The 110801-nt window shown below is 66.6% G+C and carries 106 protein-coding genes, 1 pseudogene and 1 riboswitch (1 of these 108 running past the window's edge); of the genes and pseudogenes, 53 read left to right on the top strand and 54 right to left on the bottom strand.

Annotation, left to right across the window (positions count from 1 at the left end; translation table 11 throughout):
* Nucleotides 1–139: 139 nt before the first annotated feature.
* A complete protein-coding gene (locus ACFPU0_RS05530; RefSeq protein ID WP_377691783.1) occupies nucleotides 140–628 on the bottom strand; it encodes a YgjP-like metallopeptidase domain-containing protein in 489 nt (162 codons plus the stop codon).
* On the opposite strand from ACFPU0_RS05530, the gene ACFPU0_RS05525 reads away from it, so the two are divergent.
* The gene (locus tag ACFPU0_RS05525) at nucleotides 627–974 is read left to right on the top strand and encodes a hypothetical protein (protein ID WP_377691782.1); all 348 of its coding nucleotides are present in this window, start codon (nucleotides 627–629) and stop codon (nucleotides 972–974) included. The two genes, ACFPU0_RS05530 and ACFPU0_RS05525, sit on opposite strands and share 2 nt — an antisense overlap.
* 204 nt (nucleotides 975–1178) lie before the next feature.
* Nucleotides 1179–1850, top strand: a complete 672-nt coding sequence (locus tag ACFPU0_RS05520) for a polysaccharide lyase family 7 protein (protein WP_377691781.1) — start codon at nucleotides 1179–1181, stop codon at nucleotides 1848–1850.
* Here ACFPU0_RS05520 and ACFPU0_RS05515 read toward each other — a convergent pair.
* The 7 genes from ACFPU0_RS05515 to tkt form a co-directional block, all read right to left on the bottom strand.
* Nucleotides 1817–2236 carry a hypothetical protein gene (locus ACFPU0_RS05515; protein ID WP_377691780.1) on the bottom strand — a complete coding sequence of 140 codons (420 nt, stop codon included), beginning with the start codon at nucleotides 2234–2236 and terminating at the stop codon, nucleotides 1817–1819. The two genes, ACFPU0_RS05520 and ACFPU0_RS05515, sit on opposite strands and share 34 nt — an antisense overlap.
* 65 nt (nucleotides 2237–2301) lie before the next feature.
* Nucleotides 2302–3366, bottom strand: coding sequence for a class II fructose-bisphosphate aldolase (gene fba, locus ACFPU0_RS05510; protein ID WP_377691779.1), 1065 nt, complete (start codon nucleotides 3364–3366; stop codon nucleotides 2302–2304).
* Between the two features lie 109 nt (nucleotides 3367–3475).
* Nucleotides 3476–3793, bottom strand: coding sequence for an MliC family protein (locus ACFPU0_RS05505; protein WP_377691778.1), 318 nt, complete (start codon nucleotides 3791–3793; stop codon nucleotides 3476–3478).
* Between the two features lie 46 nt (nucleotides 3794–3839).
* On the bottom strand, nucleotides 3840–4034 hold the full coding sequence (locus ACFPU0_RS05500; protein WP_377691777.1) for a hypothetical protein: 195 nt from the start codon (nucleotides 4032–4034) through the stop codon (nucleotides 3840–3842).
* 78 nt (nucleotides 4035–4112) lie between these two features.
* Nucleotides 4113–5273, bottom strand: coding sequence for a phosphoglycerate kinase (locus ACFPU0_RS05495; protein WP_377691776.1), 1161 nt, complete (start codon nucleotides 5271–5273; stop codon nucleotides 4113–4115).
* Nucleotides 5274–5277: 4 nt separating this feature from the next.
* Nucleotides 5278–6348, bottom strand: a complete 1071-nt coding sequence (epd, locus tag ACFPU0_RS05490) for an erythrose-4-phosphate dehydrogenase (protein WP_377691775.1) — start codon at nucleotides 6346–6348, stop codon at nucleotides 5278–5280.
* 98 nt (nucleotides 6349–6446) lie between these two features.
* Nucleotides 6447–8447, bottom strand: coding sequence for a transketolase (tkt, locus tag ACFPU0_RS05485; protein ID WP_377691774.1), 2001 nt, complete (start codon nucleotides 8445–8447; stop codon nucleotides 6447–6449).
* A 206-nt stretch (nucleotides 8448–8653) separates the two neighbouring features.
* On the opposite strand from tkt, the gene ACFPU0_RS05480 reads away from it, so the two are divergent.
* The 3 genes from ACFPU0_RS05480 to ligB all read left to right on the top strand — a co-directional run bounded on the left by ACFPU0_RS05480 (nucleotide 8654) and on the right by ligB (nucleotide 12734).
* The gene (locus ACFPU0_RS05480; RefSeq protein WP_377691773.1) at nucleotides 8654–9655 is read left to right on the top strand and encodes a metalloregulator ArsR/SmtB family transcription factor; all 1002 of its coding nucleotides are present in this window, start codon (nucleotides 8654–8656) and stop codon (nucleotides 9653–9655) included.
* Nucleotides 9656–9674: 19 nt separating this feature from the next.
* Nucleotides 9675–10865, top strand: a complete 1191-nt coding sequence (gene metK, locus ACFPU0_RS05475; RefSeq protein ID WP_377691772.1) for a methionine adenosyltransferase — start codon at nucleotides 9675–9677, stop codon at nucleotides 10863–10865.
* A gap of 195 nt (nucleotides 10866–11060) precedes the next feature.
* Nucleotides 11061–12734, top strand: a complete 1674-nt coding sequence (ligB, locus tag ACFPU0_RS05470; RefSeq protein ID WP_377691771.1) for an NAD-dependent DNA ligase LigB — start codon at nucleotides 11061–11063, stop codon at nucleotides 12732–12734.
* Here ligB and ACFPU0_RS05465 read toward each other — a convergent pair.
* Both ACFPU0_RS05465 and ACFPU0_RS05460 read right to left on the bottom strand, forming a co-directional pair.
* Nucleotides 12728–13177 carry a c-type cytochrome gene (locus ACFPU0_RS05465; protein WP_377691770.1) on the bottom strand — a complete coding sequence of 150 codons (450 nt, stop codon included), beginning with the start codon at nucleotides 13175–13177 and terminating at the stop codon, nucleotides 12728–12730. The genes ligB and ACFPU0_RS05465 overlap by 7 nt on opposite strands.
* 190 nt (nucleotides 13178–13367) lie before the next feature.
* A complete protein-coding gene (locus ACFPU0_RS05460) occupies nucleotides 13368–13772 on the bottom strand; it encodes an acyl-CoA thioesterase (RefSeq protein ID WP_377691769.1) in 405 nt (134 codons plus the stop codon).
* A 185-nt stretch (nucleotides 13773–13957) separates the two neighbouring features.
* Nucleotides 13958–14107: riboswitch (S-adenosyl-L-homocysteine riboswitch) on the top strand.
* 22 nt (nucleotides 14108–14129) lie between these two features.
* On the opposite strand from ACFPU0_RS05460, the gene ahcY reads away from it, so the two are divergent.
* The 3 genes from ahcY (at nucleotide 14130) to ACFPU0_RS05445 (ending at nucleotide 18749) form a co-directional block, all read left to right on the top strand.
* Nucleotides 14130–15539 (top strand): adenosylhomocysteinase, encoded by a 1410-nt coding sequence (gene ahcY / locus ACFPU0_RS05455; protein ID WP_377691768.1) that lies wholly within the window; start codon nucleotides 14130–14132, stop codon nucleotides 15537–15539.
* A 142-nt stretch (nucleotides 15540–15681) separates the two neighbouring features.
* A complete protein-coding gene (metF, locus tag ACFPU0_RS05450) occupies nucleotides 15682–16530 on the top strand; it encodes a methylenetetrahydrofolate reductase [NAD(P)H] (RefSeq protein WP_377691767.1) in 849 nt (282 codons plus the stop codon).
* Between the two features lie 290 nt (nucleotides 16531–16820).
* Nucleotides 16821–18749 (top strand): DEAD/DEAH box helicase, encoded by a 1929-nt coding sequence (locus ACFPU0_RS05445; RefSeq protein ID WP_377691766.1) that lies wholly within the window; start codon nucleotides 16821–16823, stop codon nucleotides 18747–18749.
* A 157-nt stretch (nucleotides 18750–18906) separates the two neighbouring features.
* Here ACFPU0_RS05445 and ACFPU0_RS05440 read toward each other — a convergent pair whose 3' ends face one another.
* From ACFPU0_RS05440 to ACFPU0_RS05425, 4 genes and pseudogenes are all read right to left on the bottom strand, one after another.
* Nucleotides 18907–19482: a YceI family protein gene (locus ACFPU0_RS05440; RefSeq protein ID WP_377691765.1), complete on the bottom strand. Its 576-nt coding sequence runs from the start codon at nucleotides 19480–19482 to the stop codon at nucleotides 18907–18909.
* Nucleotides 19483–19717: 235 nt separating this feature from the next.
* Nucleotides 19718–20293, bottom strand: a complete 576-nt coding sequence (locus ACFPU0_RS05435; protein WP_377691764.1) for a YceI family protein — start codon at nucleotides 20291–20293, stop codon at nucleotides 19718–19720.
* Nucleotides 20294–20324: 31 nt separating this feature from the next.
* Complete coding sequence (locus tag ACFPU0_RS05430; protein ID WP_377691763.1) at nucleotides 20325–20879, bottom strand: cytochrome b; 555 nt, start codon at nucleotides 20877–20879, stop codon at nucleotides 20325–20327.
* A 242-nt stretch (nucleotides 20880–21121) separates the two neighbouring features.
* Nucleotides 21122–22591: pseudogene (locus ACFPU0_RS05425) on the bottom strand (flavin monoamine oxidase family protein); the annotation flags it as partial.
* 161 nt (nucleotides 22592–22752) lie between these two features.
* Here ACFPU0_RS05425 and ACFPU0_RS05420 point away from each other — a divergent pair.
* Nucleotides 22753–24159, top strand: a complete 1407-nt coding sequence (locus ACFPU0_RS05420) for an adenosylmethionine--8-amino-7-oxononanoate transaminase (protein ID WP_377691762.1) — start codon at nucleotides 22753–22755, stop codon at nucleotides 24157–24159.
* Between the two features lie 92 nt (nucleotides 24160–24251).
* On the top strand, nucleotides 24252–24971 hold the full coding sequence (locus ACFPU0_RS05415; RefSeq protein ID WP_377691761.1) for a 16S rRNA (uracil(1498)-N(3))-methyltransferase: 720 nt from the start codon (nucleotides 24252–24254) through the stop codon (nucleotides 24969–24971).
* A gap of 337 nt (nucleotides 24972–25308) precedes the next feature.
* On the opposite strand, the gene ACFPU0_RS05410 is transcribed toward ACFPU0_RS05415, so the two are convergent.
* The 8 genes from ACFPU0_RS05410 to pilG form a co-directional block, all read right to left on the bottom strand.
* The gene (locus ACFPU0_RS05410; protein ID WP_377691760.1) at nucleotides 25309–25779 is read right to left on the bottom strand and encodes a chemotaxis protein CheW; all 471 of its coding nucleotides are present in this window, start codon (nucleotides 25777–25779) and stop codon (nucleotides 25309–25311) included.
* A gap of 13 nt (nucleotides 25780–25792) precedes the next feature.
* A complete protein-coding gene (locus ACFPU0_RS05405; protein ID WP_377691759.1) occupies nucleotides 25793–26812 on the bottom strand; it encodes a chemotaxis protein CheB in 1020 nt (339 codons plus the stop codon).
* The gene (locus ACFPU0_RS05400; RefSeq protein ID WP_377691758.1) at nucleotides 26809–34623 is read right to left on the bottom strand and encodes an Hpt domain-containing protein; all 7815 of its coding nucleotides are present in this window, start codon (nucleotides 34621–34623) and stop codon (nucleotides 26809–26811) included. The genes ACFPU0_RS05405 and ACFPU0_RS05400 overlap by 4 nt, the downstream gene beginning before the upstream one ends.
* Nucleotides 34624–34632: 9 nt before the next feature.
* On the bottom strand, nucleotides 34633–35493 hold the full coding sequence (locus ACFPU0_RS05395; RefSeq protein ID WP_377691815.1) for a protein-glutamate O-methyltransferase: 861 nt from the start codon (nucleotides 35491–35493) through the stop codon (nucleotides 34633–34635).
* Between the two features lie 62 nt (nucleotides 35494–35555).
* A complete protein-coding gene (locus ACFPU0_RS05390) occupies nucleotides 35556–37604 on the bottom strand; it encodes a methyl-accepting chemotaxis protein (RefSeq protein WP_377691757.1) in 2049 nt (682 codons plus the stop codon).
* 139 nt (nucleotides 37605–37743) lie between these two features.
* Nucleotides 37744–38280, bottom strand: coding sequence for a chemotaxis protein CheW (locus tag ACFPU0_RS05385; RefSeq protein ID WP_377691756.1), 537 nt, complete (start codon nucleotides 38278–38280; stop codon nucleotides 37744–37746).
* Between the two features lie 56 nt (nucleotides 38281–38336).
* A complete protein-coding gene (pilH, locus tag ACFPU0_RS05380) occupies nucleotides 38337–38702 on the bottom strand; it encodes a twitching motility response regulator PilH (protein ID WP_377691755.1) in 366 nt (121 codons plus the stop codon).
* Nucleotides 38703–38747: 45 nt separating this feature from the next.
* The gene (gene pilG, locus ACFPU0_RS05375) at nucleotides 38748–39155 is read right to left on the bottom strand and encodes a twitching motility response regulator PilG (protein ID WP_003455569.1); all 408 of its coding nucleotides are present in this window, start codon (nucleotides 39153–39155) and stop codon (nucleotides 38748–38750) included.
* A gap of 267 nt (nucleotides 39156–39422) precedes the next feature.
* Here pilG and gshB point away from each other — a divergent pair, with 267 nt between their 5' ends.
* The 7 genes from gshB (at nucleotide 39423) to ACFPU0_RS05340 (ending at nucleotide 45327) form a co-directional block, all read left to right on the top strand.
* Nucleotides 39423–40394, top strand: a complete 972-nt coding sequence (gene gshB, locus ACFPU0_RS05370; RefSeq protein ID WP_377691754.1) for a glutathione synthase — start codon at nucleotides 39423–39425, stop codon at nucleotides 40392–40394.
* Nucleotides 40395–40474: 80 nt separating this feature from the next.
* Nucleotides 40475–41368 carry an energy transducer TonB gene (locus ACFPU0_RS05365; protein ID WP_377691752.1) on the top strand — a complete coding sequence of 298 codons (894 nt, stop codon included), beginning with the start codon at nucleotides 40475–40477 and terminating at the stop codon, nucleotides 41366–41368.
* Between the two features lie 102 nt (nucleotides 41369–41470).
* Nucleotides 41471–42037, top strand: a complete 567-nt coding sequence (locus tag ACFPU0_RS05360; protein ID WP_377691751.1) for a YqgE/AlgH family protein — start codon at nucleotides 41471–41473, stop codon at nucleotides 42035–42037.
* Nucleotides 42037–42477: a Holliday junction resolvase RuvX gene (gene ruvX, locus ACFPU0_RS05355; protein ID WP_377691750.1), complete on the top strand. Its 441-nt coding sequence runs from the start codon at nucleotides 42037–42039 to the stop codon at nucleotides 42475–42477. Before ACFPU0_RS05360 ends, ruvX begins: the two co-directional genes overlap by 1 nt.
* Before the next feature lie 21 nt (nucleotides 42478–42498).
* Entirely contained in the window at nucleotides 42499–43011 is a 513-nt protein-coding gene (gene pyrR / locus ACFPU0_RS05350) for a bifunctional pyr operon transcriptional regulator/uracil phosphoribosyltransferase PyrR (RefSeq protein WP_377691749.1), read from the top strand.
* A 37-nt stretch (nucleotides 43012–43048) separates the two neighbouring features.
* Nucleotides 43049–44056 (top strand): aspartate carbamoyltransferase catalytic subunit, encoded by a 1008-nt coding sequence (locus ACFPU0_RS05345; protein ID WP_377691748.1) that lies wholly within the window; start codon nucleotides 43049–43051, stop codon nucleotides 44054–44056.
* Nucleotides 44056–45327 carry a dihydroorotase gene (locus ACFPU0_RS05340; protein WP_377691747.1) on the top strand — a complete coding sequence of 424 codons (1272 nt, stop codon included), beginning with the start codon at nucleotides 44056–44058 and terminating at the stop codon, nucleotides 45325–45327. The genes ACFPU0_RS05345 and ACFPU0_RS05340 overlap by 1 nt, the downstream gene beginning before the upstream one ends.
* Nucleotides 45328–45604: 277 nt before the next feature.
* On the opposite strand, the gene ACFPU0_RS05335 is transcribed toward ACFPU0_RS05340, so the two are convergent.
* From ACFPU0_RS05335 to ACFPU0_RS05325, 3 genes are all read right to left on the bottom strand, one after another.
* Nucleotides 45605–46639, bottom strand: coding sequence for a sensor domain-containing diguanylate cyclase (locus ACFPU0_RS05335; protein WP_377691746.1), 1035 nt, complete (start codon nucleotides 46637–46639; stop codon nucleotides 45605–45607).
* A gap of 84 nt (nucleotides 46640–46723) precedes the next feature.
* Nucleotides 46724–49003 (bottom strand): phosphoenolpyruvate--protein phosphotransferase, encoded by a 2280-nt coding sequence (gene ptsP / locus ACFPU0_RS05330; RefSeq protein ID WP_377691745.1) that lies wholly within the window; start codon nucleotides 49001–49003, stop codon nucleotides 46724–46726.
* Between the two features lie 22 nt (nucleotides 49004–49025).
* Entirely contained in the window at nucleotides 49026–49505 is a 480-nt protein-coding gene (locus tag ACFPU0_RS05325; protein WP_280324126.1) for an RNA pyrophosphohydrolase, read from the bottom strand.
* Between the two features lie 145 nt (nucleotides 49506–49650).
* On the opposite strand from ACFPU0_RS05325, the gene ACFPU0_RS05320 reads away from it, so the two are divergent.
* Nucleotides 49651–50304 (top strand): HAD family hydrolase, encoded by a 654-nt coding sequence (locus ACFPU0_RS05320; protein ID WP_377691744.1) that lies wholly within the window; start codon nucleotides 49651–49653, stop codon nucleotides 50302–50304.
* Between the two features lie 54 nt (nucleotides 50305–50358).
* On the opposite strand, the gene ACFPU0_RS05315 is transcribed toward ACFPU0_RS05320, so the two are convergent.
* The 3 genes from ACFPU0_RS05315 to ilvA all read right to left on the bottom strand — a co-directional run bounded on the left by ACFPU0_RS05315 (nucleotide 50359) and on the right by ilvA (nucleotide 52885).
* Nucleotides 50359–50826, bottom strand: coding sequence for a DUF2269 family protein (locus ACFPU0_RS05315; protein WP_377691743.1), 468 nt, complete (start codon nucleotides 50824–50826; stop codon nucleotides 50359–50361).
* A 21-nt stretch (nucleotides 50827–50847) separates the two neighbouring features.
* The gene (locus tag ACFPU0_RS05310; protein ID WP_377691742.1) at nucleotides 50848–51306 is read right to left on the bottom strand and encodes a DUF2269 domain-containing protein; all 459 of its coding nucleotides are present in this window, start codon (nucleotides 51304–51306) and stop codon (nucleotides 50848–50850) included.
* A gap of 64 nt (nucleotides 51307–51370) precedes the next feature.
* Nucleotides 51371–52885: a threonine ammonia-lyase, biosynthetic gene (ilvA, locus tag ACFPU0_RS05305; RefSeq protein ID WP_377691741.1), complete on the bottom strand. Its 1515-nt coding sequence runs from the start codon at nucleotides 52883–52885 to the stop codon at nucleotides 51371–51373.
* A gap of 133 nt (nucleotides 52886–53018) precedes the next feature.
* On the opposite strand from ilvA, the gene rpiA reads away from it, so the two are divergent.
* Nucleotides 53019–53690, top strand: coding sequence for a ribose-5-phosphate isomerase RpiA (gene rpiA, locus ACFPU0_RS05300; protein ID WP_377691740.1), 672 nt, complete (start codon nucleotides 53019–53021; stop codon nucleotides 53688–53690).
* 99 nt (nucleotides 53691–53789) lie between these two features.
* Entirely contained in the window at nucleotides 53790–54122 is a 333-nt protein-coding gene (locus ACFPU0_RS05295) for a YegP family protein (RefSeq protein ID WP_377691738.1), read from the top strand.
* Here ACFPU0_RS05295 and ACFPU0_RS05290 read toward each other — a convergent pair whose 3' ends face one another.
* Nucleotides 54123–55046: an SdiA-regulated domain-containing protein gene (locus ACFPU0_RS05290; protein WP_377691737.1), complete on the bottom strand. Its 924-nt coding sequence runs from the start codon at nucleotides 55044–55046 to the stop codon at nucleotides 54123–54125.
* A gap of 145 nt (nucleotides 55047–55191) precedes the next feature.
* Between ACFPU0_RS05290 and ACFPU0_RS05285 the strand changes: the two genes are divergently transcribed.
* From ACFPU0_RS05285 to ACFPU0_RS05255, 7 genes are all read left to right on the top strand, one after another.
* Complete coding sequence (locus ACFPU0_RS05285; RefSeq protein ID WP_377691735.1) at nucleotides 55192–55662, top strand: AraC family transcriptional regulator; 471 nt, start codon at nucleotides 55192–55194, stop codon at nucleotides 55660–55662.
* A 295-nt stretch (nucleotides 55663–55957) separates the two neighbouring features.
* Nucleotides 55958–57007, top strand: coding sequence for an ABC transporter ATP-binding protein (locus tag ACFPU0_RS05280; RefSeq protein ID WP_377691734.1), 1050 nt, complete (start codon nucleotides 55958–55960; stop codon nucleotides 57005–57007).
* Entirely contained in the window at nucleotides 57004–57918 is a 915-nt protein-coding gene (locus tag ACFPU0_RS05275) for an ABC transporter permease (protein WP_377691732.1), read from the top strand. The genes ACFPU0_RS05280 and ACFPU0_RS05275 overlap by 4 nt, the downstream gene beginning before the upstream one ends.
* Entirely contained in the window at nucleotides 57915–58703 is a 789-nt protein-coding gene (locus ACFPU0_RS05270) for an ABC transporter permease (RefSeq protein ID WP_377691731.1), read from the top strand. Before ACFPU0_RS05275 ends, ACFPU0_RS05270 begins: the two co-directional genes overlap by 4 nt.
* A gap of 28 nt (nucleotides 58704–58731) precedes the next feature.
* Nucleotides 58732–59775, top strand: coding sequence for an extracellular solute-binding protein (locus ACFPU0_RS05265; RefSeq protein WP_377691730.1), 1044 nt, complete (start codon nucleotides 58732–58734; stop codon nucleotides 59773–59775).
* Nucleotides 59776–60235: 460 nt separating this feature from the next.
* Nucleotides 60236–61627, top strand: coding sequence for an APC family permease (locus ACFPU0_RS05260; protein WP_377691729.1), 1392 nt, complete (start codon nucleotides 60236–60238; stop codon nucleotides 61625–61627).
* 33 nt (nucleotides 61628–61660) lie between these two features.
* Nucleotides 61661–62692, top strand: coding sequence for a histone deacetylase family protein (locus ACFPU0_RS05255; RefSeq protein ID WP_377691728.1), 1032 nt, complete (start codon nucleotides 61661–61663; stop codon nucleotides 62690–62692).
* A 142-nt stretch (nucleotides 62693–62834) separates the two neighbouring features.
* Here ACFPU0_RS05255 and ACFPU0_RS05250 read toward each other — a convergent pair whose 3' ends face one another.
* The 4 genes from ACFPU0_RS05250 to ACFPU0_RS05235 all read right to left on the bottom strand — a co-directional run bounded on the left by ACFPU0_RS05250 (nucleotide 62835) and on the right by ACFPU0_RS05235 (nucleotide 66458).
* Nucleotides 62835–63182 carry a NirD/YgiW/YdeI family stress tolerance protein gene (locus ACFPU0_RS05250; protein WP_377691727.1) on the bottom strand — a complete coding sequence of 116 codons (348 nt, stop codon included), beginning with the start codon at nucleotides 63180–63182 and terminating at the stop codon, nucleotides 62835–62837.
* 137 nt (nucleotides 63183–63319) lie between these two features.
* Entirely contained in the window at nucleotides 63320–64252 is a 933-nt protein-coding gene (locus ACFPU0_RS05245) for an SdiA-regulated domain-containing protein (protein ID WP_377691726.1), read from the bottom strand.
* 86 nt (nucleotides 64253–64338) lie between these two features.
* On the bottom strand, nucleotides 64339–65004 hold the full coding sequence (locus ACFPU0_RS05240; protein ID WP_377691725.1) for a fumarylacetoacetate hydrolase family protein: 666 nt from the start codon (nucleotides 65002–65004) through the stop codon (nucleotides 64339–64341).
* Nucleotides 65005–65066: 62 nt separating this feature from the next.
* Nucleotides 65067–66458 carry an FAD-binding oxidoreductase gene (locus ACFPU0_RS05235; RefSeq protein ID WP_377691724.1) on the bottom strand — a complete coding sequence of 464 codons (1392 nt, stop codon included), beginning with the start codon at nucleotides 66456–66458 and terminating at the stop codon, nucleotides 65067–65069.
* A gap of 187 nt (nucleotides 66459–66645) precedes the next feature.
* Between ACFPU0_RS05235 and serA the strand changes: the two genes are divergently transcribed.
* The gene (serA, locus tag ACFPU0_RS05230) at nucleotides 66646–67875 is read left to right on the top strand and encodes a phosphoglycerate dehydrogenase (protein WP_377691723.1); all 1230 of its coding nucleotides are present in this window, start codon (nucleotides 66646–66648) and stop codon (nucleotides 67873–67875) included.
* 73 nt (nucleotides 67876–67948) lie between these two features.
* Here serA and ACFPU0_RS05225 read toward each other — a convergent pair whose 3' ends face one another.
* Nucleotides 67949–68380 carry a DUF4399 domain-containing protein gene (locus ACFPU0_RS05225; RefSeq protein WP_377691722.1) on the bottom strand — a complete coding sequence of 144 codons (432 nt, stop codon included), beginning with the start codon at nucleotides 68378–68380 and terminating at the stop codon, nucleotides 67949–67951.
* Nucleotides 68381–68507: 127 nt separating this feature from the next.
* Here ACFPU0_RS05225 and ACFPU0_RS05220 point away from each other — a divergent pair, with 127 nt between their 5' ends.
* On the top strand, nucleotides 68508–69035 hold the full coding sequence (locus ACFPU0_RS05220) for a transporter substrate-binding domain-containing protein (protein WP_377691721.1): 528 nt from the start codon (nucleotides 68508–68510) through the stop codon (nucleotides 69033–69035).
* 3 nt (nucleotides 69036–69038) lie between these two features.
* On the opposite strand, the gene ACFPU0_RS05215 is transcribed toward ACFPU0_RS05220, so the two are convergent.
* Nucleotides 69039–69530, bottom strand: a complete 492-nt coding sequence (locus ACFPU0_RS05215; RefSeq protein WP_377691720.1) for a DUF523 domain-containing protein — start codon at nucleotides 69528–69530, stop codon at nucleotides 69039–69041.
* 215 nt (nucleotides 69531–69745) lie between these two features.
* On the opposite strand from ACFPU0_RS05215, the gene ACFPU0_RS05210 reads away from it, so the two are divergent.
* Nucleotides 69746–70303, top strand: a complete 558-nt coding sequence (locus ACFPU0_RS05210; protein ID WP_377691719.1) for a DUF6160 family protein — start codon at nucleotides 69746–69748, stop codon at nucleotides 70301–70303.
* A gap of 9 nt (nucleotides 70304–70312) precedes the next feature.
* On the opposite strand, the gene ACFPU0_RS05205 is transcribed toward ACFPU0_RS05210, so the two are convergent.
* Complete coding sequence (locus ACFPU0_RS05205; RefSeq protein ID WP_377691718.1) at nucleotides 70313–70942, bottom strand: 2OG-Fe(II) oxygenase; 630 nt, start codon at nucleotides 70940–70942, stop codon at nucleotides 70313–70315.
* Nucleotides 70943–71135: 193 nt separating this feature from the next.
* Here ACFPU0_RS05205 and ACFPU0_RS05200 point away from each other — a divergent pair, with 193 nt between their 5' ends.
* Nucleotides 71136–71891 carry a hypothetical protein gene (locus ACFPU0_RS05200; RefSeq protein WP_377691717.1) on the top strand — a complete coding sequence of 252 codons (756 nt, stop codon included), beginning with the start codon at nucleotides 71136–71138 and terminating at the stop codon, nucleotides 71889–71891.
* Nucleotides 71892–72225: 334 nt separating this feature from the next.
* Here ACFPU0_RS05200 and ACFPU0_RS05195 read toward each other — a convergent pair whose 3' ends face one another.
* Nucleotides 72226–73167, bottom strand: coding sequence for an alpha/beta hydrolase (locus ACFPU0_RS05195; RefSeq protein WP_377691716.1), 942 nt, complete (start codon nucleotides 73165–73167; stop codon nucleotides 72226–72228).
* 122 nt (nucleotides 73168–73289) lie between these two features.
* Between ACFPU0_RS05195 and ACFPU0_RS05190 the strand changes: the two genes are divergently transcribed.
* The gene (locus ACFPU0_RS05190; protein WP_377691715.1) at nucleotides 73290–73865 is read left to right on the top strand and encodes a DUF6436 domain-containing protein; all 576 of its coding nucleotides are present in this window, start codon (nucleotides 73290–73292) and stop codon (nucleotides 73863–73865) included.
* Here the strand turns inward: ACFPU0_RS05190 and ACFPU0_RS05185 are convergent.
* Nucleotides 73862–74902: an AraC family transcriptional regulator gene (locus ACFPU0_RS05185; protein WP_377691714.1), complete on the bottom strand. Its 1041-nt coding sequence runs from the start codon at nucleotides 74900–74902 to the stop codon at nucleotides 73862–73864. The two genes, ACFPU0_RS05190 and ACFPU0_RS05185, sit on opposite strands and share 4 nt — an antisense overlap.
* 109 nt (nucleotides 74903–75011) lie before the next feature.
* Here ACFPU0_RS05185 and ACFPU0_RS05180 point away from each other — a divergent pair, with 109 nt between their 5' ends.
* Complete coding sequence (locus ACFPU0_RS05180; protein ID WP_377691713.1) at nucleotides 75012–77393, top strand: penicillin acylase family protein; 2382 nt, start codon at nucleotides 75012–75014, stop codon at nucleotides 77391–77393.
* A 235-nt stretch (nucleotides 77394–77628) separates the two neighbouring features.
* On the opposite strand, the gene ACFPU0_RS05175 is transcribed toward ACFPU0_RS05180, so the two are convergent.
* The 5 genes from ACFPU0_RS05175 to pilT all read right to left on the bottom strand — a co-directional run bounded on the left by ACFPU0_RS05175 (nucleotide 77629) and on the right by pilT (nucleotide 83024).
* Nucleotides 77629–78813: a trans-sulfuration enzyme family protein gene (locus tag ACFPU0_RS05175; RefSeq protein ID WP_377691712.1), complete on the bottom strand. Its 1185-nt coding sequence runs from the start codon at nucleotides 78811–78813 to the stop codon at nucleotides 77629–77631.
* Entirely contained in the window at nucleotides 78810–80189 is a 1380-nt protein-coding gene (locus tag ACFPU0_RS05170; protein ID WP_377691711.1) for a pyridoxal-phosphate dependent enzyme, read from the bottom strand. Before ACFPU0_RS05170 ends, ACFPU0_RS05175 begins: the two co-directional genes overlap by 4 nt.
* Before the next feature lie 116 nt (nucleotides 80190–80305).
* Nucleotides 80306–80701, bottom strand: a complete 396-nt coding sequence (locus tag ACFPU0_RS05165) for an NINE protein (RefSeq protein WP_377691710.1) — start codon at nucleotides 80699–80701, stop codon at nucleotides 80306–80308.
* A 103-nt stretch (nucleotides 80702–80804) separates the two neighbouring features.
* Nucleotides 80805–81950 carry a PilT/PilU family type 4a pilus ATPase gene (locus ACFPU0_RS05160; RefSeq protein WP_377691709.1) on the bottom strand — a complete coding sequence of 382 codons (1146 nt, stop codon included), beginning with the start codon at nucleotides 81948–81950 and terminating at the stop codon, nucleotides 80805–80807.
* 39 nt (nucleotides 81951–81989) lie between these two features.
* The gene (gene pilT, locus ACFPU0_RS05155) at nucleotides 81990–83024 is read right to left on the bottom strand and encodes a type IV pilus twitching motility protein PilT (RefSeq protein ID WP_377691708.1); all 1035 of its coding nucleotides are present in this window, start codon (nucleotides 83022–83024) and stop codon (nucleotides 81990–81992) included.
* Nucleotides 83025–83097: 73 nt separating this feature from the next.
* On the opposite strand from pilT, the gene ACFPU0_RS05150 reads away from it, so the two are divergent.
* The 12 genes from ACFPU0_RS05150 (at nucleotide 83098) to ACFPU0_RS05095 (ending at nucleotide 92720) form a co-directional block, all read left to right on the top strand.
* Complete coding sequence (locus tag ACFPU0_RS05150) at nucleotides 83098–83790, top strand: YggS family pyridoxal phosphate-dependent enzyme (protein ID WP_377691707.1); 693 nt, start codon at nucleotides 83098–83100, stop codon at nucleotides 83788–83790.
* 14 nt (nucleotides 83791–83804) lie between these two features.
* On the top strand, nucleotides 83805–84623 hold the full coding sequence (gene proC, locus ACFPU0_RS05145; RefSeq protein WP_377691706.1) for a pyrroline-5-carboxylate reductase: 819 nt from the start codon (nucleotides 83805–83807) through the stop codon (nucleotides 84621–84623).
* 10 nt (nucleotides 84624–84633) lie between these two features.
* On the top strand, nucleotides 84634–85227 hold the full coding sequence (locus ACFPU0_RS05140) for a YggT family protein (RefSeq protein ID WP_120653589.1): 594 nt from the start codon (nucleotides 84634–84636) through the stop codon (nucleotides 85225–85227).
* Complete coding sequence (locus ACFPU0_RS05135; protein ID WP_377691705.1) at nucleotides 85224–85520, top strand: DUF167 domain-containing protein; 297 nt, start codon at nucleotides 85224–85226, stop codon at nucleotides 85518–85520. Before ACFPU0_RS05140 ends, ACFPU0_RS05135 begins: the two co-directional genes overlap by 4 nt.
* A 209-nt stretch (nucleotides 85521–85729) precedes the next feature.
* A complete protein-coding gene (locus tag ACFPU0_RS05130) occupies nucleotides 85730–87718 on the top strand; it encodes a dynamin family protein (protein WP_377691704.1) in 1989 nt (662 codons plus the stop codon).
* A 109-nt stretch (nucleotides 87719–87827) separates the two neighbouring features.
* Nucleotides 87828–88967 carry a homoserine O-succinyltransferase MetX gene (metX, locus tag ACFPU0_RS05125; protein ID WP_377691703.1) on the top strand — a complete coding sequence of 380 codons (1140 nt, stop codon included), beginning with the start codon at nucleotides 87828–87830 and terminating at the stop codon, nucleotides 88965–88967.
* 3 nt (nucleotides 88968–88970) lie between these two features.
* Entirely contained in the window at nucleotides 88971–89591 is a 621-nt protein-coding gene (gene metW / locus ACFPU0_RS05120) for a methionine biosynthesis protein MetW (protein WP_377691702.1), read from the top strand.
* Nucleotides 89592–89608: 17 nt separating this feature from the next.
* Nucleotides 89609–90028, top strand: a complete 420-nt coding sequence (locus tag ACFPU0_RS05115; RefSeq protein WP_377691701.1) for a DUF4426 domain-containing protein — start codon at nucleotides 89609–89611, stop codon at nucleotides 90026–90028.
* Nucleotides 90025–90621 (top strand): RdgB/HAM1 family non-canonical purine NTP pyrophosphatase, encoded by a 597-nt coding sequence (gene rdgB / locus ACFPU0_RS05110; RefSeq protein ID WP_377691700.1) that lies wholly within the window; start codon nucleotides 90025–90027, stop codon nucleotides 90619–90621. Before ACFPU0_RS05115 ends, rdgB begins: the two co-directional genes overlap by 4 nt.
* Nucleotides 90618–91835, top strand: coding sequence for a radical SAM family heme chaperone HemW (gene hemW / locus ACFPU0_RS05105; protein WP_377691699.1), 1218 nt, complete (start codon nucleotides 90618–90620; stop codon nucleotides 91833–91835). The genes rdgB and hemW overlap by 4 nt, the downstream gene beginning before the upstream one ends.
* A 57-nt stretch (nucleotides 91836–91892) precedes the next feature.
* On the top strand, nucleotides 91893–92216 hold the full coding sequence (locus tag ACFPU0_RS05100) for a DUF3392 domain-containing protein (protein ID WP_377691698.1): 324 nt from the start codon (nucleotides 91893–91895) through the stop codon (nucleotides 92214–92216).
* Nucleotides 92217–92465: 249 nt separating this feature from the next.
* The gene (locus ACFPU0_RS05095) at nucleotides 92466–92720 is read left to right on the top strand and encodes a hypothetical protein (protein WP_377691697.1); all 255 of its coding nucleotides are present in this window, start codon (nucleotides 92466–92468) and stop codon (nucleotides 92718–92720) included.
* A gap of 204 nt (nucleotides 92721–92924) precedes the next feature.
* On the opposite strand, the gene ACFPU0_RS05090 is transcribed toward ACFPU0_RS05095, so the two are convergent.
* From ACFPU0_RS05090 to ACFPU0_RS05070, 5 genes are all read right to left on the bottom strand, one after another.
* Entirely contained in the window at nucleotides 92925–94268 is a 1344-nt protein-coding gene (locus ACFPU0_RS05090) for a DUF1329 domain-containing protein (RefSeq protein ID WP_377691814.1), read from the bottom strand.
* A gap of 154 nt (nucleotides 94269–94422) precedes the next feature.
* Nucleotides 94423–95142, bottom strand: coding sequence for a tRNA (guanosine(46)-N7)-methyltransferase TrmB (gene trmB / locus ACFPU0_RS05085; protein WP_377691696.1), 720 nt, complete (start codon nucleotides 95140–95142; stop codon nucleotides 94423–94425).
* Between the two features lie 62 nt (nucleotides 95143–95204).
* Nucleotides 95205–95999 carry a thiazole synthase gene (locus tag ACFPU0_RS05080; RefSeq protein WP_377691695.1) on the bottom strand — a complete coding sequence of 265 codons (795 nt, stop codon included), beginning with the start codon at nucleotides 95997–95999 and terminating at the stop codon, nucleotides 95205–95207.
* Between the two features lie 88 nt (nucleotides 96000–96087).
* Nucleotides 96088–96288 carry a sulfur carrier protein ThiS gene (gene thiS / locus ACFPU0_RS05075; RefSeq protein ID WP_377691694.1) on the bottom strand — a complete coding sequence of 67 codons (201 nt, stop codon included), beginning with the start codon at nucleotides 96286–96288 and terminating at the stop codon, nucleotides 96088–96090.
* 106 nt (nucleotides 96289–96394) lie between these two features.
* A complete protein-coding gene (locus tag ACFPU0_RS05070) occupies nucleotides 96395–96772 on the bottom strand; it encodes a DUF423 domain-containing protein (protein WP_377691693.1) in 378 nt (125 codons plus the stop codon).
* 74 nt (nucleotides 96773–96846) lie between these two features.
* Between ACFPU0_RS05070 and mtgA the strand changes: the two genes are divergently transcribed.
* Nucleotides 96847–97539 (top strand): monofunctional biosynthetic peptidoglycan transglycosylase, encoded by a 693-nt coding sequence (gene mtgA, locus ACFPU0_RS05065; protein ID WP_377691692.1) that lies wholly within the window; start codon nucleotides 96847–96849, stop codon nucleotides 97537–97539.
* Nucleotides 97540–97566: 27 nt separating this feature from the next.
* Here mtgA and ACFPU0_RS05060 read toward each other — a convergent pair whose 3' ends face one another.
* The 5 genes from ACFPU0_RS05060 to ftsY form a co-directional block, all read right to left on the bottom strand.
* Entirely contained in the window at nucleotides 97567–98169 is a 603-nt protein-coding gene (locus tag ACFPU0_RS05060) for a hypothetical protein (protein WP_377691691.1), read from the bottom strand.
* 60 nt (nucleotides 98170–98229) lie between these two features.
* Nucleotides 98230–99084, bottom strand: coding sequence for an RNA polymerase sigma factor RpoH (gene rpoH, locus ACFPU0_RS05055; protein ID WP_377691690.1), 855 nt, complete (start codon nucleotides 99082–99084; stop codon nucleotides 98230–98232).
* 113 nt (nucleotides 99085–99197) lie between these two features.
* The gene (ftsX, locus tag ACFPU0_RS05050; RefSeq protein ID WP_377691689.1) at nucleotides 99198–100217 is read right to left on the bottom strand and encodes a permease-like cell division protein FtsX; all 1020 of its coding nucleotides are present in this window, start codon (nucleotides 100215–100217) and stop codon (nucleotides 99198–99200) included.
* Nucleotides 100217–100885, bottom strand: a complete 669-nt coding sequence (gene ftsE / locus ACFPU0_RS05045; protein WP_377691688.1) for a cell division ATP-binding protein FtsE — start codon at nucleotides 100883–100885, stop codon at nucleotides 100217–100219. Before ftsE ends, ftsX begins: the two co-directional genes overlap by 1 nt.
* On the bottom strand, nucleotides 100882–102294 hold the full coding sequence (gene ftsY / locus ACFPU0_RS05040; RefSeq protein ID WP_377691687.1) for a signal recognition particle-docking protein FtsY: 1413 nt from the start codon (nucleotides 102292–102294) through the stop codon (nucleotides 100882–100884). The genes ftsE and ftsY overlap by 4 nt, the downstream gene beginning before the upstream one ends.
* Before the next feature lie 143 nt (nucleotides 102295–102437).
* On the opposite strand from ftsY, the gene ACFPU0_RS05035 reads away from it, so the two are divergent.
* From ACFPU0_RS05035 to ACFPU0_RS05020, 4 genes are read left to right on the top strand one after another with little or no spacing between them, the layout of a single operon-like run.
* Nucleotides 102438–103793: a M16 family metallopeptidase gene (locus ACFPU0_RS05035; protein ID WP_377691686.1), complete on the top strand. Its 1356-nt coding sequence runs from the start codon at nucleotides 102438–102440 to the stop codon at nucleotides 103791–103793.
* Nucleotides 103786–105267 (top strand): M16 family metallopeptidase, encoded by a 1482-nt coding sequence (locus ACFPU0_RS05030; RefSeq protein WP_377691685.1) that lies wholly within the window; start codon nucleotides 103786–103788, stop codon nucleotides 105265–105267. Before ACFPU0_RS05035 ends, ACFPU0_RS05030 begins: the two co-directional genes overlap by 8 nt.
* Nucleotides 105267–105884 (top strand): 16S rRNA (guanine(966)-N(2))-methyltransferase RsmD, encoded by a 618-nt coding sequence (gene rsmD, locus ACFPU0_RS05025; RefSeq protein WP_377691684.1) that lies wholly within the window; start codon nucleotides 105267–105269, stop codon nucleotides 105882–105884. Before ACFPU0_RS05030 ends, rsmD begins: the two co-directional genes overlap by 1 nt.
* Before the next feature lie 34 nt (nucleotides 105885–105918).
* On the top strand, nucleotides 105919–106929 hold the full coding sequence (locus ACFPU0_RS05020; RefSeq protein ID WP_377691683.1) for a hydrolase: 1011 nt from the start codon (nucleotides 105919–105921) through the stop codon (nucleotides 106927–106929).
* On the opposite strand, the gene ACFPU0_RS05015 is transcribed toward ACFPU0_RS05020, so the two are convergent.
* The gene (locus ACFPU0_RS05015; RefSeq protein WP_377691682.1) at nucleotides 106926–107591 is read right to left on the bottom strand and encodes a TetR/AcrR family transcriptional regulator; all 666 of its coding nucleotides are present in this window, start codon (nucleotides 107589–107591) and stop codon (nucleotides 106926–106928) included. The two genes, ACFPU0_RS05020 and ACFPU0_RS05015, sit on opposite strands and share 4 nt — an antisense overlap.
* A 251-nt stretch (nucleotides 107592–107842) precedes the next feature.
* On the opposite strand from ACFPU0_RS05015, the gene ACFPU0_RS05010 reads away from it, so the two are divergent.
* The 3 genes in view from ACFPU0_RS05010 to ACFPU0_RS05000 are tightly spaced (at most 44 nt apart) and all read left to right on the top strand, a layout consistent with a single transcriptional unit that may run on beyond the window.
* Nucleotides 107843–109273, top strand: a complete 1431-nt coding sequence (locus ACFPU0_RS05010) for a coniferyl aldehyde dehydrogenase (protein WP_377691681.1) — start codon at nucleotides 107843–107845, stop codon at nucleotides 109271–109273.
* Nucleotides 109274–109301: 28 nt separating this feature from the next.
* Nucleotides 109302–109847, top strand: coding sequence for a twin-arginine translocation pathway signal protein (locus ACFPU0_RS05005; protein ID WP_377691680.1), 546 nt, complete (start codon nucleotides 109302–109304; stop codon nucleotides 109845–109847).
* A gap of 44 nt (nucleotides 109848–109891) precedes the next feature.
* Nucleotides 109892–110801, top strand: the 5' portion of a protein-coding gene (locus ACFPU0_RS05000; protein ID WP_377691679.1) for a GMC family oxidoreductase. Its footprint extends 686 nt past the window's final position; 910 of the gene's 1596 nt are visible here — the first part of the coding sequence; its start codon is at nucleotides 109892–109894; its stop codon lies beyond the right edge, outside the window.

The following is a 110801-nucleotide window of genomic DNA, read 5'->3' as shown; positions in this document are numbered from 1 at the left end:
AGACGAGGCAAAAATCGGTGAGGAAGCGGAGTTAACGAGCTGTTAATGAGCATTCCGAACCGATTTTTAACGAAGCATCACCGAGCGCAGGCACTTTTCGTACAGAGCCTAGCAGCCGGCCGTGAGCGCTGGCGGTGGCCTAGAGGTCACGCCAGGTGAGGTAGACGCGCAGGTCGAATTCCAGCTGGTGGTAGCCGGGCAGCATGTGTTCGCAGAGCTGGTAGAAGGCCTTGCTGTGGTCGCGTTCCTTCAAGTGGGCCAGCTCATGGACCAGGATCATCCGCAGGAACTCCGGCGCGGCCTCCTTGAACAGCGAAGCGACGCGGATTTCCTTCTTGGCCTTCAGCTTGCCGCCCTGCACCCGCGAGATCGCCGTGTTCAGCCCGAGCGCCTTGTGCACCACATCGAGCTTGTTGTCATAGAGCACCTTGTCCGGTGCCGGCGCGTTGCGCAGGTGCTCCTGCTTGAGGGCCATGGCGTAGCCGTACAGCGCCTTGTCGCTCTGCACCTCGTGGCGGCCGGGGTAGCGGCGCTCGAGGTATTCGCCCAGGCGGCTGGCCTCGATCATCCTGGCCACCTGTTCCTGCAGGTTGGCGGGATAACCCCGGAGATACTTGAGAGCGGTCATGGCGCGGCGGTCGGCTGATGAAAAGGGCGACAGTCTACCCGACCGTGGTGCGCCGCGGGCGCCGGAACGACCGGTCGCGCCGATCGCCCGCGAAACCTCTGGCGCAATGCCCGAAGCGAGAAGGACAACGGTTCAAGAATTTCTATCCACACCGTTCGTCGGAATATTTCCTCTGGTTTTTTGCGCTGGGAACCGGGCCGCTTCAAAAAACCGGCGCACGTCGCCGGAAATTTTCCTTATCCATCAAGGACGGGCCTTTCCGCTCATGTGCGGCACCCGGGCAGAGGCCGATAGCGCAATACTGGCCATCGCGAAAAAGATCAAAAAATTGACGCCAACGATGTGACGACCAGTGACTGACAGGCGCTCGGACAGGCCTTATAAAGCGCTTGCGAGACGGCCCCAAACGCCTTCGGACGACACGGCGGGCAACTGCCAACAGCAACCTTCACTTTTAGTTCGAGCGCAACTGGCCGGAACGCCGTCACAGCGAAAAGCAGCGACGAGGATACGCAGCGCCCGACTGAAAGTTCTTTTCGAGAACTCAGTCATGATCGACCTCTCCACCTGGAATCTCACCCTGCCCGTCGGCGAACCCGCCATCACCATCGAAACCACGGCGCTGCTCGGCGGCTATCGGGACCAATTCTTCCAGCCCACCACCGACAGCCTGTTCTTCTGGACGCCGGTCAATGGCACCACCACCGCCAACGCCAGCTACCCGCGCACCGAGCTGCGCGAGACCTACGCCGACGGCAGGCTGCGCAACTGGACCTACGCCGGCGCCGACAATGTGCTGAGCGCCAACCTGAGCGTGAGCCAGGTACCCTCCACCGGAAAGATCGTGATCGGCCAGATCCATGCCTACGGCAGCACCAGCCCGCTGCTCAAGCTGGAGTACCAGTTCAAGACCAAGACCAACACCGCGAACATAGTCGCCAAGGTACGCAACAGCCCGAACGACGGAACCAGCACGGTGATTCCGCTGCTCAGCGGCATCCCCCTGAACCAGCGCTTCAGCTACGTGATCGACCTGTCGCCCAATGGCCAGCTCAGCGTCATGGTCAACAGCAGCCTGTGGAGCCAGCAGCTGAGCTCGGAATGGGCACCCAAGCCGCTGTACTTCAAGGCGGGGGTCTATACCCAGGACAACACGGGGTACGAGACCGAGGCGGGGGCGGCGACCTTCTACAACCTGAAGATCGAGCATCGGGGGCTGTAACCCTCACCCCCCAGGTAACTCCGATAGACCCTGAGCAGGTCCGCCTCGCCGATCCGGCAATTCCCCGCCGGGCACTGGCTGGCGAACTCGAAGCGGCCGGCCGGTGGATCGGCCAGGCGGATCTTCAGGGAAGGCCAGCCGGACGGCTTGGCCGTCGAGGGTGTGAACAGCCAGGCGCCCTTGCGCTGCACCAGGGCGCCGCCGGCCTCGGCGTAGTCGAAGACGAACAGCAGGGTGCGCGAGGTCCTGGTGGTGCAATCGGTGCGGCCCAGGCACTGCTGCGGATCGCTGGATACCGGCTCGGGCGGCGGTTCCGGGGCCACCGGTGGCTGGCCGGCACAACCCGCGAGCAGCAGGGCGAGGCCCATCATCAGGGGCAGGCGCATCGGATACTCCTTGTCCGGATACGAAAGAGCCCCGCATTGCGGGGCTCCTCGTGCAGGCCGTGGGATCAGTTGACCTTGGCGGCCAGCTCGCCCTTGGCGTAGCGCTGGAACATGCCTTCCAGGGAGATCGGCTTGATCCTGGAGGCGTTGCCGGCGGTGCCGAAGGCTTCGTAGCGGGCGATGCAGATGTCGCGCATGGCTTCGACGGTCTTGGCGAAGTATTTGCGCGGGTCGAACTCGGCCGGGTTCTGGGCCATGAAGCGACGGATGGCACCGGTGGACGCCAGGCGCAGGTCGGTGTCGATGTTCACCTTGCGCACGCCGTGCTTGATGCCTTCGACGATTTCCTCGACCGGTACGCCGTAGGTCTCTTTGATGTCGCCGCCGAACTCGTTGATGATCGCCAGCCAGTCCTGCGGGACCGAGGAAGAACCGTGCATCACCAGGTGGGTGTTGGGGATGCGCTTGTGGATTTCCTTGATGCGGTCGATGGCGAGGATGTCGCCGGTCGGCGGCTTGGTGAACTTGTAGGCGCCGTGGCTGGTGCCGATGGCGATGGCCAGGGCGTCCACCTGGGTCTTCTTGACGAAGTCGGCAGCCTCTTCCGGGTCGGTCAGCATCTGGCTGTGGTCCAGGGTGCCTTCGGCGCCGACGCCATCTTCCTCACCGGCCTGGCCGGTTTCCAGGGAGCCCAGGCAGCCCAGCTCACCTTCCACGGAAACGCCGCAGGCGTGGGCGAAGGCAACGGTCTGCTGGGTGACGCGCACGTTGTATTCGTAGTCGGACGGGGTCTTGCCGTCTTCACGCAGGGAGCCGTCCATCATCACCGAGGAGAAGCCCAGCTGGATGGAGCGCTGGCAGACGTCGGGGCTGGTGCCGTGGTCCTGGTGCATGCACACCGGGATGTGCGGGAATTCTTCGATGGCGGCCAGGATCAGGTGGCGCAGGAAGGGGGCGCCGGCGTATTTGCGCGCACCGGCGGAGGCCTGCACGATCACCGGGGAATCGGTCTTGTCGGCCGCTTCCATGATGGCGCGCATCTGTTCCAGGTTGTTGACGTTGAAGGCTGGTACGCCGTAGCCGAATTCGGCGGCGTGGTCCAGCATCTGGCGCATGCTGATGAGTGCCATGGTGTTTCAGTCTCCCGATTGGGTGGGCTGTCAAATTGCAAAGCCTGCCGCAGGGACAGGCCGGGTTCAAGTTCCCGGGGAGGAGCGGTCATGCCCTCCCGGGAGAAATTCACGGGCTTTTGCAACCGCGACCGATCAGGTCATCGGTGGCCACCCAGTAGACCAGGCCTTCATCACCCTTGGTGTGGAAAGCCAGGTTGCCGTCGCTGTAGAGCGCGCCGGAGCCGGAGGGTTCCCGCTTCAGGCGGTGGACGATATCGCCACCGCCCAGGCGCAGGTCGACGCTGTCCTTGTCCGCACCGGCAAAGCGCCAGAGCACTTCGGCCTGACTGTCGCAGACCCAGCGCGTCCAGTCATCGCCGGGCGCCTCGCGGCCGGCGCAACCGGCCAGGAGCGCAAGGCCCGCGAGGGCGAACCATCCTTTCATCCACATCTCCTCGGGGAATGGCTCCGGCCATCCGGACACTGCACCCTCAAGGGCAGTGCTGTTGTCCTTCGTTGTCCACAGTGGGGTCACCACTGCTCTGCGCCTCCACCCGCTGGTCGTCCTGGTTGCTCGGGACTATGACCTGGGGCGGACTCATCACTTCGCAGGTGCTGGACGGCCGTTCACCGGCACAGCCCCAGAGTCCGGCACAGAGAATCAGCAGAATCGCAGCGTAGCGCATGGCAGACACTCCTTTTCGCAATCTCCTCTAGAGGGACCGCAGAGGCCTGCCAGGGTTTAGGCCGATTCCGCGAGCGGCTTACTTCGCGCGCTGCTCCAGCACTTCCACGGCCGGCAGTACCTTGCCCTCGACGAACTCGAGGAAAGCGCCGCCACCGGTGGAGATGTAGGAGATCTGCTCACCCACGCCGTACTTGTCGATCGCCGCCAGGGTGTCGCCACCGCCGGCGATGGAGAAGGCCGGGCTCTCGGCGATGGCCAGGGCCAGGGCCTTGGTGCCGTTGCCGAACTGGTCGAACTCGAACACGCCCACCGGACCGTTCCAGAGGATGGTCTTCGACGACTTCAGCAGCTCGGCGAACTGGGCGGCGGTCTGCGGGCCGATGTCGAGGATCATGTCGTCGTCGGCCACCTCGCTGATGGCCTTGACGGTGGCGGCGGCGCTTTCGGCGAACTCCTTGGCAACCACCACGTCCACCGGCAGTGGCACGCTGACCTTGGCGGCGATGGCCTTGGCGGTGTCCACCAGGTCGGCTTCATAGAGGGACTTGCCGACCTTGTAGCCGGCGGCGGCGAGGAAGGTGTTGGCGATGCCGCCACCGACGATCAGCTGGTCGCAGATCTGGCTCAGGGAGTTCAGCACGTCCAGCTTGGTGGAGACCTTGGAACCGGCGACGATGGCAGCCATCGGGCGGGCCGGGTTGCCCAGGGCCTTGCCCAGGGCGTCCAGCTCGGCGGCCAGCAGCGGGCCGGCGCAAACGACCTTGGCGAACCTGGCCACGCCGTGGGTGGAGCCCTCGGCGCGGTGGGCGGTGCCGAAGGCGTCCATCACGAAGACGTCGCAGAGGGCGGCGTACTGCTGGGCCAGCTCGTCGGCGTTCTTCTTCTCGCCCTTGTTGAAGCGCACGTTCTCGAACAGCACCACCTGGCCGGGCGCAACGTCGACGCCACCCAGGTAGTCGGCCACCAGCGGCACTTCGCGGCCCAGGGCCTCGGACAGGTAGTCGGCCACCGGCTTCAGGCTGTTCTCTGCGGAGAACTCGCCCTCGGTGGGACGGCCCAGGTGAGAGCAGACCATCACCGCCGCGCCCTTCTCCAGTGCCAGCTTGATGGTCGGCAGGGAGGCGAGGATGCGCGCATCGCTTTTCACGACGCCGTCCTTCACCGGCACGTTGAGATCCTCGCGGATCAGCACGCGCTTACCCTGGAGGTCGAGGTCGGTCATTTTCAACACGGTCATGGGGTCAGTCCTTCACGGGGGCTGGATGTTGACGAGAAGCAGCGGAAACCCGCAGGTAGTGGTCTGCGGTGTCGAGCATGCGGTTGGCGAAGCCCCATTCGTTGTCGAACCAGGCCAGCAGGTTGACCAGGCGCGGGCCGGACACACGGGTCTGGCTGCCGTCGACGATGGCGGAATGGGGGTCGTGGTTGAAATCGCAGCTGGCGTGGGGCAGCTCGGTGTAGGCCAGCAGGCCCTTGAGCGGGCCGCTCTCGGCGGCCTCGCGCAGCACCCGGTTGATCTCGGCGGCCGAGGTGTCGCGGGCGGTCTGCAGGGTGATGTCGAGGCAGGAGACGTTCACCGTGGGCACGCGGATGGCCTTGGCCTGGATGCGCCCGGTGAGTTCCGGCAGCAGGCGTTCGATGCCGCGGGCAAGGCCGGTGGACACCGGAATGACCGACTGGAAGGCCGAACGGGTGCGGCGCAGGTCTTCGTGGTGGTAGGCGTCGATCACGGGCTGGTCGTTCATCGCCGAGTGGATGGTAGTAATGGAGACGTACTCCAGACCCACGGACTCGTTGAGAAGTTTCAGCAGGGGCACACCACAGTTGGTGGTGCAGGAGGCGTTGGACACCAGTTTCTCGGCGCCGGTCAGGCTGTCCTGGTTGACCCCGTAGACGATGGTGGCGTCGATGTCCGCCTCGCCACCCATGGGCTGGGAGAACAGCACCCGCGGCGCACCGGCAGCGAGGAAACGCTCGGCGTCCTGGCGATGGGCGTACTGGCCGGAACACTCCAGCACCAGGTCCACGCCCAGGGCGGCCCAGTCGATGGCTTCGGGCTCGGCGCTACGCAGCACCTTCACGCAGTCGCCATTGATATGCAGGCAATCGCCGTCCACCCGCACTTCACCGGGAAAGCGGCCATGGGTGGAGTCGAAGCGGGTCAGGTATTCGATGCTGGCCTGGTCGGCCAGGTCGTTCAGCGCGACTATCTCGAAGCTCGCCCCGCCACTGCGCTCGTGAAGCGCACGCAGCACGCAGCGGCCGATGCGGCCGTAGCCGTTCAAGGCAACTCGGAAGGGACGTTTGGGCATCTATTTGCAAAGAGCTTGAAGCTGGAAGCTTGAAGCTGGAAGTAAAAAGCCGCTCGGGGGGCGCTCTTGCTTCCAGCTTCCAGCTTCAGGCTTTCGGCTCAGTCCTCCAGCAGCTCTTCGGCGGTGGCGACGATGTTGTCGACGGTGAAGCCGAAGTGCTCGAACAGCGCGGCAGCCGGGGCCGACTCACCGAAGGTGGTCATGCCGATCACGCGGCCTTCCAGGCCGACGTACTTGTACCAGAAGTCGGTATGGGCGGCCTCGATGGCGATGCGCGCACCGACCTGCACCGGCAGTACCTCCTGCTTGTAGGCGGCATCCTGCTGGTCGAACAGGCTGGTGGACGGCATGGACACCACGCGCACCTTGCGGCCGGCGGCGGTCAGCTTGTCGAAGGCCTGCACGGCCAGGCCGACTTCGGAGCCGGTGGCGATCAGGATCAGTTCCGGCTCGCCCTCGCTGTCCTTCAGCACGTAGCCGCCACGGGCGATGTTCGCCAGCTGGGCGGCGTCGCGCGCCTGGTGCGGCAGGTTCTGGCGGGAGAAGATCAGCGCGCTCGGGCCGTCGTTGCGCTCGATGGAGGACTTCCAGGCCACCGCGGATTCCACCGCATCGGCCGGACGCCAGGTGTTCAGGTTCGGGGTGCAGCGCAGGCTGGCCAGTTGTTCCACCGGCTGGTGGGTCGGGCCGTCCTCGCCGAGGCCGATGGAGTCGTGGGTGTAGACGAAGAGCACGCGCTTCTTCATCAGCGCGGCCATGCGCACGGCGTTGCAGGCGTATTCCATGAACACCAGGAAGGTGGCGCCGTAGGGAATGAAGCCGCCGTGCAGGGCGATGCCGTTCATGATGGCGCTCATGCCGAACTCGCGGACGCCGTAGTACAGGTAGTTGCCGGAGGCGTCGGAGGCCGTGACGCCCTTGCAGCCCTTCCACAGGGTCAGGTTGGAGCCGGCCAGGTCGGCCGAGCCACCGAGGAACTCCGGCAGCAGCGGGCCGAAGGCGTTCAGCGCGTTCTGGCTGGCCTTGCGGCTGGCGATGGTTTCGCCCTTGGCGGCCACTTCGGCGATGTAGGCATCGGCCTTGGCGGAGAAGTCGGCCGGCAGCTCGCCCTTGATGCGGCGCTGGAATTCGGCGGCCAGTTCCGGGTGGGCAGCGGCGTAGGCGGCAAAACGCTCGTTCCACTCGGCTTCGCGAGCGGCGCCGGCGGCCTTGGCGTCCCACTCGGCGTAGATCTCGGCCGGGACTTCGAAAGGCGCGTGGTTCCAGCCCAGGGCGGCGCGGGTCAGGGCGATCTCGTCATTGCCCAGCGGCGCGCCGTGGCACTCTTCCTTGCCCTGCTTGTTCGGCGAACCGAAGCCGATCACGGTCTTGCAGCAGATCAGGGTCGGACGGTCGCTGGACTTGCGCGCGGTCTCGATGGCGGTCTTGATCTCGTCGGCGTCATGGCCGTCGACGTTGCGGATCACCTGCCAGCCGTAGGCTTCGAAGCGCTTCGGGGTGTCGTCGGTGAACCAGCCGTGGACTTCGCCGTCGATGGAAATGCCGTTGTCGTCGTAGAAGGCGATCAGCTTGCCCAGGCCCAGGGTGCCGGCCAGGGCGCAGACTTCGTGGGAGATGCCTTCCATCATGCAGCCGTCGCCGAGGAACACGTAGGTGTTGTGATCGACGATGGCGTGGCCTTCGCGGTTGAACTGCGCGGCCAGGGTCTTCTCGGCGATGGCGAAGCCGACGGCGTTGGCGAGGCCCTGGCCCAGCGGGCCGGTGGTGGTCTCGACGCCGGCGGTGTAGCCGTATTCCGGGTGACCCGGGGTGCGGCTGCCGAGCTGGCGGAAGTTCTTCAGATCCTCGATGCCGAGGTCGTAGCCGGTGAGGTGCAGCAGCGAGTAGGCCAGCATCGAGCCGTGGCCGTTGGACAGCACGAAGCGGTCGCGGTTGGGCCACTCGGGGTTGTTCGGGTTGTGCTGCAGGTAATCCCGCCAGAGCACTTCGGCGATATCGGCCATCCCCATGGGGGCGCCGGGGTGGCCGCTGTTGGCTTTCTGCACCGCATCCATGCTCAGGGCACGAATGGCATTGGCACGCTCACGACGGCTGGGCATCGCTTATCTCCTGCAGGTCTGAATAGACGGCTAATCGAAAAAAGGCCGCTATTTTCGCCCAGCCGGCAGGTCGCGGGCAATCACAGATGGTCGCAGTTTCACCGGTCAGTTGCGCGAAAGTCCTGGCAACCGCCGATCAGCCAATATCAAAACTTTTTGATATTGGCATTGCGACACCAGAGGCCGGGGGCTAGACTGCGCCCCCTATGAGCCTGCGCGTACCCCAGATCCGCCATGACGACAGCGACGAGCTGGCCGCCCTCTGCAAGGCCGGCGGCGACCCGCTGCGGCTCTACGTGCTGCGGGCACTGGCCAACGACTCCTTCGGCGTGCTGGAACTGGCGCAGATCTTCGCCACCGGCCAGTCCGGCATGAGCCACCATCTCAAGGTACTGGCCCAGGCAGGCCTGGTGGCCACGCGGCGCGAGGGCAATGCGATCTTCTATCGCCGCGCCCTGGCGCAGAACGAGCGGGTCGGCGGCATGTTGCACGCGGCCCTGCTTGCCGAGGTCGACGAGCTGGAACTGCCGGCCGAGATCGGCGCACGGATAGGCGAGGTGCACGCCCAGCGCGAAGCCGTCAGCCGCGACTTCTTCGCCCGCGCGGCGGAAAAATTCCGGGCGCAGCAGGACCTGATCGCAGGACTGCCGCAATACCGTGAGAGTGTGTTGGCATTGCTCGATGCCCTGGGTTTTCCCTGCGGTGCCACGGCACTGGAAGTCGGCCCCGGCGACGGCGGTTTCCTGCCAGACCTGGCCCGGCGCTTCGCCCACGTCACCGCGCTGGACAACAGCGTGGCGATGCTGGAGCTGGCGCGGATGCGCTGTAACGATGAAGGCCTCGGCAATGTCGAGCTCAGGCTCGCCGATGCCCTGAACGACGAGCAGGCGGTCGCCGACTGCGTGGTGCTGAACATGGTCCTGCACCATTTCGCGGCGCCGGCCGATGCGATGAAACAATTGGCCCAGCGGGTGTTGCCGGGAGGCAGCCTGCTGGTGACCGAGTTGTGCAGCCACAACCAGAGTTGGGCCAGGGAGGCCTGCGGCGATCTATGGTTGGGCTTCGAACAGGACGACCTGGCCCGTTGGGCCAATGCCGCGGGGCTCACGCCCGGCGAGAGCCTCTACATTGGCTTGCGAAACGGCTTTCAGATTCAGGTGAGGCACTTCGCCAAACCGGATTCACGAAGCGAACTCACCCACCGGTAACTAATAGGAAAACCGATAGATGAGCGAATACTCCCTGTTTACCTCCGAATCCGTGTCCGAAGGCCATCCGGACAAGATCGCCGACCAGATTTCCGATGCCGTCCTCGACGCCATCATCGCCCAGGACAAGCACGCCCGCGTCGCCTGCGAAACCCTGGTCAAGACCGGTGTCGCCATCATCGCCGGCGAAGTCACCACCTCCGCCTGGGTCGACCTGGAAGAGCTGGTGCGCAAGGTCATCATCGACATCGGCTACAACAGCTCCGACGTCGGCTTCGACGGCGCCACCTGCGGCATCCTCAACATCATCGGCAAGCAGTCCCCCGACATCAACCAGGGTGTGGACCGCGCCAAGCCGGAAGACCAGGGCGCCGGCGACCAGGGCCTGATGTTCGGCTACGCCAGCAACGAAACCGACGTGCTGATGCCCGCCCCGATCTGCTTCTCCCACCGTCTGGTGGAGCGCCAGGCCGAAGCGCGCAAGTCCGGCCTGCTGCCGTGGCTGCGTCCGGACGCCAAGAGCCAGGTCACCTGCCGCTACGAGAACGGCAAGGTGGTCGGCATCGACGCCATCGTGCTGTCCACCCAGCACAACCCCGACGTGAAGTACTCCGACCTGCGCGAAGGCGTGATGGAGCTGATCGTCAAGCACGCCATCCCGGCCGAACTGCTGCACAAGGACACCCAGTTCCACATCAACCCGACCGGCACCTTCGTGATCGGCGGCCCGGTGGGCGACTGCGGCCTGACCGGTCGCAAGATCATCGTCGACACCTACGGCGGCATGGCCCGCCACGGCGGCGGCGCCTTCTCCGGCAAGGACCCGTCCAAGGTGGACCGCTCCGCCGCCTACGCCGGCCGCTACGTGGCCAAGAACATCGTCGCCGCGGGCCTCGCCGAGCGCTGCGAGATCCAGGTGTCCTACGCCATCGGCGTGGCCCTGCCGACCTCCATCTCGATCAACACCTTCGGCACCGGCAAGATCAGCGACGACAAGATCGTCCAGCTGGTCCGCGAACACTTCGACCTGCGTCCGTACGCCATCACCAGGATGCTCGACCTGCTGCACCCGATGTACCAGCCGACCGCGGCCTACGGCCACTTCGGCCGCAATCCCTTCGAGATGACCTACGGTGACGACACCTTCACCGCGTTCACCTGGGAGAAGACCGACAAGGCCGAAGCCCTGCGCGCCGCCGCTGGCCTCTGAGCCCTGCCGAAACAGGAAGCCCCGCCCGGTGCGGGGCTTTTTGTTGGGCGCGACGAAGGCCCCGTAGGATGGGTTGAGCGTAGCGATACCCATCGCCCCACATTCAGCGGCGCCCGAACAGGCAACCGGTTCGGCACGCGCCCACAAGCCGGAATACTAGAGTGGTCGCCTCCCCGACGAGCAAGGAGGCTCGCCATGCACCGCTGGATCGCCCTGCCCTTTCTCTGCGTCACCCTCCCCGCCCTGGCCGATGGCTGCCCCGACTGGCCAGCGGGCCGCGCCAGTGCCGAGCTGGCCGCCCTCGACAGCCGCATCGCCGAATGGGACCAGGCCTATCACGCCCAAGGCCGCTCGACGGTAGATGACGAACTCTACGATCAGGCCCGCGCCCGCCTGGAACAGTTGCGTGCCTGCTTCCCCGAGGCCGCGCCGCCGATTCGCGACCCGCTGGCGACCAGCCACGGCAAAGTCCGCCACCCCGTGGCCCAGACCGGCCTGGACAAGCTGCGGGACATCGACGACCTGCGCCGCTGGATGGGCCAGCGACGGGACCTCTGGGTCCAGCCCAAGGTGGATGGCGTGGCGATCACCCTGGTCTACCGGCAGGGGCGGCTGGTGCAGGCCATCAGCCGGGGCGACGGCAGCCAGGGGCAGGACTGGACCCGCCAGGCCCGACGCATCGCAGCCATTCCCGGCCAGCTGCCGGCAGTTGGCGATGGCGTGCTGCAGGGGGAACTCTACTGGCGGCTGGACGCCCATGTGCAAGCCACCCGGGGTGGCCGGGGCGCCCGCGGCAAGGTGGCCGGGCTGCTCAATCGCCAGGACCTGGCCGCGGCCGATGCCGCCGGCATCGGCCTCTTCGTCTGGGACTGGCCGGACGGGCCGGAGCGGATGGACGACCGTCTGCAGGGCCTGCAAGCCATGGGCTTCACCGGTGCCGTCGAGATGACCCGGCCGGTGCAGAGTGCCGAGGACATCGCAGCCTGGCGCCAACACTGGTACCGCTCGCCCCTGCCCTTCGCCAGCGACGGCATCGTCGTTCGCCAAAGCCGGCGGCCGGCCGCGCAGCAATGGAGGGCAGAGCCGCCGAAATGGGCCGTGGCCTGGAAATACCCCTTCGCCAAGGCGCTGGCGGAAGTCCGCGCGGTGGAGTTCAAGGTGGGCCGCACCGGCCGAATCACGCCCTTGCTCCGCCTGGCGCCGGTGGAACTGGACGGCCGGCGCATCCAGCGCATCGGCCTGGGCTCCCTCGAGCGCTGGCGGAACCTGGACATCCGCCCCGGTGACCAGGTGGCCATCGCCCTGGCCGGCCTCACCATTCCTCGACTGGACTCGGTGGTCGTGCGCGCCAGCCAACGCCCCGAAGTGGAAGCGCCGGCGCCGGACCGGTACCACGCCCTCAGCTGCTTCCGCCCCAACGAAGGTTGCCAGGAGCAATTCCTCGCCCGCCTGTCCTGGCTGAGCGGCCCCAGGGGGCTGGCGTTGAAGGGCGTGGGACGCGGCACCTGGGCCCGCCTGGAACTGGATGGACTGTTGGAGTGGCTGGAACTGGATGCCCGGACGCTGACGCAACGACCAGGCATAGGCGGCCGCCGGGCGGAGCAACTGGTGCAGCGCTTCGACGAAGCCCGCCGCCGGCCGTTCGGTCAGTGGCTGCGGGCACTGGGCATTCCTACGACGACTCCCGCCACCCTGGAGGGCGACTGGGCGTCACTGAGCCTGCGGACATCTGCGGACTGGCAGGCACTGGCCGGCATCGGCCCGGCGCGGGCCGGTCAGCTCAGGGCGTTCTTCCAGCACCCGGAAGTCCGTGAGCTGGCGCAGCGGCTCGGCGCCGAAGGCGTGGAGGGATTCGCCGCGCCTCAGTAGGCGCGGAACTCCTTGTGGCAGGCCTCGCAGCCGTCTTCCACCTTCTGTACCAGCGGTGCGACGCCCTGGGCGCTCAGCGGGCGGGCCTGGACGGCGCTGGCCAACTGGCCGGTGCTGGCCTCCAGTTCGCGCACCAGCTGCTGGAAGCGCTCCTGGCGCTGCCAGACTTCGTCGCGTGCGGCGCTGTCGGAGTCGCCTTCCTGAACCTGCGGGAAGTGCTGCCAGGGCTGGCGGGACAGTTGGTCGAGCCTGGTGGCCCCGCTGGCGAAACGCTGCTCGTCGAAACCGATGCGGCCGCGCAGCATGCCGCCGAGGTCCTCGCTGGTGCGCAGCATTTCCTTGAAGATCGCCTGGCGCTTGCCCAGCGGCGAATTGGGGTCCACACCGCCACAAGCGGCAAGACCAATGCAGGCGGCGAGGATCAGAAGCTTCTTGGCATTCATCGGGAAATCACGGGTAGGGCTGTAGGCGCGCGACAGTATCCCCACCTGCCCGGCAAATACCAAGCCTGGCGACAGTTTGTCGCACGCCGGAAAAAGACCGCCGGCGCCGCTCAAACTCGCGGCTCAGGGCCCCGCGGGGGACCTCGGCGACGGATCGGGAAAGCCGACGGGCTGCGCCGGCGAACCTGGATCAGACAGGCGGCATCCCTTCCTTGAAGCGGTCCTTGCTGTAGGTGATCTCGGTCTTGCCGTGGGGCGCCGGCAGACCATCCGCGCCCATGTTCACGAAGACCATCTTGTCGATGGTGAGGATGCTCTTGCGGGTGATCTTGTTGCGCACTTCGCAACGCAGGGTGATGGAGGTGCGGCCGAATTCGGTGGCGGTGATGCCCAGTTCGATGATGTCGCTCTGGCGCGCCGAACTGACGAAGTTGATCTCGGAAATGAACTTGGTGACCACGCGCTGGTTGCCGAGCTGGACGATGGCATAGATCGCGGCTTCCTCGTCTATCCACTTCAGCAGGCTGCCGCCGAACAGGGTGCCGTTGGGGTTGAGGTCTTCGGGCTTGATCCATTTGCGCGTATGGAAATTCATGCAGCGTCCTCCTGGTATGGGATGCCGCGCATCATGCCCGTCCGGCCACCGCGTGTCGTGGCAAGGCTTTCAATGGGCGCCATAGGCGCCCGGCCGGCGACGGAAAGCCTTGGGCTTGCCCGTCGGCGCCGCTATAATCCGCAGGTTTTTTCAAACGGCCGGCGCAGTCCGGTCGTTCCCGCCACCCGTCCGAGGGGCGCTGCAGCAAGTGGTGCCTGTTTCGAATCTTGCGAACCTCAGAGTATTTCTGCGGCACTCGACCAGATTCGAATCAGGCTCCGCCTGTCAGGCTCGGATGGGGCGTTTCGCAAACGCATCAACGGCGCCCATTCGCACATTACGAATGGAGACTCAGACATGAGCGCTGTCATGACGCCTGCCGATTTCAAAGACTACAAGGTCGCCGACATTTCCCTGGCCGCCTGGGGCCGCCGCGAGCTGATCATCGCCGAATCCGAGATGCCGGCGCTGATGGGCCTGCGCCGCAAGTACGCCGGCGAGCAACCGCTGAAGGGTGCGAAGATCCTCGGCTGCATCCACATGACCATCCAGACCGGCGTGCTCATCGAGACCCTGACCGCCCTGGGCGCCGAAGTGCGCTGGTCCTCCTGCAACATCTTCTCCACCCAGGACCAGGCCGCCGCCGCCATCGCCGCCGCCGGCATCCCGGTATTCGCCTGGAAGGGCGAGACCGAGGAGGAGTACGAGTGGTGCATCGAACAGACCATCCTCAAGGACGGCCAGCCCTGGGATGCCAACATGGTGCTGGACGACGGCGGTGACCTGACCGAGATCCTGCACAAGAAATATCCGCAGATGCTGGACAAGATCCACGGCATCACCGAGGAAACCACCACCGGCGTGCACCGCCTGCTCGACATGCTCAAGGCCGGCACCCTGAAAGTCCCGGCGATCAACGTCAACGACTCGGTGACCAAGAGCAAGAACGACAACAAGTACGGCTGCCGCCACAGCCTGAACGACGCCATCAAGCGCGGCACCGACCACCTGCTGTCCGGCAAGCAGGCCCTGGTGATCGGCTACGGCGACGTGGGCAAGGGCTCGGCCCAGTCCCTGCGCCAGGAAGGCATGATCGTGAAGGTCTCGGAAGTCGACCCGATCTGCGCCATGCAGGCCTGCATGGACGGCTTTGAAGTCGTTTCCCCCTACAAGAACGGCCTCAACGACGGCAGCGAGGCCAGCGTCGACGCCGCGCTGCTGGGCAGGATCGACCTGATCGTCACCACCACCGGCAACGTCAATGTCTGTGACGCCAACATGCTCAAGGCGCTGAAGAAGCGCGCCGTTGTCTGCAACATCGGCCACTTCGACAACGAGATCGACACCGCCTTCATGCGCAAGACCTGGGCCTGGGAGGAGGTGAAGCCGCAGGTGCACAAGATCCACCGCACCGGCAAGGACGGTTTCGACCCGCTCAACGACGACTACCTGATCCTGCTGGCCGAAGGCCGCCTGGTGAACCTGGGCAACGCCACCGGCCACCCGAGCCGGATCATGGATGGCTCCTTCGCCAACCAGGTGCTGGCGCAGATCCACCTGTTCGGCGCCAGGTTCGCCGACCTGCCGGCCGACGAGAAGGCCAAGCGCCTGAGCGTGGAAGTGCTGCCGAAGAAGCTGGACGAAGAAGTGGCGCTGGAGATGGTCAAGGGCTTCGGCGGCGTGGTCACCCAGCTGACCCGCCAGCAGGCCGACTACATCGGCGTGACGGTCGAAGGCCCCTTCAAGCCGGACACCTACCGCTACTAAAAAAGCCGCTGGAGGCCAGAGGCTGAAGGCTGGACGAAGGAGCGCCACCATGCCGCATTTCGTCCGGCCTTCAGCCTTCAGCCTCCAACGATCAAAGGACTCCCGGGCCGTCACTCGCCCGAAAGCCCCCCAGGATTCGCTCATGAGCTCCCCCGAACGCCGTTACAGCTTCGAGTTCTTCCCCGCCAAGACCGAAGCCGGGCACGAAAAACTCCTGGCCACCGCCCGCAACCTGGCCAGCTACCAGCCGGATTTCTTCTCCTGCACCTACGGTGCCGGCGGCTCCACCCGCGACCGCACCCTGCAGACCGTGCTGCAGCTGGACGGCGAGGTGAAGGTACCCACCGCCCCCCACCTGTCCTGCGTCGGCGACAGCAAGGCCGAACTGCGCGCCCTGCTGGCCCATTACAAGGACGCCGGCATCCAGCGCATCGTCGCCCTGCGCGGCGACCTGCCGTCCGGCATGGGCATGGCCAGCGGCGAGCTGCGCTTCGCCAACGAACTGGTGGAATTCATCCGCGCGGAAACCGGCGACCACTTCCACATCGAAGTCGCCGCCTATCCGGAAGTACACCCCCAGGCACGCAGCTACGAGGCCGACCTCGCCAACTTCATTCGCAAGGTCAAGGCCGGCGCCAGCAGCGCCATCACCCAGTACTTCTTCAACGCCGACAGCTACTTCTACTTCGTCGAGCGCGTACGCAAGCTGGGTGTGGATATTCCCGTGGTGCCGGGCATCATGCCGATCACCAACTACAGCAAGCTGGCGCGCTTCTCCGACGCCTGCGGCGCCGAGATCCCGCGCTGGATACGCAAGCAGCTGGAGGCCTACGCCGATGACGTGCAGAGCATCCAGGCCTTCGGCGAGCAGGTGATCACCGAGATGTGCGAACGCCTGCTGCAGGGCGGCGCCCCCGGCCTGCACTTCTACACCCTGAACCAGGCCGAACCCAGCCTGGCGATCTGGAAGAACCTCAAGCTGCCGCGTTGAGTTTCGCGTGGAAGTTGGAGAGGCCGGGCATTGTCCCGGCCTTTCCGCCTCATCAGCCCGTTCTTCTCCTTCGGCACGCCAGCCGGCAGGCGCGCCGCAACCGTTGAGCAGCGCGAGGGCTGTACATTGCGTCGGAACTGTTATACTCGGCGCTCCGTCAGGCATACGCCCGGACGCTGAGCCATCCCTTCGGCCAGCAGGACCGGTCGGGATCGCGCGCCACTGCCGCGATTCTAGCCAGACACGATCACCCTATCGGGCCAGCCCCTTAGAACTACACAGGATCTCCCATGTCCTTTGCTTCCCTCGGTCTCTCCGAGGCATTGGTCGGCGCCGTCGAAGCCGCCGGCTACGCCCAGCCCACTCCCGTGCAACAGCGGGCCATCCCCGCCGTGTTGCAAGGTCGCGACCTGATGGTTGCGGCCCAGACTGGCACCGGCAAGACCGCCGGTTTCGCGCTGCCCGTTCTGGAACGCTTGTTCCCCAACGGCCACCCCGACAAACCCCATCGTCACGGCCCGCGCCAGGCGCGCGTGCTGGTGCTGACCCCGACTCGCGAGCTGGCGGCCCAGGTGCATGACAGCTTCAAGATCTACGCCCGCGACCTGAGCCTGACCAGCGCCTGCATCTTCGGCGGTGTCGGCATGAATCCCCAGGTCCAGGCACTGGCCAAGGGCCTCGACCTGCTGGTGGCCTGCCCCGGCCGCCTGCTCGACCTGGCCGGCCAGGGCGCAGTCGATCTCTCCCATGTGGAGATCCTGGTGCTCGACGAGGCCGACCGGATGCTCGACATGGGCTTCATCCACGACGTGAAGAAAGTCCTCGCCAAGCTCCCGCCCAAACGCCAGAACCTGCTGTTCTCGGCGACCTTCTCGAAAGACATCGTCGAACTCGCCAACAAGCTGCTGCACGATCCCGAACGCATCGAAGTGACTCCGCCGAACACCACGGTGGAGCGCATCGAGCAGCGCGTGTTCCACCTCCCCGCCAGCCACAAGCGCGCCCTGCTGGCGCACCTGGTCACGGTCGGCGCCTGGGAACAGGTCCTGGTCTTCACCCGCACCAAGCACGGCGCCAACCGCCTGGCCGAGTACCTCACCAAGCACGGCCTGTCTGCCGCCGCGATCCACGGCAACAAGAGCCAGAACGCCCGCACCAAGGCCCTGGCCGACTTCAAGGCCAATGACATCCGCATCCTGGTGGCCACCGACATCGCCGCCCGCGGCCTGGATATCGACCAGTTGCCCCACGTGGTCAACTTCGAGCTGCCCAACGTCGAGGAAGACTATGTGCACCGTATCGGCCGTACCGGCCGTGCCGGCCGCAGCGGCGAAGCCATCTCCCTGGTGGCGCCGGATGAGGAGAAGCTGCTCAAGGCCATCGAGCGCCTGACCAAGCAGAAGATCCCCGCCGGCGACACCCAGGGCTTCGACCCGACAAGCGTCGAGGCCGAGCGCCCCGAAGCCCGCCCGCCGCGCCCCGAGCGCCAGCCGCGCGCCAACAAGCCCAAGCGCGAGGCCAAGGCCGCCGCGCCCCAGGCCCAGGTGCCGGGCGAGGCCAAGGAAGCGCAGGAAGCCGGGGAAGGCACCGAAGGCAAGCCGCGCAAGAGCCGCAACCGCCGCCGTGGCAAAGGCAAGGGCCAGGAACAGGGCCAGCAGGCCGCCAGCCAGCAGCGCCAGCAACAGCAACCCAAGCAGCCGAAGCAGGCACGTGCGCCGCAGTCGACTCCGGAACGCGATCCGGAAGAGTTCCTCGACGACGACGTGGACAACTTCGGCAATCGTGTCGACTACGTGAGCCCCTATCCGCCCAAGGGCCAATCTCAGGGCCGTAACCAGCGCCGTGGCGGCCAGGGCCAGGGTCAAGGCCAGCGCCAGCAGGGCCAGCAGGGTCAGGGCCAGGGCCGCAGCGGCCAGGGGCGTGGCCAGGGTGGCAGCCAGGGCCAGAAGCAGGGTGGCCAGAAGCAGGGCCAGCAACGCCAGGGCCAGGGCAAGGCGGCCAAGGGCCGTGGCAATAGCCAGCGCCGTGACGATCAACTGGTGTCCCGTGGCCGCGACGAGCCGGCCGTGCAGGACCCGCGCGCCAGCAAGCCGGCGCCGAAGATCATCATGAAGGAGTCCCGCGCCGACCGCTTCCCGACACCCGAACAGCTGGACGAACTGCAACAGAGCAGCCGTCCGCGCGGCGAGAAGCCGGCATTGCTGACCCGCAACCGCTGAGTGTCCCGCTCGTGAAAACGCCGGCTCGATGCCGGCGTTTTCGTTTGTGCGGAAAAGCCCACAAGACAAACGGTAGGGTGCGCTGCGCGCACCGGAACATCTGCGCGGAACCATGGTGCGCACGGCGCACCCTACCGAGCCCCTGGAACCCTCGTGCTTATGAGCGCACGCCCTCGAAGGAGATGATCAACTGGACTTCCTGGGAAGCCGGGCCGAGGTCCTTCAGGATGGCGAAGTCCTTCAGCTTGATGGTGGCGGTGCCTTCGAAGCCGGCGCGGTAGCCGCCCCAGGGGTCGTCGCCCTCGCCGACGAACTTGGCCCGGATCACCACCGGCCTGGTGACGCCGTTCAGGGTCAGCTTGCCGGTGACGTCGGCAGTGCCCTGGCCGGTGGACTTCACCGAGGTGGACTCGAAGGTGGCAGTCGGGTTCTTGCGGACGTTGAGGAGGTCATCGCCCTTGATGTGCTTGTCGCGCTCGGCGTGGTTGGTATCGACGCTGGCTGTCTTCAGGATCACCTTGACCTTGCTCGCCTCGGGGTTCTTCTCGTCGAAGCTGAAGCTGCCGTCGAAGTCCTTGAAAGTGCCGTAGATGTAGCTGTAGCCCAGGTGGCCGATCTTGAAGTTGACGAAGGCGTGCTGGCCTTCCTTGTCGATCACGTAGTCGGCGGCCAGGGCCTGGCCCGCGAACAGCGCGGCGCCGAGCGTCAGCGCAACGAAGGTTTTCTTCAGCATCGGTGAATCTCCTTGTTGATGGGCGGGAGATCCTCTGTAGACCTGGTCTGGATAGTTCGTTCAGATTTCCACAGAAAGCATGCCGAGCGCACGCATCACGGATCGAGCGCGCAAGTGGCACCCCAGCAGTTTGTTTTGACACTGCCGATGCGGAGATATTCCAGGGCTGGCCATGCGGGCCGGACAGCAAAACGCCGGCTGGAAGCCGGCGTCTTGCAGAAGCGGTAAAGCGTGCTCAGGAACGCACGCCCTCGAAGGAGATGATCAGCTGGGCTTCCTGGGAAGCCGGGCCGAGGTCCTTCTGGATGTCGAAGTCCTTCAGCTTGATGGTGGTGGCGCCTTTGAAGCCGGCGCGGTAGCCGCCCCAGGGGTCGTTACCTTCACCCACGAACTTGGCCTGGATCACCACCGGCTTGGTGACGCCGTTCAGGGTCAGGTTGCCGGTCACGTCGGCAGTGCCCTGGCCGGTGGACTTCACCGAGGTGGACTCGAAGGTGGCGACGGGGTTCTTGCTGGCGTTGAGGAAGTCGGCGCTGCGGATGTGCTTGTCACGCTCGGCGTGGTTGGTGTCCACGCTGGCGGTCTTCAGGGTCACCTTGATCTTGCTGGCCTCGGGGTTCTTCTCGTCGAAGCTGAAGGCGCCGTCGAAGTCCTTGAAGGTGCCGTAGATGTAGCTGTAGCCCAGGTGGCCGATCTCGAAGTTGACGAAGGCATGCTGGCCTTGCTTGTCGATCACGTAGTCGGCGGCCATGGCCTGGCCAGCGAAGAGCGCGGTACCGAGGGTCAGCGCAGCGAAGGTTTTCTTCAGCATCGGTGAATCTCCTTGTTGAGAGGTTGCAGCTTTATTTGGCGGCGCGACCGAGCATGCGGGTCAGGGTCGCGTCGCGATCGATGAAATGGTGCTTGAGAGCGGCCAGGGCATGGATGCCGGCGAAGATCAGCAGGCCCCAGGCGAGGTATTCATGGATGGCGCCGGCGACATCTTCCTGGTCGGGAATGGAGGTCAGGGTGGCCGGCACCTCGAACAGGCCGAATACGGCGATGCCACGGCCTTCGGCGGTGGAGATCAGGTAACCGGAGATCATCAGGGCGAACAGCCCGACATAGAGCACCAGGTGGCCCAGCTTGGAGCCCAGGCGGGTCATCGGGCCGTGGTTGGGCAGGGCCGGAGGCGGCGGGCTGATGAAACGCCACGCCAGGCGCGCCAGCATCACCAGGAAGAGCAGGATGCCGACGCCCTTGTGGATGTCCGGGGCGGTCTTGTACCAGCTGCTGTAGTAGTCCAGCCCGACCATCCACAGGCCCAGGGCGAACAGGGCGACGAACACCAGGGCCACCCCCCAGTGCAGGAAAATGCTGACCGCGCCGAAGCGGGACGGGGAGTTGCGCCATTGCATGAAGGACATCCTTGGGGGAACGCGAGCTTTGTATACAGGGCCGACAAAGGTTAGCGACAAATCTATCGAATTAAAGCGGAAAATTTCGCTTTGAAATATCGAGTAATACGATCTTTATAACCAATGGGATCTTGCTGGATTGTGTCGGCGGGATAGCCCGACGGTTCGTCGGACGCGGCCGAAGGGCCTTCAGGGCGGGGACCGGCGGCAAAGAGGTTTGCCGCCGGGTGTGGCACTCAGTTGAACAGGCGCGAGAAAAAGCCCTTCTTCTCTTCCTTGGTGGACGCCTTGAGCGCCGCCTCGGGCTTGGCTTCGGCCAGGGTTTCCAGCGGACCGACGGCCTTGCCGGCCTTGAGGTCGATGACCTGGGTGGCGGCGCGTTGTCCGCTGCGCAGGGCGCCTTCCAGGGTGCCGGGATAAAGCGCGTCGGTGTGCTCGCCGGCGAACACCACGCGACCCAGGGGCTGCTCCCACATGCGCCAGTAGAGGCTGATCTCGCCCGGACCATAGGCCAGGTAGGCACCACCGGCCAGGGCGTCCTTGCCGTAGCGACGCAGCTCGAAGCCCCTGAACTGCTCGCGGGCACCCGGGTAGAGCTTGTCGAAGCGGATCAGCACCTGGTCGACCATCTGCCGGTCGCCGAAGGCCTGCATCAGGCGCGCGTTGTCACCGGACAGGTTGATCAGCAGGTTGGCGCCCCCCTTGAGGGCTGGCTCGACCCACAGCATGCCCAGGCCCTGGTCGCTGTAGACCTCGCCCGAGAGGCGGCTCTTGCCCCAGACAGGCTTCTTGAACTTGAGCAGCATCTGGTCGCGCCAGCCATAGTTGATGTCCTTCAGGGCACGCAACTGCAGGGCCGAGAGGGACGGTGTCAGGCTGATCTTGCCCAAGGCCGGCAGCGGTACGGCGAGGACGGCGTAGTCGGCGCTGTAACCGGCGCCACCGACCTTGACCGTGACGCCCTCCTTCTCCTGCACGATGGCCGAGACGCGGGCGTTGGTCTTGATGGTCTTCAACTGCTTGGCCATGGCCTGGGCCAGGCCATGGCTGCCACCGGGCAGGCGCGCAGCGCGCATCTCGGTGTCCGGCAGGCCACGGTAGACGCGGGCCTGCTGGGCCAGGTAGAGCAGCGACAGGCGCGAGGGCTCGTCATAGCGCGAACGGATGCGCTGCTCCACGAGAGCCTTGGCGGTGGGCGGCAGGTTCAGCTTTTCCAGCCAGCGGGCGACGCTGATGGAGTCCAGGGTCTGCAGGGTGTGGTTGGCCAGCGGCTTCATCGGGTCGTCGATGGAGGCGGCCAGGTCGTCCAGGCTCTTGTCGAAGCGCTTCAGGCCTTCCACTGTGCTGGGCGCTTCCTTGAGCAGGTCGGCTTCGGAGAAGTAATGGCCGCCCACCAGGTAGCCCGGGGTGCGCACGTAGTCCGGCGCGGACACGGCCTTGAGCTTGAACTGGTCGAGATAGCTATAGAGCACCGGCTGCAGCTTGGCGCTGCCGACCCACTCGCTGGCCGCCAGACCAGAGCGGCCGCCGATGCTCGGCTTGGCCTCCAGCAGGGTGACCTGCCAGCCTTTCTGTTGCAGCTCGTAGGCCGAGGTCAGGCCGGCCATGCCGCCGCCGATGACGATGGCCGTCGGCTGCTTGTCCTTGGCCAGCGCCGTCGCGCTGAGCCCTCCCACTATGATCAGCGCCAAGGCGCGCCAGGCTGCAGGCATGAAGATTCCCCCGGTGAAGCAGCGTCGTTCGAAAGTGGCGCGCAGGATACGCCAGGCCCGGCGGCCGGGCCAGACGTGCCGCGGGGGCGGAAGCGCACGTCCTGCTTGTCCGGGGCCGAGCCATTGCATAGGCTTCGCCGATCGCTACAGGAGAACGACTCATGGGCCTCAACGCCGACTGGATGCAACGCGACCTTTCCGTGCTCTGGCACCCCTGCACCCAGATGAAGGATCACGAACGCCTGCCGGTGGTGCCGATCCGCCGTGGCGAGGGCGTCTGGCTGGAAGATTTCGAGGGCAGACGCTACCTGGACGCCGTCAGCTCCTGGTGGGTCAACGTCTTCGGCCACGCCAACCCGCGCATCAACCAGCGCATCAAGGACCAGGTGGACCAGCTGGAACACGTGATACTGGCCGGCTTCAGCCATCAGCCGGTGATCGAGCTGTCCGAACGCCTGGTGAAGATCACGCCCAAGGGCCTGGACCGGGTGTTCTACGCCGACAACGGTTCCTCCGGCATCGAGGTGGCGCTGAAGATGAGCTACCACTTCTGGCGCAACCAGGGCCGCGAGCGCAAGAAACGCTTCGTCACCCTGACCAACAGCTACCACGGCGAAACCGTGGCAGCGATGTCGGTGGGCGACGTGGCGCTGTTCACCGAGACCTACAAGTCGCTGCTGCTGGACACCCTCAAGGTGCCGAGCCCGGACTGTTACCTGCGCCCGGATGGCATGGGCTGGGAAGAGCACTCCCGCGCCATGTTCGCCCATATGGAGCGCACCCTGGCCGAACACCATGAAGAAGTGGCGGCGGTGATAGTCGAGCCGCTGATCCAGGGCGCCGGCGGCATGCGCATGTACCACCCGGTGTACCTCAAGCTGCTGCGCGAGGCCTGCGACCGCTACGGCGTGCACCTGATCCACGACGAGATCGCCGTCGGCTTCGGCCGCACCGGGACGATGTTCGCCTGCGAGCAGGCCGGCATCGCCCCGGACTTCCTGGTGCTGTCCAAGGCCCTGACCGGGGGCTACCTGCCCATGGCCGCGGTGCTCACTTCCGAGACCGTCTACCAGGGTTTCTACGACGATTACCAGACCCTGCGCGCCTTCCTCCATTCGCACACCTACACCGGCAATCCGCTGGCCTGCGCCGCCGCGCTGGCGACCCTGGATATCTTCGAAGAGGACCGGGTGATCGAGGCCAACCGCAAGCTGGCCGCGCGCATGGCCACCGCCACCGCCCACCTGGCGGACCACCCCAACGTGGCCGAAGTGCGCCAGACCGGCATGGTGCTGGCCATCGAGATGGTCCGGGACAAGGCCGGCAAGACGCCCTACCCCTGGCAGGAGCGCCGCGGCCTGAAGGTCTTCCAGCACGCCCTGGAGCGTGGCGCGCTGCTGCGCCCGCTGGGTAACGTGGTGTACTTCCTGCCGCCCTATGTGATCACCGAGGAACAGATCGACTTCCTCGCCACGGTCGCCAGCGAAGGCATCGACATCGCCACCCGCGAGGCGGTCAGCGTGCCGGTAGACGCCGATCTGCATCCCAACCATCGCGATCCGGGCTAATAGCAGCTGGAAGCTGGAAGCTGGAAGACTGAAGCTGGAAGCCAAAGCCGTTACACTTCAAGCTTTCAGCTTCCGGCTTCCAGCTTTCTCCTATGCGCCTCTCCCGTTTCTTCATCGACGCCCCGCTCTCCCTCGGCCAGCACGAACTGCCCGAAGCCCAGGCCCACTACATCGGCCGCGTGCTGCGCCTCGCGGCCGGCGACGCCGTGCAGCTGTTCGACGGTTCCGGCCAGGAATTCCTCGGCGAGCTGGTGGAAATGGGCAAGAAAACCGTGCGGGTGGAACTGCGCGAGGCTTTCGCCGGGATGGCCGAGTCGCCCCTGCGCGTGCATCTCGGCCAGGGCCTGTCGCGCGGCGAGCGCATGGACTGGGCGATCCAGAAGGCCACCGAGCTGGGCGCGATGGAGATCAGCCCCATCGTCAGCGAGCGCTGCGAAGTACGGCTGAAGGACGAGCGCGCCGACAAGCGCCTGGCCCACTGGCGCCAGGTCGCCATCAGCGCCTGCGAGCAATGCGGCCGCTCGGTGCTGCCGGTGATCCATGCGCCGGTGGCCCTGGCCGACTGGCAGCGTCAGGTGGAGGCCGACCTCAGGCTGGTCCTGCACCCGGTGGCCGAGCCCCTGGCAAGCCATGCGAGGCCCGCCACCCTGGCTTTCCTCATCGGCCCCGAGGGCGGCCTGTCCGAGGCCGAAGTGGATGCGGCCAAGGCCGCGGGATTCCATGCCGCACGCCTGGGACCACGGGTGCTGCGCACCGAGACGGCGCCGGTGGTGGCGCTCAGCGTGGCGCAGCAGCTGTGGGGGGATTTTTAGGCTGAAAGCTGAAAGCTGAAAGCTGAAAGCTGAAAGCTGAAAGCTGAACGAATCTTGCCCGGTCCGTAGGGTGGATAGCGCTTTTCTATCCACCAGCGATGCATTGCAAGACGCCGATGGTGGAAATTCCCAAAGGGATTCCCACCCTTAGGCTGGAGGCTGGGCAGGGTTCCTTCGGACCGGCATCGGGCCAAGCTTTTTCGTCCAGCCTTCAGCCTCCAGCGCTCTCGTCGCTCGTTTGTTGGGTTTCGTACCTCTATCCAACCTACGGCGGAGCGCTCTTTCGTTCAGCCTTCAGCCGTCAGCCTCCAGCGGTTTATTCGGCTCTTCCGCCCTTTCAGATCAGTCCCGCATCCGCCAGCATCTGTTCCAGGCCCACCAGGTCGGGGATCCTCGCCACCTCGGTGCCCAGTTGCACGGCGTCCAGCTCCAGTCTCGACAGCGGTGCGTTGGCGCGGGGGAGGTCCTCTTCCAGCTTCAGGGAGCGGGGGATGCCTTGCAGCAGCAGGGCGATGAACTTCACATGGGGGCGGCCGCCCAGGGCGTTGAGCACAGCGACCCGGGCACCGGCGCCGACCTTGGCTTCGCCACCGGCGGCGGCCTCGAAGGACAGCAGGGGGAGGCGCAGGTCGCGCCAGGCCACTTGCCCCAGCAACCAGCCAGGCAGGCCAGCCGTCGCCTGGGGCGCGCGGTAGGGGATGAGTTCGGCCAGGGCCACGTTGGGCACCAGCAGGGTTCGGTCGGCCAGGGGCAGCAGCAGCCCGGTGAGGCTGGCGGCGCTGTTCTGGGTGGTAACGGCTTGGCTCATGGGATTTCCTGGATTAGCTGCACTGCGCGGCCAGATGTTCGACCAGCTTCGCGGCCAACTCGCGCGGGTCGCCGCTGAAGTCGCTGTAGCCACCTTCGCGCAGGCTGTCGGGCATGCTCGCGCTGGCGCAGCTGTCAGCGCTCTGGGTCCAGATCAACCCGCCCTGGCGGCGCACATAGGCCGCGGCGGCGGTGCCGTCACTGCCCATGCCGCTGAAGGCGATGACCCCGCACTGGGCGCCGTAGCGCTGGGCGAGGTTGAGCATCGCCTGGTCGATGGAAGGGCTGTAGGGCTCCGGCCAGGGGCGATCGCCCACCAGCATGCGGCCCTGGTCATCGAACCCCAGCTCGCGGCTGATGGGCACCACCACCACTTCACCGCAGCGCACCGCCTCTGCGGGGCGGACCTGGTTGACGTGCCACTGGCTGTGGCGGCCCACCGCCTGGGGCAGCGCGCCCTCGAAGCTGGGGTCGATGTGCTGGGCGTAGAGGAAGCCGATCGGCAGGCCGCCGGGCAGGGCGTCGAGGAACGCCTTGACCGCCGCCGGGCCGCCGAGGGAGGCGGCCAGCAGCCAGACCTGACGCGCTGGCTCGCCCGCCACCAGGGGGGTATCGGCCAGGGCCCTGGGCAACTCCAGGCGCGCGGGGCGCTGGGCGTCCGCCAGCAGGGTTTCCAGGCTCGGCCCCACGGCCACCGCCGGGTCGCCCACCAGTTTCTTCAATTTGCCGAACAGCCGCCGCTCCCAGCGCGGGTAATGCTCGGAGTGGCGCTCGGGGGCGTGGCCCTCGCCGAACAGCACAGGCACGCTGGCGCTCTCCAGCAGGTTGTCCACCAGGGGCGAGTCCTCGGACAGCGCCAGGTCCACCAGCCAGAGGTCCGCCTCGCAGGCGGCCAGGGCCGCTTCGTCGAGACGGGCGGGGTCGCTGTTGAGCACCACCTGGTAACCGTTGCCGGTCAGCGCCTGTTGCAGCACATGGCGCTGCAGCGAGGTGTCGGCGAGCACCGCGATACGTGCGAAAGTCTTCTCTGTCATGTCCGTTTGACCAGATGCTGGATTGTTTCGAGCAACAGGGACTCCTGGTAGGGCTTGCCCAGGTAGTCGTTGACGCCGATGGCCATGGCGCGTTCGCGGTGCTTCTCGCCGGTACGCGAGGTGATCATGATGATCGGCAGGTCCTTCAGGCGCTCATCGTGCCGCACCAGGGTGGCCACCTCGAAGCCGTCCATGCGCGGCATCTCGATGTCCAGCAGCATGATGTCGGGCCGCTGCTCCTGCAGCAGGGCGATGGCATCCACCCCGTCCTTGGCGATCAGCACGTTCATGCCATTGCGCTCCAGCAGGCGGCTGGTGACCTTGCGTACGGTCACCGAGTCGTCCACCACCATCACCAGCGGCGGACGCTCCAGATCCACCTCCACCGGCAGCAGGTTGGCGCTGGCCGAGCGCAGTTGCGGCTGCGCCAGGTGCGCATGGCGCGTCCGGATGGTCGCCAGCAGGTCGAGGATCACCACCACGCGGCCGTCGCCAAGGATGGTGGCGCCGGAGATACCGTGGACCCCGGCGAACTGCGGGCCGAGGCTTTTCACCACGATCTCGCGGGAGCCCACCAGGGCGTCCACCTGCACGGCCACGGCATGCTCGCTGGAGCGCACCAGGATCACCGGCAGTGGCAGGCTCTGGCCCACCAGCTTGGGCTGCTGGCCGTTGTCCAGCAGGTCGCCCAGGTATTTCAGTTCGTAGTTCTGCCCGGCGTACTCGAAGCGCGGCGCGTCCGGCTGGTAGTAGGTCTCCAGCTCGTAGGGCGAAACCCGCACGATACCTTCGATGGTGTTCAGCGGGATGGCGTAGAGGTCTTCGCCGGAGAGCACCATCAGCGCGCGGTTCACCGACACGGTGAACGGCAGGCGGATGAGGAAGCGGCTGCCCTCGCCCGGCGTGGAGTCGATGCTCATGGTGCCGCCGAGCTGTTTCACCTCGGAATGCACCACGTCCATGCCGACGCCACGGCCGGAAATCTGCGTGACCTTGTCGGCAGTGGAGAAGCCCGGCTCGAGGATGAACTGCAGCACCTCGTGGTCCGAGAGGTCGGCGTCGGCGTCCATCATGCCGCGCTCGATGGCCTTGCGGCGCACCGCTTCGAGCTTGATGCCGGCGCCGTCGTCGGCCAGGGTCAGGACGATGTCGCCGCCCTCACGGCCGAGGTTCAGGCGGATGGTGCCCGCCTCCGGCTTGCCGGCCGCACGGCGCGCTTCGGCGTTTTCGATACCGTGGTCGACGGCGTTGCGCAGCATGTGCTCCAGGGGCGCCACCATGCGCTCGAGCACGGTACGGTCCATCTCGCCCTCGGCATTGCCGACCACGAACTCCACCTGCTTGCCCAGTTCGCTGGCCACCTGCCGGACGATACGGCGCAGCCGCGGTACCAGACGGTCGAAGGGCACCATGCGGGTGCGCATCAGGCCTTCCTGCAGCTCGGTGTTCACCCGCGCCTGTTGCAGCAGCAGGGTTTCCGCATCACGGTTCTTCGCCGCCAGGGTTTCCTTGAGGTCCAAGAGGTCGGAGGCGGACTCGAACAGGGCCCTTGAGAGCTGCTGCAACTGCGAATGGCGGTCCATTTCCAGCGGGTCGAAGTCCTCGTAGCCGGCACGCTCGGCCTCGGCCTGGTAGCGGCTCAGGATCTGCGCCTGGGTCTCGGTGTCGAGCCGGCGCAGCTGGTCGCGGACCCGCTCGATGGTGGCTTCCATCTCGGAGAGGGTGAAGCTGAAGTCGCTGACCTGCTGCTCGACCCGGCCACGGAAGATGGAGGTCTCGCCGGCCAGGTTGACCAGGCCTTCCAGCAGCTCCGCCGGTACCTTCACCAGTTCCTGGGGCGCGCGGCGCGCCGCCGCGTCCTGGGCGGCTTCCTGGGCGCGGCGGACGAAGGGCAGCATCCGCTCTTCGCTGACGCTGGGCGGCTGTACGCTGGCGGCGACTATGGGGCTGCCCAGTTGCGGCACCTCCGGCAGGCTCTGCGCCGGGAGCGCAGCGGGCTGGTCTTCGGCCAGGCTCCGGTCCAGGCGCTGGCGCAATTCGTCCAACTCGGCCTGCAGGCCTTCATAGCCGGACTGCACGTCGAGGAACAGGCTTTCCGGCCAGGGCGCGCCCTGCTGCTGGGCCTCGATCAGGTGCTGTTCCAGGTCGTGGGAGAGGTCGCCCAGGCGCTTCTGCCCGGCCAGCCGCGCACCGCCCTTGAGGGTGTGCAGCACACGCAGCAGCTCGTCGATGTGGGCGCCTTCCTCGCGCTCCTCTTCCCAGCGACCGATGGCGGTCTCCATGGCCTCCAGGAGGTCGTCGGCCTCCTCCAGGAAGATGTCGAGGATATCCGCCTCGGCGACGGCCTCCAGGTCGTCCTCGACCGCTGGCAGCAGGTGCACGCTGCTCGGCGTGCTCAGTTGTTCATCGGGGTTGCTGCGCCAGGCCTGGATGGCCTCGACCAGCGCCCGGCCATCCGGCAACGGATGGCGCGCACGCACCGCGTCGAGCATCTCGCTCAGACGGTCCTGGCAGGCCTGGAGCAGGCCGAACAGCGCCGGGCCGGCCCGCAGGCGGCCACTGCAGAGTCCTTCGTAGAGGAATTCCAGCTCATGGGCGAGATCGCCGATCGGGCCGATCTCGGCCATGCGCGCGCCACCCTTGAGGGTGTGCAGGTCCCGTTGCAGTGCCTCCACCTCGAGGCTGTTGTCCGGCGACTCGATCCAGCGTTGCAGGGCAGCGCCGGCACTGTCGAGGATGTCGACCCCTTCCTCGAGGAAGATTTCCACCAGCTCCGGGTCCTGCTCGCCGTCGAAGGGCTGGGGCGCCACGTCGTAGGCAGCGGGCTCCTCGGCGACCTGCAGCGGCTCGGGTTCTTCCAGGGCCAGCTCGGCGTCGGGCCGTTCCGGCAACGCGTCCTGGTCCGCACTCTCGTCATTGGCGGCGCTGAAGGGCTCGCACAGGTCGATGGGGTCTTCGAGCTCACTGTCTTCAGCATCGAAGCTTTCGAACTCCAGTTGCGGCTGCACCACGGCCGCGGACAGGCTCTGCGCACCGCCCTGGCGGAAGCCGCGGATGTCCTGGATCAGTTGCAGCGGATCGCTCAGCGCCCGACGCGCCTGCAATTGCTCCAGCAGGCCGGCGAGGCAGTCATGGCTCTTCTGCAGCAGGCCGGCGAGGCGCGGCGAGTGGCTGTAGCGGCGATCCACCAGGCCTTCGTAGAGGGACTCCAGTTCGTGGGCGAGGTCGCCGATGGGGCGAATCTCGGCCATGCGCGCACCGCCCTTGAGGGTGTGCAGGTCCCGTTGCAGGGCCAGCAGCGCCGGATTGTTGCCCGGCTCGCCGAGCCAGCGCTCCAGGGCCTTGCCGGCGCTATCGAGGATATCCACTGCCTCTTCGAGGAAGATGGCCACCATTTCCTCGTCGAGAGCCGCGGGGACCTCGCTCAGGGGGGCGGCGGGCTCCTCCTCGGCGTCGAAGGCGACCAGTTCCGGCAGGGCGGCGTCCTGCAGCCCCAGCGGCTCGTCGACCTGCTCCGGCAGTGGCGCGCTGGTATCGGCGACGGCCCAATCGTGGCCATCGACCTCCAGCTCTTCGATCTGCAGTTCAGGTGCAGCGTCGGGCTCCAGCAGGGCCAGGGCCGCCGGGTCCACCAGCTCCTGCAACAGGTTGCGCAGGGCCTCGGCACGCTCCGGCCGAGCGCTGACCTCCAGGGCCGCGGCTACCTGGTCCATCATGCCGATCAGGGCTTCGTGGGCGGCCTCGACCTCGCCAAAGAAGCGCTCGCTGACCGGCAGGCTGCCTTCGTCCACGGCGCCATAGACGTCCAGCAGCGCCTCGCAGAGTTCCTCGATCTGCGGCAGCTCGGCCATCTCGGCGCCTCGGCCGAGGGTATTCAGTTCGTCCAGCAGTGCATCCAGTTCCTGGCGCTCGGCCGGATGTTCGCGCCAGCGGCGCAGCAGATCCTCGGCATCCAGCAGGATGTCCATGCCTTCGGCGAGGAACAGGGAAATCATCTGCGGGTCGCGAGTCTCGCCCTTGTCGTCGCGGCGCGCGGCGCTGACGGCTTCCAGGCGGTCCTGGTGCAGCTGACGGATGCGTCCCAGCAGCGCTTCGGTGCCGGGGATGGGCGACAGAGGGGTACTGTCCAGCTGCTCCACGCCCCTGCGCAGCAAGGCCAGGGCCTCGCGCAGCAGCTCGGACTCGGACAGGTCGATGCTGAGCAGGTTGGTCTTGAACTCCTTGGCCATTTTCTCCAAGGGTGTGGCGATCTCGGCGATCGGCAGGATACCGGCCATGTGCGCGCTGCCCTTGAGGGTATGCAGGGCGCGCTGGAGGTCGTCATTCACCGCCCGGGGCAACTCGTGGTCGCAGGCCTTGATGAAGCCGGCGAGGGTTTCCAGGTGGAGCTCCGCCTCGTTGCGGAAGATTTCCAGCAGCTGCGGGTCCAGCATCTCGCCGGACTCGGTGATGACTGGAGCGTGCAGCTCGCCCACGGGCCCGACGGCCGGCTCTGAACCCGGGGCATCAGATTTTGGGAGGCTCTGCCCCTTGGCCAGGGCATGGGCCGCGGCGGCCAGCAGGTCGACATCGTCGCGCTGACGCTGTGCCTTGGCGGCATATTCCTCGACCAGTTCCGGCAGCAGGTCGACCACGTCCTGGACCACCTGCTGCACCGGCTCTGCGGCCTCGATGCTGCGGTCCAGTACACGGTTGAGCAGGTTTTCCACCGACCAGGACAACTCGCCGATGACCAGGGCACGCACCATGCGGCCGCTGCCCTTGAGCGTGTGGAAGGCACGGCGTACCTCGCCGAGGGGCTCGCGGTCATTGCTGTCGGCGCGCCAGCGCGGCAGGTATTCGGCGAGGGTTTCCAGCACTTCGCCGGCTTCCTCGATGAAGACTTCCTGCAGTTCGTCGTCCACCGGTTCCTCATCGGCGGGCGGCGGCAGCAGGCTCGGCGGCACTTCGCGGGCCGGCGGGTTGAAGGCCGGGACCGGTGCGGCCATGACCTCGGCCAGGGACAGCGGGCGCTCGGCGGCGGGTTCAGCCGCCAGCGGCTCTTCCGGCGCGCTGGGCAGCTCCACCTCGGGCAGGCCGAGTTCGGCGAGCGCGGCCTCGTCCCATTCCATGGGCGCCGGTAGGTCCTCCAGGCTCAGGGAGTCCAGCTCGGCCACCGGTTCCGCGGCCGGCAGGGCGTCCAGTTCGTCGAATTCCAGGCTCGGCAACGCCTCGGCGGTTTCCGGCAGGTCCAGGGCGGGCTGGTCGCCCGGCAGGGCCGGTGGCAGTTCTTCCAGGTCGGCCAGGTCGAAGCTGGGCAACGGCTGGGCTTCGTCGAACTCCAGGGGCGTATCCAGGCTGAGGTCGAGCAGCTCGTCCTCCTCCGGGAGCAGCACCTCGGCCTCGGCGGGGAGGCTGTCCAGTTCGGTCAGGTCGAGGCTCGGCAGCGCCTCCTGCCCCCCCAGCGCCAGGGCAGGCTCCAGCTGCGGCTTCGTGGCAGTCGCCAGATCCAGGGGCGCATCCAGGCTGAAGTCGACGCCTTCTGCCAGCGGCTCGAACTCCAGTTCAGCCAGGCTCCAGTTGTCATCGGAGACCAGCAGTTCGCTATCGGCAGCCGGCCGTGGCGCGGCCTCGACCAGCTCCAGCGGCGCATCCAGGCTGAAGTCGATGCTTTCGGCTGCCGGTTCGGCGCTCGCTTCGCCCAGGCGCCAGTTGTCGTCGGACACCAGCAACTCACTATCGGCAGCCGGCCGTGGCGCGGCCTCGACCAGCTCCAGCGGCGCATCCAGGCTGAAGTCGATACTTTCGGCTGCCGGTTCGGCGCTCGCTTCGCCCAGGCGCCAGTTGTCGTCGGAAACCAGCAGCTCGCTGTCGGCGGCCGGCCGTGGCGCGGCCTCGACCAGCTCCAGCGGCGCATCCAGGCTGAAGTCGATGCTTTCGGCGGCCAACGCTGCTTCTGCCGGAACTTGCGGCGCGGGCGCAAATGGCAGCACCTCGGCCCGGGGCATGACCGCTTCGGGCTCGTCTTCCGGGTCCAGGTGCTGGCTCAGCTCCGACTCCTCCGCCGCCAGCACTTCGATTTCCTGCAGCGGATCGGCCAGGGGCGCCAGGGGTTCCTCCTCCGGCAGATCGAGGATGGAAGGCTTGTCCTTGAGCGGGTAGCCCAGGGATTCAAGGCTTTCCTCGGCCACGTCGAGGATCAGGTCGCCGGAAGCGGCGTGGTCCTCGGAGAGGCGCTCGAGGTAGTACTCCACACTGGTGATGGCGTCGGCCAGGGTGTCCAGGCTCTGCCAGTTCGGCACCGCCTTGCGCGCCAGCAGTTGCTCCAGGATGTAGCGGTTGCAGGCCTCCAGCAGGGCGGCGGCGCGCGCCAGGGGAATCATCGCCAGGCCGCCACGGGCCTGGGTCAGCAGCTCCGGCACGCGAGCCAGGTGCTCGTGGTTCCACTGCGAGGCGATGAACTCGATGATGGCGTCCTTGGCCTGCTCCAGGCCATTGCGCGCCTCCTTGATCACCAGCTGGTGGATCTGCGCCACGTCGGTGGTGGGCAGGTGGCTTTCTTCCGCCACGCCCTCTTCCGCCGGACCGACCATGCCGGCCAGGGTGGCTTCCACGTAGAGCAAGGCGCCGGCCACATCCATCAGCACCGCGTCACTGGGCTCGCGCTGGCCGAGGGACAGGCCGTGGATCACATCGATCTGGTCGAGGATGACCTTGCGCGGCTGGCCGAAACCGAGCACCGCCAGGGTGTCGGCGATCTGCTTGAGCGGCGGCAGCAGGGAATCCAGCTCGGTGACGCCGCTGCGGTCGCTGCGCACGAAGAGGTCGAGGCTGTCCTTGACCCGCACCAGCTCTTCGCAGAGTGCGGTGACCACCGAGCGCATGGCGTCGCGGTCGGGGCCGGCGAGACGGGCCCGTTCCTCGTCCACCACCGAGGTGTCCGGCAGGGCGTCGTCGAGGCGATAACGCTCCTTGAGGGCGCGAATGCGCGGCGACTGGGCCGGCGCCTTGGCGATGTAGAACAGCAGGTTCTTCACCAGCTCTTCCGGGGCCGCCTGGTTGAAGCCGTCGGCGCCCTCGTCCAGCAAGCGCTTGAGCTCCTTGTCCACCTCACGCAGCAGGTTGCGCACGGTGGAGCCGTTGACCACGCTGCCGTTGGCCAGGCCTTCCACCAAGCCCGAGGCGATCTGCCAGAGCGGTCCGAGGGGCGCGTCCTGGCAGAGGGATTCGAGGCGGGCGAAGACCCGCGCCATGTAGCCGAGGTTGGTGGCCAGGTCCTGGTTGCGGATCACCCCCACCAGGGCGGCCTGCAGCATCTGCCGCAGCTTGCGCAGGAGCACCGGCAGCTCGGCGGTGCGCATGCGCGCCAGGGTGTCCCTGGACAGCGCCGGCATGACCACGGAGAGGTCCGGGGCGAACAGGCTGGTTTCCGACAGCAGGTTGTCGCCACGGGCGGCGCGCAGGTCGTTGAGCAGCGGCAGCAGCACCATCGGCAGGTCGCGGCGGGCGCTCTGGATGCGGTCGAGGTAGGGCGGCAGCTGCAGGATGGCCTGCATCAGCACTTCCAGGGCCTCGCCGCGATTGGTCGCGCGCCCCTCCATCAGGGCCTGGGCCAGGCGCTCCATTTCCTCGGCGAGCAGGGCGGCGCCGTAGAACTCGACCATCTGCAAGGTGCCCTGGACCTGATGGATATAGGTCAGGCAGAAACGCATGCGCGTCGGGTCCTGCGGGTTCTCGACGTAGGCCTCCAGGGCCTGCCGCGCCTGCTTCAGGGTTTCCGCGATCTCGCCCTTGACCCACTCGAGGGCGACGTAGTCGTGCCGATCAGTCATAGCCGTCTGCTATCCCTTCCGGGTGAATGCCAGAACCTGTTCGTTGGGCACCGGCTCGAGGTCCGGGTGCTGCCAACCCATCACTTCGCCCACGCCCAGCACCATCAGGCCTCCCGGCGCCAGGCGCTCGGCCAGGCGGTTGAGGATTTCCCGGCGGCGCCAGCGGCGGAAGTAGATCAACAGGTTCTGACAGAAAATTACGTCCATGCCGGACATTGGCGCCTTGGCCAGTTCCAGCACATTGAGCCTTGCACAACACACCCGTGCGGCCAGGCTCGGCACTACCTTGTAACGGCCATCGTCCTGGGCCTGGAAATAGCGCTCGGCGAGCTTCGTTTCCAGCTGCTCCAGGCGCCGGGGCGCATAGCACCCCTCGCGGGCCTTGGCCAGGGCGCTGAGGCTGATGTCGGTGCCGGTCACGCCGAAGTAGTCCGGTCGTTCGGTACCGCGAAGTGCCTCGGTCGCCAGCATGGCCAGTGAATAGGGTTCTTCGCCGCTGGAGCAACCCACGCTCCAGATCTCCAGGGGTCGCGCCAGGCCGGCCTCGACACGCCCGCGCAGGTAACCGGCGAGCAGATCGAAGGACGCCGGGTGACGGAAGAAGCGGGTCTCCTGCACGGTCAGGCGGTCCAGCAGGGTCGACCACTCCACCGCGCCGCGCGGTCCGTCGGTGACCTGGCGGTAATAGCTGGCGTAGTCCGCCACCCCCAGCTCGCGCATGCGCGCACTCAGGTTGGCCTGGAGGAAGGAGCGGCGCTGGTCGTTGACCACCACGCCGGTGCGCTCCTCGAGCAGCTTCTGCCAGTCGTGGAACTCCGCTGTCGTCATGTCGGCCAAGGGTTTCAAGGCCCAGACGCCGCCTGGCTGCATGCTGTCGTGCCCTTGATTCATGGCCGTCGTGCCGCGCCCTCAGGCCGCGGCGCCTCCCGTGGTCAGGCTATGTCCTGGGCTTCCGGCAGCTTGAAGCCGGAAACCGACTTGCGCATCTCGCTGGCCATCTTCGCCAGGTTGCCGATGCTCTTCGCGGTAGCGGTGGTACCGGCGGACGTCTGCGAGGTGATCTCCTGGATCACGTTCATGGTGTTGGAGATGTGGCCGGCGGAGGAGGCTTGCTGACGAGCGGCGTTGGAGATGTTCTGGATCAGCGCCGCCAGGGTCTTGGATACCTTCTCGATCTCTTCCAGGGCCACACCGGCGTCCTGGGCCAGGCGGGCACCGCGGACCACTTCGGAGGTGGTCTGCTCCATGGAGATCACCGCTTCGTTGGTGTCGGTCTGGATGGTCTTCACCAGGGCCTCGATCTGCTTGGTCGCGGCAGAGGAACGTTCCGCGAGGCGCTGTACCTCGTCCGCAACCACGGCGAAGCCACGGCCCGCGTCGCCGGCCATGGACGCCTGGATCGCGGCGTTCAGGGCGAGGATGTTGGTCTGGTCGGCGATGTCGTTGATCAGGCTGACGATGTCGCCGATCTCCTGGGACGATTCACCGAGGCGCTTGATCCGCTTCGAGGTGTCCTGGATCTGCTCGCGGATGTTGTCCATGCCGGTGATGGTGTTGTGCACCACTTCGTTGCCCTTGTTGGCGATGGCTACGGAACGTTCCGCTACCGCCGAGGATTCGGAGGCGTTCGCCGATACCTGGTCGATGGACACGGCCATTTCGTTGATCGCCGCGGAGGCGCCGGCGATTTCCTGGGCCTGGTGCTCGGAAGCCTCGGCCAGGTGCATGGCGGTGGCCTGGGTTTCCTGGGCGGCGGCGGCCACCTGCACGGCGGTCAGGTTGATGGTTTCCACCAGCTCGCGGAGCTGGTCGATGGAGTAGTTGATGGAGTCGGCGATGGCGCCGGTGAAGTCTTCGGTCACGGTCGCGGCCACGGTCAGGTCGCCGTCGGCGAGGTCGGCGATTTCGTCGAGCAGACGCAGGATCGCCGCCTGGTTGCGTTCGTTCTTCGCGGCGGTCTCGGCCAGCCGGCTGCGGGTGCTCTGCACCATGACCAGGCCGATGAGGATGATCGAGCCCAGGGCCAGCACGCCCAGCACGTAGCCGGCGAAGCTGTTCAGGTCACGGCTGGAAGCCAGGTTCTCGAAGCCGGTGGTCAGCGCGGAGGCCTTGTCCAGCAGGGTCTGGGAACCGGTGAAGATGGTGTTGGCGGACTCGCGGACCTGGAAGAGCTCGGGCGAGGTCTCGAGGATCTCGTCCACCGAGCCGGAGACGAATTCGAAGAGTTCGGCGATCTCCTGCAGGCGCTCCAGGGCCTCGGTATTGGTGACCTTGGAGATCTCCATCGCCGGGTTGCCTTCGCGCATGGCGGTCAGTACGCGGCCGAACAGGCTGGCGTCGCGACCGAACATGTCGGCGGCCTGGACCGAGTCTTCGTCACCGGCCAGCACCTTGTTCACCGAACCGAGGATACGTTCGGCCAGCAGCGACTGGCGCTGGGCCACGGAAACCTGGCTGGCGGGCGCGCCGCTTTCGAGGAGGATGTCCACCACTTCCTCATACTCGACCTGCAGTTGCGGAATGGTTTCGGCCAGGGTGGCGGCCACCTGGTGCAGGGAGAGCACGGTCTGCTCGCTGGCGAGGATGGCGTCGGCGTTCTTGCGCAGGCTGTCCCAGTCCTTCTGCACGGGGTCCATCTCGGCTTTAACGGCAGCGGGCGCGTCAGGCAGGCCGGTGGAGGCGTCGCCCTTGACGAGGAAGTTCCAGCGCTGCTCGAAGTCGTTGCGCGCGTCCTTCAGCAGGGCGAAGGCTTCGGCCTTGCCCGCTGCGGCCTCGCTGGAGTTCTTGGCGATACGCTGGGAGAGCACGCGCAGCTCACCTGCGTGGCTGATGTACTCCTTGTCGTAGTTCGCCTGGGTGTTGAGGTACGCGAAGTTCGCGAACAGCAGCACGATGGCGACGATCAGGACCACGAAGAGTCCGGCGATCAGCGACGTGCTGCGCACCCCGGAAAACAGATTGCCTGAGTTCAGTCTTTTCATTATCGGGCCCCCGCCTGGACCAACCACTTGTTCCCATGTAACGCCAAAGGGCCGGCGAAGCCGGCCCAACCTTGAAACCGCAGTCCCGGGAACCGCATCCCGGTAACTACCGCGGAGCGCCAGGCGCCCCGCGTCGAATCTAGACAGCCACCTCGATGAACGCCTGATGCTGCGCCAGCGCATGCGGGCTGAACACCAGCCAGGGCTGTTCGCGGTGGAACACGCCGTGGATGAAGGTCTGGATACCGGCCTCCAGCGGGGGCAGTTCCTCGCTGAAGGCATCGACCAGGAAATGCTGCATGCCGAAGACTTCGTCGACGATCAGGCCGGCGAAGATCTCCTGGTGGTCGACCACCAGCACCCGGCGCTGCTTGCGCAGGGGTGAGAGTTCGCTGCCGAAGAAACCGCACAGGTCCATGATCGGCAACAGGCGGCCACGCACGTTGGCGACGCCCTTGACCCAGGTCTTCACCCCCGGCAGCAAGGTGTAGCGCGGCTCGTGCAGCACTTCGCTGACCTCGCCCATGGGCGCCACGAACAGGCGCTCGCCCATGCGGAAGCCGATGCCGCTCCAGCTCTGCACCACCTGTTGTTGCGCAGGCAACCCCGCGGCCAGCGCGCGACAGCGCTGGTCGATCTCGAAGAGGAGCTGGAAGGGAGTCTGCGAATCCGACATGGCGACCGGCCTTGGCCTGTTTCTAATAATTATGGTTCCGGGGACCGGCGCGGCACTCAGCCGGCCAGTACCGCGTTCAGGGTCTTGATCAGGGTGTCTTCTTCGATCGGCTTGGTCAGGTAGTCCTTGGCGCCCTGGCGCTTGCCCCAGACCTTGTCGGTTTCCTGATCCTTGGTGGTGACGATGACCACCGGGATATGGCTGGTTTCGGCGTCCTTGGTCAGCTGACGGGTCGCCTGGAAGCCGTTCAGGCCGGGCATGACGATATCCATCAGCACGGCGTCCGGCTTCTCCTGGCGGGCCAGGGCCACGCCATCGGCACCGTTCTCCGCCTTGAGTACCTGGTGACCGTGCTTCTCGAGCATGGCGGTCAGCTTGTACATCTCGGTCGGCGAGTCATCAACAATCAGAATACGAGCCATGGTGTTCCCCATACGGAAAGGCTTCACCGGCCTTCAGGCCGGACTTCAGGAGGCTTGCTCCACCGGGGTGAAATCGGGGACGTGAGTCTTGATCGCGCCGAGCAGCTCTTCCTTGCTGAAGGGCTTGGTGAGGTACTGGTCGGAACCGACGATGCGACCCTTGGCCTTGTCGAACAGGCCGTCCTTGGAGGACAGCATGATCACCGGGGTGGACTTGAAAGCGCTGTTGTTCTTGATCAGGGCGCAGGTCTGATAACCATCCAGGCGCGGCATCATGATGTCGACGAAAATGATGTTCGGATGGGAGTCGGCGATCTTGGCCAGGGCATCGAAACCATCGACCGCGGTGATGACCTCGCACCCCACTTTCTTGAGCAGAGTCTCGGCGGTGCGACGAATCGTTTTCGAATCGTCGATCACCATGACCTTCAAACCCTCGGAATGCTGTTCCATGTTCGCCCTACCATCGCCTCGGTGAGTCGTTATTCTGCTTTATATATATGCCTGAGGCCCTGCAACCGACGGGCTGCGACCCAATCGTCGGGCCTTTTTAGCACAGTCTCCAGACGCAAGCTACACGGCCCCCGCATCTGCGATTCTTCCCATCCGGGGGAAGGTTTTTTCCTTGACCGCGGTCAACGCCGGCGCCACCCTGAGCGCTTTATCCAACCGGCCCGCCGCCTTCGGCGTGCCCCTTGAAACCTGTTGCGGAGACCCCCCATGAGCGTTCGCCTCGGGATCGTCATGGACCCCATTGCGCAAATCTCCTTCAAGAAGGACAGCTCCCTGGCCATGCTGCTGGCCGCCCAGGAGCGCGGCTGGTCGTTGTTCTACATGGAGCAGCAGGACCTATACCAGAAAAACGGTGAAGCTCGCGCGCGCATGCGCTCCCTGAAGGTGTTCCTCGACCCGGAGCACTGGTTCGAACTGGACGCCGAAGCCGACACCCCGCTGGCCGATCTGGACGTGATCCTGATGCGCAAGGACCCGCCCTTCGACAACGAGTACGTCTACTCCACCTATCTGCTGGAACAGGCCGAACGGGCCGGCGTGCTGGTGGTCAACCGCCCGCAGAGCCTGCGCGACTGCAACGAGAAGTTCTTCGCCACCCTGTTCCCCCAGCTGACGCCGCCGACCGTTGTCAGTCGACGCGCAGACATTCTGCGCGAGTTTGCCGAAGAGCAGCGTGACATCATTCTCAAACCCCTTGATGGCATGGGCGGTTCCTCGATCTTCCGCCACCGCGTCGGCGACCCCAACCTCTCGGTGATCCTCGAGACCCTCACCGGCCATGGCCGCCACCAGATCATGGCGCAACGCTATCTGCCGGCGATCAAGGACGGCGACAAGCGCATCCTGATGATCGACGGCGAGCCGGTGCCCTACTGCCTGGCGCGCATCCCCGCCGAGGGTGAAACCCGCGGCAACCTGGCCGCCGGCGGCCGCGGTGTGGCCCAGCCGCTCTCCGATCGCGACCGTGAGATCGCCGCGACCGTTGGTCCGACCCTGCGGGAAAAAGGCCTGCTGTTCGTCGGCCTGGACGTGATCGGCGACCATCTCACCGAGATCAACGTCACCAGCCCCACCTGCATCCGCGAAATCGACAAGGCCTACGACACTCGTATCGGCGAGCGGCTGATGGATGCCATCGCAGCCGAGCTGAAAACCAAAGGCCCGAAGCTTGAAGCATGACGTAGCTAACAGCTTCCGGCTTGCAGCTTCGAGCTCCAGTTCGGCAGACTGCGCGGCTATCTGAAGCAAGCTGACTGGCGATGAACGCAGCCGTGAATACCTCCACCCAACTGTCCGCCGGCGTCCGCCCGGCGGACCGGCTGGGTTTTACCCTGTTCCTCGCCGCGGTGCTGCACGTCGCCTTTATCCTCGGCGTCGGTTTCACCTTCGGCGACCCGCAGCAGATCAGCAAGACCCTGGAAATCACCCTGGCCACCTTCAAGAGCGACAAGGCGCCGAAGAAGGCCGACTTCCTCGCCCAGGCCAACCAGCAGGGCAGCGGCACCCTGGAGCACAAGGCCAAGCCCAGGACCACCGAGAAGGCGCCCTTCCAGGACAAGGAAATCCGCAAGGCCACGCCGCCCGCGGCGCCACCCCAGGCGCCGAAGAAGGAGGCGCCCAAGGCCGCCGTGGCCACGAAGAGCCCGCAGCAGCAGAAGACCACGGTCGAGCGCGAGCAGACCAGGCCCCGGCCCGAAGCCGCGCCGGCACCCGCATTCGACAGCTCGCAGCTCTCCGCCGAAATCGCCAGCCTCGAGGCCGAACTGGACAAGGAGCGCCAGCTCTACGCCAAGCGCCCACGCATCCACCGCCTCAGCGCCGCCTCGACCATGCGCGACAAGGGCGCCTGGTACAAGGAAGAATGGCGCAAGAAGATCGAGCGCATCGGCAACCTCAACTACCCGGAAGAAGCCCGCCGTCAGCGCATCTACGGCAACCTGCGGCTGCTGGTATCGATCAACCGCGACGGTACCCTGTACGAGGTGCAGGTGCTGGAGTCATCCGGCCAGCCGGTACTGGACCAGGGCGCGATGCGCATCGTCCGCCTCGCCGCGCCCTTCGCCCCCTTCACCGGCGACCTGGCGGATATCGACCGCCTGGAGATCATCCGCACCTGGCGCTTCGAGCGCGGCGACCGCCTGTCGAGCAATTGAGAGCGGCAGGACTGGATAGGCTCTAGGCTTCAAGCAGTGGCAACGGTTGAAGCGGCGCCTTGCCGCTTGAAGCCTGCCGTCTTAAGCCTGAAACTAGCCGACATGAAAAGCGCACCGAGCTACCTCAAGCACCACCTCCTGATCGCCATGCCGCACATGGCCGATCCCAACTTCGCCCAGACCGTCACCTATCTGGTGGAACACAACGAGCAGGGCGCCATGGGCCTGGTGATCAATCGCCCCAACGGCCTCAGCCTGAGCGACGTGCTCGAACAGCTGCGCCCGGAAATCACTCCGCCGGCGCGCTGCCAGGGCGTGCCCATCTATGCCGGCGGCCCGGTACAGACCGACCGCGGCTTCGTCCTGCACCCCAGCGGCCACAGCTTCCAGGCCACCCTGGAGCTGGGAGAGCTGGCCCTGTCCACCTCCCAGGACGTACTCTTCGCCATCGCTGACGGCGGCGGTCCGCAGAAGAGCCTGGTGGCCCTCGGCTATGCGGGCTGGGATGCCGGCCAGCTGGAAGCCGAACTCGCCGACAACTCCTGGCTGACCTGCCCGGCGGACCTGGCCATCCTCTTCGACACCCCGACCGAACAACGCCTGTCCGCCGCCGCCGCGCGCCTGGGGATCAACCTCAGCCTGCTCACCGCCCAGGCCGGGCACGCCTGATGGCCGAGCCCAAGCCCCTGCGCCTGCTGCTCGGCTTCGATTACGGCACCAGACAGATCGGCGTCGCCGTGGGCCAGGCGGTGACCGGCCAGGCCCGCGAGCTGAAGGTGCTCAAGGCCCAGAACGGTGTGCCGGACTGGCAGCAGGTGGAAGCCCTGATCCGCGAATGGCAGCCCGACGCCATCGTCGTCGGCCTGCCGCTGAACATGGACGGCAGCCCCAGCGAGATGAGCGCCCGCGCGGAAAAGTTCGCCCGGCGCCTGAACGGCCGCTTCAACGTCCCGGTATTCACCCACGACGAGCGCCTGACCACCTTCGAGGCCAAGGGCCAGCGCCTGGCCCAGGGCCAGCGCGACGGCTACCGCGAGCGCCCGGTGGACGCCCTGGCCGCCGCCTTGCTCCTGGAAGGCTGGCTGGCCGAGAACTGCGCAACTTCCTGACTCATTAAGCGAGGACCGCCGATGACCCTGCCCAATCCCGCCGAACTGCTGCCGCGGATGGCCAGCGACCTGCAAGCCCACCTCAAGGCCCGCGACATCCAGGATCCGCGCTACATCGGTATCCGCACCGGCGGCGTCTGGGTCGCCCAGGCCCTGCTGGAGCAACTGGGCGAAGCGGGCCCCATGGGCACCCTGGACGTGTCCTTCTACCGCGATGACTTCACCCAGAGCGGCCTGCACCCGCAAGTGCGCCCATCCGAGCTGCCCTTCGAGATCGAGGGCCAGCACCTGGTGCTGATCGATGACGTCCTGATGAGCGGGCGCACCGTGCGCGCAGCCCTCAACGAACTCTTCGACTACGGCCGCCCGGCCAGCGTGACCCTGGTCTGCCTGCTCGACCTCAACGCCCGCGAGCTGCCGATCCGCCCGGACGTGGTCGGCGCAACCCTGTCCCTGGGGGCCACGGAACGGGTAAAATTGCTCGGCCCCGCGCCGCTCACCCTCGAGCGCCAGGACCTCGCTTCACCCGCCTGATCCTCCCGAATCTTCGTAACCTTTCAGGGCCTGCCCCATGCCGACAGACGCCAAGCGCCCGCTGCAGCTCAACGACCAGGGCCAGCTGCGCCACTTCCTCTCGCTCGATGGTCTGCCCCGCGAGCTGCTGACGGAAATCCTCGACACCGCCGACTCCTTCCTCGAAGTCGGCGCCCGCGCGGTGAAGAAAGTCCCGCTGCTGCGCGGCAAGACGGTGTGCAACGTGTTCTTCGAGAACTCCACCCGCACCCGCACCACCTTCGAGCTGGCGGCCCAGCGCCTGTCCGCCGACGTCATCACCCTCAACGTCTCCACCTCCTCCACCAGCAAGGGCGAGACGCTGTTCGATACCCTGCGCAACCTGGAGGCGATGGCCGCCGACATGTTCGTGGTGCGCCACGCCGACTCCGGTGCCGCCCACTTCATCGCCGAGCACGTATGCCCGGACGTGGCCATCATCAACGGCGGTGACGGCCGCCATGCGCACCCGACCCAGGGCATGCTCGACATGCTCACCATCCGCCGCCACAAGGGCGGTTTCGAGAACCTCTCGGTGGCCATAGTCGGCGACGTCCTGCACTCGCGTGTTGCCCGCTCCAACATGCTCGCCCTGCGTACCCTGGGCTGCCCGGACATCCGCGTGATCGGGCCCAAGACCCTGATCCCGGTGGGCGTCGAGCAGTACGGCGTGAAGGTCTACACCGACCTCGCCGAAGGCCTCAAGGGCGTGGACGTGGTGATCATGCTGCGCCTGCAACGCGAACGCATGCAGGGCGGCCTGCTGCCCAGCGAGGGCGAGTTCTACAAACTCTACGGCCTCAGCACCCAGCGCCTGGCCCTGGCCAAGCCGGATGCCATCGTCATGCACCCCGGCCCGATCAACCGCGGCGTGGAAATCGAGTCCGCGGTGGCCGACGGCGCCCAGTCGGTGATCCTCAACCAGGTCACCTACGGCATCGCCGTGCGCATGGCCGTGCTGTCCATGGCCATGAGCGGCCAGGCCGCCCAGCGACAACTGAACCAGGAAGCCGAGGAGCTGAACTGATGCGTACCCATATCCTCGGCGCCCGCCTGATCGATCCGGCCAGCGGCCACGACCAGGTCACCGACCTCTTCCTCGAAGGCGGCAAGGTGGCCGCCATCGGCCAGGCCCCGGCCGGCTTCCGGGCCGACAAGACCCTGGACGCCAAGGGCCTGGTAGCCGCCCCCGGCCTGGTGGACCTGTCCGTCGCCCTGCGCGAACCCGGCTACAGCCGCAAGGGCAATATCGCCAGCGAAACCCTGGCCGCTGTCAGCGGCGGCGTCACCAGCCTCTGCTGCCCGCCGCTGACCCGCCCGGTACTGGATACCCCGGCGGTGGCCGAACTGATCCTCGACCGCGCCCAGGAAGCCGGCCATGCCAAGGTCTTCCCCATCGGCGCCCTGACCAGGGGGCTGGCCGGCGAACAGCTGTCCGAGCTGGTGGCCCTGCGCGACGTGGGCTGCGTGGCCTTCGGCAACGGCCTGGCCAGCTTCGTCAGCAACCGCGTCCAGCGCCGTGCCCTGGAATACGCGGCCACCTTCGACCTGACCCTGGTCTTCCATTCCCAGGACGCGTCGCTCGCCGAGGGCGGCCTGGCCCACGAAGGCCCGACCGCCAGCTTCCTGGGACTTGCCGGCATCCCCGAGACCGCCGAGACCGTGGCGCTCGCCCGTGACCTGCTGCTGGTGGAACAGAGCGGTGTGCGCGCCCACTTCAGCCAGATCAGCAGCGCCCGTGGCGCCGAGATGATCGGGGAGGCCCAGGCCCGCGGCCTGCCGGTCACCGCCGACGTGGCCATGTACCAGTTGATCCTTACCGACGAGGCGCTGATCGATTTCTCCAGCCTCTACCACGTGCAACCGCCGCTGCGCACCCGCGCCGACCGCGACGGCCTGCGCGAGGCGGTGAAGAGCGGCGTGATCTCGGCCATCGCCAGCCACCACCAGCCCCACGAGCCGGACGCCAAGCTCGCCCCCTTCGGCGCCACCGAGCCGGGCATCAGCAGCGTGGAACTGCTGCTGCCGCTGGCCATGACCCTGGTGCAGGACGGCCTGCTCGACCTGCCCACCCTGCTCGCCCGCCTGACCGCCGGTCCGGCCCGCGCCCTGCGCCTGCCCGCCGGCCGCCTGGCCGTTGGCGCCCCGGCGGACCTGGTGCTGTTCGACCCGCAGGCCTCCACCCTGGCGGGCGAAACCTGGAAGTCGAAGGGCGACAACTGTCCCTTCATCGGCCACTGCCTGCCGGGCAGGGTGCGCCATACCCTGGTGGACGGCCGGATCATCTTCGAAGGCTGATCCCCGCCCCATGAAAGAGCCCGCCATCCGGCGGGCTTTTTCATTCACTGCCCGATCGTGGGGGGCGAGCCGACCCGGCTTCCGTAGGTTGGTGCGGGCCACGCTGGTCCGAGCGCAGCGAGGCCCAACGATTCGCGCGGTAATTCGTAGCCCAATGAAATCCGGGAGCGGCGGTTGGACTTTCCCCGGATTTCATCCTGGCTACCGGCGTGGGCGTCGGAGGGGCAACTTCGTTGCCCTTGGCGAATGAATTCGCCCCTACAGGCCCCTGCGGTACTCAGCAGGCCTCGATGCAGTTGCGCCGCAGCTTGGCACGGTAGAGGCCATCGTCCAGGCGCTTGAGCAGGGATTCGATGCCCTCCCCCACCCGCATGGCACCCACCGAGAAGCTGGCGGTCAGGCCCCGGGCCAGGCCGGCATCGGCCTGGCTCACCAGCAGGCGCAGGCGCTCGGCCAATTGCAGGGCGGCCGCCAGATCGGTGTCGGGCAGCAGGGCGATGAATTCCTCGCCGCCCCAGCGGGCAAAACAATCCTCTTCCCGCAACACCGCGCGCACGGCGCCACTGACCGCGACCAGGGCCCGATCGCCGGCCTGGTGGCCATGCTGGTCGTTGATGCGCTTGAAATGGTCCAGGTCGAACATCAGCAGCGTGGCGACATGCTCATGGCGCTGGAATCGCTGCCATTCGCCATGCAGGCTGCGCTCGAAGTGGCGGCGATTGGAGATCTGCGTCAGCGGGTCGGTCTCGCTCAGGCGCAGGGCCGCGGCCACTTGCTGGGCCAATGCCTCGTTAGCCTGGCGCAGGGCCTCGGTACGCGCCTGCACCAGGGCCTCCAGCTGGTGATTGAGGGCCAGGAGCTCTTCGTTCTTGCGTTGCAGTTCCAGGCTGGCCAGCTTGTGCCGGTGGATATTGCGGTGGGCGCCGATCATCCGCGTCGGCCTGCCGGCCTCGTCGAACTCCACGAATCGGCCGTGATCGCTGACCCAGAGGTAGCTGCCGTCGCGGCAACGGCAGCGGTAGTCCTCGGCATAGATCTGGCTGGCGCCGTCCAGATAAGCCTGGAAATTGCGCATGACCCGCTCGAAATCGCCGGGATGGATCACCGATTTCCAGGTGTCGACATCCTCCGGCAGGCTGTCCGACGGGTAGCCCAGCATGGAGTACCAGCCGGGGCTGCGCTTGACGTGATCGGTACGGATGTTCCAGTCCCAGATACCGTCGCTGACGATATCCAGGGCAAAGCGCAGGGTGCGCTCGATCTCTTCACGGGTGGTGCCATAGCAGTGGTCGAGGGGCACGAGCTTGTCCATAAGCTTCCTGCGGGTACGCGACCCGGTTGGGACCTCTACGCCCGGACACGGGCCCGGGCGGTGCAAACAATTGGCGCGCCGTCCTCAGGCCTGGATGGTCGCCGCCGGATTGATCACCCGGCCGAGCCCCAGGTTGCGCAGCGCGAGATGCAGCGAGCTGTGAATGACCTGCGGATTGTCGATCGCCAGCAGCTGCTCCAGTAGCTCCTTGGCCTTGCTCATGGTGATCTGGCGCAGCAGCCACTTCACCTTGGGCAGGTTGGTGGCGTTCATCGACAGGCTGTCGAAGCCCATGGCCAGGAGCAGCACGGCCGCGGCCGGGTCGCCCGCCATCTCGCCGCAGATGCTCACCGGCTTGCCTTCGGCGTGGGCGTCGTCCACCACCTTCTTCAGCGCCTGCAGCACAGCCGGGTGCAGATAGTCGTAGAGATCGGCCACCCGCGGGTTGTTGCGGTCCACCGCCAGCAGGTACTGGGTGAGGTCGTTGGACCCCACCGAGAGGAAGTCCACCTGCCGCGCCAGTTCCTTGGTCTGGTACACGGCGGCGGGGATCTCCACCATCACGCCGACCGGCGGCATGGGGATGTCGACGCCCTCGTCGCGCACCTCGCCCCAGGCGCGGTGGATCAGGTGCAGGGCCTCTTCCAGCTCGTGGGTGCCGGAGATCATCGGCAGCAGGATTTTCAGGTTGTCCAGGCCTTCGCTGGCCTTGAGCATGGCGCGCACCTGGACCAGGAAGATCTCCGGGTGGTCGAGGGTGACGCGGATGCCACGCCAGCCGAGGAAGGGGTTGCTTTCCTTGATCGGGAAATAGGACAGCGCCTTGTCGCCGCCGATGTCCAGGGTACGCATGGTCACCGGCAGCGGGTGGAAGGCGGCGAGCTGCTCGCGGTAGATGGCGAGCTGCTCCTTCTCGCTGGGGAAGCGCTCGTTGATCATGAACGGCACTTCGGTGCGGTACAGGCCGACGCCCTCGGCGCCGCGCTCCTGGGCGCGGGTCACGTCGGCGAGCAGGCCGGTGTTGACCCAGAGCGGCATGCGCTGGCCGTCCAGGGTCTCGCAGGGCAGGCTGCGCAAGGCGTCCAGGCCCTTGACCAGCTGGCGCTCCTCCTCCACCACTTCGCTGTACTGCTTGCGCAGTTCGGGCGAGGGGTTGGTGAAGACTTCGCCGTGGTAGCCGTCGACGATCATCTCGATGCCGTCGACCTTGGAGTAAGGCAGGTCGACCGCCCCCATCACCGTGGGGATGCCCATGGCGCGAGCGAGGATGGCGACGTGGGAGTTGCCCGAACCCTGTACCGAGACCAGGCCCACCAGCTTGCCTTCCGGCACTTCGCCGAGCATGGCCGGGGTCAGCTCCTCGCTGACCAGGATGGTGTTCTCCTGGTAGACCAGGTTCTGCTTGCGCTCTTCCTGCAGGTAGGCGAGCAGGCGGCGACCGAGGTCCTTGACGTCGGAGGCGCGCTCACGCAGGTAGGCGTCGTCCATCAGCTCGAAACGGGTGACGTGCTCCAGCACCACCTGGCGCAGGGCGCCCTGGGCCCACTGGCCGGTGCGGATGACGCGCTTGACCTCCATGCCGATGGAGGCGTCGTCGAGCATCATCAGGTAGACGTCGAACAGCGCGCGCTCTTCGGGGCGCAGCTGGGTCTCCAGCTTGCTGGACAGCCGGCGCATGTCTTCGCGCACCGCCTCAAGGGCCTGCTTGAAGCGCTCGACCTCGGCTTCGATGTCATCCACCGTGCGGTCGGGCACCACGTCCAGGTCGGCCGGCGGCAGGACCACCACCGCGGTCCCCACGGCGGCGCCGGGAGCGCCCGCGACGCCGACGAACTTGGCTTCCTGGGTACCCTTGCCCTGACGACCCAGGCCACGGATGGAGCCGGTGGCCTCGGCATGGGCGATGACGCCGGCGAGCTGTGCGCTCATGGTGACGAGGAAGGCTTCCTCGCCCTCGTCGAACTGACGGCGCTCCTTTTGCTGCACCACCAGCACCCCCATCACCCGCCGGTGGTGGATGATCGGCGCGCCGAGGAAGGAGGCGAAGCGTTCCTCGCCCGTCTCGGCGAAGTAGCGGTAGCGGGGGTGATCGGCGGCGTGCTCGAGGTTCAGCGGCTCCTCGCGGGTACCCACCAGGCCGACCAGGCCTTCGTTGGGGGCCATGCTGACCTTGCCGATGGAGCGCTTGTTCAGGCCCTCGGTGGCCATGAGCACGAAGCGGTTGGACTCCGGGTCCAGCAGGTAGACCGAGCAGACCTGGCTGCCCATGGCCTCCTTGACCCGCTGCACGATGATCGCCAACGCCGCCTTCAGATCCTTGGCGGCGTTCACTTCCTGGACGATCTTGCGCAGCGTGTTGAGCATGGCTAGGCAGCCTTTCTCCGGGTCAGTCTTGCGCCAGCAGGCGCGGTGCTAGTTCCTTGAGGGCTCGGCGATAGACTTCACGCTTGAAGGTCACCACCTGGCCCAATGGGTACCAGTAACTGACCCAGCGCCAGCCATCGAACTCGGGCTTGCCGGTCAGGTCCATCCGTACCTTGTTCTCGTCCGACTGCAAGCGCAGCAGGAACCACTTCTGTTTCTGGCCAATGCACAAAGGCTGGCTGTTGGTGCGCACCAGGCGCTGGGGCAGACGATAGCGCAACCAGCCGCGGGTGCAGGCAAGAATCTTCACATCCTGCTGCTCCAGGCCGACTTCTTCGTTCAACTCCCGGAAAAGCGCTTCTTCGGGCGTTTCCCGCGGGTTGATCCCGCCTTGCGGGAACTGCCAGGCATCCTGATTGATACGCCGGGCCCAAAGTACCTGCCCGGCATCATTGGCGAGAATGATGCCGACATTCGGGCGGAAACCATCGGAATCGATCACGGCACTCAACCTCGCAAACGCATGTTCCGGCATTGTTCCATAAAGCCCGCAAACGCAGCAATGCGAGCCTTCAGCGCAATGGGCAGCCCCGGCGAAAGCCGCTATTCTGACCGCCCCTGGAAGCCTCCATGCAAGGAAACACGACGTGCGTTTGGCTCTTTTCGACCTCGACAACACCCTGCTGGCCGGCGACAGCGACCATGCCTGGGGCGACTACCTGTGCGAGCGCGGCATCCTCGACAGGATCGCCTACAAGGCGCGCAATGACGAGTTCTACCATGACTACCTGGCCGGCCGCCTGAACATACAGGACTACCTGAACTTCAGCCTGGAAATCCTCGGACGCACCGAAATGATGCAGCTCGACCAGTGGCACCGCGAGTTCATGCGCGACTGCATCGAACCCATCATCCTGGCCAAGGGCGAAGCCCTGCTCGCCGAGCACCGCGAGGCCGGCGACAAGCTGCTGATCATCACCGCCACCAACCGCTTCGTCACCGCCCCCATCGCCCAGCGCCTGGGGGTGGAAACCCTGCTGGCCACCGAATGCGAGATGGCCGATGGCCGCTATACCGGCCGCACCACGGACATCCCCTGTTTCCGCGAAGGCAAGGTGACCCGCCTCGCCCGCTGGCTGGACGAAACCGGCCATAGCCTGGACGACAGCAGTTTCTATAGCGACTCGCTGAACGACCTGCCCCTGATGGAGCAGGTGACCCGCCCGGTGGCGGTCGACCCGGACCCGAAACTGCGCGCCGAGGCCGAACAGCGCGGCTGGCCGGTCATCTCCCTGCGCTAGGACCTGACGGTAGGGTGCGCTATGCGCACCAGGCCATGGACTCCCAGGTCGACGTCAGAGCGGCTTGACTACCATCAGCGCGTACACCGCCACCAGCAGCGCCAGCGCCAGCACCGCGAGCCGACTCCGCAGCGCCATCTGGCCGGCCACCTGCGAAGCGAGCGGCTTGCCGTCCCGCAACGCCTGGCGCGCCTGGTTGCGGATGCGCACCTGCAGCCAGAACAGCGGCAGCCAGCAGAGCGCCGCCAGCAGGTAGATGCCCGCGCTCCACAATAGCCAGAGCTGGCCCAGCGGCCACCCGCCCACCTTGGCCAGGGCCAGGCCGCTGAGCGGCAACAGCAGGGCAGAGCTGGCGACGAACCAGAGTTCCAGCCGCACCAGCGAAGAGAAAGTGGCGACTATTTGCTGGAGATCACCGCTTTTCCAAGCGCGATGTACGAAGAAAAGCCCGCCCAAAACTGTACCGACAAGCACCGCGGCGAGCAGGCCATGGAAGATCTTGAGCAGGAAGTAGAGGGTCATGCCCGGCCGGTCAGTGCCGCATCAGAGCGGTTTGGCCAGCATCAGCGCCAGCACGGCGACGAACAGCAGCAGGCCGAACAGGCCGTAGACCGCGCCGAACCTGAGGCTGCGCAGGACCTGTGCCGAGCCCGGCCCGCCCTCGGCCAGGGCCTGCTCGCGCAGCCGCGACACACGGCCGAACAGCAGCAGCCAGGCGATGCAGCCGAACAGATAGAGGATGGCTCCTCCCAGCAGCCAGGCCTGTCCCAGGGGCAGGCCTGCCAGGTTCACCATCCACCAGCCGCTGACCGGCAGCGATACGGCGGCGAGGATCAGCAACGGCACGCCGATCAGCAGGATGCGCCGCAGGCTCAGGCCGATCCGCGCGGCATCGCCGGAGCGGAAATTGCGCCAGCCGTACCAGGCCAACCCCGCCAGTCCGCCGAAGAACAACAGAGTGGCCAGGCCATGGAGGATTCGCAGCAGCAGGTAGTTTTCCATCGAACGCGTCCTTGTCGGCGGGGGCGGCTGAGACAAAGCCTAGCAGCCGCCGGCCCCGGCGCCCCTACCCCAGGAAGAGCTGGTAGGCCGGGTTGTCGCTCTCGTCCCAGTGGGGATAACCGATCTCGTCCAGGGCGGCATGCACCAGCGCGCGCTCCCCGGCAGGCACCTGCAGGCCGGCGACCACGCGGCCATCGGCGGCGCCGTGGTTGCGGTAGTGGAACATGGTGATGTTCCAGCGCCCGCCCAGCTTGTTGAGGAAGTTGAACAGCGCGCCCGGACGTTCCGGGAACTCGAAGCGGAACACCATCTCGTCGCTGATGCGCACGGCATGGCCGCCGACCATGTGGCGGATGTGCAGCTTGGCCAGTTCGTTGTCGGTCAGGTCCAGCACCGGGAAACCCTGGCTGCGCAAGTTCTCCACCAGCGCCGTACGCGGGTCGGTGTCCGGGTGGGTCTGCACGCCGACGAAGATGTGCGCCTCGGCGTCGGTGTTGTAGCGGTAGTTGAACTCGGTGATCTGGCGCTTGCCGATGGCCTCGCAGAAGGCCTTGAAGCTGCCCGGGCGCTCCGGGATGGTCACGGCGATGATGGCTTCGCGCTTCTCGCCCAACTCGGCGCGTTCGGCCACGTGGCGCAGGCGGTCGAAGTTGACGTTGGCGCCCGAATCGATGGCCACCAGGGTCTGCTCGCGCACGCCTTCGCGTTCCACGTACTTCTTGATCCCGGCCACGGCCAGGGCGCCGGCCGGCTCGGTGATGGAGCGGGTGTCGTCGTAGATGTCCTTGATCGCCGCACAGATCTCGTCGGTGCTGACGGTGATCACCTCATCGACATGACGCTTGCAGATGTCGAAGGTGTGCTGGCCGATCTGCGCCACGGCAACGCCGTCGGCGAACAGCCCGACCTGGCTGAGCACCACGCGCTCACCGGCGGCCATGGCGGCCTGCAGGCAGTTGGAGTCGTCCGGCTCGACGCCGATCACCCTCACTTCGGGGCGCAGGTATTTGACGAAGGCGGCGATGCCCGCCACCAGGCCGCCGCCGCCCACCGGGACGAAGATGGCATCCAGGCGGCCCGGATGCTGGCGCAGGATCTCCATGGCCACGGTGCCCTGGCCGGCGATCACTTCCGGGTCGTCATAGGGGTGGATGTAGACGTAGCCCTTCTCCTCCACCAGCTTCAGCGAATAGGCCAGGGCCTCGGGGAAGGCGTCGCCGTGCAGCACCACCTTGCCGCCCCGGGCGCGTACGCCCTGCACCTTCAGCTCGGGGGTGGTGCGCGGCATCACGATGGTGGCCTTGATGCCCAGCTCGCGGGCCGCCAGGGCCACGCCCTGGGCGTGGTTGCCGGCCGAGGCGGTGACCACGCCGCGCGCCAGCTCCTCGCGGGACAGCTGGGCGATCTTGTTGTAGGCGCCGCGAATCTTGAAGGAGTAGACCGGCTGCATGTCCTCGCGCTTGAGGAGGATCTGGTTGCCCAGGCGCTCGGTGAGCTGGCGGGCGGGCTGCAGCGGGGTTTCCACGGCGACGTCGTAGACGCGCGAGGTCAGGGTCTTCTTCACATATTCTTCGAGCATCTGGGCTTCACTGGCGGGCATTTCACGGGAGGACCGAGTCTACCGCACGGATTCGTCGGGCGACCACATGGTTCTAGGGGTTTAGCGGCTATAATCCGCCCCTTCGACACTCCTCCACTCGGACCTCCACAGCATGACCCAGGACCAGCTCAAGCAGGCCGTCGCCCAGGCCGCCATCGACTTCATCCTCCCCAGGCTCGATGAGAAGAGCATCATCGGCGTCGGCACCGGCTCCACCGCCAACTTCTTCATCGACCTGCTGGCCAGGCACAAGATGGCCTTCGACGGCGCGGTGGCCAGCTCCGAAGCCACCGCCCAGCGCCTGAAGGGCCACGGCATCCCGGTGTACGACCTGAACAGCGTCAGCGACCTCGAGTTCTACGTCGATGGCGCCGACGAGAGCAACGAGCGCCTCGAACTGATCAAGGGCGGCGGCGCGGCGCTGACCCGCGAGAAGATCGTCGCCGCCGTGGCCAAGACCTTCATCTGCATCGCCGACGAGAGCAAGCTGGTGCCGCTGCTCGGCAACTTCCCGCTGCCGGTGGAAGTGATCCCCATGGCCCGCAGCCACGTCGCCCGCCAACTGGTGAAGCTGGGCGGCGATCCGGTCTACCGCGAGGGCGTGCTGACCGACAACGGCAACATCATCCTCGACGTGTACAACCTGCAGATCGACAGCCCGGTGAAGCTGGAAGAACAGATCAACGCCATAGTCGGCGTGGTCACCAACGGCCTGTTCGCCGCGCGCCCGGCCGACCTGCTGCTGCTGGGTACCAAGGATGGCGTGAAGAGCATCAGCCTCTGATACCCGCAGCAACTCCCGGCCGCCGGGAAACCGTCTAGATTTGATGGCTACGGCGCCCCTAGGGGCGCCGCCCCCTGTCACTCAATCAGGAGACGCCCCATGGCCGGGAAATTCCACCTGAAGAAGGCCAACGACGGCCAATTCCACTTCAACCTCAACGCCGGCAACGGCGAGACCATCCTCACCAGTGAACTGTACAAGGCCAAGGATTCCGCCTTGAACGGTATCGAGTCGGTGCGCAAGAACGCCGTTCGCGACGGCGCCTTCGAAAACAAGACCGCCAGCAACGGCAAGTTCTATTTCGTGCTCAAGGCCAGCAACGGCCAGGTCATCGGCCAGAGCCAGATGTACGCCAGCGCCGCCAGCGCCAGTGCGGGCATCGAGTCGGTGAAGAGCAACGCCCCCGGCGCCACCCTCAACGACGAAAGCTGATCAGTCCCCGGCCTGCTTGCGGAACAGGTAGAACAGGTTCGGCTCGCTGACCAGGTAGAGGTTGCCATCGTTGTCCATGGCCACCCCTTCGGCCTGCGGCACCCCGCGCTGCAGGCCGTGCATCCCGCGCAGCAGCGACAGGGTGCTGATCGGCCGGCCGTCGGCATTCAGCTCCAGCACCAGCCGCGACTCGTCCGACAGGGCCAGCAGGTGGCCGCTGCGGTCATCGTACTGCAGGCTCGACAGGTCGCGGACGAAGAGCCGCTCGTCGCGCTGCGGATCATCCACCACGTGGACGGCGAAGGGCTTGTCCGGTTTGGTATGGGGGAAACCGTGGATCTCGTAGATGCGCACCGGATCGCGCTCCTTGGCCACGAACAGGCGCTGGCCGACCGTGTCGTAGGCCAGCCCCTCGAAGCCCTTGTTGCCGGACAGGCCGATGCCCAGGGACAGCTGCTGGGATTGGCTGGCGTCGATGCGCGTGGTGTTCTCGTCCAGGCGCACCTTGATCAGGCGCTGCAGGCGCTCGTCGGTGATCACGTAGACGCCCTTGCTGATGTACTCGATGGCCTCCGGATCGCCGAAACCCTCCAGCTGGACACGCCGGATCAGGTGGCCGTCGAGGGACAGCTCGACGATCTCCGGACGCTGGTTGGTAACGGTGAAGAGGCTGTGGCGGTCGGGGTCGTAGGTCAGGGCGGAGACATCGTCCGACAGGCCTTCGATGGGCTTGGCCTCGATGGCCACCTGGTAGTCCGGCAGCCAGATGGAGCGGTCCCGCCACTCGGAGGCGTGGCGCCATTCTTGCAGGATGAACAGGCCCCGTTCGAACAGACGGAACTGCTGGGCGGCGACGCCGAGCAGCACCAGGACCAGCAGCAACAGAGCGGCTACCAGCCGCCACGGGGTCAGGAGAGAACGCATCGACAAGGACTCTGGGGTTCAGGACGCGACGAAGGATACAGAGCGCACCGGGCTTCTGCCTGAACTCAAGCTTAACGCCCGGGAGCGGGCATGGCGCGCGTTACAAAGGGGACGGACATGGCCACCTCACAGCTACCGGAAGAACGTGCACTCACCACCTTGCACACCATCGCCCTGGCGGTGGCGACCCTCGCCAACAGCGGCATCGCCCGCGCGCCTGCTGGAGGGCAGCGATGTCGCCTGCGCCGACCTCGACACCCCCGACAAGCTGATCACCCACGCCCAGGAGCTGCGCGTCTTCGCCAATGCCCTGGCCTGCACCCGGGACCCGGCCCCGGGTCTCTCCCTCGGCCTGCGCATGCACGTCTCGGCCTACGGCATCCTCGGCTACACCATGCTCGCCAGCCCCACCCTGCGCCGCCACCTGCAGCAGCTGAACACCAGCTTCCGGCGCCTGCCGGACGAAGTGCGCTACGACAAGGCGCGCCAGCTGCTGGTGCAGACCGACCTGCCCATCTACCTGATCGCCGAACAGCTCGGTTACAGCGAGACCGCCAGCTTCCGCCACGCCTTCCAGCGCTGGAGCGGGCAGTCGCCGAGCCTGTATCGGCGGTAGGGCCAACACCTTGGGGGATGATTTTCTGTAGGGGCGAATTCATTCGCCAAGGGCAGCGCAGCTGCCCCCTTCGACCTCGCAGGGCAGACCTGCGGCCTGCTTGGCGAATGAATTCGCCCCTACACCGATCCCCACCCCGTCACCGCCCTCGCAACTTGGCCGGAAATATCCCCTTTTGACCAGATCTATCGTTCTGCACCTACTAGGCTGCTGACAGAATCGGGACAAACAAGCGCCGCTTCACCAGTAGAAAAAAAAGCCCAACAAGAACAAATCCTTAGAGCTTGTGATCAGCATGACCAGCGCGATCAGTGTCGACCGTGTGTGCATGGAGTTCGGGGATCCGGGGCAGGGCGTGAAGGCCCTGGACGATGTTTCCCTGGAGATCCGCGCCAACGAGTTCTTCACCCTCCTCGGCCCCTCCGGCTGCGGCAAGACCACCCTCTTGCGGCTCATCGCCGGTTTCGAACAACCCAGCTCCGGCGCCATCCGCCTCTACGGCGAGCCCATGCAGGGCCTGCCGCCCTTCCGCCGGCCGGTCAACACCGTGTTCCAGAGCTACGCTTTGTTCCCCCATATGACGGTGGCGCAGAACATCGCCTTCGGCCTGGAGATGCGCGGCCTGGCCCGCGACGAGATCGGGCGGACCGTGCAGCGCATGCTGGAGCTGGTGAAGCTGCCGGATGTCGGCAAGCGCCGCGCCGACCAGCTGTCCGGCGGCCAGCAACAGCGCATCGCCCTGGCCCGCGCCCTGGCCAACAAGCCCAAGGTGCTGCTGCTGGACGAATCCCTCTCGGCGCTGGACCAGAAGCTGCGCAAGGAAATGCAGATCGAGCTCAAGCGCCTGCAGCACGAGACCGGCATCACCTTCATCTTCGTCACCCACGACCAGGAAGAAGCCCTGACCATGTCCGACCGCATCGCGGTGATGAGCCGCGGCCGCATCCTCCAGGTCGGCACGCCGACGGAAATCTACGAGGCGCCGCTGAACCGCACGGTGGCGGACTTCATCGGCGAAACCAACTTCCTCGAAGGCGAAGCCCTGGAACGCGGCGTGCTGCTGCCCGACGGCCAGTTGCTCAGCGCCTTCAGCCCGCGGCACGGCGCCGTGACCCTGGCGATCCGCCCGGAACGCACCTGCCTCGACGAACAGGGCAACCTGGCCGGCGAGATCGAGAACGTGGTCTATGTCGGCACCGACACCGTCTACCACCTGAACATCGCCGGGCAGAGCGGCTTCCGCGTACGCCAGCAGAACCGCAATGGCGCCCTCACCGCCTACTCCGCCGGCGAGAAAGTGCGGGTGCAAGTGCCCAGCGAAGCCATCCGGGTGCTGGCCGAATGAGCACCTTGCGTGCCCAGGCCGAACGCCGCCAGCTGCGCCGGCGCCTGTTGCTCACCAGCCCGGCCATGCTGGCCCTGCTGGTGTTCCTGGTGCTGCCCCTGGGGATCATGTTCCTGGTGTCGATCCTGGCGCCCGGCGACTACGGCGGCGTGAAGTGGGACCAGTATTCGCTCGAGGCCTACATCAACTTCCTCTACGAACGCGACCTGGACGACAGCCTGGTGTTCAACACCGACTACCTGCAGATCTTCCAGCGTTCCTTCTGGCTTTCGGTGCTGACCACGGCCGGTTGCCTGCTGATCGGTTTCCCCACGGCGCTCTACCTGGCGCTGCAGAGCGAACGCAAGCGCAACCTGCTGCTGTTCCTGGTCACAGTGCCCTTCTGGACCAACCTGCTGGTGCGGGTCTACGCCTGGATCCTGCTGCTGCGCAACGGCGGCCTGGTGGACAGCGGCCTTGGCGTATTCGGCCTCTCCGACGGCGCGCTGGGGCTGCTGTATACGGACGTCGCCGTGGTGATCGGCCTGCTCTACACCTTCCTGCCGTTCATGGTGCTGCCCATCTACACCAGCCTGGAGAAGCTCGACTGGCGCCTGGTGGAGGCGGCCTTCGACCTCGGCGCCAACCGCTTCCAGGCGCTGCGCCGGGTGATCATTCCGCTGGCCATGCCCGGCATCGTGGCCGGCGCCATCCTGGTGTTCATCCCGTCGCTCGGCAACTACATCATTCCCGAGCTGTTGGGGGGTGGTAAGGCACTGATGATCGGCAACCTGATCCAGCTGCAGTTCGGCGCCTCGCACAACTGGCCGCTGGGGGCGGCGCTGTCCTTCGCCCTGCTCGGTTTCGTGCTGCTGGCGATGCTCCTCTACAGCCTGCGCTTCAAGCAGCCCACCGCCGGGGGCCACCCATGAACCTGCACAACCCGCTCTGGCACTTCACCGGCGTGCGCCCCACCGCCTGGTTGTTCTTCGCCTTCCTCTACGTGCCGATCCTGGTGCTGGCGGCACTGAGCTTCAACGGCGGGCAGTCGGCGACCATCTGGGAGAGCTTCAGCCTGAAGTGGTACGAGGTTGTGGCCAACGACCCGGAGATCGTCCGTGCGGCGAAGAACTCGCTGATCGTCGCCACCTTCGCCACCCTGATCGCCACCGCCCTGGCCACCCTGGCGGCGCTGGGCATGCGCGGCCGCGCCTTTCGCGGGCAGACGCTGATGAACGGGGTCCTCGGCCTGCCGCTGCTGGTGCCGGAGATCGTCACCGCCGTCGCCACCCTGATGTTCTTCGCCTTCATCGGCCTGAAGCTCTCGCTCTTCACCATCCTCATCGCCCACGTGGTGTTCTGCATTCCCTTCGCCTACCTGCCGATCCGCGCCCGCCTGGAAGGCATGGACCCACGCCTGGCCGAAGCCGCCGCCGACCTCTACGCCTCGCCGTGGAAGGCCTTCTGGAAGGTGACCTTCCCCCTCTTGACGCCCGGCATCCTCTCCGGGGCGATGCTGGCCTTCATCATCTCGATGGACGATTTCGTCATCACCTACTTCGTCGCTGGGGCCGGCGCCACCACCCTGCCGGTGTACATCTTCAGTTCGATACGGATGGGCATTTCGCCGAAGATCAATGCCATCTCCTCGATCATCCTCGTGATTTCCATAGCCTTCGTTGCACTGTCCTACTACGTCGGGCAGCGCAAGCGCTGACCCGTCACGACCAGCAAGGAGCTTGACCATGACCCGTCGTACCCCGCTTGCGCTCGCCATCCTGCTCGCCACCGGCCTGGCCGGTTCCGCCCAGGCCGCAGGGACCCTGCATTTCGCCAACTGGTCCGACTACTTCCCGCCGGAGCTGCTGAAGAAGTTCGAGCAGGACACCGGCATCAAGGCGACCCTGGACGCCTACGACAGCAACGAGACCTTGCTGGCCAAGCTCAAGGCCGGCGGCGGCGCCTACGACGTGGTGGTGCCGTCGGACAGCTTCATCCAGATCATGGTGGGCGACGGCCTGCTGCAGAAGTTCGACAAGAGCAAGCTGCCCAACCTGAAGAACCTCAAGCCCAACTTCCGGACCCTCGGCTTCGACCCCGGCCACGACTACAGCGTGCCCTACCTCTGGGGCACCACCGGCTACAGCTACGACAGCAAGCAGGTGCCCGGCGGCAAGCTCGACGAGAGCTGGAAGCCCTTCTTCGAGCCGGCGCCGGAGCTCAAGGGCAAGGTGGTGGCGCTCAATTCCATCGAGGACCTCTACATCGCCGCGTCCCACTACCTGTCCATCGACCAGTGCACCGAGGACCCGAAGGACGCGAAGAAGATCCAGGACCTGCTGCTGGCGCAGAAGCCGCTGCTGGCCATGTACAACAGCGACGGCACCATCGAGCGCATGGCCGCCGGCGAGGTGGCCATGCACCAGCAGTGGAACGGCGCCTTCCACCGCGCCCACGCCCAGCGTGACAGCCTGGTCTACGTCTATCCGAAGGAAGGCATCCACGTCTTCATCGACAACCTGGTGATCCCCAAGGACGCGGTGAACGTCGAGGAGGCCCACGCCTTCATCAACTGGATGATGCAGCCGGAAAACATCGCCGCCGCCTCCAACTTCGCCAAGTACAACAACGCCATCGAAGGTTCGGACAAGTTCATGGAGAAGGAGCTGTTCGACGACCCGGCCATCAACACCCCGCAGGACAAGCTGGACCGCCTGAAGACCTTCAAGCTCTGCTCGCCCAAGGCCCTGAGCCTACGCAGCAAGGTGTGGACCAAGCTGAAGAAATAAGCACTCACCAGCTCAGCGATACCCATCGACGAGGGTGATGGGTATCGCAAAGCTCAACCCATCCTACGAACCTGCCCCTGTCGAGAAGCCGGTGCGCACGGCGCACCCTACCCCATCAACCGGCCATTGAAGTTGGCCACTTCGATCCCTTTTTGACCTTTTGCGGGGTTCTGCCCCCGGTATTCCACTGACAGAATCGAAGCGCATGCAACTAGCAGGTGCCCCACAGACGGGTGCTGATCCAACAAGAACAATGGCTAGAGAGATATGAAGATGTCCCGTGCGCTTTCGCTTCACACCACCCTTCCTCCGTCCTTCCCGCGGACACCCCGCCTCCACCCTTACTGACCGCCCGCGCACAGCCGGATGCGCAACGGACCCGGCCTCGCACGTGCACGGATGGCTCGCAACGCGACCCAGGCGCCGCCCAGCGGCGCGCAGTAAACCGGAGAGAACAATAATGGCCACCCCTTCCGCCAACCTCAGCACCAGCGGTAGCCTGCCGAACGAATTCACCCACAGCGCCCAGGGCACCTCCCTGCGCCGGATACTCGGCCTGCCCGCCCTGGTGTTCTTCGGCCTGGTCTACATGGTGCCCCTGACCATCTTCACCACCTACGGCGTGGTCACCGAGATGACCGGCGGGCGCACCGCCCCGGCCTACCTGGTGACCCTGCTGGCGATGATCTTCACCGCCCTGTCCTACAGCTTCATGGTCCGCCGCTATCCCATCGCCGGATCGGCCTACTCCTACACCAGCCTTAGCTTCGGCCCCGGCGTGGGCTTCCTCGCCGGCTGGTCGCTGCTGCTGGATTACCTGTTCCTGCCGATGATCAATTACCTGGTGATCGGCCTGTTCCTCAATATCGCCTTTCCCGAGGTTCCGGCCTGGGTCTTCGTGGTCGGCTCCATCGCCCTGGTGACGGTGCTGAACATCCTCGGCATCAGCTCGGTGTCAGGGATGAGCAACCTGATAGTCACCGCGCAGGTGGTCTTCGTCCTGGTGTTCCTGGCCATGGCCGGCAAAAGCCTTTCCGGCACCCCCTTAGACTTCAGCGCGCCCTTCGTCGGCGACGGCAGCCAGCCCGGGCTGGCACCCCTGATGGCCGGTGCGGCGGTGCTCTGCCTGTCCTTCCTTGGCTTCGACGCGGTGTCCACCCTGGCCGAGGAAGCCCGCGACCCGAAACGCGACATTCCCCGCGCCATCGTCATCACCACGGTGGGCGCCGGCGTGCTGTTCTTCGTGCTGGCGCTGGTCGCCCAACTGGTGTTCCCCGGCACCACCTTCCAGGACGTGGACGCCGCCGCCAACGAAGTGATGCTCAAAGCCGGTGGCCAGTTCCTCGCCGCCTTCTTCACCGCCGCCTATGTGGCCGGTGCGGCCGGCTCGGCCCTGGCCTCCCAGGCCTCGGTATCGCGCATCCTCTACAGCATGGGCCGCGATGGCATCCTGCCGCGACGCCTGTTCGGCACCCTGTCGGGACGCTACCAGACCCCCACCGTCGCCATCCTGATCGTGTCCCTGGTGTCGCTGCTGGCGGTGGTCATCGACCTCGCCACCCTGGCCTCGATGATCAGCTTCGGCGCCCTGGTGGCCTTCTCTGCGGTGAACCTGGCGGTGATCCGCACCTACCTGTTCGACGGCCGCCCGCGCCAGTCCGGCGACGTGCTGCGCTACGGCCTGGTGCCGCTGGTCGGCTTCGCCCTGATCGCCTGGCTCTGGACCAGCCTCTCCGCCCTGACCCTGGCCATCGGCCTCGGCTGGTTCGCCGCCGGCCTGGCCTACCTGGCCGTGCAGACCGGCGGCTTCCGCCGTCCGGCGCCCCGGGTGCAGTTTTCCGAGCACGAATGAACCCGCTGATCCGCTAGCCGAAAGGAGACGCCGATGCTGACGATCTATTCCGACGACCACCACCTGCACCACGGCAAACACGAGCTTATCGGTGGCCAGTTCACCCCCTGCTTCGAGAAGCCGAGCCGCGCCGACATGGTGCTGGACCGGGCGAAGGCGGTGAACCTGGGCGCCATCCAGGCGCCCAGCGACTTCGGCCTGTCACCCATCCTGCGGGTGCACAGCGAAGGCTTCGTCAACTTCCTGAAGAACGCCTGGAGCGACTGGCAGGCCAAGGGCCGCAGCCACGACATGCTGCCCATCGCCTGGCCGACCCGGCGCCTGCGCCAGGTGGAGCCCACCGATATCGACGGCCGCCTCGGCTACTACTCCTTCGACGCCGGCGCGCCCATCACCGCCGGCACCTGGCAGGCCATCACCAGCTCGGCCAACGTCGCCCTCACCGGCCAGGCCGAGTTGCGCAAGGGCGCTCGCGGTATCTTTTCCCTGTGCCGCCCGCCGGGCCACCATGCCGCCGCGGACTACATGGGCGGCTACTGCTACCTGAACAACGCGGCCGTCGCCGTGCAGGCCATGCTGGACGCCGGCGCCAGGCGCGTCGCGGTGCTGGACGTGGACTACCACCACGGCAACGGCACCCAGGACATCTTCTACGACCGTGCCGATGTGCTCTTCACCTCAATCCACGGCGATCCGCGCTTCGAATACCCCTACTTCCTCGGCTTCGCCGACGAAAAGGGCGTGGGCGCCGGGGCCGGTTTCAATTTCAACTACCCCCTGGCCGAAGGCAGCGACTGGTCGGTGTGGAGCCTGGCGCTGCTGGACGCCTGCCGGCAGATCGCCGAATACGCGCCGGACGCGCTGGTGGTGTCGCTGGGTGTGGACACCTTCAAGGAAGACCCCATCTCGCAGTTCAAGCTGGACAGCCCGGATTACCTGCGCATGGGCGAGATCATCGGCAAGCTCGGCCTGCAGACGCTGTTCGTGATGGAAGGGGGCTACGCGGTGGAGGAGATCGGCATCAACGCGATCAATGTGCTGCAGGGGTTCGAGAGCGTGGCCTAGGGCCCTGGCCCTATCGTTGTAGGGGCGAATTCATTCGCCAGGCAGGCCGCAGGTCTGCCCGGGGATCCTGCAGGGGGCTGCGTTGCAGCCCTTGGCGAATGAATTCGCCCCTACAGGCCCCGAGCGACGATCTTTGTCTGGCTCAGTTCACCCGCTCGACGAGCTCCACATCCACTTCGCGGCCCATCAGGTCGCGGTCCACTTCGCCGGTGAGCTTGACGGTGTCCTTCTCGCCGATGGCCTGCGGCGGCCAGTCTTCGTCGTCGATTTCCACCTTCATGGTGCCGGTGGCGTCCTTGAACTCGTAGATATCACCCTTGATGCGCTTGACGATCTGCCCCTGCAGCACGACCGGGGCATCGTCCGCGGCGTCCAGGGCTGCGGCGACGGTATTGATCTGCGCAGTGGCGCCGGGGCCGGTGTAGCTGCTGGCCATGACGGCGGTGGAGAACAGCGGTACGGCCAGCAGGGCGAGGTATTTGGCTTTCATGGAGGTGATCCCGTTGTGTGGTTGACGGGATCAGGCTAGGGCGAGCGGCTGAAACGAGGCTTAAAAGCGCCTTAAGCGAAACTTAACGACCGGCCCGCTGGTGGAAATCCACCTCGTGGATTTCCACCCTGCGGCACTCAGCCCCGATCGGCGCTGACCACCAGCTCCTTGCGGAACACGTAGAACAGGTTCGGCTCGCTGACCACATAGATGTCGCCGCTCTCATCCATGGCCACGCCTTCGGCACGGGGAATACGGCTTTCCAGGCCGTTCATGCCGCCGAGCAGGCTGATGAAGCTGACCGGTTCGCCCTGCTCGTCCAGCTCCAGCAGCAGGTTGGACTGCGCCGACAGCACCAGCAGGTGGCCGGTACGCGGGTCGATGCTGAGGGCCGAGAGATTGCGCATGCCCAGGCCGTAGCCGGGCAATGGGCGCAGCACTTCGCCCAGGGTGTCGCTACCGTCGCTGCCGAGGCTGAACAGGGCCACCGGGCCGCGCTCCTTTCCAAGGATCAGCCGCCCCTTGGCCGGGTCCCAGGCGATGCCTTCGAAGCCCTTGTTACCGGAGTCGGGGAAGCCCAGGTCGAACTCCGGCGTGCTGCCGGCGCTCAGTTCGCGGGTGTCCGGGTCCAGTTCAAAGATCGACAGGGTGCGGCGGCGCTCGTCGGTCACCGCCACATGGCCACCTTCGAGCACTGCCACCCCTTCGGGGTTGGAGAAGCCCTTCAGCGGAATCTTGCGCAGGACCTCGCCGTCGCGGCTCAGCTCCACCAGGGTCGGCGACTTGCCGGTGACGGTGAACAGGGTTCCGGTGACCGGGTTATAGGCCAGGTCCGAGGTTTCGTCGTTCTCCAGACCCGCCAGCGGTTTGCCCTGCAGCACCGCCTTGTAGCCCGGCAACCAGATGCTTTCGGCGCGCTGCTCCTGGGACAGCTGCTGCTCAGCCAGCCAGACCAGGGCACGGTCGTCCCAGTGCATGTAGCGCGTGAGCGCGGTGGTACCAGCGATGGCAGCGACCAGGCCCAGCAGCAACCAACGGCGGCGGATGAACGGAAGGAAGCGAAGGGGCATCAGGTACTACTCGACGATGAGATCGGGAGAAGATAGCGAAATGCCAGTGAAAGTTTCGTGAAACTGGCCGCCGCCGGTCGGCCGGGTCAGATGACCCGGCTGTCGAAGGAGCTGTGGCCCACCAGCTCCAGTACCAGCTCGTCGCCCTGGTTCAGCGGACCGACACCCACCGGGGTGCCGGTGAGGATGACGTCGCCCGGCTGCAGGCTGAAATGGCCGGCCATGTGCTGGATCAGCGGCAGGATGGCGTTGATCATGTCGCGGCTGTTGCCGTCCTGGCGGATCTCACCGTTGATGGTCAGGCGAATGCCGATGTCGTCCAGGCTCTCCGGGGCGTCGCCCGGCACGAAGGGCGCCAGCACGCAGGCGCCGTCGAAGGACTTGGATATTTCCCAGGGCAGGCCCTTCTCCTTCAGCTTCGCCTGCACGTCACGCAGGGTCAGGTCCAGGGCCGGGGCGAACCCGGAGATGGCGTCGCGCACTTCCTCTTCATCGGGGTGGCGGGACAGCGGCTTGCCGATCAGCACGGCGATCTCGGCTTCGTAGTGCACTGCGCCGCGGTCCTGGGGAATGCTGAAACCACCGACCAGGGGCACCACACACGAACCCGGCTTGATGAACAGCAGCGGCTCGGTGGGCACGGGGTTGTTCAGTTCCTTGGCGTGCTCGACGTAGTTGCGGCCAATGCAGACCACCTTGCCCAGGGAAAAGTGGATCGGGGTGCCATCGACGTACTGGTGCTGGTAGCTCATTGACCGACTCCTGAACGGTTTCCATACGAAACAGGCGGTGGATCGCTCCACCGCCTGCCTGCTCAATTGAATATTTTTCCGGGGTTCATGATGCCGTTGGGATCGAACACAGCCTTGATCGCCTTCATCACCGCGATCTCCGGTTCGGAACGGCTGTAGCCGAGGTAATCACGCTTGGTCATGCCCACGCCGTGCTCGGCGGAGATGGAGCCGTTGTATTTCTCGACAGTTTCGAACACCCACTTGTTCACGGTGGCGCACTTGGCGAAGAACTCGTCCTTGGACAGGTTCTCCGGTTTCAAGATGTTCAGGTGCAGGTTGCCGTCGCCGATATGGCCGAACCAGACCACTTCGAAGTCCGGGTAGTTGGCCTCGACTATGGCGTCGATGTCATGGAGGAAGGCCGGCACCCTGGAAACCGTAACCGAAATGTCGTTCTTGTACGGCGTCCAGTGGGAAATGGTCTCGGAGATGTACTCGCGCAGCTTCCAGAGGTTCTGCAGCTGCTGCTCGCTCTGGCTCATCACGCCGTCCAGCACCCAGCCCTGCTCGACGCAATGCTCGAAGGTGGCCAGGGCGTCGTTGGCGATCTCCTCAGAGGCGGCTTCGAATTCCAGCAGCGCATAGAAGGGGCACTCGGTCTCGAAGGGCGCCGGCACGTCGCCACGGGCGAGGACCTTGGCCATGGCCTTGTCGGAGAAGAACTCGAAGGCGGTCAGGTCCAGCTTGCTCTGGAAGGCGTGCAGCACCGGCATGATGGAGTCCAGGTCCGGCGAGCCGAGGACCATGGCGGTGAGGTTCTTCGGCGCGCGATCCAGGCGCATGGTGGCCTCGACCACGAAGCCCAGGGTGCCCTCGGCGCCGATGAACAGCTGGCGCAGGTCATAGCCGGTGGCATTCTTGATCAGGTCGCGGTTCAGCTCCAGCAGCTCGCCGGCGCCGGTGACCACCTTGAGACCGGCCACCCAGTTGCGGGTCATGCCGTAGCGAATCACCTTGATCCCGCCGGCATTGGTGCCGATGTTGCCGCCAATCTGGCTGGAACCGGCGGAAGCGAAGTCCACCGGGTAGTACAGGCCCTTGTCCTCGGCGAAGTTCTGCAGCTGCTCGGTGACCACGCCCGGCTGGCAGACCACGGTGCGGTCGTACTCGTTGAACCCGAGGATCTGGTTCATGTAGTCGAAGGCGACCACCACCTCGCCGTTGGCAGCAACCGCCGCAGCGGAGAGGCCGGTACGACCGCCGGACGGCACCAGCGCCACCTTGTGCTGGTTGGCCCAGCGCACGATGGCCTGCACCTGCTCGATGCTCTTGGGGAAGACGATGGCGCTGGGCGCAGGGGCGAAATGCTTGGTCCAGTCCTTGCCGTAGGCGTCCAGGGACGCGGCGTCGGTCAGGACCTTGCCAGGCTCGACAAGGGTCTTCAGCTCTTCGATCAGGGCAGCGTTGGTCATCAGAGGAACTCTCAAATCATTCATGGTCGCCCTGAGAACGATTCAGGTCGCAACCGAGCAAGGGAAAAGGAGATCATGCTAGCATACGCACCCCGCGAATCGTGCGCTGCAGCCGATTTTCCGGGTAGCAGCCAAGTCCTCCCACGGCCCGCTTCTGTCATTTTTACCGGGATACATAGGTACGCAGATGAGCAAGACCTCTCTCGAAAAGAGCAAGATCAAGTTCCTTCTCCTCGAAGGCGTCCACCAGAACGCCGTGGACACCCTGAAGGCCGCCGGTTACAGCAACATCGAGTACCTCAAGGGCGCCCTCTCCGGTGACGAACTGAAAGAGAAGATCGCCGACGTCCACTTCATCGGCATCCGCTCGCGCACCCAGCTCACCGAAGAGGTGTTCGACTGCGCCAAGAAGCTCATCGCCGTCGGCTGCTTCTGCATCGGCACCAACCAGGTCAACCTCAATGCGGCCCGCGAGCGCGGTATCGCCGTGTTCAACGCCCCCTACTCCAACACCCGCTCGGTAGCCGAGCTGGTGCTGGCCGAAGCCATCCTGCTGCTGCGCGGCATTCCGGAGAAGAACGCCTCCTGCCACCGCGGCGGCTGGATCAAGTCGGCGGCCAACTCCTTCGAGATCCGTGGCAAGAAGCTCGGCATCGTCGGCTACGGCTCCATCGGCACCCAGCTCTCGGTACTGGCCGAGGCCCTCGGCATGCAGGTGTTCTTCTATGACACCGTGACCAAGCTGCCGCTGGGCAACGCCACCCAGGTGGGCAACCTGCACGAGCTGCTGGGCATGTCCGACATCGTCTCCCTGCACGTGCCCGAGCTGCCGTCCACCCAGTGGATGATCGGCGAGAAGGAGATCCGCGCGATCAAGAAGGGCGGCATCCTGATCAACGCCGCCCGAGGCACCGTGGTAAAGCTGGACGCCCTGGCCGAAGCCATCAAGGACGAGCACCTGATCGGCGCCGCCATCGACGTGTTCCCGGTCGAGCCCAAGTCCAACGATGAAGAGTTCGAGAGCCCGCTGCGTGGCCTGGATCGCGTGATCCTGACCCCGCACATCGGCGGCTCCACCGCCGAGGCCCAGGCCAACATCGGCCTGGAAGTGGCGGAGAAGCTGGTCAAGTACAGCGACAACGGCACCTCGGTGTCCTCGGTCAACTTCCCCGAAGTGGCCCTGCCGTCCCACCCGGGCAAGCACCGCCTGCTGCACATCCACCAGAACGTGCCGGGCGTGATGAGCGAGATCAACAAGGTGTTCGCCGACAACGGCATCAACATCTCCGGCCAGTACCTGCAGACCGACGAGAAGGTCGGCTACGTGGTGATCGACGTCGATGCCGAGTACTCGGACCTCGCCCTCGAGAAGCTGCAGCACGTCAACGGCACCATCCGCAGCCGCGTCCTCTTCTAAGGACTGCGCGCATGAAAAAGGGAGGCCGCGCCTCCCTTTTTCTTTGCCGGCGCCCGGCCGGACGGGCTTCGAATCACTTCACCGTGATGGTGATCTGGTCCGAAACCACCGGTGGGTCCAGCGGTACGTGGTTCTTGTCGCCCACCAGCAGCTGCAGGGTGTATTTGCCCGGCGGCAGGGTGACCTCGGTTTCGGTCTGGCCCTTGCCGAAATGACGGATGCTGTCGGTCATCGGCAAGGGGCGGTCCATAGCCGGCTGCTGGTCCAGGTTGATCAGCAGGTGATGGTGGCCGGTGGCGGGCATATCGACGCCAGCAGGCGCGACACCCATGCCCTTGAGGCCGAACTTGATGGTGGAGGTATGGCCGACGGTGGCGCCATCCGCCGGTTCGATGAAATACACCTGCGCACCCTCGGGTGCCGGAGTACGCGGAATGGCCGCCAGGGTGGCGGTGGCGGCGCCGAACAGCAGGGCGCCAAGGCTCAGTAAAGACAAAGTCCTCATTGCACATCTCCATGTTTTTGTGAGCCAGACACCAGACCCCATGCAACCAGATAGGTTCACTGTTGTCCGAGCAAGGCGCTCTATCCGCGCCCGCCGAAGAATCCATAACGAATCGAGGATGTTCCCCATGCGCCTGCTGTACTGCCTGCCCGCCCTGTTCGCCCTGCTGAGCCCCCTGGCCCAGGCCGAACTGCTCGACGACATCTGGGAACGCGGCAGCCTGCGCATCGCCCTGGAGGAGAACAATCCGCCCTACAGCTACCGCGAAGACGGCAAACTGACCGGCTTCGAAGTGGAGCTGGGCCGCGCCCTGGCGAGTGAGTTGAACGTCGATGCGGAATTCGTGGTGGCAGAAGACGGCAAGCTGCTGGAAGGCCTCCAGGCCGGCCGCTACGACATCGCCCTGGACCAGTTCGGGGCCGCGCCCCAGGGCCCCCTGGAGTTCAGCGAGCCCTACGCCTTCCCCCTGGCCGAGGCCGAAGGCGACAACGGCGTGGCGCAGCCCTTGGCAATCCCCTTCCAGAAGGGCAACCCGGCCTTCCGCGACACCCTCAACCGCGCCCTCGACAAGCTGAAGTCCGACGGCCGGCTGGGCGAGCTGTCGCAGCAGTGGCTGGGCAAGGACCTCAGCCAGCCGGCCGCGGCCTCGCGCTGAGCCTCAGCCCGCCTCCAGCTCGGCCAGGCGCGCCGCCGCCTCGGCCAGCTCTTCCTCGCTGAACACCTCCACGCCGGCGCGGCGCAGGGCCGCGGCGGTCACGCCCTCGCCCGCGACGCGGATGCCGCTGAAGCTGCCGTCATAGTTCTCGCGGTTGCCGCAGGAGGGGCTGCGCGCCTTGAGCAGGGCGATGCGGATACCGTGGGCGGCCACCAGCTCCAGGGCGATGCGCGCCCCGGCGACGAATTCGCCGGTCACGTCCTGGCCGTCGTCGGTGAGCACCGGCAGCTCGCCGTCCAGCACGCCAGCGCCCCGGCCGCCAGCAATCTCCGCCGGCGCCCGCGGTGTCGGCAAGCCGCCGGCCACCTCGGGACAGAGCGGCACTATGCGGCCCTCCGCCTGCCAGCGCGCCAACAGGTCGAACGGGCCGTGGGCGCCGCCGTCGTAACGCACCCGCTGCCCGAGCAGGCAACGGCTGACCAGGATCTTCTGCATCTTCATCTCCTCGAAGGGCGTCGCAGGTGGTCACCCCGCGTAACAGCCCGAACCGGCGCACTGACCCTGCCCCGATCGAAGGTAGGGCGCCGGACAATCCACTCACACCGCAGCCGGGCGGGCGCCCCCAACCTTAGGCGGGAAGCGCCACCCGCCACTGGCCGCCAGTGCCGTGGCGCCCCAGACTCTGCACGCCAACCGCACAGGAACGTGCCATGCCCATAACGATAAACCACCTCCGCCTCGCCCTGGCCTGCGCCGCCGCCCTCCTCGGCGCAACCGCCCAGGCCGCGCTGGAACCCCTGGACAACCAGGCCCTCGGCCAGATCAGCGGCCAGGCCGGGGTCAACCTGCGCCTGGACCTGATGGCGCGCATCGACAGCCTGAGCTGGAACGACGACGGCGGCAGCCTGTCGCTGCGCAACCTGCGCATCGACAACGGCTGCGCCAATCCCGGCGACTGTCCCAATGGCAGCGGCGGCAGTTTCGCCCTGGGGCCGGCGCAGCTGGGGCTGACGGTGCCCATACTCGGCATCGACCAGCCCACCCTCAAGCTCGATGTGGTCAAGAGCGGCACCGGCATCCAGCAGATGCGCCTGGAACTGCCGGACCTCACCACCATCAACGAACAACTCCAGGGCAGCGGCTTCCCGGCCCAGCGCATCCGCGTGCGGGTCGGCGCCGACCTGCACATAGGCGACAGCCGGATCGGCAGCCTGGAAATCCGCGATATCACCGACCTGCGGGGCAACTTCCGGGTCTGGGGCCACTAGCCCCGGGGCTCAGAGCGGGCCGCCACCGCGCCGGCGGAACCAGCCGGTCAGGGACAGGCGCTCGCGGCTGGCCGGCAGTACCTCGTGGGGCAGTTCGGCGGACAGGAACACCACCAGGCTGCCGCCCTCGGGCAGCACGTCCCGTTCGCCTTGCTCCGGATACAGGCGCAAGGCGCCGCCCTGCTCCGGCTGCCAGTCGGCGTTCAGGTAGGCCACCACCGACACCGCACGACGATCGTCGTCGCGGAAGCGGTCCAGGTGCTTCTGGTAGAAGGCACCCGGGGGATACAGGGCGAAGTGGCACTCGAAGTCTTCCAGCCCCAGAAAGAGTTCGCGGTTGAGCCGCTGGCGCAGCTCGTCCATCAGATCCAGGTAGGCATCGCTGGTGGCCGACTGGCCGCGCTCCAGCCAGTGGATGCTATCGCCGCGCACCCCCTCACGAATCTGCTGGCCCTCGCCACGCCCCACGGAGGCCGGCGCCAGGCTTCCGGCGGCGGCACGGGCACGGCATTCCCCGGCCAGAGCGGCGGTGAGTTCGGCGGGGAGTGCGAGGCGCTGATGAGACCAACCCTGGCTGGCCAGGTCGTCAACGATCGGAGCAAGTTGTAGGAAATCGGCGGGGGCGTTCATGCGGCGCATTCTACCAGTGCGCAGGATTGTTCCTACATGAATTGAGGCCGTTTCCGAAGCCTCGACAATAAAGCCCGAGTCCGCTGAGAATAGCCGCACGCTCAACCCCGCACTGCCCGCCCGCCACCGCCTTCCCCCGCCGAACCGATGCCGTCCGCGTGGGTCCGATACGAACAGCGGACTGCGTCACCAAGGAGACTCCATGCGCCTGCTTTTCGCCATCACCCTCCTGCTCCTCGGCTTGCCGGCCATGGCCGACGATCACGCCAGCCTCTACCAGGCGGCCGGCTGGCCGGAGCAGCGCGCGCACTTCAATGACGCCCTCACGGCAGCCCAGCAGCGCTACCAGAAGACCCTGCCGCCGGCGGTCTACCAGGCCTTGGTGGATAACAGCAACCGCCGCTTCCAGCCCCAGGCCATCGACCAGCGCGCCCAGACCGCCCTGCGTGGCCAGCTGAACGACCCGCGCCCGGCCCTGGCGTTCTTCCAGTCGCCCCTGGGGCGCAAGATCATCGCTGCCGAGACCCTGGCCACCCGCCGCGACCAGTTGGCCAAGCACGCCAACGGCCTGCCGCGCATCGAGGCCGATGCCACCCGCCGCCTGCTGATCCGCCATCTGGCCCAGGCCATCCCGGCCCGCGAGGCCGGTGCCGAGGTCAGCCTGGCCCTGGCCGGCGTCGCCGCCGACAGCCTCAGCCAGATGCTTCCCGGCCTGCTGGGCAGCGGCCAGGCCCAGGGCATGATCGACGGCCAGCGCCAGCGCCTGATGGAACAGATCGGCAACGATCTGGACAACACCCTGCTCTACGTCTATCGCGACCTTTCCGACCCGGAACTGGAAGAGTTCGTCACCTTCGCCGAGTCGGCTGACGGCAAGGCCTACTACCAGGCCGCCCTCGCCGCCGTGCGCGCCGGCCTGGCCGTGGGCCAGGAGGCCTCCGCACAGCAGGGCCTCTGAGCCACCACGGCGCTGGGTGGGAGCGAATTCATTTGAACTTGGGAAACCGCGTCCTGAGGACGTGGTCATGAGTCATCGGCTCTGCCTGTGACGATTCGAATGTCCGGGCTAGCGGTAGGGTGCGCCGTGCGCACCGGCGGTTTGACGTGGTGCCGAAGCCGATCCCGGAATCGGTGCGCGCAGCGCACCCTAGGGTCCAGGCCAGGCGAAAGGGGGCGGCCTTGTGCACGGGGGAGGATTCGCCCCCTTCCAGGGGGCCAAAAGCAAGTCCACGTTCTACTGAACCACCACAACCATCCCTCACCCCTCTCCCAGAGGGAGAGAGGCTAAAGCCTCACCCCAACCGTTCCCGCAGGAAGCCGAAGTAGCGTTCCCGATAGGCCGGTGCCTCGTTCACCAGATGGTGCCCGGCCCCTTGCAGCATCAGCACGTCGGGCCGGTCGAACTTCTCCGCCAGCACTTTGAGGTTGTGCTTCCAGTCCACCGTCATGTCGCCATCGCCCTGGATCACCAGGGGGCGCCTGGTGCTGCGCTGCGCCTTCTCGATGCGCGGCACCCAGCGCGCCAGGGCGCCGACCCAGGCGGTAGGCAGGGTCTGCGGTTGCAGCGGATCGCGGTGGTGGACGAACTCGATGAACTCGGCATCGCTGGAGTTGACGCTGAAGCGCCGCGGAATGCCTTCGACGAAATGCCGCATCAACTGGTAGCTGAACCTCGACCAGCCCCAGGCCCGCGGCCGCACCAGCGGAGCGAAGAGCAGCGTCTCGCCCAGCTCCGCGCGCGGCGCGCCGTTCAGCAGGTAGTCCAGCAGGATGGCGCCGCCGGTGCTCTGCCCCGCCAGGTGCCAGGGCCGTGGCAGCCCCAGGGTCGCGGCCTCGCCCAGCAGGGCTTCGAGGGTGGCCTGGTACTCGGCGAAGTCGCCGATGCTGGCCCGCGCCCCGCTGGACAGCCCGTGGCCGGGCAGGTCGCAGGCGATCACCGCGAAGCCCATCCCCAGTGCCCAATCCACCAGATGGCCATAGAGCCCCATGTGGTCGTAGTAGCCGTGCAGCATCACCAGGCTGGCGCGGGGTTCGGACGGCAGCCAGAGCTGGGTGACCAGGGTATAGCCGGCTGCTTCGATGCAGCCCAGGCGAGTCGAAACATCCGGATGGCGCGTGGAGAAATCCAGTCGGTAGAAGGCCCGATAGGTCTGCGCCTGGCGCAAGTCCGCGGCGCCTGCGGCCAAGGGTCGCAACAAGGAGCGCAGCAGTTCGGGCTGGAAGTGGTCTGACATCGGGCTTTCCCTGGATCGAGCGAAGATCGCCACGGGACCGCCTGGGTCCCTGGCCGGCTGCCGATATTCTGCTGCCCGGCGCAACGTGGCAAGCTACGCGCCCCTACACAGGCCCCTTCAGCATGCGTGCCCCCAGACCCAAGACGCTCCTTTCCAGCCTCGTCCTGCTCGCCTGCGTCAGCACCATCCTGCTGGCACTGCGCTGGTACGAATCGCGTTACGTCCGCCCCTTCGACACCCAGGCCCGGGTATTTTCCGGCGAGCAGCTGCGCCTGCCGACCAACCTCGCCGGCCCGGGGCCGATACGCCTGGTGCATTTCTGGGACCCGGCCTGCCCGTGCAATGCGGGCAACCAGCAGCATCTGGCCGAGCTGATCCAGCGCTTCGCGCCCCAGGGCGTGACCTTCCACGCCCTGCAGAGGCCCGGCAGCAAGGGCCAGCTGCCACCCGGCCTTGAGGCCCTGCAACCGCTGGCCGAGGTGCCCGGCGCCGAAGAACTGCCCGCAGTGCCCGCCGTCGGCATCTGGGACCGCGACGGTCGCCTGGCCTACTTCGGCCCCTACAGCGAAGGGGCGGTGTGCAACTCGGCCAACAGTTTCATCGAACCCATTCTCGAAGCCCTGCTCGACAATCGCCCGGTCAGCGCCAGCAGCACGCTGGCGGCCGGCTGCTTCTGCGCCTGGCGCGAGCCATCCTAGCCGCCGCCAAGGCGCGCCCTGTAGGCCTCCGGCGGCATGCCATACCAGCGGCGAAAGGCCCGGTAGAAGGGCGACAGCTCGGCAAAGCCGCAGGCCCGGGCCACTTCGCGCATCGCCCTGCCCTCCCGTAGCAGCTCCACCGCACGGGCTTGCTGCACCGCTTCACGCACCCGCCGCAGGTTGCTGCCCTGCTCGGCCAGCGCGCGTTGCAGGCCCCCGGCGCTCAAGCCCAGCTCGGCGGCACAGGCTTGCAGCGAACAATCCGCCTGGCCGAGCCGCACACCCAGCAGGTAGCGCAGGCGGTTGAGCAGGTCGTTGCCCGCCAGCGCATCCAGCTGCGCCTCGGCATGCCGCCAGAGCAGTTGGTGCAGCTCCGGATTGGCGGTACGCGAGGGGCGTTTCAGCAAGGCTGCCGGGAACAGCAGCGCGTCATGCTCACAGCCGAACTCGGGCAGCAGGCCGAACAGGCGCTGGTGTTCGCTCACCCGTGCCGGCCGGGGATGGCGGAACCGCACGCCGTCCAGACGGAATTCGCCGTCGGTGATGGAGCCCAGCAGCTTGGCGAACAGCAGGGCCAGGCACTCCATCTGCTGGCGCAGGGAAGAGAAGCCCAGGTAGTTGAGGTCGATCACCAGGCATGCCTGCGCACCCTCGATCCGCAGCTGGGCGACGAAGCCACCGGAGAGGATGTGCTGGAAACGCAGGAAACTCGCCAATGCCTCGCCCAGGTCGCGGCTGGCCAGCAGCAGGTAGCCCACCACATCGAGCAGGCGCGGCTTCATCACCTCCCCCAGGTGCAGGCCGATATCGGGGTCACCGATCAAGCCGTCGGCAGCCAGCCAGAACTGCGGCGCGTCGTCATGGCGCAGGCGGCCGTCCACAGGAGGCGCTCCCCAGCGACGATGCTGGTTGATGCCGAGGTAGACCTGCCCGGGGTCCAGGCCCAGCTCCGCCAGGGCTTCGTAAAGCAGGCGGCGCAGTGTGGCGGAATGGGTCAGGGGCACAAGGGCGATGGCATCGGGCTCGGCGTTGGGCATGGCGGGCTCCACGAAATTGACCGAAGACTTCCAGCCATGAAGCCTTTGGTCAATGCCCGCGAAGATCGGCTTGGAGAGAATGCCGCGACCACAACAAGGAGAATCGTGCATGAAACGCACCCTGACCGCCCTGGCCGTCATCGTCGCGGCGGCCGCAGCGGGCGGCGCCTGGTACAGCGAACACAAGAAGCCGCTGCGCAGCGGCGAGCTGGCCCTGGCCCATCTCCAGGCTCCGGTGACCGTGCGCTACGACGAGCGCGGCGTACCGCATATCCAGGCCGCCAACGAAACCGACCTGTACCGTGCCCTGGGCTTCGTCCATGCCCAGGACCGCCTGTTCCAGATGGAGATGCTGCGTCGCCTGGCCCGTGGCGAGCTGGCGGAAATCCTCGGCGCCCGCCTGGTGGACACCGACCGCCTGTTCCGCACCCTGGGGATTCGCGCCCACGCCGACGCCTACGCCGGCAAGATGGACCTGGACAGCCCGGCGACCAAGGCGCTGCAGGCCTACCTCGACGGCATCAACCAGTACCAGGACAGCCGTCCGGCGCCGGTGGAATTCGACCTGCTGGGCATCGAGAAACGCCCCTTCACCGTCGCGGACACCCTCTCGGTGGCCGGCTACATGGCCTACAGCTTCGCCGCCGCCTTCCGCACCGAACCGGTGATGACCTATGTGCGCGACGAGCTGGGGGCCGACTACCTGAAAGCCTTCGACCTCGACTGGCACCCCGAAGGCGTGATCGGCCAGCCCCTGGCCAGCGCCGACTGGCAGGACCTCAACCGCCTGGCGCAGCTCAGCCAGCAGGCCCTGGTGGAAGCCGGCCTGCCGCAGTTCGAGGGCAGCAACGCCTGGGCCGTATCCGGCAGTCGCACCGCCAGCGGCAAGCCGCTGCTGGCCGGCGACCCGCACATCCGCTTCGCCGTGCCGGCGGTGTGGTACGAGGCGCAGCTTTCCTATCCGGGCTTCGAGCTCTACGGCCATCACCAGGCGCTCAACCCGGTCGCCTCCCTGGGGCACAACCGGCAGTTCGCCTGGAGCCTGACCATGTTCCAGAACGACGACCTCGACCTGATCGCCGAGAGAAGCAACCCGGACAACCCCGACCAGGTCTGGTACCAGGGCCGCTGGGTGAACCTTGAGAGCCGCGAGGAAAGCATCCAGGTCAAGGACGGCGAACCGGTGAAGCTGACCCTGCGCCGCTCGCCCCACGGCCCCATCATCAACGACGCCCTGGGCGCGGCCGCCGGCAAGACGCCCATCGCCATGTGGTGGGCCTTCCTGGAGACCGAGAACCCTATCCTCGACGCCTTCTACCAGCTCAACCGCGCCGACAGCCTGGCCAAGGCCCGTGCCGCCGCCGAGAAGATCCACGCCCCGGGGCTGAACGTCGTCTGGGCCGGCGCCAGCGGAGACATCGGCTGGTGGGCGGCCGCCCGGCTGCCGCAACGTCCGCAGGGCGTGAACCCCACCTTCATCCTCGACGGCAGTACCGGCGCGGCGGACAAGCCCGGCTACCTGCCCTTCAGCGCCAACCCCCAGGAGGAGAACCCGGAGCGCGGCTACATCGTCTCGGCCAACTACCAGCCGCTGTCGCCCACAGGCGTGGCCATTCCCGGCTACTACAACCTGCCTGACCGCGGCCAGCGCCTCAACGAACGCCTCGCCCAACCCGGGGTGAAGTGGGACCTGCGCAACAGCCAGGCGCTACAGCTGGATACCGGCACCGGCTATGGCCCGCGCCTGCTGGCGCCGCTGCTGGACGAGCTGCGCGCAGCGGCGGCCGATGACCGGGAGAAGGCCCTGGTGGAGCGACTGGCCGGTTGGAACGGCGACCACGGGCTGGACTCCGTCGCCGCCACCCTGTTCAACCAGTTCATCCATGATCTGGCCAAGGCCGCCATGCACGACGAACTGGGCGACGCTTTCTTCGACAGCCTGCTGCAGACCCGCGTCCTCGACACCGCCCTGCCGCGACTGGCCGCAGACGCCAATTCACCCTGGTGGGACGATCGCGATACCCCGCAGAAGGAAGGCCGCGCCGAGGCGGTCAAGGTCGCCTGGCAGGCCAGCCTGGCGCACCTGCAGCGGACCCTGGGCGAGGACAGCGGCAAATGGCTCTGGGGCAATGCCCATCCCCTGACCCACAATCACCCGCTGGGCCAGCAGAAGCCGCTGAACCTGCTGTTCAACGTCGGCCCCTTCGCCGCCCCCGGCGGCCATGAAGTGCCCAACAACCTGTCCAACCGCGTAGGTCCAGCTCCCTGGGAAGTGTTCTATGGTCCCTCCACCCGCCGCCTGGTGGACCTGGCCGATGCCGAACACGCCCTGGGCATCAACCCCGTCGGCCAGAGCGGCGTGCTCTTCGACCGCCACTACAAGGACCAGGCCGAGGCCTACCTGCGCGGTGAATACGTGCCGATGCACTTCGCCGAGGATGAGGTGAAGGCCAATAGCCGCGAGGTGCTGAAGCTGGTGCCTGGCAATTGAGCATCGGAGCGAGCCTCTCCCCCGGCCCCCGCCCTGCGCCCCTGCCTGATCGCTTCGCGCTCAGGCGTTCATCGCCACCGGAAGCGGTGCTTCCGAAAGCGTGCCTCTTCACCCCTGAAGAGGAGAGGGGTGACTCAGGGCCCACCATCCTGCACAGGCCACTCCCTCTCCCTTCAGGGAGAGGGCTGGGGAGAGGGGAAGACTCACCGGGCGGCGCGGTATTTATCCTGAACCGTCAGATCCGCTCCAACGCCTGCGCCAGATCCGCGCGCAGGTCGTCCACGTCTTCCACCCCCACCGACAGCCGCACCAGGGAGTCGCCGATGCCCAGTTCGGCGCGGATCTCCGCCGGGATGCTGGCGTGGGTCATGATCGCCGGGTGCTCGATCAGGCTTTCCACCCCGCCCAGGCTTTCCGCCAGGGTGAAGATGCGCACCGCTTCGAGGAAGCGCTTGGTGCCGGCCAGGTCCGCTTTCAGGTCCAGGGAGATCATCCCGCCATAGCCGTGCATCTGCCGTCGTGCCAGTGCGTGCTGCGGATGGGACAGCAGGCCGGGATAGTAGACCCGCGCCACTTGCGGCTGCTGCTCCAGCCAGAAGGCCAGTTCCAGCGCGTTGCCGCAGTGGCGCTCCATGCGCAGGGCCAGGGTCTTCACTCCGCGCAGGGTGAGGAAGGCGTCAAAGGGGCCGGCGATGGCACCCACGGCGTTCTGCAGGAAGCCCAGGCGTTCGCGCAGCGGCTCGCAACGGCTGTCGCCGGACACCACGGCAATACCGCCGATCACATCGGAGTGGCCATTGAGGTACTTGGTGGAGGAGTGCACCACCAGGTCGAAGCCCAGGTCCAGCGGCCGCTGGATCCAGGGGCTGGCAAAGGTGTTATCGGCCGCCAGGATGATGCCGCGGCCCCGGCAGAGGGCCACGATGGCGCTGAGGTCGGCCAGGCGCAATAGCGGGTTGCTCGGGGTTTCCACCCAGAGCATGCGGGTGTCGTCCCGGATCGCCGCGCCGATGGCGCCGATGTCGCTGAAATCGACGAAGCTGAAGCGGTGCCCGGCGCTGGCCCTGCGCACCCGCTCGAACAGGCGGAAGGTGCCGCCGTACAGATCGTTGCTGGCGACTATGTGGGCGCCGCTGTCGAGCAGTTCCAGCACAGTGCCGATGGCCGCCAGGCCGGAGGCGAAGGCGAAGGCCTGGGCGCCGCCTTCCAGGTCGGCCACGCAACGCTCCAGGGCCCAGCGCGTGGGGTTGTGGGAGCGGCCGTAGTCCAGGCCCTTGTGCACCCCGGGGCTGGATTGGGCGTAGGTGGAGTTGGCGTAGATCGGCGGCATGATGGCGCCGGTGGAGGGGTCCGGGCTTTGGCCGGCGTGGATGACGCGGGTGGCGAAGGCCCGATTGCTGTTGTCATCCCGCTGGCTCATGGGAGGCTCCTCCGCAGGTGGTTGAGCAGGTCGAATCGAGTGATCAGGCCGTGGAAGCCCGAGGCGTCGGCGATGATGGCCACCAGGCCGCGGTCGAGCTCGGCCTGCAGTTCGGCCAGGCTGGCGTCCGGCGCCAGGGTTTCCAGGCGGGTGGTCATGACGCTCGACACGGGCTGGCGGAAGTGGGTGGCGTCGGCATGCACGCCGAGCAGGATGTCGGACTCGTCGACGACTCCGACCAGCCGCCCGCCGTCCAGCACCGGCAACTGCGAGACATCGGCCAGGCGCATGCGCTGGAAGGCGGTGAGCAAGGTGTCGTCCGAACCGACGCTGATCACCCGGCCATCCTCGAAGCGCCGCGCGATCAGGTCGCGCAGGTCGCCGTAGCGCTTGCGCGCCAGCAGGCCCTGGTCGGTCATCCACTGGTCGTTGTAGATCTTCGACAGGTAGCGGGTGCCGGTGTCGCAGACGAAGCTGACCACCCGTTTGGCGGTCGTCTGTTCGCGGCAGTAGCGCAGCGCCGCGGCCAGCAGGGTGCCGGTCGAGGAACCGCCGAGTATACCCTCCTGGCGCAGCAGCTCGCGGGCATGGCCGAAGCTCTCCTCATCGCTGATGGAGTAGGCGTGGCGCACGCTGGAGAGATCGGCGATACCGGGAATGAAGTCCTCGCCTATGCCCTCCACCGCCCAGGAGCCGGGGGTACCGAGGGTGCCGCTGCGGGTGTACTCGGCGACTATGGAACCCACCGGGTCGGCCAGGACCATTTCCAGGTCGGGCTGCACCCGGCGGAAGTAACGGGTCAGGCCGGTCAGGGTGCCGGCGGAGCCGACGCCCACTACTATGGCGTCCACGTCCTGGCCGGTCTGCTGCCAGATTTCCGGGCCGGTGGTGCATTCGTGGGCCAGGGGGTTGGCGGGGTTGTTGAACTGGTCGGCGAAGAAGGCGTCTGGGATCTGCGCCGCCAGGCGGCCGGCCAGGTCCTGGTAATACTCGGGGTGGCCCTTGCCGACATCGGAACGGGTGATGTGCACCTCGGCGCCCATGGCCTTCAGGTGCAGCACCTTCTCGGTGGACATCTTGTCCGGCACCACCAGCACCACCCGGTAGCCCTTGGCGCGGCCTACCAGCGCCAGGCCCAGGCCGGTATTGCCGGCGGTGGCCTCGACTATGGTGCCGCCGGGCTTCAGCCGGCCATCACGCTCGGCGCTGTTGATCATGGCGATACCGATGCGGTCCTTGATGGAGCCGCCGGGGTTCTGGCATTCCAGCTTGAGGAACAAGGTGCAGAGGCCGGTATCGAAACGGGTGACCCGCACCAGCGGGGTATTGCCGATCAGGTCGAGGACCGCGGGGCGGACATCTTTGGCGCTGTTCATGGCGTCACCTCCTTGCGCGACCAGGCAGGGGGCGAAGCGGTCGCCCCACGCAGCAACATAGGCCGCGATGCCGGGGCCCGCCATGGGTTCCGACGAAGGGGACGGAAGAAAGCGCCCTAGCGGGCGTTGAGCACCGACACCTGGGTGTTCAGGGTCCAGAAGTCGTAGAGCACGCCGATCAGGAAGAAGCCACCCGTGAGCAGGTAGAGGATGCCGCTGATCCACTTGCCCTGGTACATGCGGTGCACGCCGAAGACGCCGAGGAAGGTCAGTAGTATCCAGGCGACGTTGTAGTCGTACTGGCCGGGGTTGAAGCGCAGGGAGGCTTCGCGGTCCATGGACGGGATCAGGAAGAGGTCGATGATCCAGCCGATGAAGAACAGGCCGAGGGTGAAGAACCAGAGGGTCCCGGTTATCGGCTTGCCGTAATAGAAACGGTGGGAGCCGAGGAATCCGAAGATCCACAGCAGGTAGCCGATGACCTTGCTGTGGGTGTCCAGACGTGCGTCCATGTTGCCTCCTGCAGGGTTGTGAACGATTGCGATGCCAAACGACGGGCGCGCCGAGCGGGCATGAAGAAGCCCGCCGAGGCGGGCTTGCTTGTCGAGCGCAAGCTTAGCGGAAGCGGCGCCCCGGGTCTTCTTCGGACACCTGCAGCGAGAGCCCGTCGCTCATGTGTTGCAGGTGCTCGCCGTCGGTTTCCGAGCCGAGCTTGATCATCAGGCGCAGGTCGTTGGCGGAATCGGCGTAGAGCAGCGCGTCCTCGTAGGTGATCTCGCCCTGGGAATAGAGGTTGTAGAGCGCCTGGTCGAAGGTCTGCATGCCGTGCTCGGTGGAGCGCTTCATCAGGGCCTTGAGCTCATGCACCTCGCCCTTGCGGATCAGGTCGGCGACCAGCGGGGTGTTGATCAGCACCTCGATCACCGCGCGGCGCCCCTTGCCATCGGGGGCGGGCACCAGTTGCTGGGCGACGATGGCCTTGAGGTTCAGCGACAGGTCCATCCACACCTGCTGCTGCCGGTCGGCGGGGAAGAAGTTGATGATGCGGTCCAGCGCCTGGTTGGCATTGTTGGCGTGCAGGGTGGCCAGGCACAGGTGGCCGGTCTCGGCGAAGGCGATGGCGTGGTCCATGGTCTCGCGGGTCCGCACCTCGCCGATCAGGATCACGTCCGGCGCCTGGCGCAGGGTGTTCTTCAGGGCCACCTCGAAGGACTCGGTATCGATCCCCACTTCGCGCTGGGTGACGATGCAGCTCTGGTGCTGGTGGATGAATTCGATCGGGTCCTCGATGGAGATGATGTGGCCGCTGCTGTTCTTGTTGCGGTGGCCGATCATCGCCGCCAGGGAGGTGGACTTGCCGGTGCCGGTGGCGCCGACGAAGAGCACCAGGCCGCGCTTGGTCAGCGCCAGCTTCTTGAGGATCTCCGGCAGCTTGAGCTCGTCGATGGTGGGGATGGTGGTCTCGATCCGGCGCAGCACCATGCCCACCAGGTTGCGCTGGTAGAAGGCGCTGACGCGGAAGCGGCCGATGCCCCGCGCACTGATGGCGAAGTTGCACTCGTGGTTCTCGGCGAACTCGCGGCGCTGCTGGTCGTTCATCACGCCCAGCACGGTTTCCCGGGTCATTTCCGGCGACATGGGGTTCTTGGTCACCGGCATGATCTTGCCGTTGACCTTCATCGAAGCCGGCACGCCGGCCGTGATGAAGAGGTCCGAACCGCCTTTTTCCACCATCAGGCGCAGCAGTTTCTCGAATTCCATGGTTCTCTCGCTGTTCGGGTGCGGTGCCGTTCAGGCGTATCAGAAGCTTTCCGGGCTCTTGGCCTTTTCCCGCGCGCTCTCGCGGCTGACCAGGCCCTTGCTGACCAGACCCTTGAGGCACATGTCGAGAGTCTGCATGCCGAGGGAGCCGCCGGTCTGGATGGCGGAGTACATCTGCGCCACCTTGTCCTCGCGGATCAGGTTACGGATGGCCGGGGTGCCGATCATGATCTCGTGGGCCGCCACCCGGCCGCCACCGATCTTCTTCAGCAGCGTCTGGGAGATCACCGCCTGGAGGGATTCGGAGAGCATGGAGCGGACCATGGACTTTTCCTCGGCGGGGAAGACGTCGACCACCCGGTCGATGGTCTTGGCCGCGGAGGTGGTGTGCAGGGTGCCGAACACCAGGTGGCCGGTTTCCGCGGCGGTCAGCGCCAGGCGGATGGTTTCCAGGTCGCGCATCTCGCCGACCAGGATGATGTCCGGGTCTTCCCGCAGGGCCGAACGCAGGGCTTCGTTGAAGCCCAGGGTATCGCGGTGCACTTCCCGCTGGTTGATCAGGCACTTCTTCGATTCGTGGACGAACTCGATGGGGTCTTCCACGGTGAGGATATGGTGGTACTTGGTGCTGTTCAGGTAGTCGAGCATCGCCGCCAGGGTGGTGGACTTGCCCGAGCCGGTGGGGCCGGTGACCAGCACCAGGCCGCGGGGCACGTCGGAGATCTTCTTGAAGATCTCGCCCATGCCGAGGTCCTCCATGGTCAGCACCTTGGAGGGGATGGTCCGGAACACGGCGCCGGCGCCGCGATTCTGGTTGAAGGCGTTGACCCGGAAGCGCGCGACGCCCGGCACTTCGAAGGAGAAGTCGGTCTCGAGGAACTCTTCGTAATCCTTGCGCTGCTTGTCGTTCATGATGTCGTAGATCAGCGCGTGAACCTGCTTGTGGTCCAGCGGCGGCAGGTTGATCCGACGCACATCGCCGTCGACACGGATCATGGGCGGCAGCCCGGCGGAGAGATGCAGGTCCGAAGCGCCCTGCTTGGCGCTGAAGGCAAGCAGCTCAGTAATGTCCATGGGACTCCCCAATTCACATCAAGCGGTTAGAATGCCGCAGACCCCACTCAGGCCGGGCTGTAGAGCGCAGGTAATGTCCACGATAGCAGACAATATTGCAAAGGTTCGCGCGCGTATCCGTGAGGCGGCGCAAGCCTCCGGGCGAGATTTTTCAGGTATCGGCCTGTTGGCCGTGAGCAAGACCAAACCCGCCGAAGCGATCCGTGAAGCCTTCGCCTGCGGCGTCGTCGATTTCGGCGAGAACTACCTGCAGGAAGCCCTGGCCAAGCAGGCCGAACTCGGCGACCTGGCGCTGACCTGGCATTTCATCGGGCCGATCCAGTCGAACAAGACCAAACCCATTGCCGAACATTTCCACTGGGTGCACTCGGTTGATCGCCTGAAGATCGCCGAGCGCCTCTCGGCCCAGCGGCCGGCGCAGCTGCCGCCGCTGAACATCTGCCTGCAGGTGAATGTCAGCTTTGAAGCCAGCAAGTCCGGTTGCGCCCCCGAGGACCTGCCGGCCCTGGCCGCCGCCGTGGCCAAGCTGCCCAACCTGCGCCTGCGCGGGCTGATGGCGATCCCCGAACCCACCGAAGACCAGGCGGCGCAACGTGCCGCCTTCGCCCGCCTGCGCCAGCTGCAGGAGGCACTGAACCCCTCCCTGGACACCCTGTCCATGGGCATGAGCCATGACCTCGAAGCGGCCATCGCCGAAGGCGCCACCTGGGTGCGTATCGGCACCGCGCTGTTCGGCGCCCGCGATTACGGCCAGCCCTCGCATTAATAAAGGAAGCATTCATGAGCACTCCCCGCATTGCATTCATCGGCGCCGGCAACATGGCCGCCAGCCTGATCGGCGGCCTGCGCGCCCAGGGCGTCGCCGCTGACCACATCCGCGCCAGCGACCCCGGCGCCGAGCAGCGCGCGAAGATCGCCGCCGAGCACGGCATCGAGGTGGTGGAAAGCAACGCCGACGCCGTGCAAGGCGCCGACGTGGTGGTCCTGGCCACCAAGCCGCAGGTCATGAAGGCGGTCTGCCAGGCCCTGGCACCCAGCCTGAAGGATGGCCAGCTGGTAGTCTCCATCGCCGCCGGCATCACCTGCGCCAGCCTGGCCGCCTGGCTCGGCCCGCGCCCGATCGTGCGCTGCATGCCCAACACCCCGGCGCTGGTGGGCCAGGGCGCCAGTGGCCTGTACGCCAATGCCGAGGTCAGCGCCACCCAGCGCGAGCAGGCCGAACAGCTGCTGTCCGCCGTGGGCATCGCGCTCTGGCTGGATGAAGAGAAACTGGTCGATGCCGTGACCGCGGTGTCCGGCAGCGGACCGGCCTACTTCTTCCTGCTGATGGAGGCCATGACCGCCGCCGGCGAGAAGCTCGGCCTGCCCCGCGCCACCGCCGAGCAACTGACCCTGCAGACCGCCCTGGGCGCGGCGCGCATGGCGGTTTCCAGCGATGTCGACGCCGCCGAACTGCGCCGCCGCGTGACCTCGCCCAACGGCACCACCGAGGCGGCGATCAAGACTTTCCAGGCCGGCGGCTTCGAAGCCCTGGTGCAACAGGCCCTGGACGCCGCCGACCGGCGCTCGGCCGAACTGGCCGAACAACTGGGCCAATAAGGAGCTTTCGATGACCGGACTCAACACCGCCGCCATCTACGTGATCCAGACCCTCGGCAGCCTCTATCTGCTGATCGTCCTGCTGCGCTTCATCCTGCAACTGGTGCGCGCCGACTTCTACAACCCGCTGAGCCAGTTCGTGGTGCGCGCCACCAAGCCGCTGCTCAACCCGCTGCGCAAGATCATTCCCGGCTTCGGCGGCCTCGACCTGGCCTCCCTGGTGCTGGCCATCCTGGTCCAGCTGCTGCTGATGGTCGTCACCCTGACCCTGATGGGCTACGGCGTCGGCGGCTACCTGCTGCAGCTGCTGATCTGGTCGATCATCGGCGTCACCTCGCTGTTCCTGAAGGTGTTCTTCTTCGCCCTGATCATCAGCGTGATCCTCTCCTGGGTCGCTCCGGGCAGCTACAACCCCGGCGCCCAGCTGGTGAACCAGATCTGCGAACCGCTGCTGATGCCCTTCCGCAAGCTGCTGCCGAACCTCGGCGGCCTGGATATCTCGCCGATCTTCGCCTTCATCGCGCTGAAACTGCTGGATATGCTGGTGATCGGCAACCTGGCTGCCATGACCGGCATGCCGCAGATCCTCAGCCCCTTCCTGTGACCTGGTACCGCTGGTCAGGCGAGGACCTGATCCTCGACTGCCACCTGCAGCCCAAGGCGAGCCGCGACGAGTTCGCCGGGCTGCATGGCGAGCGCCTGAAGATCCGCCTCACCGCCCCGCCGGTGGAGGGCAAGGCCAACGCCCATCTCATGGCCTTCCTCGCGAAGGCCTTCGGCGTCGCCAAGAGCCAGGTGAGCCTGGAAAGCGGCGAACTGAATCGCCAGAAGCGGGTACGCATCAAGCGCCCGAAAATCCTCCCCGACCTGCCCGGACTGACCGCTCGGCAGTCCTGACCGACCTTAAGGCGGGCGTCGTCGTCACGGCGATTGACGGACACTTGCCAAGGCGGATAATGCCCAGCAATGACAGGCTGGCACTGTGCCTTTACTTGCTCCGGGAAAAACTCCTGGAGGGGGTGGTACGACCGCCAGCATCGTCGGCAATCCGATACGATGTCCGTCCATTCCCGTACGCAGGATGCGTGATTACGAGGAGAGCCTGAATGAGCATGGAGCGTCTCAGTCAGCAAGTCGACGCCTACGTTGCCTGGAAGCGCGAGCTGCTGCGGGAAATCACCCGCTACAGAAGCTGGCTTGAACACAACCGACTCAATTCCGACGCCCTCTCCGCCAAGCTGGAACGCGCGCAACGCCTGCTCCGCACCGACCACATCACCCTGGCCTTCGTCGGCGAGTTCTCCCGCGGCAAGACCGAACTGATCAACTGCCTGTTCTTCTCCGAGTTCGGCCAGCGCATGCTGCCGTCCCAGGCCGGGCGCACCACCATGTGCCCCACCGAGCTGTTCTACGACCCCCGCTCCGAACGCTCCTACATCCGCCTGCTGCCCATCGAGTCGCGCACCGCCTCCGCCAGCGTGGCGCAGTTCAAGCGCTCGCCCCGGCACTGGGTGAACATCCCCCTGGACCCGAGCGACCCGGACAACATGATCCAGGCCTTCACCCAGGTGGCGCGGACCAAACCCATGCCGGTGGAGCAGGCCATCCAGCTGGGCTTCCACCCCGACACGCTCGACGCCACCGGCCGCCCCGGCGAAGTGCTGGTGCCGGCCTGGCGCCACGCCATGGTCAACCTCGACCACCCGCTGCTGCGCCAGGGCCTGCGGATCCTCGACACCCCCGGGCTGAACGCCCTCGGCAGCGAGCCGGAGCTGACCCTGTCGATGTTGCCCAGCGCCCAGGCCATCATCTTCCTGCTCGCGGCCGATACCGGCGTCACCGCCAGCGACATGGGCGTCTGGCAGCAGCATATCCGCCAGCTCGAGGAGGACTCCCAGGGCCACCTGTTCGCCGTGCTGAACAAGATCGACGTGCTCTGGGACGACCTGGCCGGCGACAGCTTCGTGCAGAACGCCATCAACCGCATCCAGGAAACCACCGCACGCCAGCTCGGCATTCGCCGGGAGGATGTATTGCCGCTCTCGGCCAAGCAGGCGCTGCTGGCCAAGGTGCGCCAGGACGGCGAATTGCTCGCCCGCAGCCAGATCGGCGCCCTGGAAGAGCTGCTCTGCGAGCGCATCGTCACCCAGAAGGAACGGCTGATCGAAGAGAACGTCGCCAACCAGGTGATGGCGCTGCTGCAGAACAGCCTGCATGTGCTCAATCTGCGCCTGGAAAAGGTTCGCGAACAGCAGGCGATGCTCGACAGCCACCAGCAGGACAACGGCCAGATGCTCTTCGAGCTGACCGCCCGCACCAAGGAAGACCACGCCCGGCATCACCGCCGCCTGCTGGGCTTGAAGACCAACCAGCGCCTGCTCAAGCGCCAGGGCGATGCACTGCGCAATGCCGCCCGCCCGGAGCGCCTGGATGAACACCTGGCACGCCTGCGCCGCGAACTCACCGGCAGCTGGACCACCCTGGGCATCAACCAGGCCATCCTGCATTTCTTCCGCTCGCTGGAGCACGACCTGCTCAGCCTGGAGCACGAAGCGGACATGGCCAACAAGATGGTCGCGGCCATCTACCGCCGGCACAACGAGGAAAACCCGCTGCACGGCGTCGACGCGCCGCAGTTCAACGTGCAGCGCTACCAGCGCGAGATCGCCCAGCTGCGTGAAAAGGCCGACCAGTTCCGCCGGCATCCCAAGACCCTGCTGACCGAGCAGCGCCAGCTGGGCAAGCGCTTCTTCGATACCCTGGTGCAGGAGGTGATCGGCATGCACCAGCGCCTGCGCCTGGAAGTCACCCAGTGGGCCAGCGACGCGCTGATGCCGCTGATGCAACACACCCTGGAGCACAAGCAGTTGCTGGAAACCCACATGCTGCGACTGAAGGCCCTGGCCCAGGAAACCCAGCTGACCCGCCAGCGCGGCCAGCAGCTGGAGCGCTACGCCGAGGAACTGGAGCAGCAGATCGCCCAGGCCAACGAGATGCTCCGCACCTTCCGCCGCCCCTCGCCGATCCAGCGCATGGCCAAGGTGGTCAACCTGCCCGTGCCCCCGCGCAAGCAGCGTGGCGGCGAGTCCGCCTGACCCCCGCAACACCTGATTATTCAACGCCTTGGCCGCCACCCCGCGCGCTTGCCGCTGGGGGCGGCGCTCTTTAGACTGGCGCCCTTCCCAAATCGAGAGCAGGGTCGCGATGCCCACCGCTATTCCCGCAGATTCCGTCGGCCTGGTCAGCCCGCGGGTGCAGCGCTTCAGCGAGCCGCTGGCGCTGGCCTGCGGCCGCAGCCTGGCCGACTACGAACTGGTCTATGAGACCTACGGCGAGCTGAACCAGTCCCGCAGCAATGCGGTGCTGATCTGTCACGCGCTGTCCGGCCACCACCACGCCGCCGGCTACCACAGCATGGAAGACCGCAAGCCCGGCTGGTGGGACAGTTGCATCGGCCCGGGCAAGGCCATCGATACCCTGAAGTTCTTCGTCGTCAGCCTGAACAATCTGGGCGGCTGCAACGGCTCCACCGGCCCCTCCAGCCTCAACCCGGCCACCGGCGCGCCCTTCGGCGCCGATTTCCCGGTGATGACGGTGGAGGATTGGGTCAACAGCCAGGCACGCCTGGCCGACGTCCTCGGCATCCAGCAGTGGGCTGCAGTGGTGGGCGGCAGCCTCGGCGGCATGCAGGCCTTGCAGTGGACCATCAGCTACCCGGAGCGCGTGCGCCACTGCCTGGCCATCGCCTCGGCGCCCAAGCTCTCGGCGCAGAACATCGCCTTCAACGAGGTGGCGCGCCAGGCCATCCTCACCGACCCGGAGTTCCACGGCGGGCACTTCCAGGAACAGGGCGTGATCCCCAAGCGCGGCCTGATGCTGGCGCGCATGGTGGGCCACATCACCTACCTCTCGGATGACGCCATGGGCGAGAAATTCGGCCGAGGCCTGAAGAGCGAGAAGCTCAACTACGACTTCCACAGCGTGGAATTCCAGGTGGAAAGCTACCTGCGCTACCAGGGCGAGGAGTTTTCCGGGCGCTTCGACGCCAACACCTACCTGCTGATGACCAAGGCCCTGGACTACTTCGATCCGGCCGCCGCCCACGACGGCGATCTGGCACGCACCCTGGCGGCGGCCAAGGCGGACTTCTGCGTGATGTCCTTCACCACCGACTGGCGTTTCTCCCCGGCCCGTTCGCGGGAAATCGTCGACGCCCTGATGGCCGCGCGCAAGAACGTCAGCTACCTGGAGATCGATGCGCCCCAGGGCCACGATGCCTTCCTCATGCCGATCCCGCGCTACCTCCAGGCCTTCAGCAGCTACATGAACAGGATTGCGGTGTAACCCATGCGTGCCGACCTCGAAATCATCCAGGACTGGATTCCAGCCGGCAGCCGGGTACTCGACCTCGGCTGCGGCCGCGGTGAACTGCTGGCCTGGCTGCGCGACCACAAGCAGGTCAGCGGCTACGGCCTGGAGATCGACCCGGAAAACATCGCCCACTGCATCGACCGTGGCATCAACGTGATCGAACAGGACCTGGACAAGGGCCTGGGCAACTTCGCCAGCAACAGCTTCGACGTGGTGGTGATGACCCAGGCGCTGCAGGCCGTGCACTACCCCGACCGCATCCTCAAGGAAATGCTGCGGGTCGGCCGCGAGTGCATCATCACCTTCCCCAACTTCGGCCACTGGCGTTGCCGCTGGTACCTGGCGCGCTACGGGCGCATGCCGGTGTCGGAGTTCCTCCCCTACACCTGGTACAACACGCCGAACATCCACTTCTGCACCTTCAAGGACTTCGAGGCGCTGTGCCGCGAAATGCAGGTGAAGGTCCTCGACCACCTCGCCGTGGACAACGCGCACCGGCACAACCTGCCGAGCCGGGTTTGGCCTAATCTGTTGGGTGAGATCGGCATCTATCGCGTCAGCGGCCCGGGCCTCGCGGACCACCGCGTCGCGGTCTGAATCAAAGGAGAGCCACCATGCGTCGTCTAGCCCTGTTCCTCTTCGCCCTTTGCCTGGCCCTGCCGGCGGCCGCCGAGCGCAAACAGACCTTCGGCGACCTGGACGTGCACTACAACGCCTTCAACTCCAGCTTCCTGCAGCCGGACATCGCCGCCGCGGTGGGCCTGACCCGCAGCAAGAGCCAGGGCGTGGTCAACGTCGCCGTACTCAAGGCCGGCAAGGCCAGCACCGCGCAGGTCAGCGGCCAGGTGAAGAACCTGATGGGCCAGGTCACCACGCTCAAGTTCAAGCAGGTGAACGAAGGCGAGGCCATCTACTATCTGGCGCAGTTCCCCTTCGACGAGCGTGAGGTGCTGAACTTCACCCTCAACGTGCAGCGCGGTGACGAAGCGCCCCACAGTTTCAGCTTCGACCAGGAATTCTTCCCCGACCAATGATGCCTTTCAAAGAACTGGTGCTGGCCAGCCACAACGCCGGCAAACTCAAGGAACTCCAGGCCATGCTCGGCGACAGCGTGAAGGTACGCTCCATCGCCGAGTTCAGTGACGTGGAACCGGACGAAACCGGCCTCTCCTTCGTCGAGAACGCCATCCTCAAGGCGCGCAATGCCGCCCGGGTTTCCGGCCTGCCGGCGCTTGCCGACGATTCCGGCCTGGCCGTGGATGCCCTGGGTGGCGCGCCCGGCATCTACTCGGCGCGCTATGCGGACGGCCGCGGCGATGCGGCCAACAACGCCAAGCTGCTGGATGTGCTGCGCGACGTCCCCGAGGCGGAACGTGGCGCCCAGTTCATCTGCAGCCTGGCCCTGCTGCGCCGCCCCGAGGACCCGCTGCCGATCCTCTGCGAAGGCGTCTGGCGCGGTCGCATCCTGTTCGAGGCCCGTGGCGATCACGGCTTCGGCTACGACCCGCTGTTCTGGGTCCCCGAATGCGAATGCTCCAGCGCCGAACTCTCCCCCATCGACAAGAATCGACTCAGCCACCGCGCCCGCGCCATGGCGCTGCTCAAACAGCGGCTGGGACTGCAATGAAAGCCGCCAGAGGCTCGAAGCCGGACGACGGGGCCGCTCCTTCGTCCAGCCTCCAGCCTTCAGCCCTCAGCCCGGCTTTCGAGCTCCCGCCCCTGGCGCTCTACGTGCATATCCCCTGGTGCGTGCGCAAGTGCCCCTACTGCGACTTCAACTCCCATGCCGCCGGCGCCGAGCTGCCTGAAGAGGCCTACATCGATGCCCTGCTCGCCGACCTCGAGCAGGACCTGGGCCACGTCCACGGCCGCGAGCTGACCTCCATCTTCTTCGGTGGCGGCACCCCCAGCCTGTTCAGTGCCAACGCCATCGGCCGGCTGCTGGACGGCGTGGAACAGCAGGTGCCCTTCGCCCGCGATATCGAGATCACCCTCGAAGCCAACCCCGGCACCTTCGAGCAGGCCAAGTTCGCCGCCTACCGCCAGCTCGGCATCAACCGCCTGTCCATCGGCGTGCAGAGCTTCCAGGAGGCCAAGCTCAAGGCCCTGGGGCGGATCCACAATGGCGAGGAAGCCATTCGCGCCGCAGACATGGCGCGCAAGGCCGGCTTCGACAACTTCAACCTGGACCTGATGCACGGCCTGCCGGAGCAATCCATCGAGGACGCCCTGGAAGACCTGCGCATCGCCATCGCCCAGGGCCCGACGCACCTTTCCTGGTACCAGCTGACCATGGAGCCGAACACGGTGTTCTGGAGCCAGCCGCCCGAGCTCCCGGAGGACGACATCCTCTGGGACATCCAGGAAGCCGGCCAGGCGCTGCTCGCCGAGCAGGGCTACGCCCAGTACGAAGTGTCCGCCTATGCCCGGGGCGGCCTGCGCGCGCGCCACAACATCAATTACTGGACCTTCGGCGACTTCCTCGGCATCGGCGCCGGCGCCCACGCCAAGCTGAGCAGCCCGGACGGGCGGATCATCCGCAGTTGGAAGACCCGCCTGCCGAAGGACTACCTGGACCCGGCCAAGCGCTTCCAGGCCGGCGAGCGCCACCTGGAGCGGGACGAACTGCCCTTCGAATTCCTCATGAACGTGCTGCGCCTCACGGACGGCGTGCCCGCGGCGTTGTTCACCCAGCGGACCGGCCTGCCGCTGGCCAGCCTCGCGGCAGCCCGCAGCGAAGCCGAGGCCCGCGGCCTGCTGCAGAAGGACCCGCAGCGGCTGGTGGCCACGGCAGAGGGCCAACTGTTCCTCAACGACCTGCTGCAGCACTTCCTGCCTTGACGGGCAGGCCGCGAATTTGGAATCGTCTGCCCCGAACCACTAGACCAAGGACCCCGGATGGACGCCGTACTGGACATGATCGCCACCCTCTCGCGCTGGACCCGCGGCCACCTCGACGAGATCGCCCTGGCCATAATGGCCACCCTGCTGGTGCTGTTCGGCCCGACCATCAATGCCTGGGTGCAGCAGCGCATCGGCAGCCTCAACTTCCTCTTCCGCACCCTGCTCTTCGTGCTGCTCTGCGCCGTCGGCTACGGGCTGGCGATGATCTACGTGACGCCCTGGCTGGCCAAGGGGCTGGGCTACTTCAACAACTACACCCTGGCGCCCGTCCTGCTACTAGTCTTCTTCGTGATCGGCATCATCGCCGATCGCAACTGAGGACCCGTTTTCGATCTCGCGAGCTAGAGCCGTGCAAGGCGAAAACAGGCGAGGATGCGGAGTTTACGAGCTGTAAATGAGCATTACTCGCTTCGCTCGCCCTTCGGGCCGCGCTGAAGCGCGTTAGCCGCAAGCGGCTTTCCGAGCCTGTTTTTAACGCCGCAGGGCCGACGCGCAGCAGGTCGTAAATGGGTTCTGAGGCCGGCGGCGGCCCTGGCGGCCATGGCCGCCAATCCAGGGAGCACGCCCATGAAGCCGATCAAGCACCTCTACCTGCACTTCCAGGATGGCCAGCGCCTGGCCCTGCGCTTTCCCCGGCAATCCGCCGACCCGGTGGAAGTCGCCCGGGGCCTGCGCCGCCAGCTGGAATCGCCCTTCCTCAGCATCGAGGTGGATGGCGACCTGCTGCTGATACCCCGCGAGAGCATCAAGTACCTGCAGATCAGCCCGGCACCGCCGACATTGCCGGACGCGACCCTGACCGGGGCGGAGCTGATCAACTGAACAACACCGAATGCCCCCTCGGTGGACCGAAAAGCGTGGTCCACCATTCGAGGCCCGGCATAGCGCAGCTGGTGGATGGAAAAGCGCCATCCACCCTACGGGGCGGTGGGAGCGAATTCATTCGCGATTGAAATCGCTCCCACAACCACCCGCCCATTAAAAAGCCGCCCCGAGGGACGGCTGGGATGGCCAGGCAGGCCGGAATCAATTGCCTTCGCGCCGTAGCGCCTGGGGCGTGAAATCCCTCGGGCTGAGCGCGGCGTTGAAATCATACATGGGTTCGTTGTTGTCCAGGCCATCGACGAAGTAACGGTTACCCGGGAAATCGTAGATGGTTTCCAGCGTGCTGCCGAACATGGGCACATCGTAATAGCTGATCGGATGGCTTTCCTGCATACCGGTCAGTTGCCCCTCCTTGTCGTAGAGGTCGACGGCGAGGATCTGCCAGCTGTCCTCGTCCAGATAGAATCGCCGCTTGGCGTAGAGATGGCTGAACCCCTTGCGCAGGGTCGCCTCCACCACCCAGACCCGGTGCTGCTCGTAACGCAGCAGGTCGGGATTCACATAGCTGGTCGTGAGGATCTGCCCGTAGGGAATGCCCTTCTGGTGCACCGCATAGCTGTTGTAGGGCACCAGCATCTCCTGCTTGCCCGCCAGCTGCCACTCGTAGCGGTCCGGCGCGCCGTTGTAGGAATCCACCACGTCGGCGGTGGCCAGGCCGTTGGTGTCGGGCTGCAGGGTGTCGTAGGCCAGCATCGGCAGCCGGCGCACGCGGCGCTCGCCGCGGTTGAAGCGCCAGGCCTTGCGGATCGACAGCACCTGGTCGAGGGTTTCCTGCACCACCAGGGCCGAGCCGGAGAGTTTGGCCGGCGCCACCACGCGGTACTTGTAGAAGAACAGGGTGTTCTCCAGATTGCCCGGGGTCATGCCGTCGCGGCCGTAGACGAAGTAGATGTCCCGTTCCAGCTTGAGCAGGTTGTAACTGCCGTTGGCGAGGACCGCGGCCTGGTTGGTGGTGAAATGGACCTGCTCGCCGCGGTAGCGCAGGATGTGGTTCCAGATGGCCTCCAGGCCGTTGGCCGGAAGCGGGAAGGGAACGCCCGCCGCCACGCCCTCCACGCCATTGCCGCCAGCGATCAGCGTGCCGTTCCCGGCATTGGAGCGGGTGGCGTCGTAGATGCGCTGCGGAGCGGCGGCACTTCGGTGGGTCGGGAAGACCCGCAGCTTGTAGTCCGGATGCGCTGCCAGCAGGGCCCTGTAGCCGGGAGTCAGCAGCTTGTCGTACTGGCCGGCGTTCTTGGCGTCGATGACGAAGCGCGGGGCTTCGCCGGCATAGGGATCGGGGTGGTGCATGCCCGGCTGGTAGCCGGCCGGCGGGGTGGCGAGTCCGCCATCCCAGGCCGGGATGGTGCCGGCGGCATTGCCGGCGCGTTCGCCGCCCAGCGGAGTGAGGTCCTGCCCGAGACGGGCGGCCTGGGTAGCATCGACCTTGGCCTGGGCCTGCAGGGCACAGCCGGCCAGGAGCAGATATCCGAATGTTTTCAACAACACAGCCTTCTCCTCACGACGCAGGCGGCGCCACGTCGCTCTTATTCTTATGCCGCCCGCCCCAGGGGCGAGCGTTGCTATCGTCGGATCAGGTGAGGTGCCGGGTGGTCCCGGTCTAGTCAGGTCTGCCGAGCCGCCGTCAGGCGGCGGTCGGTCAATCGATGCGCTGGAACTTGAGGTCCCAGACGCCATGGCCGAGGCGTTCGCCGCGGCGCTCGAACTTGGTCACCGGGCGCTCTTCCGGGCGCGGCACGTAGCGGCCGTCCTCGGCCAGGTTGCGGTAGCCGGGCGCGACGTTCATCACTTCCAGCATGTGCTCGGCGTAATGCTCCCAGTCGGTGGCCATGTGCAGCACGCCACCGACCTTGAGCTTCTGCCGCACCAGCTCGGCGAAGGCCGGCTGGACGATGCGCCGCTTGTGGTGGCGGGACTTGTGCCAGGGATCGGGGAAGAACAGCAGGACGCGGTCGAGGCTGGCGTCGGCCACGCAGTCGCGCAGCACTTCCAGGGCATCGCAGCTGTACACGCGGATGTTGGAGAGGCCCTGGGTCATGGCGCCGTTGAGCAGCGCGCCGACGCCCGGACGATGCACTTCGACACCGATGAAGTCCTGCTCCGGCGCGTTCGCGGCCATCTCCAGGGTGGCGTGGCCCATGCCGAAGCCGATCTCGAAGGTGCGCGGCGCGCGGCGACCGAACAGGGCATCGAAGTCCTGCGGACCGTCGGCCAGCTCCAGGCCGAACTTCGGCCAGCCCTGGTCGAGGCCGCGCTGCTGGCCCTCGGTCATGCGCCCGGCCCGCATCACGAAGCTCTTGATGGTGCGGTGGTGGCGCGTTTCGTCAGCGGCGGCCGGCGAGCCCTGTTGTTCAATCATGCGTGCGAAACCTGTCAGTGAAATTCAGAACCTGCTCACGATCTCGTGATCGTGACCGGCTCTCAGCGAATCAGTCCGTCCAGCGGCGACGACGCGCTGGCGTAGAGCTTGCGCGGCATGCGCCCGGCCAGGTAGGCGAGGCGGCCGGCGACTATGGCGTGCTTCATGGCCTCGGCCATCATCACCGGATTCTGCGCGTGGGCGATGGCGGTGTTCATCAGCACCGCCTCGCAGCCCAGTTCCATGGCGATGGTGGCGTCGGAGGCGGTGCCCACGCCGGCATCCACCAGCACCGGGACCTTGGCTTCCTCGAGGATGATGCGCAGGTTCCAGGGGTTGCAGATGCCCATGCCGGAGCCGATCAGGCCGGCCAGGGGCATCACCGCGATGCAGCCCATCTCGGCCAGTTGGCGGGCGATGATGGGGTCGTCGCTGGTGTAGACCATGACGTCGAAACCATCCTTGACCAGTTGTTCGGCGGCCTTGAGGGTTTCGACGACGTTGGGGAAGAGGGTCTTCTGGTCGGCCAGCACTTCCAGCTTGACCAGCTTGTGGCCATCCAGCAGCTCGCGGGCCAGGCGGCAGGTGCGCACTGCCTCTTCGGCGTTATAGCAGCCGGCGGTGTTGGGCAGGATGGTGTACTTGTCCGGGGAAATCACATCCAGCAGGTTGGGCTCGTCCGGGTTCTGGCCGATATTGGTGCGGCGCACGGCCACGGTGACGATCTCGGCGCCGGAGGCCTCGATGGCGTCGCGGGTCTCAACGAGGTCCTTGTACTTTCCGGTGCCCACCAACAGACGCGACTGATAGGTACGGCCCGCAAGGGTGAAGGGCTTGTCGATCGGCGTTTGGCTCATGCTGGACTCCTGGCGGGCAGAGGGAATTGCGCGAAGCGCGGAACGAGTACTGCAGGTGGATGCGGCTAGGCGGGCGTGGGGCCCGCGACTAGCCGCCGCCTATGGCGTGCACCACCTCGACGCGGTCGCCTTCGGCGAGGGCGGTAGCAGCGTGCAGGCTGCGCGGCACTATGTCGAGATTGAGTTCGACCGCGACGCGGCGGCCGGTCAGATCCAGGCGGGCGATGAGGTCCGCGACAGTCTGGCCATCGGGCAACTCGAAGGATTCGCCGTTCAACTGAATGCGCATGACGGGTCGGTCACAACTGGAAAGGGGACGGCATTCTAGCCCGATACCCGCGCCGGACCAAGGCAAAACGGCGCCATTCGTCCCACAATCTGACGCCTGGGTCAGGTTAGCGAACGGAGAGGTTCCAGGCGGCCAGTCCGAGGCATAGCCAACCGGCGAGGAAGGCCAGGCCACCGAAGGGGGTGATGATGCCGAGCTTGCCGATGCCGGAGAGGGTCAGCAGGTAGAGGCTGCCGGAGAACAGCAGGATACCGAGGGCGAAGAAGCCTCCAGCTAGGCTCACCAGGCGCCCCGGGGCATGCAACGCCAGCAGGGCGACACCGAACAGCGCCAGGGCGTGGATCAGTTGGTAGTGGGTGCCGGTCTGGAACACCGCCAGGTACTCGGGAGTCAGCCTGCTCTTGAGGCCATGGGCGGCGAAGGCACCAAGGGCCACCCCGGTGAAACCGGCGAATGCGGACAGCAACAGGAACAGGCGCGCCATGGGGACTCCAGACAGGGAACGGACGGCCGCTATAATGGCGCGCAAATTTTCCCGGGCCAAGCTAGACCCTAGTCATGTTCAGCACCATTCGCCGCCGCCTGTTCACACTGCTGCTCTGGTTCGCGGCGGCGTCCGTGTTGCTGGTAATCCTGTTCCGCTGGGTGCCGCCGCCGGGCTCGATGCTGATGGTGGAACGCAAGATCGAGTCGTGGATCGACGGCAAGCCCATCGACATCGAGCGCGACTGGGTGTCCTGGGACGATCTGCCTAACGACCTGAAGATCGCGGTGATCGCCGCCGAAGACCAGAAGTTCGCCGAGCACTGGGGCTTCGATATTCCGGCCATCCGCAAGGCCCTGGCACACAATGAGCGCGGCGGCTCGATCCGGGGCGCCAGTACTCTCAGCCAGCAGGTGGCGAAGAACCTGTTCCTCTGGTCCGGCCGCAACTGGCTGCGCAAGGGGCTGGAAGTCTGGTTCACCGGCCTGATCGAACTGTTCTGGCCGAAGCAGCGGATTCTCGAGGTCTACCTGAACAGCGTGGAATGGGGCAACGGCGTGTTCGGCGCCGAGGAGGCCGCGCGCCGGCACTTCGGCGTGCCGGCGGCGCGCCTGTCACGCCAGCAGGCGGCTTTGCTGGCGGCGGTACTGCCCAACCCGAGGCACTGGAGCCCCTCTCGGCCGGGCGGCTATGTCGCCCGCCGCGCCGGCTGGATCCGCCGGCAGATGAACCAGTTGGGCGGCAGCCAGTACCTGCAGCAGCTCTGAGGCCTGCCCTCGGGCTCCTGCGCCCACTCAGTGCTTCATCGCCTCCCGTGGCACCAGGTGCAGCAACTGCAGCTTGCCGTCGGAGAGGTGCACGCTCAGCCCCTGCTGGGGATAGACCCAGGCCTCGCCCTCACCGGTGCGCATGCGCAGGCGCGGCGGGCCGATGCTGGCGGCCAGGCGCGCAGCCGAAACCTCGGCCATGGGCACCATGTTCAACACCGCCACCCGGTGGCCGCCCAGCTGCCCCAGCATCTCGCCGCTCAGGGGCTGCTCCTCGGTGCCCTTGCCCAGGGCCTTGGCCAGGCTGGCATGCTCGCTGCCGCTGAGCTCCAGCTCCGCCTCCAGGCGCCAGGCGCCCTCATCGCGGCCCTGCTCGGAGCGATAGACCAGTCGCGGACCGTCGGCACGCGGCTGCAACCAGAGCTCACCCGGCGCCTGTTCGCTCAGTTGCGTCAGGGTCAGCTCCTGCTCGGCCAGGGGCTCGATCACCGCCTTCTGCCAGTCCACCAGCCAGGCCAGCGGTTCGGCCTGGTCGGCCTGCCGGCTCATCCACAGCGCCATGGAGAAGAACAGCACGGCGACTGCGGCGAACAGCAGCCAATGGATAGTGCGCAGGGGCGGCATGGGCATGGCGGTTTTCTCCAGGCAGAAAAAAGCCGCACCGAGGTGCGGCTTTTCCGGGTTTCAGCGTCACGCCTGAATGAAGCCCTTGAGCTTGTTCATGGCGTTCTTCTCCAACTGGCGGATACGCTCGGCGGAGACGTTGTACTTGGCCGCCAGGTCGTGCAGCGTCGCCTTCTCCTCGGCCAGCCAGCGCTGGTAGAGGATATCGCGGCTGCGCTCGTCCAGGCCGTCCAGCGCTTCGTGCAGGTTGGCGGTGGAGCTGTCGCTCCAGTCCGCTTCCTCCAGCTGGCGCGCCGGGTCGTAGCGGTGGTCTTCCAGGTAGTGGGCCGGGGCCTGGAAGGCGCTGTCGTCGTCGGCGTCCGCCGCCGGATCGAAGGCCATGTCCTGGCCGGTCAGCCGGCTTTCCATCTCGCGCACTTCGTGGGGCTCGACGCCGAGGCTGTCGGCCACCGCGTGGACTTCGTCGTTGTTCAGCCAGGTCAGGCGCTTCTTCTGGCTGCGCAGGTTGAAGAACAGCTTGCGCTGCGCCTTGGTGGTGGCGACCTTGACGATGCGCCAGTTGCGCAGGATGAACTCGTGGATCTCGGCCTTGATCCAGTGCACCGCGAAGGAGACCAGGCGCACGCCCATCTCGGGGTTGAAACGCTTCACAGCCTTCATCAGGCCGACATTGCCTTCCTGGATCAGGTCGCCCTGGGCCAGGCCGTAGCCGGAATAGCTCTTGGCGATGTGCACGACGAAGCGCAGGTGCGCCAATACCATTTGCCGTGCCGCTTCCAGATCTTGTTCATAGAAGAGGCGTTCGGCCAGTTCGCGCTCCTGCTCGACGGACAACAGCGGGATGCCGTTGACCGCATGCACGTATGCCTCCAGGTTCGCACCAGGGGCCAGGGCATAGACAGGTTGCAGGGAAGTGGTCATGCGAATCCTCCGATTCACTAAAGCTCGCGCAGTGTAGCACTGGCCCATCTGACTGCAAGGGGGCGTAAAAGTTTCGTTACACCCCTTCGCAAGCCCCGCGAGAACCGGAGCCTCTAGCGTGGTGCCAGCTCGCTCAGGTGCCGGGCGACGGCCAGCCAGGCGCCAATGTACCCCAGCAGCACGGCCCCCAGAAGCAGGGATAGACCATCGGCCAACGGCACTCCGGCCAAGGCGAAATCGCTGCCATAGAGGCCGGCCAGGCGCACCACCGCATCGTTCAGCCAATCCAGGCCATAGGCCAGTACCAGCCAGGCCAGCAGGCCGGCGCCGGTACCATAGAGCGCGCCCATATAAAGGAAGGGGCGGCGCACGTAGCTGTCGGTCCCGCCTACCAGCTTGATCACTTCGATCTCGGTGCGGCGGTTCTCGATATGCAGACGAATGGTGTTCCCGATCACCAGCAGCAGCGCCAGGATCAGCAGCACCGCCAGGCCGAAGACGAAGCGCTCGCCCAGCTTGAGGATGGCCGACAGGCGCTCGACCCAGACCAGGTCCAGTTGCGCCTGCTCGATGCCGGGCATCTCGGAGAGTCGTTGGCGCAAGGCTTCCAGGGCCGCCTTGTCGACTTCCCTGGGCGTTACCAGGACCACGCCCGGCAGCGGGTTCTGCGGCAGCTCCTTGAGGGCTTCGCCGAGGCCGGACTGCTGCTGCAGCTCGGCCAGGGCCTGCTCGCGACTGATCCACTCGGCCTCGGCCACGTCCGGCATGCCGGCGATCTCGTCGCGCAGCTTCTGGCCCTGGGCCTCGCTGGCGTCGAGCTTCATGAACAGGGAAATCTGCGCCGCGCGCTGCCAGGAACCGCCCAGGCGCTCGACGTTGCTGAGCAGCAGGGACAGGCCCATGGGCAGGCTGAGGGCGATGGCCATCACCAGGCAGGTGAAGAAGCTGCCGATGGGCTGGCGGCCCAGGCGGCCCAGGCTGTCCACCAGGCTGGCGCGGTGGCTTTCCAGCCAGGCGTGCAGGAGCGTACGGAAATCCGGCCCCTCGTCACCCTGCTCCGGCGTCTCGACGTGCCGGGGCGATGCGCCCACACGCTCGGCGGGCTTCGGCGGCGGCATCTGCTTGGCGCTCATCAGACCGCCTCCCCGTCGCCGATCAGGCGACCGCGTTGCAAGGTGAGCAGGCGATGGCGCATGCGCGCGATAAGCGCCAGGTCGTGGCTGGCGATCAGCACTGTGGTACCCAAGCGATTGATGTCCTCGAAAACGCCCATGATCTCGGCGGCCAGGCGCGGGTCCAGGTTACCGGTGGGCTCGTCCGCCAGCAGCAGGGCCGGGCGGTGCACCACGGCGCGGGCGATGCCGACGCGCTGCTGCTGGCCGGTGGACAGGTCGGCCGGAAACAGCTCGGCCTTGTCCGCCAGGGACACGCGCTCCAGCGCCACGCTCACCCGTTTCGCGATCTCGGCCTTGGACAGGCCATGGATCTGCAGCGGCAGGGCGACGTTGTCGAACACGCTACGGTCGAACAGCAGCTGGTGGTTCTGGAAGACCACGCCGATCTGGCGGCGCAGGAAAGGGATCTGCGAGTTGGTGATGGTCGACAGGTCCTGCCCGGCCAGCAGCAGCTTGCCGCTGGTGGGGCGCTCCATCGCCAGCAAGAGGCGCAGCAGGGTGCTCTTGCCTGCACCGGAATGGCCGGTGACGAAGAGGAACTCGCCGCGACGGACGCGGAAACTCAGTTCGTGCAGGCCGACATGGCCATTGGGATAGCGTTTGCCGACCTGCTCGAATCGAATCATGCGGACTCCCGCTCGGCGAAGAGGGCCTTGACGAAGGCATCGGCCTCGAAGGTGCGCAGGTCGTCGATACCTTCGCCGACGCCTATGTAGCGGATCGGCAGGCCGAACTGCTTGGCCAGGGCGAAGATCACCCCGCCCTTGGCGGTGCCGTCCAGCTTGGTCAGCGCCAGGCCCGACAGGTTGACCGCCTGGTGGAACTGCTTGGCCTGGTTGATGGCGTTCTGCCCGGTGCCGGCATCCAGCACCAGCAGCACTTCGTGGGGAGCCGAGTCGTCCAGCTTGCCGATCACCCGGCGCACCTTCTTCAGCTCTTCCATCAGGTTGTCCTTGGTGTGCAGGCGGCCGGCGGTGTCGGCGATCAGCACATCGACGCCACGGGCCTTGGCGGCCTGCACGGCGTCGAAGATCACCGAGGCGGAGTCGGCACCGGTGTGCTGGGCGATCACGGCGATGTTGTTGCGCTCGCCCCAGACCTGCAGCTGTTCCACGGCGGCGGCGCGGAAAGTGTCGCCGGCGGCCAGCATCACCTTCTTGCCTTCCAGCTGCAGCTTCTTGGCCAGCTTGCCGATGGTGGTGGTCTTGCCGACGCCGTTCACGCCGACCACCAGGATCACGTAGGGCGCACGGCCGCCGTCGATCTTCAGCGGCTGCTCCACCGGGCGCAGCAGGGCGGCGAGTTCTTCCTGCAGGGCCTTGTAGAGGGCGTCGGCGTCGGCCAACTGATTGCGCGCGACCTTCTGGGTCAGGCTCTGGACGATGACGCTGGTGGCCTCCACGCCGACGTCGGCAGTGAGCAGGCGGGTCTCGATCTCATCCAGCAGGTCGTCGTCGATGGCCTTGCGACCGAGGAACAGGCTGGCCATGCCTTCGCCGATACTGGCGCTGGTCTTCGACAGGCCCTGCTTGAGGCGGGCGAAGAATCCGGTCTTGGGCTCGGATACTGCTGCGGGAACCGGTGCGACCTGTACCAGTTCAGGCGTAGGAACAGGCTGAGCGGCGACCGGTACAGGTGCAGGTGCAGGTGCAGGTGCAGGTGCAGGTGCAGCAGGCTCGATCACCGCCGGCTTCTCGGCAATCACCGGAGCGGGCGCGGGCGCAGGCGTCTCGACTACCGGCGGCGGGGCCTCGACCACTACCGGAGTGGGAGCAGGAACGGGCGCTGGCGCTGGCACCGGAGCGACCACGGGAGCCGCCACTGGCGCGGCGTCCCGTTCAGCGATGGGCTCGGCGGCCGGCACGGTTTCGGAGGCGGGCGCAGAGGCGGCCGGCGCCTCGGCCTCGACAGGCGCCACCGGTTCCGCCGGAGCGACGGGAGCGGTTTCCTGGGGCTTTCTGCGCAGCCAGCCGAACAAGGATTTCTTTTCCCCGGCCTGCGCCGGAGCTTTCTTGTCGTCGTTGGAACCAAACATGAGTCGATTGCATCTCAAGGGAGCGGCCGTACTGGCTCTATGCCGGCCAGCTTCGCCGCCCCGGGAAAGGATGGGGTATCCTAGCACCTCTTCGCCCGCAGGCGGTACGACCGCCGGGGCCGTCCGACAGGTCAAGAACATCGATGAAAGCCATTGCCCGACAAGCCGCCGGCTTGCTGTGTTGCGCGCTCTGTCTGCCCGTCCTGGCACTCGCTGCAGACAACCAGCCCACCCACGAGTTCACCCTGGACAACGGCCTGAAGGTCGTGGTCCGTGAAGACCACCGCGCCCCCGTGGTGGTTTCCCAGCTCTGGTACAAGGTCGGCTCGAGCTACGAGACGCCCGGCCAGACCGGCCTCTCCCACGCCCTGGAACACATGATGTTCAAGGGCAGCCGCAAGCTCGGCCCCGGCGAAGCCTCGCGCATCCTGCGCGAGCTGGGCGCCGAGGAGAATGCCTTCACCAGCGACGACTACACCGCCTATTACCAGGTGCTGGCCCGCGACCGCCTGGGCGTCGCCTTCGAGCTGGAAGCCGACCGCCTCGCCAGCCTCAAGCTGCCGCCCGAGGAGTTCAACCGCGAGATCGAGGTGATCAAGGAAGAGCGCCGCCTGCGCACCGACGACAAGCCCACCGCCAAGGCCTTCGAGCGCTTCAAGGCGATGGCCTACCCGGCGAGCGGCTACCACATCCCCACCATCGGCTGGATGGCCGACCTCAACCGCATGAAGGTCGAGGAACTGCGCCACTGGTACGAATCCTGGTACGCGCCGAACAACGCTACCCTGGTGGTGGTGGGCGACGTCACGGTGGACGAGGTCAAGAAGCTGGCCGAACGCTTCTTCGCCGGGATTCCGAAGCGCGAAGTGCCGCCTGCGAAGAAGCCCCTGGAGCTGTCCGCCCCCGGCGAGCGCCGCCTGACCCTGCACCTGCGCACCCAGCTGCCGAGCCTGCTGATGGGCTTCAACGTGCCGGGGCTGGCGACCGCCAAGGACGCCCGCCAGGTCCACGCCCTGCGGCTGATCTCCACCCTGCTCGACGGCGGCTACAGCGCACGCCTGCCGAGTCGCCTGGAGCGCGGCGAGGAGCTGGTCAGCGGCGCCTCCGCCTGGTACGACGGCTTCCCCCGCGGCGACAGCCTGTTCGTCGTCAGCGCCACCCCCAACGCGCAGAAGGGCAAGACCCTGGAGCAGACCGAAGCCGGTATCTGGCGCCAGCTGGAGGACCTGAAGAACACCCCGCCCAGCGCCGAGGAGCTCAAGCGCGTGCGTGCCCAGGCGATCGCCGACCTGGTCTACCAGCGCGACTCCATCACCAGCCAGGCCACCACCATCGGCCAGCTGGAAACCGTCGGCCTGTCCTGGAAGCTGATGGACCAGGACCTCGCCGCCCTGGAAGCCGTGACCCCCGCCGATATCCAGGCCGCCGCCAAGACCTTCTTCACCCGCGACCGCCTGAGCGTCGCCCACATCCTGCCCGAGGAGGCCCGCAATGAGTGAGCGCAACGGCCTGCGTTACGGCCTGCTCGGCCTGGCCCTGATCGTCCTGCTCGGCGTGCTGGGCGTCATCGTCGACCGCCCGGCCACCGAGGCCACCGCCGAAACCGCCACCCCGGCCGAGGGCCTGCAGTCCCTGGCCGAGGTGGGCAACAAGGCGCCAGGGCGCCGCACCCTGGACATCCAGAGCTGGACCACCGCCGAAGGCGCCAAGGTGCTCTTCGTCGCCGCCCCCGAACTGCCGATGTTCGACCTGCGCCTGACCTTCGCCGCCGGCAGCAGCCAGGACGACGGCACGCCGGGCCTGGCCACCCTGACCAATGCCATGCTCAACGAGGGCGTGGCCGGCAAGGACGTCACTGCCATCGCCGAAGGTTTCGAGAGCCTGGGCGCGGAGTTCGGCAACGGCGCCTACCGCGACATGGCCATTGCCAGCCTGCGCAGCCTGACCGCGCCCGAGCTGCGCCAGCCCGCCCTGGAACTCTTCACCCAGGTGATCGGCGCGCCGACCTTCCCGGAAGACTCCCTGGCCCGGATCAAGAACCAGATGCTCGCCGGCTTCGAGTACCAGAAGCAGAATCCCGGCAAGCTGGCCGGCCTGGAGCTGTTCGAGAAGCTCTATGGCCAGCACCCCTATGCCCACCCCAGCGAAGGCGACGAGAAATCCGTCCCCGGCATCAGCGTGGCCCAGCTGCGCGCCTTCCACCAGAAGGCCTACGCCGCCGGCAATGTGGTGATCGCCCTGGTCGGCGACCTGTCCCGCACTGACGCCGAAGCCATCGCCGGCCAGGTGTCCAGGGCCTTGCCCAAGGGCCCCGCGCTGCCCAAGCTACCCGAGCCGGACCCCCCCGAACCCGGCCTGAACCACATCGAGTTCCCGTCCAAGCAGACGCACCTGATGCTGGCCCAGCTCGGTATCGACCGGAACGACCCGGACTACGCTGCGCTCTACCTGGGTAACCAGATCCTCGGCGGCGGCGGCTTCGGCACCCGGCTGATGGAAGAGGTGCGCGAGAAGCGCGGCCTGACCTACGGCATCAGCTCCGGCTTCACCGCCATGCAGGTGCGCGGCCCCTTCATGATCGGCCTGCAGACCCGCGCCGAGATGAGCCAGGGCACCCTCAAGCTGATCCAGGATATCGTCCGCCAGTACCTGGCCGAGGGCCCGACCCAGAAGGAACTGGACGACGCCAAGCGCGAACTGGCGGGCAGCTTCCCGCTGTCCACCGCGAGCAACGCCGACATCGTCGGCCAGCTGGGCGCCATCGGCTTCTACAACCTGCCGCTGACCTACCTGGAAGACTTCATGACCAAGGTCCAGGCGCTGGATGTGGCCCAGGTCAAGGCGGCCATGGCCAAGCACCTCGACCCCGACCGGTTCGTCATCGTCACCGCCGGCCCGACCGTCGCCCAGAAGGACCTGCCACCCCCCACCGACAAACCCGCTGAAATGCCCAGCGGCGTACCGGAGCACTGATGCGCAAGCCAACCGCCAAACCCGCTCGCCCCACCCACGGCGGCCAGGGCCAACTCCGCATCATCGCCGGCGAATGGCGCTCGCGGCGCTTCGCCTTCCCCGACGGTCCCGGCCTGCGCCCCACCCCCGACCGGGTGCGCGAGACGCTGTTCAACTGGTTGGCGCCCTACGTGGAAGGCGCCCGCATCCTCGATCCGTTCGCCGGCAGCGGCGCACTCTATCTGGAAGCGCTGTCCCGCGGTGCCGCCGAGGGCCTGGCCCTGGATCTCAATCCCGACTCGGTGGCCGCCCTGCGCGGCCACCTGGACGTGCTGCGCTGCAGCAAGGGCAGGCTGCTGCAAAGCGACGCCCTGCGCTACCTGGAGACGCAGCCGCCCAGCGCCTTCGACCTGGTATTCCTCGACCCGCCATTCAACCAGGGGCTGCTGGCCCCCGTTTGCGACCTTCTGGAACATCGCGGCTGGCTGGCACCCCGCGCCTGGGTCTATACCGAAAGCGAGAACCCGCCCTCCACGCTGGGCCTGCCGGGCAACTGGCGCCTGCACCGGGAGAAGAAAGCCGGCCAGGTGTACTACGCCCTGTGGCAGCGCACGACCGGGGAGAGCCCCCACGCCTGAGTACCTGTTCAGGCCCTGAGTGACGGCTGCACCGATGAACCAGTTCCACGCCCCGGTGACCACCCGCAACGACTTCCAGCCCGCCTGGTGGTTGCCCGGCCCGCACCTGCAGACCCTCTGGTCGCCCTTCTGCCGCACGCCACCGCACCTGGAGCGCCGGCGCGAGCGCCTGTGGCTGGAGGATGGCGACTTCCTCGACCTGGACTGGCACGGCCCCCATGAAGCCAGCTCGCCCCTGGTGCTGGTCCTCCATGGGCTGACCGGTTCCTCCACTTCGCTGTACGTGCTCGGCCTGCAGCAGCAACTCGCCGCCCGCGGCTGGGCCAGCGTGGCCATCAACTGGCGCGGCTGCTCCGGCGAGCCCAACCTGCTGCCCCGCGGTTACCACTCGGGGGTGAGCGAGGACCTGGCCGCCGCGATCCACCACCTGAAGGCCAACCGTCCGCTGGCCCCGCTCCATGCAGTGGGCTATTCCCTCGGCGGCAACGTGCTGCTCAAGCATCTGGGCGAGACCGGCGAAGACTGTGGCCTGGAAGCTGCGGTGGCGGTTTCGGTGCCCTATCGCCTGGACCAGTGCGCCGACCGCATCGCCCTCGGCTTCTCGCGGGTCTACCAGGCGCATTTCATGCGCGAGATGGTGGCCTACGTGAAGAGCAAGCAGCGCCTGTTCGCCCACCAGGGCCATGCGGAACACCTGTCCACCCTGGAGCGCCTGGGCTCACTGGAAGGCCTGAACAGCTTCTGGGAATTCGACGGGCGCATCACCGCACCGCTGCACGGCTTCAGCGACGCGCAGGACTATTACCGCCGCGCCTCCAGCCGCTACTACCTGGACGGCATCCGCATCCCCACCCTGCTGATCCAGTCCGCCGACGACCCCTTCGTCTTCCGCCACAGCCTGCCGCAGGCCCACGAACTCTCCGCCACCACCCGCATGGAACTGCATGCGCGAGGCGGCCACGTGGGCTTCATCGAGGGGTCGCCGCAAAAACCCGCCTACTACCTGGAACGGCGGATTCCGGACTGGCTGGAGAGCTGCCGCTAGTTCGGCACGACGTGCTCCAGCGGCACATACAGCTTCTCGTACAGCGCCTTCACCGCCGGCTGCGCCTCGGGCGCCAGGTAGCCGCCCTCCAGCGCCAGCACCTGGTAGATGCCGCGGCGCAGCAGTTCCTGGCTGAGATCGCCGGGCTCCACCCTTGTGGTGCAGAGGAAGCGCACCCAGGAGGTGATGATGATCCAGCTGTTCAGGGTGAGCGCCTCGATCTGGGCGGGGGTCATCAGCAGGATTCCCGCCTCGACGAAGCCCCGGTAGATGGCCTGGCCGTGGTCCAGGCAGCGCTGGGCGAACAGGCGGTAACGCGCGGCCAGCTCGCCGTCGGACTCCAGCAGGTGCTCGAGGTCGCGGTGCAGGAAGCGGAACTCCCACATGGCCGCCAACAGCGACTCCAGATAGAAGGTCTTGTCCTCCACCGTCATCCCGCGTCCCTCCGGCAAGCGCAGGAAGCTGTCCACCCGCGCTTCGTACTGGCCGAACAGCTCGGCGATGATCTCCTGCTTGTTGCGGAAGTGGTAATAGAGGTTGCCCGGCGACATGCCCAGGTGCGCAGCGATGTGGTTGGTGGTGACGTTGCGCTCGCCCTGGGTGTTGAACAGCGCGAGGCTCTCCAGAACGATGCGGTCGCGGGTCTTGGGTCGTTGGGCCATCGGGGCGGTCTTTCCTGCTAGCGGTGGGGCACGGCAAAGGTACACCGCCCGGGCACGGGATACACCTGGTGTTACCCCAAGCCGGTTTGCCCGGCTTTCGTTGGGCTGCCGTCGGACGGTCCGGCAGGCAAGCCATTTGACAGGCTAGAGTAATTGCTCTAAAAATCCAGCGACACCACAACAACAGAGCCTCGCCACGTCCGCCCGGCGGATAGGGACGATACTCCCGGAGCCCCCCGAGGAACCGCGCCATGGTTGCCGACATCGCCTACCTGCAACAGACCCAGCAGCAGATCAGCCAATTGGAGTCCCTCTTCCAGGGCCAGCGCGAGGCCTTTCGCGCCAATCCCATGCCCAGCGCCGAGCAGCGCATCCAGTGGCTGAAATCCCTGCGCGAGCTGTTGTTCGCCGAACAGGATGCCCTGATCGCCGCCATTTCCGCGGACTTCAGCAACCGCTCGGCCAACGAGACCCTGCTGGCCGAGATCATGCCCAGCCTGCACGGCATCCACTACGCCGCCAAGCGCCTGAAGAAGTGGATGAAACCGTCCCGCCGCAGCGTGGGCCTGGCCTTCCAGCCCGCCTCGGCCAAGGTGGTCTACCAGCCCCTGGGGGTGGTCGGCGTGATAGTGCCCTGGAACTACCCGCTGTACCTGGCCATCGGGCCGCTGGTGGGCGCGCTGGCCGCCGGCAATCGGGTGATGCTCAAGATGAGCGAGTCCACCCCGGCCACCTCGCAACTGGTCAAGGACCTGCTGGCGCGCATCTTCCCCGAAGACCTGGTGGCCGTGGCCCTGGGCGAGGCAGAGGTGGGCGTGGCCTTCTCCCGCCTGCCCTTCGATCACCTGCTGTTCACCGGCGCCACCAGCATCGGCAAGCACGTGATGCGCGCCGCCGCCGAGAACCTCACCCCGGTGACCCTGGAACTGGGCGGCAAGTCGCCGGCCATCGTCTCCGCCGATGTGCCGCTCGCCGACGCCGCCGAGCGCATCGCCTTCGGCAAGACCATGAACGCCGGCCAGACCTGCGTAGCGCCGGACTACGTGCTGGTGCCCGAGGATCGTGTCGAGGGTTTCGTCGAGGCCTACCGCAGGGCCGTGCAGGGCTTCTACCCGAAACTGGCGGACAACCCCGACTACACCGCGATCATCAACGAGCGCCAGCTGGGCCGCCTGAAGGGCTACCTGGCCGACGCCGAAGCCAAGGGCGCGCGCCTGGTGCCGCTGTTCCCCGAGGCCCAGGGCCGGCGCCTGCCGCACACCCTGGTACTGGGCGCCACCGACGAGATGAAACTGATGCAGGAGGAAATCTTCGGCCCCCTGCTGCCCGTCGTGCCCTACCGCCGCATCGATGACGCCTTCGCCTACATCAACGACCGTCCGCGCCCGCTGGCGCTCTACTATTTCGGCTACGGCAAGGCCGAGCAGCAGCGCGTGCTGCACGAGACCCACTCGGGCGGCGTATGCCTGAACGACACCCTGCTGCACGTGGCCCAGGACGACATGCCGTTCGGCGGCATCGGCCCCTCGGGCATGGGCCACTATCACGGCCACGAGGGTTTCCTCACTTTCAGCAAGGCCAAGGGCGTGTTCATCAAGCAGCGCTTCAATGCCGCGAAGATGATCTACCCGCCCTACGGCAAGGCCATCCAGAAACTGGTCTACAAACTCTTCGTCCGCTGAGGCGGGCTTTCGCAGGCAGATAACAAGAATGAGCGAAACCACCCTCGACGCGCCGGGGCTGTCCCGGCGCAACCTGCTCAAGGTCGGGCTGTTCGGCTCGGCCTTCCTCGCCACAGCCGGGATCACCGCCAGCCTCACCGGCTGCTCGGCCAGCGCGCCCGCCGGCGGCCTCAATGTGCTGCGCGAATCCGACCTGCCCTTCCTCCGCGCCCTGGTGCCGGTGATGCTGGAGGGCGCAGTGCCAGCCGAGAAGATGGCCCGGGCCGTGGACGGCACCCTGCAGAGCCTGGACTACTCCCTGCACCGCCTGTCGCCGGAAATGCTCAAGCTGACCCTGCAACTCTTCGACGTGCTCGCCCTGCCGATCACCCGCGGCCCGCTGACCGGGGTCTGGGGTAGCTGGGAGAAGGCCAGCGCCCAGGACATTCGCGAATTCCTGGAACGCTGGCAGAACAGCTCCATCGGCCTGCTGAAGATGGGCCACGCGTCCCTGCTGCAACTGGTGATGATGGCCTGGTACGGCCGCCCGGAGTCCTGGGCCCATTGCGGCTATCCGGGGCCGCCGACGGTATGACCGCCGCTCGCGCCCTATAACAAGAACTCGCTCGAGACCCTGACATGCCCGTACCCGATCTGTTCGCCGAGGGCCTGGCCCGCGGCTGGAAAACCCACAACGGCTCTCGCCTGGAGCAGGACCTGACCCTGGAGGCCGACGTCGCCATCGTCGGCAGCGGCGCGGGTGGCGGCACCACCGCGGAAATCCTCAGCGCCGCCGGGTTCAAGGTGCTGCTGATCGAGGAAGGCCCGCTCAAGACCAGCTCCGACTTCAGGATGCAGGAGGCCGAGGCCTACCCCAGCCTCTACCAGGAAGGCATCGGCCGCATGACCAAGGACGGCGCCATCACCATCCTCCAGGGCCGCGCCGTGGGCGGCACCACCCTGGTGAACTGGACGTCCAGCTTCCGCACCCCGGAGCCGACCCTCGAACACTGGGCCCGCGAGCACGGCGTGAAGGGCCTGTCGGCGGCCGAGATGGCCCCCTGGTTCGAGAAGATGGAACAGCGCCTGGGCGTGGCGCCCTGGGCCATCCCGCCAAACCCGAACAACGATGTGATCCGCCTGGGCTGCGAGAAGCTCGGGCTGCACTGGAAGGTCATCCCGCGCAACGTGCGCGGCTGCTGGAACCTCGGCTACTGCGGCATGGGCTGCCCGACCAACGCCAAGCAATCGATGCTGGTCACCACCATTCCCGCCACCCTGGAGAAGGGCGGCGAACTGCTCTACCTGGCCCGCGCCGACAAGCTGCTGATCGAGGGCGACCAGGTCGCCGGCATCGAGTGCCTGGGCCTGGACGAGCGCTGCGTGGCGCCCAACGGCCGCAAGATCAGGGTGAAGGCGCGCCACTACGTGCTCGCCGGGGGCGGCATCAACACTCCCGGCCTGCTCCTGCGTTCCGGCGCGCCGGACCCGCACGATCGCGTCGGCAAACGCACCTTCCTGCACGTGGTGAACTTCTCCGCCGCGCAGT

Origin of the sequence: Pseudomonas sp. GCM10022186, from assembly GCF_042656385.1 — a bacterium.
In the GTDB taxonomy this organism is placed as follows: Bacteria; Pseudomonadota; Gammaproteobacteria; order Pseudomonadales; family Pseudomonadaceae; genus Metapseudomonas.
The sequence above is the reverse complement of the archived record's forward strand: the minus strand, read 5'-3'. Positions and strand labels throughout refer to the sequence as shown.

Bases quoted from the DNA above. Each gene is read 5' to 3' on its own strand.
- ACFPU0_RS05525 (WP_377691782.1), top strand. From the start codon at position 627: ATGGCGCGGCGGTCGGCTGATGAAAAGGGCGACAGTCTACCCGACCGT.
- ACFPU0_RS05530 (WP_377691783.1), bottom strand. From the start codon at position 628: ATGACCGCTCTCAAGTATCTCCGGGGTTATCCCGCCAACCTGCAGGAA.
- ACFPU0_RS05520 (WP_377691781.1), top strand. From the start codon at position 1,179: ATGATCGACCTCTCCACCTGGAATCTCACCCTGCCCGTCGGCGAACCC.
- ACFPU0_RS05515 (WP_377691780.1), bottom strand. From the start codon at position 2,236: ATGCGCCTGCCCCTGATGATGGGCCTCGCCCTGCTGCTCGCGGGTTGT.
- fba (WP_377691779.1), bottom strand. From the start codon at position 3,366: ATGGCACTCATCAGCATGCGCCAGATGCTGGACCACGCCGCCGAATTC.
- ACFPU0_RS05505 (WP_377691778.1), bottom strand. From the start codon at position 3,793: ATGAAAGGATGGTTCGCCCTCGCGGGCCTTGCGCTCCTGGCCGGTTGC.
- ACFPU0_RS05500 (WP_377691777.1), bottom strand. From the start codon at position 4,034: ATGCGCTACGCTGCGATTCTGCTGATTCTCTGTGCCGGACTCTGGGGC.
- ACFPU0_RS05495 (WP_377691776.1), bottom strand. From the start codon at position 5,273: ATGACCGTGTTGAAAATGACCGACCTCGACCTCCAGGGTAAGCGCGTG.
- epd (WP_377691775.1), bottom strand. From the start codon at position 6,348: ATGCCCAAACGTCCCTTCCGAGTTGCCTTGAACGGCTACGGCCGCATC.
- tkt (WP_377691774.1), bottom strand. From the start codon at position 8,447: ATGCCCAGCCGTCGTGAGCGTGCCAATGCCATTCGTGCCCTGAGCATG.
- ACFPU0_RS05480 (WP_377691773.1), top strand. From the start codon at position 8,654: ATGAGCCTGCGCGTACCCCAGATCCGCCATGACGACAGCGACGAGCTG.
- metK (WP_377691772.1), top strand. From the start codon at position 9,675: ATGAGCGAATACTCCCTGTTTACCTCCGAATCCGTGTCCGAAGGCCAT.
- ligB (WP_377691771.1), top strand. From the start codon at position 11,061: ATGCACCGCTGGATCGCCCTGCCCTTTCTCTGCGTCACCCTCCCCGCC.
- ACFPU0_RS05465 (WP_377691770.1), bottom strand. From the start codon at position 13,177: ATGAATGCCAAGAAGCTTCTGATCCTCGCCGCCTGCATTGGTCTTGCC.
- ACFPU0_RS05460 (WP_377691769.1), bottom strand. From the start codon at position 13,772: ATGAATTTCCATACGCGCAAATGGATCAAGCCCGAAGACCTCAACCCC.
- ahcY (WP_377691768.1), top strand. From the start codon at position 14,130: ATGAGCGCTGTCATGACGCCTGCCGATTTCAAAGACTACAAGGTCGCC.
- metF (WP_377691767.1), top strand. From the start codon at position 15,682: ATGAGCTCCCCCGAACGCCGTTACAGCTTCGAGTTCTTCCCCGCCAAG.
- ACFPU0_RS05445 (WP_377691766.1), top strand. From the start codon at position 16,821: ATGTCCTTTGCTTCCCTCGGTCTCTCCGAGGCATTGGTCGGCGCCGTC.
- ACFPU0_RS05440 (WP_377691765.1), bottom strand. From the start codon at position 19,482: ATGCTGAAGAAAACCTTCGTTGCGCTGACGCTCGGCGCCGCGCTGTTC.
- ACFPU0_RS05435 (WP_377691764.1), bottom strand. From the start codon at position 20,293: ATGCTGAAGAAAACCTTCGCTGCGCTGACCCTCGGTACCGCGCTCTTC.
- ACFPU0_RS05430 (WP_377691763.1), bottom strand. From the start codon at position 20,879: ATGCAATGGCGCAACTCCCCGTCCCGCTTCGGCGCGGTCAGCATTTTC.
- ACFPU0_RS05420 (WP_377691762.1), top strand. From the start codon at position 22,753: ATGGGCCTCAACGCCGACTGGATGCAACGCGACCTTTCCGTGCTCTGG.
- ACFPU0_RS05415 (WP_377691761.1), top strand. From the start codon at position 24,252: ATGCGCCTCTCCCGTTTCTTCATCGACGCCCCGCTCTCCCTCGGCCAG.
- ACFPU0_RS05410 (WP_377691760.1), bottom strand. From the start codon at position 25,779: ATGAGCCAAGCCGTTACCACCCAGAACAGCGCCGCCAGCCTCACCGGG.
- ACFPU0_RS05405 (WP_377691759.1), bottom strand. From the start codon at position 26,812: ATGACAGAGAAGACTTTCGCACGTATCGCGGTGCTCGCCGACACCTCG.
- ACFPU0_RS05400 (WP_377691758.1), bottom strand. From the start codon at position 34,623: ATGACTGATCGGCACGACTACGTCGCCCTCGAGTGGGTCAAGGGCGAG.
- ACFPU0_RS05395 (WP_377691815.1), bottom strand. From the start codon at position 35,493: ATGCAGCCAGGCGGCGTCTGGGCCTTGAAACCCTTGGCCGACATGACG.
- ACFPU0_RS05390 (WP_377691757.1), bottom strand. From the start codon at position 37,604: ATGAAAAGACTGAACTCAGGCAATCTGTTTTCCGGGGTGCGCAGCACG.
- ACFPU0_RS05385 (WP_377691756.1), bottom strand. From the start codon at position 38,280: ATGTCGGATTCGCAGACTCCCTTCCAGCTCCTCTTCGAGATCGACCAG.
- pilH (WP_377691755.1), bottom strand. From the start codon at position 38,702: ATGGCTCGTATTCTGATTGTTGATGACTCGCCGACCGAGATGTACAAG.
- pilG (WP_003455569.1), bottom strand. From the start codon at position 39,155: ATGGAACAGCATTCCGAGGGTTTGAAGGTCATGGTGATCGACGATTCG.
- gshB (WP_377691754.1), top strand. From the start codon at position 39,423: ATGAGCGTTCGCCTCGGGATCGTCATGGACCCCATTGCGCAAATCTCC.
- ACFPU0_RS05365 (WP_377691752.1), top strand. From the start codon at position 40,475: ATGAACGCAGCCGTGAATACCTCCACCCAACTGTCCGCCGGCGTCCGC.
- ACFPU0_RS05360 (WP_377691751.1), top strand. From the start codon at position 41,471: ATGAAAAGCGCACCGAGCTACCTCAAGCACCACCTCCTGATCGCCATG.
- ruvX (WP_377691750.1), top strand. From the start codon at position 42,037: ATGGCCGAGCCCAAGCCCCTGCGCCTGCTGCTCGGCTTCGATTACGGC.
- pyrR (WP_377691749.1), top strand. From the start codon at position 42,499: ATGACCCTGCCCAATCCCGCCGAACTGCTGCCGCGGATGGCCAGCGAC.
- ACFPU0_RS05345 (WP_377691748.1), top strand. From the start codon at position 43,049: ATGCCGACAGACGCCAAGCGCCCGCTGCAGCTCAACGACCAGGGCCAG.
- ACFPU0_RS05340 (WP_377691747.1), top strand. From the start codon at position 44,056: ATGCGTACCCATATCCTCGGCGCCCGCCTGATCGATCCGGCCAGCGGC.
- ACFPU0_RS05335 (WP_377691746.1), bottom strand. From the start codon at position 46,639: ATGGACAAGCTCGTGCCCCTCGACCACTGCTATGGCACCACCCGTGAA.
- ptsP (WP_377691745.1), bottom strand. From the start codon at position 49,003: ATGCTCAACACGCTGCGCAAGATCGTCCAGGAAGTGAACGCCGCCAAG.
- ACFPU0_RS05315 (WP_377691743.1), bottom strand. From the start codon at position 50,826: ATGACCCTCTACTTCCTGCTCAAGATCTTCCATGGCCTGCTCGCCGCG.
- ACFPU0_RS05310 (WP_377691742.1), bottom strand. From the start codon at position 51,306: ATGGAAAACTACCTGCTGCTGCGAATCCTCCATGGCCTGGCCACTCTG.
- ilvA (WP_377691741.1), bottom strand. From the start codon at position 52,885: ATGCTCGAAGAATATGTGAAGAAGACCCTGACCTCGCGCGTCTACGAC.
- rpiA (WP_377691740.1), top strand. From the start codon at position 53,019: ATGACCCAGGACCAGCTCAAGCAGGCCGTCGCCCAGGCCGCCATCGAC.
- ACFPU0_RS05295 (WP_377691738.1), top strand. From the start codon at position 53,790: ATGGCCGGGAAATTCCACCTGAAGAAGGCCAACGACGGCCAATTCCAC.
- ACFPU0_RS05290 (WP_377691737.1), bottom strand. From the start codon at position 55,046: ATGCGTTCTCTCCTGACCCCGTGGCGGCTGGTAGCCGCTCTGTTGCTG.
- ACFPU0_RS05280 (WP_377691734.1), top strand. From the start codon at position 55,958: ATGACCAGCGCGATCAGTGTCGACCGTGTGTGCATGGAGTTCGGGGAT.
- ACFPU0_RS05275 (WP_377691732.1), top strand. From the start codon at position 57,004: ATGAGCACCTTGCGTGCCCAGGCCGAACGCCGCCAGCTGCGCCGGCGC.
- ACFPU0_RS05270 (WP_377691731.1), top strand. From the start codon at position 57,915: ATGAACCTGCACAACCCGCTCTGGCACTTCACCGGCGTGCGCCCCACC.
- ACFPU0_RS05265 (WP_377691730.1), top strand. From the start codon at position 58,732: ATGACCCGTCGTACCCCGCTTGCGCTCGCCATCCTGCTCGCCACCGGC.
- ACFPU0_RS05260 (WP_377691729.1), top strand. From the start codon at position 60,236: ATGGCCACCCCTTCCGCCAACCTCAGCACCAGCGGTAGCCTGCCGAAC.
- ACFPU0_RS05255 (WP_377691728.1), top strand. From the start codon at position 61,661: ATGCTGACGATCTATTCCGACGACCACCACCTGCACCACGGCAAACAC.
- ACFPU0_RS05250 (WP_377691727.1), bottom strand. From the start codon at position 63,182: ATGAAAGCCAAATACCTCGCCCTGCTGGCCGTACCGCTGTTCTCCACC.
- ACFPU0_RS05245 (WP_377691726.1), bottom strand. From the start codon at position 64,252: ATGCCCCTTCGCTTCCTTCCGTTCATCCGCCGCCGTTGGTTGCTGCTG.
- ACFPU0_RS05240 (WP_377691725.1), bottom strand. From the start codon at position 65,004: ATGAGCTACCAGCACCAGTACGTCGATGGCACCCCGATCCACTTTTCC.
- ACFPU0_RS05235 (WP_377691724.1), bottom strand. From the start codon at position 66,458: ATGACCAACGCTGCCCTGATCGAAGAGCTGAAGACCCTTGTCGAGCCT.
- serA (WP_377691723.1), top strand. From the start codon at position 66,646: ATGAGCAAGACCTCTCTCGAAAAGAGCAAGATCAAGTTCCTTCTCCTC.
- ACFPU0_RS05225 (WP_377691722.1), bottom strand. From the start codon at position 68,380: ATGAGGACTTTGTCTTTACTGAGCCTTGGCGCCCTGCTGTTCGGCGCC.
- ACFPU0_RS05220 (WP_377691721.1), top strand. From the start codon at position 68,508: ATGCGCCTGCTGTACTGCCTGCCCGCCCTGTTCGCCCTGCTGAGCCCC.
- ACFPU0_RS05215 (WP_377691720.1), bottom strand. From the start codon at position 69,530: ATGCAGAAGATCCTGGTCAGCCGTTGCCTGCTCGGGCAGCGGGTGCGT.
- ACFPU0_RS05210 (WP_377691719.1), top strand. From the start codon at position 69,746: ATGCCCATAACGATAAACCACCTCCGCCTCGCCCTGGCCTGCGCCGCC.
- ACFPU0_RS05205 (WP_377691718.1), bottom strand. From the start codon at position 70,942: ATGCGCCGCATGAACGCCCCCGCCGATTTCCTACAACTTGCTCCGATC.
- ACFPU0_RS05200 (WP_377691717.1), top strand. From the start codon at position 71,136: ATGCGCCTGCTTTTCGCCATCACCCTCCTGCTCCTCGGCTTGCCGGCC.
- ACFPU0_RS05195 (WP_377691716.1), bottom strand. From the start codon at position 73,167: ATGTCAGACCACTTCCAGCCCGAACTGCTGCGCTCCTTGTTGCGACCC.
- ACFPU0_RS05190 (WP_377691715.1), top strand. From the start codon at position 73,290: ATGCGTGCCCCCAGACCCAAGACGCTCCTTTCCAGCCTCGTCCTGCTC.
- ACFPU0_RS05185 (WP_377691714.1), bottom strand. From the start codon at position 74,902: ATGCCCAACGCCGAGCCCGATGCCATCGCCCTTGTGCCCCTGACCCAT.
- ACFPU0_RS05180 (WP_377691713.1), top strand. From the start codon at position 75,012: ATGAAACGCACCCTGACCGCCCTGGCCGTCATCGTCGCGGCGGCCGCA.
- ACFPU0_RS05175 (WP_377691712.1), bottom strand. From the start codon at position 78,813: ATGAGCCAGCGGGATGACAACAGCAATCGGGCCTTCGCCACCCGCGTC.
- ACFPU0_RS05170 (WP_377691711.1), bottom strand. From the start codon at position 80,189: ATGAACAGCGCCAAAGATGTCCGCCCCGCGGTCCTCGACCTGATCGGC.
- ACFPU0_RS05165 (WP_377691710.1), bottom strand. From the start codon at position 80,701: ATGGACGCACGTCTGGACACCCACAGCAAGGTCATCGGCTACCTGCTG.
- ACFPU0_RS05160 (WP_377691709.1), bottom strand. From the start codon at position 81,950: ATGGAATTCGAGAAACTGCTGCGCCTGATGGTGGAAAAAGGCGGTTCG.
- pilT (WP_377691708.1), bottom strand. From the start codon at position 83,024: ATGGACATTACTGAGCTGCTTGCCTTCAGCGCCAAGCAGGGCGCTTCG.
- ACFPU0_RS05150 (WP_377691707.1), top strand. From the start codon at position 83,098: ATGTCCACGATAGCAGACAATATTGCAAAGGTTCGCGCGCGTATCCGT.
- proC (WP_377691706.1), top strand. From the start codon at position 83,805: ATGAGCACTCCCCGCATTGCATTCATCGGCGCCGGCAACATGGCCGCC.
- ACFPU0_RS05140 (WP_120653589.1), top strand. From the start codon at position 84,634: ATGACCGGACTCAACACCGCCGCCATCTACGTGATCCAGACCCTCGGC.
- ACFPU0_RS05130 (WP_377691704.1), top strand. From the start codon at position 85,730: ATGAGCATGGAGCGTCTCAGTCAGCAAGTCGACGCCTACGTTGCCTGG.
- metX (WP_377691703.1), top strand. From the start codon at position 87,828: ATGCCCACCGCTATTCCCGCAGATTCCGTCGGCCTGGTCAGCCCGCGG.
- metW (WP_377691702.1), top strand. From the start codon at position 88,971: ATGCGTGCCGACCTCGAAATCATCCAGGACTGGATTCCAGCCGGCAGC.
- ACFPU0_RS05115 (WP_377691701.1), top strand. From the start codon at position 89,609: ATGCGTCGTCTAGCCCTGTTCCTCTTCGCCCTTTGCCTGGCCCTGCCG.
- rdgB (WP_377691700.1), top strand. From the start codon at position 90,025: ATGATGCCTTTCAAAGAACTGGTGCTGGCCAGCCACAACGCCGGCAAA.
- hemW (WP_377691699.1), top strand. From the start codon at position 90,618: ATGAAAGCCGCCAGAGGCTCGAAGCCGGACGACGGGGCCGCTCCTTCG.
- ACFPU0_RS05100 (WP_377691698.1), top strand. From the start codon at position 91,893: ATGGACGCCGTACTGGACATGATCGCCACCCTCTCGCGCTGGACCCGC.
- ACFPU0_RS05095 (WP_377691697.1), top strand. From the start codon at position 92,466: ATGAAGCCGATCAAGCACCTCTACCTGCACTTCCAGGATGGCCAGCGC.
- trmB (WP_377691696.1), bottom strand. From the start codon at position 95,142: ATGATTGAACAACAGGGCTCGCCGGCCGCCGCTGACGAAACGCGCCAC.
- ACFPU0_RS05080 (WP_377691695.1), bottom strand. From the start codon at position 95,999: ATGAGCCAAACGCCGATCGACAAGCCCTTCACCCTTGCGGGCCGTACC.
- thiS (WP_377691694.1), bottom strand. From the start codon at position 96,288: ATGCGCATTCAGTTGAACGGCGAATCCTTCGAGTTGCCCGATGGCCAG.
- ACFPU0_RS05070 (WP_377691693.1), bottom strand. From the start codon at position 96,772: ATGGCGCGCCTGTTCCTGTTGCTGTCCGCATTCGCCGGTTTCACCGGG.
- mtgA (WP_377691692.1), top strand. From the start codon at position 96,847: ATGTTCAGCACCATTCGCCGCCGCCTGTTCACACTGCTGCTCTGGTTC.
- ACFPU0_RS05060 (WP_377691691.1), bottom strand. From the start codon at position 98,169: ATGCCCATGCCGCCCCTGCGCACTATCCATTGGCTGCTGTTCGCCGCA.
- rpoH (WP_377691690.1), bottom strand. From the start codon at position 99,084: ATGACCACTTCCCTGCAACCTGTCTATGCCCTGGCCCCTGGTGCGAAC.
- ftsX (WP_377691689.1), bottom strand. From the start codon at position 100,217: ATGAGCGCCAAGCAGATGCCGCCGCCGAAGCCCGCCGAGCGTGTGGGC.
- ftsE (WP_377691688.1), bottom strand. From the start codon at position 100,885: ATGATTCGATTCGAGCAGGTCGGCAAACGCTATCCCAATGGCCATGTC.
- ftsY (WP_377691687.1), bottom strand. From the start codon at position 102,294: ATGTTTGGTTCCAACGACGACAAGAAAGCTCCGGCGCAGGCCGGGGAA.
- ACFPU0_RS05035 (WP_377691686.1), top strand. From the start codon at position 102,438: ATGAAAGCCATTGCCCGACAAGCCGCCGGCTTGCTGTGTTGCGCGCTC.
- ACFPU0_RS05030 (WP_377691685.1), top strand. From the start codon at position 103,786: ATGAGTGAGCGCAACGGCCTGCGTTACGGCCTGCTCGGCCTGGCCCTG.
- rsmD (WP_377691684.1), top strand. From the start codon at position 105,267: ATGCGCAAGCCAACCGCCAAACCCGCTCGCCCCACCCACGGCGGCCAG.
- ACFPU0_RS05020 (WP_377691683.1), top strand. From the start codon at position 105,919: ATGAACCAGTTCCACGCCCCGGTGACCACCCGCAACGACTTCCAGCCC.
- ACFPU0_RS05015 (WP_377691682.1), bottom strand. From the start codon at position 107,591: ATGGCCCAACGACCCAAGACCCGCGACCGCATCGTTCTGGAGAGCCTC.
- ACFPU0_RS05010 (WP_377691681.1), top strand. From the start codon at position 107,843: ATGGTTGCCGACATCGCCTACCTGCAACAGACCCAGCAGCAGATCAGC.
- ACFPU0_RS05005 (WP_377691680.1), top strand. From the start codon at position 109,302: ATGAGCGAAACCACCCTCGACGCGCCGGGGCTGTCCCGGCGCAACCTG.